Origin of the sequence: Veillonella nakazawae, assembly GCF_013393365.1 — a bacterium.
GTDB classification, from domain to species: Bacteria; Bacillota; Negativicutes; order Veillonellales; family Veillonellaceae; genus Veillonella; species Veillonella nakazawae.
This window is the reverse complement of the sequence record NZ_AP022321.1, coordinates 1,360,001-1,475,343: the sequence shown is the minus strand read 5'-3', so window position 1 is coordinate 1,475,343 and position 115,343 is coordinate 1,360,001. Positions and strand designations below refer to the sequence as shown.

Here is a 115,343-nt window from a genome sequence, read left to right as displayed (position 1 = left end):
GTGGCGTTAATGGTCTAGGTAAAACAACATTGTTGAAAACAATTTTAGGTTTATTAAAGCCTGTAAGTGGTGAGTTGGTAAAAGGTGAATTCCTACAAATAGGCTATTTCGCTCAAGAGGATACACCATCCAATTCTGAAACTGCACTAGACTATATTTGGAATGAATATCCGGCAATGACTAATGCAGAGGTGCGTGCAGCGCTTGCTCGTTGTGGCCTTACTAACGAGCATATTACATCGCAAATGCGCGTGTTATCTGGTGGTGAGAATGCAAAGGTTCGATTATGTAAACTGATGCAAAATAAGTACAATGTACTCGTATTAGACGAACCAACGAATCACTTGGACATTTATGCAAAAGAAGAATTGAGTCGTGCTTTGCGTGAGTTCAAAGGAACTATCGTTTTAGTAAGTCATGAACCTGAATTTTATAAAGATTGGGTTACGGATATTTGGAATATTGAGGATTGGACGACGAAAATCGTTTAGGAGGACCGATGAATCAACGTGCAAAGGACGGGATAAAGCAATTTTTAGCGGCTTTATCTGTTGATACTGAGGCGCCAGAGCTAGAGAAAACACCAAGTCGTGTAACAGAATTATATAGTGAATTATTCAGTGGCGTAGGATTAGATACAAAGTCAGCCTGGGGTGAAACATTTAGTACTGATTATAAGGGTCTTGTAGCGGTTACAGGAATTCCTTTTTATTCTATGTGTGAGCACCACTTGTTGCCATTCTTTGGAACCGTAGATATTGTGTACCAACCTAAGGATGGGTGTGTGGCAGGGCTTAGTAAGTTTCAAGATATTGTTAATATCCTTAGCCGGAGGCCGCAATTACAAGAGCGGTTAGCATCAGAATTAGCAGATGCAATTATGAATGATTTATCTGCTCATGGTGTATTCGTACGCATTACATCAACTCAGTTGTGTATGCTTATCAAAGGGACCATGCAGCAAGATTCAAAGGTTATTACATTAGAAAGCCGTGGTGTGCTAGCAGAGACTGGCACATTACGAGATGAAGCGTTGGCAATGTTAGGTGGAGGACAGGCAAATGTTTAAACGTAGAAATTACACATGGAATGATGGCAAAAGTTTATCTTTGTGCGATCGTACCCTTATTATGGGGATACTAAATGGTACGCCTGACTCTTTCTCTGATGGTGGTAAATTCAATACTCCAGAAGCAGCAGCAGCCCATGTAACGCAAATGATTGAAGATGGTGCTGATATTATTGATTTAGGCGTAGAATCTACGCGTCCAGGCTGTACACCATTGACAGCAGATGAAGAAATTGAACGTTTATCTCTATTGATAGAGCCTGTATTAAATGCATCTACAGTGCCTGTATCTATCGATACCTATCATGCTAAAACTGCTGATTATGCACTTTCAAAGGGCGCTCATATTTTAAATGATATTTGGGGCTTACATTATGATCCTGATATGGCAGCAATAGCCGCAAAATACAAGGTGCCGGTAATCATTATGCACAATAGCAATGATACAAATTATGGTGATATCATTGAAGATATGAAAGCATACTTCTTCTATGCCGTGGATAAAGCCTTGAAGGTGGGGATTACACCTCAACAAATTTGGCTTGATCCAGGCATTGGATTTGGTAAAACAGAAGAGCAAAATATTGAAGTTATGCAACGTTTAGGGGAATTAACGGCTTATGAATACCCTATTTTACTTGCGCCTAGCCGTAAGCGTTTTATCGGTTCTATGTTGGGCGGTTTGCCTCCAGAAGAACGCGATGAAGGCACGGTAGCGGCTTGTATTACGGGTGTATTCCAAGGTGTTGATATGGTGCGTGTTCATAATGTGAAAATGCACAAACGCGCCTTGGCCGTAGCAGATGGCCTATTACGAGGTGAATAATGGATAAAATCGTTTTAAAAAACATGGCATTTTATGGATACCATGGCAATTTGACATCTGAACAAGAGCAAGGACAGCGCTTTTTTGTAGATGTTGAAATTACTACGGATCTTACAAAGGCCGGTCAAAGTGACCAGTTAGAGGATTCTATCAATTATGTAGAAGTATATGAGCTTGTAGAATCTGTTATGACTGGAGAAAAACATAATTTATTAGAGCGTTTAGGTGCACTTATTGCCGACTCTTTATACCAACATTATCAAGGTATTGTTGGCTTATCTGTAACGGTGCGCAAACCATCTGTACCTATTGCTGGTATCCTAGATTATGTTGAGGTTGTCACTACAAGAGGTCAAATTTGATGTATACCTATTACATCAGTGTAGGTTCAAATATAGGTGATAAAAGAGGCTATATTAATTCCGCTTTTCACCTATTACAAGGGCATGAGACCGTTTCAGAGGTTATTAGTTCTTCTTTGATAGAAACGGAACCTTGGGGATATACAGATCAGGCGTCATTTATTAATGGCATGTGGTCTTGTAAAAGTGCTTTGAATCCTCATGAAATGTTAAGTGTACTTCAGTCCTTAGAACAAGAGGCTGGTCGTGAACGACTCATTCACTGGGGACCACGTACATTAGATTTAGATATTATTTTGGCTTTTGATGAGGCCGGTTCTATGATTTCCATTTGTGATGAAACTCTAACTATACCGCATCCTTATTTTTGGGATAGAACCTTTGTCTTAGAACCTTTACATGAGTTGTTACCAACTTTTACCTATAAGGGTATGTCAATTAGCGAGCGATTAGCTACATTAAGTTTGGCATAGAAATCTACAAAGATATTAAAAATAAAATTTACAGTTATACCTAGAATTGGGATTATATTAATAGGGACTTACTGTAATGGCAATATATTATTACGTTTTATGCTTGGGGATTCATAGGGAGTATAAATGAATATAAAACGTATCGGTTTGTGCATACTAGCATTAATTGTAGTGGGGCTGTCCTATTGGCTTGCAGTAGGTGGCAATTACGACAGTAAAACAGTACGCATAGACCCAGAAGAGCATACATTAGTAAATTCTAGTGATGCCATCATTTCAAAACGAATATTAGCGATGAAGTCCATCGACTCACAAGTGTACTTTCTAGGTTATGAAGGGTATGGTATTTATAATTTAGCTGATAATACACTTCGGTTGATGCCTATTACCTTTCGTGGTCAACATATAGAGCCACCGAAGACCGAGAATTACCAACGTGGTTTACGAGAGATTACTATGGTAAAAACTTTCTCTGATTTTAGTGGTCCAGAACAATCCATACTCAAGGATTTACTGGAATCTACAGATAGAGGAGCTCATTATTATGGGGACTTTTACCATTCAGGTTATGAGTCATCCCTCATTGACATGAAGGACCAGTATTTTATAACGAATACGGTACGAGCTTTAAAGCGTATAAATCATACATTGTATGTATATGATGCGTCAGGGTTTATTATCATTGATTTAGATAGTCGCCGTATTCAAGGGTTCTTTAATAATCGTCTAGGTGGAGAAGGACCCAAAGGAGTACCTGATAGCTTGCGTGGCCATTATGGTTCAGATTTCACGATGATATATGCATTGTCCAAGTTAGATCCAAAGGATTTAGAAATTTTATGGTCAATGCGAAAACAATATTTAGAAAAGTCGCCACAAGTGATGGAGAATAAGGATTTATTCCCGCTTAATCTTGATGAGATGACTTTATAGGAGGTATATTATGCTTTGGTCAATTATTGTAGGCGGATTCATTGGTTTTGTAGCTGGTCGTATTACTAAAAAGGCGCAAAGCATGGGGATTATTCTTCGTGTTATTGCTGGTTTAGTAGGGGCTTCTGTAGGTCAAGCTTTGCTTGGTACTTGGGGCCCAAGTCTTGCAGGCATGGCATTAATTCCGTCCATCGTTGGTGCAGTTATAGTGATTGCTGTAGTAAGCTTCTTTACTGGACGAGACTAACTATATAATAGAAGGACTATTATAGGATTTCCTATAATAGTCTTTTTTTATCGCTATAAATCTATTTTCTTATATACCTATGAGAAAATAGGTATATAATAGTTTATGTATTTTACAAGCAATATGTTTTAATATAACTTAACATTGTCGATTCATATAATGGCAATCGCTGGTTTAAGTGGAATTGTATTAGAAGATGTATATCTTTTAGTGCGAATCGTAGGAGGCCCTTATGAAGTTACGTAAAGTAGGTATTATTGGCACTGGACATGTAGGTTCTCATGTAGCATTTTCTCTTGCTCTACAAGGTGAAGTAGATGAACTATATATGATGGATATTGACGAGAAAAAAGCTAAAGCACAAGCAATGGATATAAATGATGCTGTTAGCTATATTCCTCATAAAGTAACAGCTACTGCAGGTCCTATTGAAGATTGTGGGGATTGTGATATTCTCGTATTTAGCGCTGGTCCTTTACCAAATTTATATCAAGATCGCTTAGAAAGTCTTGGTGATACAGTAGAGGTTTTAAAGGATGTTATTCCTCGAATTAAAAAGTCTGGATTTGATGGATTCATTATTTCTATCTCTAATCCAGCTGACGTTGTAGCTACGTATTTATGTAAACATTTAAATTGGAATCCAAAACGTATTATTTCTAGCGGTACGGCCTTAGATTCTGCACGGTTACAAAAGGAATTGGCGCGCATTTTCAATATTAGCAATCGTACAATTACAGCCTATTGTTTAGGTGAACATGGCGGTAGTGCTATGGTGCCATGGTCTCATGTTTATGTACAAGGAAAGCCGTTAGTACAATTACAACAAGAATTGCCTTATAGATTCCCTACACTTGATCATACTCAAGTGCTAGATGATGTAAAAATTGGTGGTTACCACGTATTGGCTGGTAAAGGCTCCACAGAGTTCGGCATTGCTAGTGCAACAACAGAATTAATTCGTGCTGTATTCCATGACGAAAAGAAAGTCTTGCCATGTTCTTGTTATCTAGATGGCCAATATGGTGAAGAAGGAATCTTTGCATCCACTCCAGCAGTTATTGGCAAAGATGGTATCGAAGATGTATTTGAATTGAAGCTTGCTGAAGATGAATTAGCTTTATTTAAAAAGTCTTGTGCAGTAATTCGTGAATATGCTCATAAAGCAGAGATTTTATAAGGCCATATAGCTGTTGCTAATAAGTCTATCTTTGATAAGACCTCTTTAACTATATGATAGATATAAGGTAAACTATAGATAATTTTATTTAGTCCCTAACGAGGTTCTGTGATATAATTAAAAAATGACAGTATACAGATGATGAATATTTTTGGGGGATATTATGACTCAAGACACTATGGAAGTACAACGTCCAAAAAAGCCGCGCAAACGGGTTAGACCTAATCGCAAAGCGCAGGATCAACGTATTATCCTCATGTGGATCAAGCGAATTGGTATAGGGATTATGGTGCTGCTATTATTAGGGCAAGCCTATCGCTTGGTGGCTGTATATCAAGAAAAACAACATATTGAGCAACAATTGCAAGAATTAAAACAGCGAAATGAAGAATTAGAACAGGAAAAGGCTAAGTTGCAAGATCCAAAGACCATTGAGGGGGTGGCTCGTGAGGAGCTCGGCCTTGTAAAACCTGGTGAAGTACCTTATGTAAAATAGGTTTGACTGTAGTAATTTAGATTCGCATTAGTTTGTAGTTTGAGGTTTCCGCATTAATTAGGAGGTTGCATGGCAATCGAAGTTGGTAACATTATTGATGGTACCGTATCTGGTATTACAAAATTTGGTGTATTTGTTGATTTAGGAGAGAAGCAAACCGGTCTAGTTCATATTTCTGAAGTAGCTCATGGGTATGTCGAAGATATTAATACCGTATTAAAGGTTGAAGATCCAGTAAAGGTTAAGGTTTTATCTATTGAAGGCAATAAAATAGGCCTTTCTATTCGTCAAACACAACCTAAAGAGACACCAAGTGAAGAGCGACGTCCTCGTCGTGTTCAATCTAAACAAAGCACAGAGGCTTTTGAAGCAAAGATGAAATCATTCTTGCGCGATAGCAATGAACGCTTACACGATTTAAAACGCAATACAGAAGGTAAACGCGGAGGCCGAGGCGGTCGTCGAGATTAATAGTGAGAGATGGCATTGAGCCATCTCTTTACTTATGTATAGGCCTTAACAGTATAATAGTGTTAGAGGCATACTAATTATGTAAGGAGCAATTATGAAGTTAGCTATTATTGATATTGGATCAAATTCAGTACGCTTATTATTGGCTACTTATGAAAATAATATATGGCACTATGAGCCGAAACAGTTGTGGACTACTCGTTTAGGCCAACGTAATTCAGATGGTACATTGCGTACTGAATCGATGGAAGCGTCCTATCAAGCTTTTACAGAAATAAAAAAACTAGCAGACCAATATGGGGCGGAATACTACTTTGGTTTTGCAACGAGCGCTGTTCGTGAAGCATCTAATGGCCTTGAATTTATGGACCGCATTAGCGAACATTGTCCGATGGAATGGCGTATTCTCACGGGCGATGAAGAGGCTATTTATGGCTTTAATGGTGCCTTAGGAGATCAGTTGAATGATGGTCGTCACTATACAACTATCGATATCGGTGGCGGTAGTACAGAGCTAGCATTAGGCAATAAGGACGGCGTTTACTGGAGTCGATCTTATCCTGTAGGGGCTGTACGCCTTCAATCTATGTCTGATGAAGGTCCTCAACGAGTATGGGAAGAAACTCGATTCCTTTGGGATCCCATGATGATTCAAGGTGAATTTGGTGAATTCATTGGTATCGGTGGTACGCTAACGACGCTAGCGGCCATTGATTTAGGCCTTGAAAACTATGATGGTACGAAGGTACAAGGTCATAAATTAAGTCGTGAAACAGTAGAGGGCATCATTCTAAACTTACGTTACATGAGTCGCGATGAGCGATTACACGTAAAAGGTTTACCTGCAGGACGTGCCGATATCATCGTAGCTGGTGCAGAAATTTTGACGTCCTTTATGGATGCTTATGAGGTTCCTCATGTATTTGTGAGCGACCAAGATGGTATGGAGGCGATGGCTCGTGAATGTGAAAGAACTTATTCGAACCATTAATCACACCTTAAAATCACATAATCTATTTCCTGAAAATAGTCGAATTCTAGTAGCTTGCTCTGGTGGCCCCGATTCAATGGCTCTATTGTATTTGTTACATGATATTGCTACGCATCGTCATACAACGTACAAAATAGGTGTAGCCATTGTGAATCACTGTATTCGCCCTGAAAGTAAAGATGAGGTCTTGTGGCTCCAACATCAGGTAGAAGAGTTAGGTCTGCCATTTTATTCCGCTACCTTTGATGTACCGCGCCTAAGTAAGGAACATAAAAAGTCTGAAGAAACTATAGGCCGCCAAGTACGTTATCAATGGTTAAATGAAATTGCTCAGTCTGAAGGATATGATTATATTTCAGTAGCTCACCATAAGGACGATCAAGCTGAGTCGATTCTAGCGCATCTCATTAGAGGTACTGGATTAAACGGGTTAACAGGTATGGCTGTATTCAGCAATGACTATGATGTTCCTGTAATTAGACCCTTATTAGATGTTACAAAAGAGGAATTATTAGCTTATTTAGCCGATAGGAAGCTCACGTATTGTATTGATTCTACAAATGATGATATTCGATACCAGCGAAATAAAATTCGTCATCGCGTTATACCTGAGTTAGAATCGATTAACCCTAATGTAGTAGATGCTATCGCTAGATTAGGAGGTTCTGTAAGTGAAGATTTAGCTGTGATCTCTGATTTGACAGTGCAAGCTTTTAAGCGATTAGTGACTATTGATAAGGGTGAAATGCGTTTATCTCGTAGGGCTTTACGAAAGGAACCATTAGCCATACAACGTCGTTTGTGGCAGCGTTTGGTAAGCTCTATTGACTCTGATATAACGCTTACTACAGCCCATCAAGAGCAATTACTAGATATTGTTAACACCGGAGAAGCGAAAACTTTCACTATAAAAAGTATAAAAGTAATTGCTCAATGTGATACAATAAAGGTATATTGCAAACATTAATATGAATCGTGGAGGTCATATAGATGCATCAAGACGCAAAAGAGATTTTATATACAGCGGAACAATTACAGGCTCGTGTAGCCGAGTTAGGTAAAGCAATTAGCGAAGACTATAAAAATGAATCTGTAGTGCTTGTAGGGGTGTTAAAGGGAGCCATCGTTTTCTTTACAGACTTAGCTCGCGCTATTGATGATAGTGTAGATGTAAGTTTTGATTTTATTTCTTGCTCTAGCTATGGTAGTGGCACAACTAGTACAGGTGTAGTACGAATTCTAAAAGATTTGGATCGCTCTGTAGAGGGGAAGCATGTGCTTGTTGTAGAGGATATCGTTGATACTGGTACAACATTACATTACTTGCTAGAAAATTTACATGCTCGTGGCGCTAAAAGCGTACGTCTTGCAGCGTTATTAAATAAACCTGAGCGCCGTAAAATGGACGTAGAAGTAGACTATGTAGGCTTTATCATTCCTGACTACTTTGTTATCGGTTATGGTTTAGACTACGCGGAAAAATATCGTCACTTGCCTTATATCGGTATTTTAAAGGAAGAAATGTATCAAAATTAAAAATATGATATAATATATGAGTGCATCTCTCGATGAGATGTACTCAATTCGTTTATACAACTAAATTATTATTGAAAGGGGTAATCTTTTGGGTCGATTTACAAAAAATATCGTCCTTTACTTACTTATCATTGCCGCTTTCGTTATCGCCATTGACGCTTTCTCTGGTCAAAGTGCGAATAAATCTGAACTAAGTTACACAGGATTTATTCAACAAGTACAACAGAAAAAGGTTGAGTCCGTAACGATTACCAATGATCATGGTATTAAAGGTAAACTAAAAAATGGAACAGAGTTCAATTCTTATGCGCCAAGTGATGAAACATTAATTAAAACATTACAAGATAATGGCGTAGAAATTACAGCAGCTCCACCTGAGCAACCAGCTTGGTGGATGAGCCTGTTAGGTTCTGCTATTCCTATTATCATCTTGGTTGTATTGTTCTTCTTTATCATGCAACAAACTCAAGGTGGCGGTGGCCGAGTGATGAACTTTGGTAAAAGCCGTGCTAAATTGATGGGTGAAGGTAACGTAAAGGTTAGCTTTAAAGATGTAGCAGGTGCTGAAGAAGCAAAACAAGAATTAGAAGAAGTAGTAGAATTCTTGAAGGATCCAGGTAAATTTACAACAATCGGTGCTAAAATTCCGAAAGGTGTATTGCTCGCAGGTCCTCCAGGTACAGGTAAAACATTGCTTGCTAAAGCCGTTGCTGGTGAAGCAGGGGTACCATTCTTTACGATTTCTGGTTCTGACTTTGTAGAAATGTTCGTAGGTGTTGGTGCTTCTCGTGTGCGTGATCTTTTCACACAAGCGAAAAAGAATGCTCCATGTATCATCTTTATCGACGAAATTGATGCGGTTGGTCGCCAACGTGGTGCTGGTCTTGGTGGTGGTCACGACGAACGTGAACAAACATTGAACCAATTGCTCGTTGAAATGGATGGTTTCGGTGCCAACGAAGGTATTATTACTATCGCTGCCACAAACCGCCCAGATATTCTTGACCCAGCGCTTTTGCGTCCAGGTCGTTTTGACCGTCAAGTTATCGTAGGTCGTCCAGACTTACGCGGTCGTGAAGCAATCTTAAAAGTACATGCTCGTAACAAGCCATTAGCTGACGATGTAGACTTGAAAACAATTGCTAAGAAAACTCCAGGCTTTACTGGTGCTGACTTGAACAACTTGTTAAATGAAGCGGCTTTATTGGCAGCTCGCCTTAACAAAAAAGTTATCACTATGGCTGAAGTTGAAGAAGCTAGTGAAAAGGTTAGCATGGGTCCTGAACGTCGCAGTCATATTGTGAGCGAGAAAGACCGTAAGTTAACAGCGTACCATGAATCTGGTCATGCCATCGTGGCACATTTGTTGCCTCATGCAGATCCTGTTCATAAGGTAACAATCATTCCTCGTGGCGCAGCAGGTGGTTACACTATGATGCTTCCTACAGAGGAACAAAACTACAAAACAAAATCTCAATTATTGGCAGATATTCGCGTAGCCCTTGGTGGTCGAATTGCAGAGGCTTTGATTTTAGATGAAATCAGTACAGGTGCTTCTGGTGACCTTCAAAGCGTAACGAATACAGCACGCGCTATGGTAACGCGTTGGGGCATGAGCGATGAGCTTGGTCCTATCGTATTTGGTGAACAACAAGAACAAGTATTCTTGGGTAAAAACCTTGGCCATGAACGCAACTACAGTGAAGAAATTGCTGCAAAAATTGATGCTGAAATTCATCGCATTGTTGAAGAAGCGTATAAAGACGTAACAAAACTTCTTAGCGATAACGAGAAATTCTTACATGATATGGCAAATGCTTTATTAGAGGAAGAAACAATCGATGCGAAAGCAGTAGATAATCTTTACAAATATGGTACAACAAAAGCGCCAGAAACTGAGGAGCCTAAAGAAGCTCTAGAAGCGGCAGGTATTGTCGTACCAGAGGTGGTTGAAGCTAAAGAGAACACTGCTACAGTGGATGCTCCTAGTGAAACACCTTCTAATGAAATCAAATAATGAGTTATCTAAATAAAAGAGCTGGCCTCGTTGAGGGCCAGCTCTTTTTATATATGTTCTTTTGATTATAATTACCTATTACTAGCTATAGGTAATTAGTATGCTATCTATATTGCGAAGCTAGTAATGTAGTTGGTGAGGCATATCTATTGGCCATCGTTAATATGACGTGTTGCCAAGTGCTGTTGAATTCTACGCTCTTTTAATACTTTCAAATATTTTTGAGCCAGTACATTTGGAATTGCTACACCAACCGCAATACTTACAATAGTGAGGATGCCTGTTACACCGTTTTGAACCATATGAAGTAAACCAGACTCTGATAGTGCGTTGATATGAAGTATATCAAAGAGGAATCTGTAATATAAAATGCCAGGCATTAAGGCTATAGCAGATGGGACGATGATGATTGTGCTAGATGTTTTAAGCCACGTAGAAACTTTTACATAAATTACGCTCATTACAGCAGCGCCTACAAAGGTAGAACCTGGAATGGAGAAGCCAAATTCAACAGCTAATAAATTGCGGATAAATACGCATAATACACCGCCAATGCCAATGGATACTAGTAATCGGACAGGAGCGTTAAAGAGTACCGCAAAGGAAGCAGCAGCTGTAAAAGACCCTATAATTTGCTCAATCGATAATACATGAGGCTTAATATCTACAAAGCTAAAGGCCGGCATAGGGTTAAAGTATAATGCCATGGCCATGCCTAAGGTCATGCTACCAACGATAAGGATCGTTCTAATAGCTCTTGTAATTCCCGATAAAATATGGTTGTTGATGGTATCGATAACGGAGTTTATAAGCGGTACACCAGGTATCATAAATAAGGTACAACAAACAAGAACGTAAACTAACGAATCTTGTTCAATATGTGAATAGAAACTATAGGCAGAAACCATGGCGGCAAAGCCGCCAATTGCAATGCCTACATATTCATTGCAACCAAAGCGTACCGATAAGGTACGACCAAAATAACCGATTAGAGAACAAATAACAGTTACAATAAAAGCTATCATATCGCTACTATACAAAAAGGCAAGGCCTGCTGATCCGAGGGCACAAGCAATACCCTTTATCCAATCAGGATATACTGGAATAGTGGAATCTAATTTTGAAATTAACTGTTCATAAGTTGTAAGTGAATAATGTCGTTCAAAGGCTCGCCAAGTTAGTTTAGATACTGCATTAATCATAGCCATATTGGGTACATGGACAGGTGTTTTTCTAAATACGGTAATAGATCGTTCTTTATGCAGTAAATTGACCATAATCGTAGTATAGGAAATATGTATATTTAAATAATCATGAGGAATACCCATAAATGTGGCGGCTTTAAGCATTTCTTCAATGATTCGATTTGTATCGGCACCACATTCCATGAGTAGTTTGCCTACGTTTAATAGGACGTCGAGCTTTCTATGAATATGGATAAAGGGATTCTCTAGAACCTCATTTTTTTCTTCTAATGTAAATTGTTTCATATATCTCCCTAGATAATGATAGACCATACTATTGTTATCTTTTGCATACGGTATAACTTAATACTACATATATTATACCATTAATTATTTTAAATAACCCTTGCATTTTATAGGGTACACTTGTACAATCGAATTGTAAACCTAGGTTGACAAAGAAAGGGGCTCTAAACTATGCGTGATGAAGTATTAGAATTCTTGAGACAAAACCAAGGTGGTTTCGTATCGGGACAAGATATGTCGGAAGCGTGTCATGTTTCGCGCACAGCTATTTGGAAACATATCAAAGCATTACGTCAAAAAGGCTACAAAATAGAATCTTATACCAAGAGAGGATATCGACTATTGGAGGAACCTGATTTGTTGAGTCCATTAGCAATGAAGCAAATCTTAAAAACAGATGTATTTGGTAAACGGTATGTCTATATGGACACTACCGAATCTACAAACCTAGAAGCTCGTTATTTAGCACAACAAGGTGCAGAAGAAGGTACTGTTGTTGTAACAGAGGAACAGGCTGCTGGCCGAGGTCGTTTATCGCGAGGATGGTATTCTCCATTTGGGAAAGGTCTATGGTTTAGTCTCATTTTGCGCCCTGACTTTGCACCTGTAGAAGCGCCAAAGTGTACTTTGATGGCAGCCGTAGCCTTAACAAAAGCGTTCCATAAAATGGGACTCACCGATGCAGGCATTAAATGGCCCAATGATATCCTTGTGAATGGTCGTAAATTAGTTGGCATCTTGACTGAAATGTCTGGCTCTATGGAGGAAATTTCCTATATTGTTATGGGCATAGGAGTCAATGTAAAGACTAAACAAGAAGAGCTCCCGGAAGAATTGAAGTTGATCGCTACATCCTTAACTATGGAAGGCATTGATATTGAACGGACAGAGGCATTTAAAATTATATTAGAGTCTTTAGAACATCAATATTATGAAGTTCTCGATAGTGGTTTTGAGGAAACGCTCAATGAATGGCGTCAATTATCAGTAACGCTTGGTGAGGAAATTGAAGTAAGAGCACCAGGAAATACCTATGAAGGAGTAGCTACAGATATTGATGAAGATGGTAACTTATTAGTAAGAATCCCAGATGGGACAGTTAAACGTATTGTGGCAGGGGACGTATCAATTCGTCCGCGCAAATAGGAGGCATTCATGTTATTAGTAATTGATGTGGGGAACACCAATATTGTTCTCGGTGTATACGACAAGACGGAGCTTGTAGGTCACTGGCGTATTTCCACGGATCGCGTGCGGACCACCGATGAATATGGCATGTTGATGATGAACCTATTCTTCCATGACCGTAAGGTTGATGTGAAGGATATTAAAGATATTATCATTTCCTCAGTTGTGCCACCATTGATGCCTACATTAGAGCGCGTTTGTTTACGTTATTTCAATGTAAATCCTCTTATTGTTGGGCCTGGCACTAAGACTGGTATCGCCATTAAGTATGATAATCCTCGTGAAGTAGGTGCTGACCGTATTGTAAATGCTGTGGCGGCGCATGAACAATATGAAGGGGATTTAATCATTATCGACTTTGGTACGGCTACTACCTATTGTGCTGTTAAAGGTAATGGCGATTATATGGGTGGTGTTATCTCACCAGGTGTTACCATTTCTGCAGAGGCTCTATTCCAACGGGCTGCTAAATTACCACGTATTGATGTAAGAGACCCAGGTCAAGTCATTTGCCGGAATACCGTATCCTCTATGCAGGCGGGTATGTTCTATGGTTATGTAGGTCAAGTGGAAGGCCTTGTATCACGTATGAAAGCTGAAATGGGTGATCATGTAACTGTCGTAGCTACAGGCGGTTTAGCACAACTCATTAGCAGTGCTACGGACTGCATTGATCATGTAGAACCTATGCTTACATTAGAAGGTTTACGCCTTATTTACGAAAGAAATAAATAATGCTACTATAATATAGTTACGAATATGTAACAAAGTAGTGTACATTCGGGTACAGCTTATGCTGTACCCTTTTTATTAGGGGATATATATGAATAATAAACAATGGCAAATTGGAGCTGTCAAAATTGACGGACAAGCCATATTAGCGCCAATGGCAGGGGTCAGCGATATTGCTTATCGCTTACTTGCTAAAGAGCATGGGGCCGCTTTGGTTTGCACCGAAATGGTCAGCGCCATGGGCATTAAATATAAAAATGAACGCACCCATGAATTGTTGCGTATTGAAGAGGTAGAACGCCCTGTATCTATGCAAATCTTTGGTTCCAATCCAGAAGCAATTGCATTAGGCGCAAAGGTAGTAGTTGATGCAGGTGCCGATATTGTAGATATTAATATGGGCTGTCCTGTGAAAAAGGTAGTAACCTCTGGTGATGGTTCTGCGCTTATGAAAAATCCAGATTTAGCAGCTCGTGTAGCAGAGGCTGCGGTTAAGGCCGTCGATGTGCCTGTAACCGTAAAAATGCGAATCGGTTGGGATAGTGATTCCATCAATGTTGTGGACTTTGCTAAGCGCATCGAATCTACAGGTGTGGCGGCTATTGCAGTACATGGCCGTACTAAGGAACAAATGTACAGTGGGCATGCTGATTGGTCTTATATTAAGGCTGTAAAAGAGGCTGTGTCTGTACCGGTTATTGGTAATGGCGATATAGTAGAGCCTGAAGATGCAAAGCAAATGCTTGATGAAACGGGTTGTGATGCGGTAATGGTAGGCCGTGGTGCACAGGGAAATCCATGGATCTTTAATCGTATTCATCACTATTTGGCGACTGGTGAAGTATTGGCGGCGCCGAGCGATATTGAACGTCTCGACATGTTGTTAAAGCATTTTGATCTCTTATGTCAATATAAGGGTGAAAGTATGGCCGTTAAGGAAATACGAACTCATGCAGGCTGGTATATGAAGGGCCTCCCTGAATCTGCATATTGGCGCAATCGTGTGAATACAATTCATACTGTAACAAGCTTTCACAATGAGCTAGAATCATACCGTAAAATATTGTCTGAAATGTAGACAGATTGACAAATGAATAGTATTTTTATATAATGGTTGAGATAATTTAGAAATAAAAGATAAGGTGTCATCTTACTATGGCACTTTTTTCTTATTTAATTTATATGTAGAAAGAGTGGGGTACCCATGGCAGACGTAAAAGAAACATTACTTACCGCCGAAGGTTTAAAGAAATTAGAAGAAGAATTAATGTATTATAAATCTGTACGTCGTATTGAAGTGTCTGAACGTATTAAGACAGCTATTGAATATGGCGATATCAGTGAAAACTCTGAATATGATGATGCAAAAAATGAACAAGCTTTCATCGAAGGTCATATTGTAGAGCTTGAAAATAAAATTAACACTGCGAAAATCATCGACGAATCCGTAAAAGGTGATGTTGTATCCGTAGGTAGCAAAGTAACGGTACTAGATACAATGTACAATGACGAATTAGAATATGTTATCGTTGGTTCCTCTGAAGCGGATCCATTCAACAATCGTATCTCTAACGAATCTCCTGTAGGTAAAGCTATTTTGGGCAAACGTAAAGGTGATGAAGTAGAAGTTTCCACACCAGATGGTCCTGTTACATTCAAAGTGTTAGCAATCCAATAATTTACATTTACTGACGAAGAGGCGATAACATGAGTGAAGAAATTAAAAATGTACAAGAAGAGCTGAATGAGCAAATGCAAATTCGCCGCGACAAATTGGCTGAATACGAAGCGGATGGCATCTATCCATTTGGTCAACGTTTTATTGTAAAAGATAATGCAAAAGAAATTAAAGATGACTTCTTCTTGAAATATGATGGTCAACCTGTAGTTATTGCAGGGCGCTTGATGACAATCCGTTCCCATGGTAAAACAGCATTTGCTAATGTTCGTGATAAATCTGGGGATATTCAAGTATATTTCCGTAAAGATGTATTGGGCGAAGAGGCTTATAAATACGTAAAAATGCTTGATATCGGTGATATCATCGGTGTAGAAGGTCATGTATTTAAAACTCATACAGGTGAAGTTACAATTAAAGTTAACAAATTAACTTTGTTATCTAAATCTTTACGTCCATTGCCAGAAAAATGGCATGGTTTAAAGGATACAGAACTTCGTTACCGTCAACGTTATGTTGATTTGATTGTAAATCCTGAAGTGCGTGATACATTTGTAAAACGTTCCCAAATCGTTGCTAAAATTCGCGAATACATGATGCGTGATGGTTTCATGGAAGTAGAAACACCAATGATGCATGCTATCCCTGGTGGTGCTGCAGCTCGTCCATTCATCACTCACCACAATGCGCTTGATATCGATATTTACATGCGTATTGCACCAGAATTGTACCTCAAACGCTTGATTGTTGGTGGTATGGACCGCGTATTCGAAATGAACCGTTGCTTCCGTAACGAAGGTATCGACAACCGTCATAACCCAGAATTCACTACTATCGAATCTTACCAAGCTTATGGCGATGTTGAGGATGCTATTCGCTTAACAGAAAATCTTGTGTCCTACTGTGCACAAGAGGTTCTAGGTACACAAGAAATCACATACCAAGGTACAGAAATCAATTTGACTCCACCTTGGAATCGTATCACAATGGCTGAAGGTGTAAAAAAATACACTGGTGAAGACTTTGATGCAGTTACTACTGTAGAAGAAGCTCGTGCCATTGCAGATCGTTTAAATGTAGAATATACAGAAAATGATGGTATTGGTAAAATCTTAAATCTTTGCTTCGAAGATTATGTAGAAGAAAACTTGATTCAACCAACTATCGTATATGGTCATCCAAAAGAAATTTCTCCACTTGCGAAAGCAAGTCGTGAAAATCCATTGGCTACAGAACGTTTTGAAGCGTTCATTTATGGTCGTGAATTGGCAAATGGCTTCTCCGAGTTAAATGACCCAATCGACCAAAAACAACGTTTCTTGGATCAATTGAAAGAACGCGAAGCTGGCGATGATGAAGCTCACCGTATGGATGAAGACTTCGTTACAGCTCTTGAATACGGTTTACCTCCAACAGCAGGTTTAGGTGTTGGTATTGACCGTCTTGTTATGTTCTTAACAGACTCTGCATCCATCCGCGATGTATTGTTGTTCCCATTGATGAAACCAGAAGCTCCTAAGCATATTGAAGCTGAAGAAGAAGCAGCTGAATAATCTAAAACCAAAAGGCTCTCTATTCTTTGAGTAGAGAGCCTTTTTATTCGTTATATGATACGAATATTATGTTTTATGATTATTGTATTCTATGAATATTCTATTTATTCTATATGTGGTGTTGTAGTATATGTTGACTATGATATTTAGTTACGAAAGGAGAAGACTGTGAAACATTTAAAGGTTGCTTTATCTGATTCCGTGCAATCCAAAATTAAATCCATAGCAGGACGTATATGTGTTGGCGTTTTTGAAACAGATTTTACAGATGTAGGTGCCGTTGTTATCGACGATGGAGAGCTAGATCTTGTGAATAATAATCAAATTAGCTCCTTTGGTATACCTGTTATTGTCTTAAGACTTGATGCATCTAAAGATATATCTCTTTATGGAAATCGTATTACGTCCATTATAGAGCTCTTATCTATGAGTATCGACGACTGTACATCAGAGATAGAGAAAGTTGTAGCAAACTATGAAGCATCTATTTTACCACCATTTTTCAGGGCTTTATCTGATTATGTAGGGGATGAAAATTCACAGTTTGACTGTCCAGGTCATCAAGGGGGCCAATTCTTCTATAAACATCCTACGGGTCGTGCCTTTTACAATTTCTTTGGAGAGAATATATTTAGAGCTGACCTTTGCAATGCAGATGTAAAATTAGGGGATCTCTTAATTCATGAAGGCTATGCGTATGATGCTCAAGCACATGCAGCTAAGGTCTACAATGCGGATAAAACCTATTTTGTATTGAATGGTACATCTTCTGCGAATAAGGTGGTGCTTAATGCTCTTTTAACACCAGGGGATATTATTTTATATGATCGTAATAATCATAAATCTATCTGCCATGGTGGCCTCGTTATGTCTGGTGCTACGCCTATATATCTTGAAACAGCACGCAATCCTTTTGGCTCCATTGGTGGTATTTTGGATCATTGCTTTGATGAAAGTTATATACGTCAATTAGTGGCTGAAAAATCACCTGAAAAAGCAAATGCAAAACGGCCCATTCGATTAGCAGTTATTCAACTAGGAACCTATGATGGTACGATTTATAATGCGCGGCAAGTAGTAGATAAAATAGGCCATCTTTGCGACTATATTTTCTTTGATTCTGCTTGGGTTGGGTATGAACAGTTTATTCCTATGATGAAAGACTGTAGTCCGTTGTTGTTAGAATTGGGTCCAAATGACCCTGGCATTTTAGTTACTCAATCAGTACATAAGCAACAAGCTGGCTTTTCACAAACCTCTCAAATCCATAAGAAAGATAAACATATCAAAGGACAAGACCGTTATGTAGATCATAAGCATTTTAATAACTCCTTTATGATGCATGCTTCCACATCACCTTTTTATCCACTCTTTGCATCTCTCGATGTAAATGCCAAAATACATGAAGGTGAATTGGGGAAACAATTGTGGCGTGAATGTATTGAAGTAGGAATTGATGCCTGTAAGTCGGTATTAAGCCACTGCAAATATCTGAGACCTTTAGTACCACCTATAGTACATGGTAAGAAGTGGGAAGAAGGCAATACACAAGAGATGGCTAATGATGTGAGTTATTTTGCCTTTGAACCAAATGCAAAATGGCACTCCTTTAAAGGCTATGGTGAAGGGCAGTACTTTATCGATCCTTGTAAATTCCAGTTGATTACGCCAGGAATCAATGTGGAAACTGGAGAATATGAAGAGTTTGGCATCCCTGCAAATATTCTTGCTAATTATTTACGAGAAAATCGAATTATTCCTGAAAAATGTGATTTAAATACGATCTTATTCCTCATGACACCAGCAGAATCTAAGTATAAGATGGATGCTCTAGTGGCGGAGCTTGTTCGGTTTGAAGAACTCATAGATCTCGATGTACCGATGGAAGAGGTGTTGCCATCGATTTACTATGGTCATATAGATAAATATAAAGGCTATCACATTCGTCAGTTATGCCAAGAAATGCATGACTTTTATAAGTCTAGAAATGTAAGCCTTCTGCAACAGCGATTATTTTCGCGTGAATACTTCCCTGACTATGTAATGAACCCACAAGAGGCAAATTTTGAGTTCCAACGAAATAAAGGAGAATTAGTACCGCTAAGCGAAGCAGAAGGACGTATTGCCCTTGAAGGGGCTCTTCCGTATCCGCCAGGTGTAATATGTGTGCAGCCAGGGGAGCGTTGGTCCAAGACTGCGTGTGACTATTTCTTAGCCTTAGAAGACGGTATTAATCAACTGCCTGGTTTTACGCCGGAAATACAAGGTGTATACATTACAGAACAATCAAATGGATATAAACAAGCCTATGGCTATGTATTGAAAAAAGAATATTAAAGAAAATCTAGCGTGTTATTCGAGCATAGTGTTTTAGGGCTCTCATCACGCAAGGAGGTTATATGAATTCAACACTTATTTTAAAAGGAAATATATTATATACACCGCGGCCTTCAGAATTTATATCTATTCCACATGGATATATCATTGCCGTTGATGGCGTGGTCGTATATTGTGGGGAAAGTATTCCACCAGCCTATGAAGAGTGCGAGGTTACTGATTATGGTGATAATCTCATCATTCCAGGCTTTGTAGATACGCATGCTCACGCTCCGCAGTATTGTAATCGTGGCCTTGGTATGGACAAAGAATTATTACCATGGTTAGAAACCTATACATTTCCTGAAGAAGCAAAGTTTAGTGATCCAGATTATGCACGGTTAGTATATGGCGCCTTTGTGCAGGATTTATGGCGCAATGGGACTACTAGAAGTATACTGTTTGGTACTATCCATAAAGAAAGTACATTGGTGTTGATGGAACTTTTACAAAAAGCTGGATTATCAGCCTATGTAGGTAAGGTAAATATGGACCGTAATAGTCCTGATTTTTTGATTGAAGAAACGAATCAATCATTAGTGGATACTAAAGAGTGGTTAGAAAAATCTGTTCCATTTGGTCCTTTAGTAAAACCTATAATTACCCCTCGGTTTGTACCATCCTGTACAAGTGAACTAATGAGTGGACTAGGGAAATTAGCAGAAGAATATAATGTACCAATTCAATCTCATTTGTCCGAAAATCACGGTGAAATTGATTGGGTTGCATCATTACATCCAGAGTCACCAAATTATACAGATGTGTACTATGAACATCGCTTAATGGGACAGGTACCTACAGTGATGGCTCATTGCATTCATTTAAGCGATGTAGAAATAGATCGTATGGCAGAAACTCAAACTATGGTATCGCATTGTCCATATTCTAATGTAAACCTATCAAGTGGTATTGCACCGATTCGTAAGCTAATGAAACGGAATATACCGATTGGCTTGGGTTCTGATATCTCAGGCGGTCATATTGTATCAATGGCGAAGGTTCTTACAGAAGCAATTGGATTATCTAAAATGAAATGGGTGGAAGTAGATTTAAATTATGCGCCTCTCACATTAAGTGAAGCTTTCTATATGGCTACAAAGGGAGGCGGTAAGTTCTTTGGTAAGGTTGGTAGCTTTGAAAAAGGTTGTGAACTAGATGCCCTTATCATTGATGATACATTACTATTTGATCCTAATGAACGCACTTTAGAAGAACGATTAGAGCGTTGGTTATATGTTGGTGATGACCGACATATTGTTGAACGCTATGTAGCGGGACAGGTATTACCGAATCCTCAAGGTTAATAGTTAACCTGTATTAAAGCGGGCAATAAAAAAAGAATTTACATAGTATCCATAGCAGGTAGTTTGTATAGCATGCAAGCTACCTGTTTTATTTTGACCTCATATTGCGCATCAATACCCTTGGTGTATAATAAAAAGACATACAAATTAAGAAAGTGGGGGACTTAATGGATATATTAGGGGCAAGACGCTCTATAGAACAGAAGTTACTTATGCAATCCGTAGGGTTAATGGCCCTTGTAGCAGTAAGTGGCACTATAATGGGTATTGTTACAGGATCTAGCGCGGTCTTATTAGATGGTGTATTTTCCTTTGTCGATGTTGTTATTAAAATCATGATGCTCATGACGGCCAAGTTAATAGCCCGTGAAACGAGTAAGCGCTTCCAATTTGGCTATTGGCAGTTTGAACCTTTGGTACTTGCCGTAGAAGGCTTTTTTATATTGCTAATCGTAATTTATGCCTTATCTAGTGGCATTACGGACCTTATATCGGGGGGACGGCATGTAGATTTTGGACCAGCTATTTACTATGCCATCTTCTTTACAGTGGCGGACACTATATATTACTTATATGTGCGTCGTATTAATAAGAGTCTGCAGTCTAACTTAATTAAATTTGATAATGTAAGTTGGTATGTTGATGCTTTGTTAGAAGCAGCTATCTTAATCAGTTTCGTCGTAGCTATCATGTTAGAAGAAACTGAATATGCTGATTGGGCAGCGTATATTGACCCCATTGTTCTCGTTGTATTAGCGGTGCAAATGATACCGTCTGCGTTCCGCATTATCATCCCATCTGTAAAACAAGTGTTGGGGTGGGCACCAACTTCATTGCATAATGAAGTGCAGGAAATTATGGATCGCTTTATGGAAAAGTACAATTTCAAGGATTATGTTTCCAGCGTACAAGTATATGGCAACACTCGAATTATTGAAATTGATATTTTAGTTCCTAAGAACTTCCCATATCAGACAATTGCTGAAATCGATGCAATTCGCAATGAAATTGACCAAGAAATCGGAGGGAACCCAACGGAGAAATGGGTAACCATTTCTTTCACAGGAACCCGAAAATGGATGGCGAAAGATTATTTACTAGAAGACGATGATGATGAATAGTATAAAAATTAATTAGAAATCTAGTAGGTAGCTTATAATTTAATGATAAATACACCAATATATGGTATACTTAAACGTATTGAATATATTGTTCGTAGCATAGTTGGAAGATGAGGTTTATAGTATGTTAGACTTGAAATTTGTCCGTGAAAATATTGATTTAGTGCAACAAAACTTAGATAATCGTCATACGAAAGGCGATTTAGAAACCTTTGTATCCGCTTATGATGAACGTCGTCAGTTGATCGGTAAAGTAGAGGAGTTAAAAGCTCTTCGTAACTCCGTAACTGAAGAAATTAGCCAATTAAAACGCAATAAAGAAAATGCGGATGATAAAATCGCAAAAATGAAAAAAGTAGGCGATGAAATTGCTGAGCTTGATAATCGTATTCGCGATGTAGAAGCAAAATTACGTGATGCGGCATTGATGTTGCCAAACATGTGTGATGCATCTGTTCCTGTTGGTGCTGATGAAGATGAAAATGTAGAGCAACGTAAATGGGGCGAACCACGTCAGTTTGATTTTGATGTACAAGCTCATTGGGATTTAGGTGAAAATCTCGACATTCTTGATTTCAATCGCGCTGGTAAAATGAGCGGTGCTCGTTTCACTGTATATAAAGGTTTGGGTGCTCGTTTAGAACGTGCTCTCATTAACTTCATGGTTGATCTTCATGTAGATAAACAAGGCTACACTGAAATGATGACGCCATATATGGTAACTCGTGAAACCTTGACAGGTACTGGTCAATTACCTAAATTTGCTGAAGATATGTACCATGTAGAGGATACAGAATACTTCTTGATTCCTACAGCTGAAGTTACATTGACTAACTATCACAGTGGTGAAATCTTGAACGAAGAAGATTTGCCAAAATACTATACTGCATTTACTGCATGTTTCCGTGCTGAAGCAGGTTCTGCAGGCCGTGACACACGCGGTCTTATCCGTCAACATCAATTCAACAAAGTTGAAATGGTTAAATTAGCTAAACCTGAAGATTCTTATGCAGAATTAGAAAAGTTAACTGACAATGCAGAAGAAGTATTGCGCTTATTAGAATTACCATTCCGTGTAATTACACTTTGTACAGGTGATATTGGCTTTGGTTCTGCTAAAACATATGATGTAGAAGTATGGATGCCAGCTCAAGGCAAGTACAGAGAAATCTCTTCTTGTTCTAATATGACTGATTTCCAAGCTCGTCGTGCAAATATTAAATTCCGTCGTGGACCTAAAGGTAAACCAGAATTCGTTCATACATTAAATGGCTCTGGTCTTGCTGTAGGACGTACAGTAGCAGCTATCTTGGAAAATTATCAACAAGCTGATGGTTCTGTTGTGATTCCTAAGGTGCTTGTACCTTACATGGGTGGCGTAGAGGTAATCAAGGCAGCGAAATAAGAGGGGGCATTTGATGAAGTTCTTTATTGATACCGCAGAATTTGATGAGATTAAAGAAGCGTATGCTTTTGGGTTTATTGATGGTGTTACTACAAATCCATCCCTTATCGTGAAAGCTAAACGCGACTTAAAACAAGTTATTTCCGAAATTGCAAATCTTGTAGAGGGGCCTGTAAGTGCAGAGGTTATTGCTTCTGATGCAGAAGGTATGATTGCTGAAGCTCATGATCTAGTAAAATTAGGCTCTAATGTAGTTATTAAAGTGCCTATGACTCCAGAAGGGCTTAAAGCTGTTGCGGTTTTGAGCAAAGAAGGTATTAAAACTAATGTAACCTTAATCTTCTCTGCCAATCAAGCCTTGTTAGCAGCTCGTGCAGGTGCTACATATGTGAGCCCATTTGTTGGCCGTATTGATGATATCAGCATGGATGGACTTACATTGATTCAAGATATTGCAGATATATTTGCTATTCATGGCATTGAAACTGAAATTATTGCGGCTAGTGTGAGAACACCATTGCATATCATTCAATGTGCAAAAGCTGGTGCTCATATTGCAACTGTGCCATTTAAAGTGCTTATGCAAGCTATGAAACATCCACTAACAGATGCAGGGCTTGAAAAGTTTATGGCAGATTGGAAACAAGCTAATCAATAAGTTAAGTATTCGACTCGATGTAAGGGTCATATTACAATACACACAGGACTTATAAGGAGGCCTATTATGGATCGTACATTATCTTTGGAATTTGCTCGTGTCGTTGAAGCGGCTGCTTTGCGCAGTGGTCGTTTACTTGGTCGCGGTCAGAAGGATGCAGCGGATGGTCTTGCGGTAGACGCAATGCGTCAAGCATTTGACTCCGTCCGTATTTCTGGTACTGTAGTTATTGGCGAAGGCGAAATTGATGAAGCTCCTATGCTTTACATTGGTGAACATGTAGGTGCAGGTGGCCCAGAAGTAGATATTGCAGTTGACCCTATTGAAGGCACAAACTTAATTGCAAAAGGCCAAAATGGTGCGATTGCAGTTATGGCTATTGCTGAAAAAGGTGGCTTGTTACATGCGCCAGATATGTACATGGAAAAACTTTGTGTTGGTCCTCGTGGTGCAGGTGCTATCGATATTACAAAATCTTTAACAGAAAATATTAAAAATGTAGCTGCAAAAATGAATCGCAATGTTGATGAAATTACACTTGTAATGCTTGATCGTGAGCGTCATCATGGCTTGATGAAAGAAGCTCGTGATCTTGGTGCACGTATTATGTTAATTTCTGATGGTGATGTTAACCCAGCTATGGAATGTTGTATTGAAGGCTCTGGGGTACACATGGTTGTTGGTACTGGTGGTGCACCAGAAGGCGTATTGGCTGCAGCCGCTTTGAAATGCGTAGGTGGCGATATGCAAGCGCGCTTGAAACCAGAAACAGAAGAAGAAATTCGTCGTTGTCATGAAATGGGCATTACCGATGTAAATCAAGTACTTACATTGGATGATCTAGTTCGTACAGATGATGTTATCTTTGCGGCTACTGCTATTACTCGCGGTAACTTATTGAATGCTATTCAATACTTCCCAGGTGGTGCGCGTACACATACTATCGTAATGCGTTCTAAAACAGGTACTGTTCGTTTCTTAGATACAGTGCATATGGATGAAAAGCTAAAATCCTTAAAAGCAAAATAATAATTAAGCCCCTCATTTGATATGTACCCCCTTTACTGGACAACCAGTAAAGGGGGTACATATCAAATGAGGGGCTTTTTTTCTCAGTATTTTCTCACAGTCTCTTGATGAGATATATCGAAAAATAGTATAATAACATTTAGTATATGACGTTATAAATACAACGTCTTGTAGTTCATACAAGATGATCGATATAAAGTGTAGGAGGAATTCTGTTGGAAAAGCTAATCATTCAAGGTGGCAACCGGTTGGAAGGCCGTGTACGTGTTAGTAGTGCTAAAAATGCGGTACTCCCTATTATTGCCGGTACTTTGCTAGCATCAACACCTAGTAAATTACTTGAAATTCCAAATTTGGAAGATGTAGGTACAATTTGCCAAGTTATCGAGTCTTTGGGGGTTAAAATTACTCGTAATAAAGCAGATGATGAAATTATCTTCGATGCGTCTACATTGACTGCTACGGAAGCTCCTTATGAGCTTGTACGCAAAATGCGTGCATCTTTCCTCGTAATGGGGCCACTTTTGGCGCGCAAAGGGGAGGCTAAAATCTCCATGCCAGGTGGTTGTGCAATTGGTGCACGTCCTATCGATCTTCACCTAAAAGCATTCGAAGCACTAGGTGCTAAAATTGAAATTACTGAAGATTATGTATATGCTCATGCTCCAGAAGGTCTTAAAGGCACTCAAATTTACTTGGATTTCCCAAGTGTAGGGGCTACAGAAAACGTAATTATGGCAGCTTCCATGGCGGAAGGTAAAACTGTTATCGAAAATGCTGCGGAAGAACCTGAAATCGTTGATTTAGCAACATTCTTGAATGCAATGGGCGCTAATATTCGCGGTGCTGGTACAAATGTAATTCGCATTGAAGGTGTGCCTCAATTACATGGTGCAATTCATACTGTTATTCCTGACCGTATCGAAGCTGGTACATATTTGATTGCCGCTGCTATGGCTGGTGGCGACGTATTTGTAGAAAATGCATTGCCAGAACATTTGAAACCAGTAGTAGCTAAGTTAAAAGAAGCTGGCGTTACTGTAGAGGAAGAAATTGATGGTATTCGCGTTATCAGTACTGGCAAAGGCATTAAAGCTGTTGATATTAAAACATTACCATACCCAGGTTTCCCAACAGATATGCAAGCTCAATTTATGGCGCTTACTACAATCGCTGAAGGTACAAGTACTGTAACAGAAACTGTATTTGAAAATCGCTTCATGCACGTTGCGGAACTTCGCAAAATGGGTGCCCATATCGATATCGACAATCGTCAAGCGATTGTAGAAGGTATGCCACGCTTACATGGTGCTGTAGTTAATGCTACAGACTTGCGTGCAGGTGCGGCTCTTGTTTGTGCTGCGTTGACTGCAGAAGGTAGAACTGAAGTTGGTCGTCTACATCATATCGATCGTGGTTATGATGATTTCGTAGGTAAATTGCAAAGGTTAGGTGCTGATATTGTTCGGGTTGACGAATAAAAGTACAGAGCCAAAACAGAATAAAAAGAAACGAAGCCGGCGCTCAAAAGGGCCGGCTTTATACAACGAGCAACAAAACTTAGGTGCTGCAAAGGTTGAAAATGCTAAAACTAGTTCTAATCGTAAACCATTACGAAGGACGAAACGCAAGTCTACGAAGCTTTCAGAGGGCGTAGCTAAGCAAGCTAGCCATTTGGCTTCCAATATGCGCGAAGCAATGGTTAAAGTCACCAAAATGCGTCGTGTTGAGCGTCGTAATCGTGAAACTGTTGCCATAGCGAAAACTACACCTGCTATGACATTAAAGCGTTTAGTTCGTCCTGAACAAGTAGGCGATTTAATGGGACGATTGAATCGTTCATTGAATTTTGACTTAGGTATAGATTTGGGAACTGCCAATATTCTTATCTTTGCTAAAGGGAAAGGGCTAGTCTTAGATGAGCCTGCCTATATTGCGCGTGATGATAAAACCGGAGATATTCTCGCGTTAGGTGAAGCTGCACGTTCTATGGTTGGGCGTACACCTAAAGGCATATCTGTTATTCGTCCTGTTCAAGCGGGCGTTATCGCAGATTACGATATGACCGAATTTATGTTAAAATACTTTATTCGTTCCGTTGTGCCTGCTTCTAGATTGATGAAAACGCGTATTATCGTATGTGTGCCATCTGGAATTACGCCTGTTGAAAAACGTGCTATTTTAGAGGCTTTACTTAGAACGGGCGCTAAAAAGACTGTTCTTATAGAGGAACCATTAGCAGCAGCTATGGGTACAGGTCTCAATGATGCTGACCAAGTTGGAGCTATGGTTGTCGATGTAGGTGGCGGTACTACTGATATTGCCGTTCTTTGTGATACTGGCGTTGTTGTGAGTGAATCCCTTCGCATTGGGGGAGATTCCTTCAATGAATCTATTATTCGCTATATACGTCGTAAGAAGCGACTTGTTATTGGACCTTTAACAGCAGAAAAGATAAAGATTTCTGTTGGTACCGTAGATCGACGTGCTAAAGAACGAACTATAGAGGTTAGAGGGCGTGATGCTAGCTCTGGACTACCTAAGATGGTCGCTGTTAATTCCTTAGAAATTCAACGTGCTTTAGAGGCGCAAGTGATGAATATTCTAGAAGGCATTAAATCGATTTTAGAAAAAACACCTCCAGAACTTGTAGCAGCCATTAATGATCATGGTATCATTCTGACAGGTGGCGGTGCTCTCATCGATGGTTTAGATCGTGTTATTACACGTTCTGTTGGTATTGCATCTTATTTAGTTGAGTCTCCACGATATGCTGTTATCAAAGGGGTTGCAAAAGCTCTTGATGAAATGTCACAATTGCGCGATACATTGGATGAATTACAATAAAATATTTCATTGAAATAATGTAAAATTTGAGGAAGTTACTATTTATAGATAGGCCATTGAAAATTGGAATGACGGTAGATAGTAACTTCTTTTTTAGTGCATCCTTTTTGTAATTTTCATCTTTATGATGTATACTATAGTAAAAGTATATTGTATAAAATTGATGTATGAATATAAATCTATTAATATAGGTTGTCGCTATAGAGGAATTGTAAATGAAACGATATTTATATATGACTTTTGCTGTGTTAGGCTTTCTAGGCAGTACAATACCTTATGCTGAAGCTGGAAATTTAACCGGCGTACGTGTATCTAATCACGAAGGTACAAGTCGAATCGTATTAGATGTGTCTGAAATGCCTGTATCTTGGACTAAATCTTATAATGAGTCTACACATGCTCTTACCCTTAACCTAGGTGGTACGATAAATGGATTGACTGGACCTGTAGCTCAAAATAACACGAAAACAGGTGTTTTAAAAGGTATTGGCTTGCAACCTGTTAATGGTGCTTTACAAGTAACATTGACAGCTAATAAGGATGTACAACACCATGAGTTTACATTGGAAAAACCATCGCGTATTGTAGTGGATTTATTTTCTAGCTATGCTCAACAAACAACAAAAGATGTAAATAAATCCGTTACGTATAGCAAGATTAATAACACTGTAGCAGAAGGTAAGATTCAAGCCTTTGCGTTATCCGTTGATAATGATTCACCTATGGTAGTAGCCCATGTTTCAGAAGGAAAAACCTTATCATCTGTGATTCAATCTCATACTGCCATCATTGGAGCAAAGGTAAAGGGTGGAAGTTTTGATCGTCCTTATTCAGTAGCTAGTGATGGAACGATTGATTTAGAGCGTATTTCTAATCGTGGCACCTTGCGATATACACCAAATCGGGGATATTTTATTGAGGAAAAGAGACCCTTATTACAAGCTAAAACACAAAAAGATACCTTCCTAATTACATCTGTTAATACAGGACGTAAAGAAAATGCCTTGACCCTATATACATCAGCTTATGGGCCTTCTACAAAAACTAATGACTTCGGCTATGAAGTGACTGTAGCCAATGGTAAGGTCGTTAGTGGTCAAAAAGGAAATTCTAAAATTGGAGAAAACCAATATGTATTATCTGGGCATGGAGAATCAAGAGATGCACTGCGTAAATTAAAAGTGGGCACACCGATTACGATTCAAAATAGACCGGAGTTAGCACAAGTTAGCACTACTGGTGGTGCAGCGCTACAAGCGGGTACTATGGTGTTGAAGAATGGTAACTATGTAGGTGCTGATGGGACCCATAATAAAGCTCGTAGTTTCATAGGAACCACAAAAGATCATAATTTAGTGGTCCTTACTGTTGATAAAGCAGGCCTTCAATCCGTAGGGGTCACACAACAAGAAGGGGCCAAACTGTTATCTAAGCTAGGCGTCGTAGATGGTGCTGAATTATCAAATCAAGGTAGTGTTGATTTAGTGGTTAATGATACGTATGTACATAAAGCTACTCCAAATCCTACGACCTATGAGGATATTGTAATTATAAAATGAATTCGTTGCATACAATTTTGTTTGAAATATTAGTAATAATTTAGTATACTATAAATACATAACTAATTTTGTAAAAGGAGGGATCGTTATGAAAAGAGTAGTGTTGGCCTTAGCTGCTTTAGGCATTTTAAGTGTTAACTCTGTAATGGCGGCCCCTGTATCATACCAAAGTGTATTAACAGGTAAAGTTGCTTCTACAGTTTCTGTTGGCTCTGCTGTAACAGAAGGTCAAACATTGGTAACTGTAGAGACATTGGCTGGCCCTATGGCTGCTGCTAAATCTACTGTAACTGGTACTGTAACGGCGGTTAATGTTACAGTGGGTTCAGACGTTTCTCGTGATCAAATCGTTGTCACAGTAGAAAGTAAATAAAGGAGAGAAGGAATGAAGTTTTCTCATTCTTGGCGTCGGTATAGAAAAGCGATACTGGCGCTTTTCTTCTGTACTTCACTTACAGCTGCACAGGCTGTTGATTTCATGCCTGTCAATGATGTAAATACAGGTATGGAAGGTATTGCAAAAACTGTAATTGTAGGAGATACCATTTCAACCTTTGATGTAAAGGTACTGGGTGTCATGAAGGATAAGGGGCCATCTGGTCATCTTATTTTGGCAAAGTTCTCTGGTCCTGTTATGGAAAAAACTGGAGGCATTGCTCATGGCATGAGTGGTAGTCCTGTATATATAAATGGCAAGCTCGTTGGTGCTGTTGCCTATGGTTGGGGGTTTGCAGACGGTACGATCGGGATGATTACCCCTATTGAAGATATGGTGAAATTATGGAATATTCCATATGAGAAGAACCTATCTAGACCATGGGATGATAAACAATTGATTCCTCTTGGCACACCACTTATGGCATATGGCTTTGATGCAGCGTCCATGGATTACTTTAAATCCAAGCTGCCACAATATAAATATGAAACATATGATACAGCTAGTGCTAGTGGGGATGAAACTGCAAAGCCTTTGGAGGCTGGTGGCTCTGTAGCCGCATTATTAGTTGATGGTGACTTAAAACTTGGTGCTATTGGTACTGTTACCTATGTAGATGGTGAAAAGATTGTTGCCTTTGGTCATCCATTCTTGAAACATGGCTCTTCAAACTACTTTATGCACAATGCAAGTATCTTTACGGTAGTTAAAAGTTATGATGCTGCTTTCAAATTAGGCTCTATGGGCAAGGAAGTAGGCTCAGTAACTGAAGATAGAGGTGCTGGTATTGCTGGCGTATCTGGAGTGATCTCTCCAGGTATTCCTATGCGCTTCCATTTAAAAGACCTTGATATGGGACGTGATAAAACTAGCTCTGTTAAGGTCATTGAAGATAGTGAAATGACACCGACCTTAGCGGCTACATCTCTATATAATATGTTGAATAAAACATTAGATCGTAGTGGCGCTGGTACAGCTACAATTTCTTATACTATTACTCCAAGAGGTAAAGAACATAAACCGTTGACACGAACTAATATGTTCTATAGTTCTGACTCTATTTCAGAGAAGGCTGTTGATGAGTTCTACAATGTTATCGATGTTCTTATGAATAACCGATTCATTAATTATGAAATCTCTGATATCTCTGTAGAAACTGAAGTAACACAAGATAAGAAAACTGCAAAGCTTATTGATGCGTCTGCATCTTCTACCATTGTTTCTCCTGGGGATACAATCGTTGTAGATGTAACATTGGAGCCATTCCGCGGGGAGAAGGTTGTTAAACAAATCTTCTTTAAAGTTCCTGAAGATCAAGCTGTTGGTCAGTATACCTTAGAGGTACGTGGGGGCGGTGAAATCCCATTGCCTTATGTATTAGAAAAACAAAAATACAATTTAACTGATGAAATCTTACGTCGATTAAAAGTTCATAAAGATTTTGATGAGCTTTATGATGAAATTCAAAAGACTGATACGAATAATCAAATCGTTGTAGAGTTTTTAGAAGATGGCATTAGCCTTGTTGATGAAGATGGTTCCAAATCTGTTAAAAAAGCGAAACTTAAAGATGTGGAATCAAAACCTATGCCAGGGGATGTAAAGAAAAAAATTGGCCAAGAAGATTTGGGTTCCAATAAGGATGATGACAATCAAATCGAAAAGACTGCTATTGATACAGAGTACATCGTTCAAGGTGATGGTCAATTTACAATTCATGTTATGAAGCCAGCTGATCGTGATAAAGCACTAGCTAAACGCGTAAAAGAAGTTAAAAATCAAATCAAGATGGAACATAAATTAGAGTTGGAAGACCAATCAAAAAAGGATAAATCCAGTAAAAAAGATGTGAAAAAGTCTGATAAACAAGACAAAAAAACACCTGATAAAAAGGATGAATCCAAAGTAAATGATACTAATGCAGCTGAATAAGCTGAAAATGTAAGGGGAAAGGGCTAGACTGTTGAATTGGCTTGAATCGATAGGTCGTGTTGTAATACACGGCCTATCACAGATGGGTAGTGCTACATTATTAGTGTGGCAAACAATAAAACAACTGAAAATGATTAATCTGTGGCATGTATTCCAGCAGATGGCTCACCTAGGTGTAGATTCATTGCCGATTATTAGCTTAACGCTACTATTTGCAGGGGCGGTTATGACCTTACAGATTACAGATGTATTGATTACATATGGAGCTCAAAGCACTGTAGGTGGTCTTATGGCTGTTGCTATGGGTCGTGAGTTAGGGCCTATTTTAGTAGGGGTTGTACTGGCCGGCCGTGTTGGCGCCGCTATCACGGCTGAAATTGGTACAATGAAGGTAACTGAACAAATTGATGCGTTACGTGTTATGGCTGTCGATCCTGTTGGTTATCTCGTGGTACCTCGTGTAGTAGCATGTATGATTATGGTGCCTATTTTGGCATTTTATGGTGTAGTCATTGGTATTGCAGGTGGTTACTTTGTAGCTACTGCTATCAAAGGTCTGGCGCCAAGTACTTATTTAGATTCTATTCAAATGTTTTCTACCATTTCAGACTTTACGCTAGGTCTTTTGAAATCTAGCGTATTTGGTGCTGTCATTGCATTGGTAGGTGCTTACAAGGGGATGGAAACTAAAATGGGCGCTGAAGCGGTTGGATTCTCCACAACTAGTTCTGTAGTAACTAGTATCATTTTAGTATTTGTATTAAATTACATTTTATCTACCTTGTTATATTAGTAGATGCATTAGAGGGATTTATGATAGAACTACGCAATGTTGTAGTTGCCTATGAGTCGCGTGTGATTTTAGACTCTATTAATCTCACCATCGATGATGGGGAGACGTTAGTCATATTAGGTGGTAGTGGTAGTGGTAAAAGTACACTACTTCGCTTATTGATTGGCTTGCAGCGTCCTACATCGGGACAGATTATAGTAGATGGCACAGATATTACAACATTATCTGAAGATGAATTTAATACAGTACGAAGAAAAATGGGGATGGTATTCCAATACTCTGCATTATTTGACTCTATGTCGGTAGGTGAAAATGTAGCCTTTGGCTTACGTCAGCATACGGACTTAGGAGATGATGAAATAAAACGCATTGTAGCAGAACGTCTCGATTGGGTCGGTTTAAAAGGGTATGAATCCTATATGCCTAACGAATTATCTGGAGGCATGAAGAAGCGTGTTAGCTTAGCTCGTGCCATAGCGTTAGATCCGAGTTTAATTCTCTATGATGAACCTTCATCCGGGTTAGATCCTATTACATCAGGTACGATTAGTATGTTGATTAAGGGAATGCAGCAACGGCTCGGTTGTACTTCTATCGTTGTAACGCATGATATGCAATCTGCATTTTATGTAGCAGACCGCATAGCTTTACTTGATAAGGGGAAATTTGTGGAAATTTCTGATACAATAGACTTTAAGAATTCTACAAATAAAAAGGTACAACAGTTTATTCATGGTGAAGCAGAACCAATTAACGTATCTGTGATGGGAGAGGTATAATGAAGTGGACGACGGAGGCCAAGGTAGGGGCTTTCACGATAATAGGCATAGCATTATTTATTGCGGGCATACTGTTTGTAGGCCGCATTGATATATGGGCTAAGCCGCAAATGACAATTACTGGTGATTTTGCTCAAGTTAATGGTCTAAAAAATGGCAATCAAGTTAAATACTCTGGTGTAGCTATCGGTAATGTCTCTGATATTGAGATTACACCGCATGGTGTGGTAGTAAAAATGAAGGTTGATGAAAAAACACAAATCCCAAGTGATTCTATATTTACTTTAGGGTCAGATGGTTTCTTAGGCGATAAATTTATCCAAATTTCACCTGGTCATTCTACAGTATATTTACAAGATGGTGATTCCGTTAAGGGCGAAGGTGCAGATGCTATGGAAAAAGCTATGCAAAGCGCTCAGAAATTAATGGATGGCACCGAAAAAATGTTGCAGTCTATCAATAATATTATTGGTGATCCTGCAACGCAAAATGCACTTAAGCATTCCTTGCAATCTACAGCGACAATGGCTGATAATGCAGTAGCGATTACACAAAATATGGCTGATGTAACTGCACAGCTAAATCAAGCGGCACAGCAATTTAATGCAGATGGTAATGCAGGTAATGATATGCGTGCGATTTTGACTAACTTAAAACAAACTACGGATCGTGTAGATAATATGGCTCGTTCCATGGAGTCTACGGTAACAGATCCTAAAGCACAAGAAAATATTAAGGAAACATTACATAATACGGCACAAATTTCTGCTCGTATCAATAAATTGATGGGTGGTAAGGCGTATCAAACTGATACAAATGGAAATATTGTAGAGGTTGGCACAACTGAAAAAAAGTCTTCCCCTAAGGTTGAACCAGCTGTAGATCTGTTGTATAACACAACAGATAATGAATTCCGCATCAATGGTCGACTTCGTGCATTTAACGATAAAGGTATGGCAGAAATTGGCCTATCCAATATTGGGGATGATACAAAATTCGATTTAAATGCAGGAAAATTTGTTAGTCCGAAATGGTTAGTACGTGGTGGTATTTTTGAAAGTGAATTGGGCGTGGGCGTAGATTATAATTTACGTGGTCCTGTATCCTTGTCTGCTGCTATGTATGATCTTAATCATCGTAAATATCGTATTCGTAGTGATATACGTTTACATAAAGATACTTATGGGGTTATTCAAATGACCAGACCGTTCGGTTCCACGAATGGCGGTACCTACTTTGGTATCAAACAAGTATTTTAAAGACTAATACATTCACTTTAGGTGAGTATGGAGGTACATGTTATGAATAAAAAGGTTTTATCCTTGGGTGTAATGCTCTCCTTGGTTACTACAGGTGCAATGGCTGCTGATGTAGTTACAACTTCCGTTAATAATGGAGACCAATTAAGCAAATATCAAAAAGAAGCTATTCAATTAACACAAAAGCAATTAGCTGAAAAATCTGTTCAAGATAGCAAAACATATGAGAACAAATTGGACCTCGATGAGTCTCGTACTATAGATTTGGCATTGGCCAATAACCGTACTGCAAAACAAACTAAATGGGACTATCAAGCTGCAAAAGATACTGTAAGTGCTACCGCAGCTGGTAAAAATCCTAGTATTTCTTATTCGTGGCAAGGGGCCAGAAGTAATGGTGTGAGCGCTATGACTGGACGAAACGTAACAAGCAAGACTGGTAGTCATAGTTTTACGATTAGCGCACCTGTATTTAGTCCTGAATTAGATGCGTCTATTGATGTATCTCGTTATGCACGAGAAGGGGCTGGTGCAAGTTATGAAGAATCATTGCAACAAGCTAAATACGATGCTATCAGTGGCTACTATACGTTAATTATGAACCGTAATCTTGTTGATGTGGCTCAGCAATCTGTGAAAGATTACCAAGGTCATGTAACAAATGTGCAAGCTCAATATAATGTTGGCTTGGTCGCTAGTTCTGATGTATTGGCTGCTAAAACAAATCTCGCAGACTCTGAAACGAATCTTGTAAAAGCACAAAACGCTGCAAATTTAGCAGAAGCAAGTTTAAATCAAGTCATTGCATATCCTGCACAAACAGCTATTAATACGGCAGAACATGACTTACAATATAAACCTTACAATGTTACATTAGAACAAGCTAAAGTATATGCATTGCTTCATCGCTCAGCGCTTGTAAAATCTGCTATGGCCGTAAAAGAGGCTGAAGAGACTTTGAAAAAGGCTAAGTCTGGCTACTTACCTACAGTTGGTGTAGAAGCCGGTCGTGGTTATGCTGATCCAGATGGTTACTTTGGTACAAATAACAAATCTTGGCATATTGGAGCAAAGGCTTCTTGGAGTCTATGGGATGGCGGTACAACACAAAATAAAGTAAAAGTGGCTACTGATACTTTAGAAAAAGCTAAAGAAGCCAACTTAGCCGCTGTAGATAATGTGTTGCTAGCAGTACAAAAAGCATACTTGAACTTGCGTTCTGCAGAGCAAACAATCCAAAGCACTCAAACTGCAGTCGCTCAAGGTCAAGAAAGCTTCCGCATTGCTACACTTCGTTATCGTGCAGGTGTTGGTACAAACCTTGATGTACTGGATGCTGAAACTAAATTAACAGATGCTCGTAATAATTATGTACAAGCACTTTATAATTACAATATTAGTATTGCTGCTCTTGAACAATTGACAGGTGTTCCTTTGAATACTCCAGTTGGACAAGGTGCAGAAATTATTGCAAACAGTGGTGCAGCTGAACAGTTAGCTAAACTTGGTAGCAATCAATAATATAATATGTAACCTAAAAAGACGACTTCGGTCGTCTTTTTTGCTACTTCAGTATTTTCTTTCGTATTTTATATGTATATTTCATATTGGTTTAGATTAAGTGTGTTATCGTAAAAAAGCAATTAATTTCCCATATATGTGTAGTCGTATAACTCAATGTACTTATATTAGAGCAATTGTATTAGCAGTGTACTTATAGCAGAAATTGATTAGTGTGAAATTATATTAGTTTTATAAAATTTACCCCTAAAACACTATAGTTATTACTTTGTCTGTGGTAATATATAGTATATATATTTATATTATTCATAATGTGTATGGGAGATCATTATGACCCGTAAAAAGTGGTGTCTCATAGGGGCTGCAATTTTAGGATTATGTGGTGTTGGTGCTAGCATCAATCCTATAGCTCGGACCTATGTGGCTCCTATGGTTAAAGAACAAGTAAATAATGCCATAAACGGATCTGTGGACTATGATTCTCTTCGTATCAATTGGAATGGCGATGTAGTTCTATCCGATGTGGTGATTAAAGATCGAGATGGACACTTAGTAGGTACTGCACAAGATGTAGCAGTGGGGGTTAAACTATCTGCATTGCCAAGCATAATTGGTGGTAATACATCAGGGGCAACGGCTATATCTAGTGTTACCGTGGAGTCTCCTGATCTCCATATATGGCAATTGGTCGATGGATCTTGGAGTGTAGAAAAGTTGGTAAAACCATCTAATCCAAATAAGTCTGGCAGTTTTGATGGTGATATTACCATAAATAATGGTCATGTAGCGTTACGTACTAAAGATGGAATAAAACGAAATGTTGAAAAGCTTGATGGTACTGTTGCACTTAATATGAGTGGTATGTCTAAAGGGGCTTTTACGGCTGATATAGATGGTTCCTCTGTTCTTGTAAATGGCAATATAGACATGGATGATGTGTCTAATTTTGATGTGTTTGTACAAGCCAATGAAATTGATACGACTGGCATTATGAGCTTTGTTCCGTTACGTAAGGATTTAGTTGTATCGGAGGGGAAGTTACAAGATTTACATCTCAATATTAAAAGTGAAGATGGCCAATATGTTATGAGTGGCAATGTAGGGTTCAAAGGATTAAGCGGTACTTATAAACGCGGAAATACGACCTATACTATTACTGATGGGGAAGGTCGTATTATGTTAAATCACGACCAAATTGTCATTAGCCATAGTTCTTGGCGTATTAATGATCAAGCAGCAAAGCTTAATGGTCTCATTACATTAGGGAAGGATGAAGAATATCTCAATCTTAATGTTGTAGCGGATAAGGTGAATCTTGAAGCCATTACCGATTTGGGGGTTACTGGTATTGTTGGTGGTCGTGCACATATTGGTGGTACTACTGTAGCGCCTCGCGTAGATGCGACAATAGGTAGTAATGGTATTTCTTATAAAGGGTACCATGTGGACCGAGTGCAAGGAAATGTAGTATACGATAATGGATTGGTTCGTATCGATGATGCCCAATTGTCTATTGGTGCTGGTAATGCTAAAGTTAAAGGTCAATACGTCGTAGATACAGGTGATTTTGACGCCGTTGCTAATGTTCATGCCTTATCGTTGGATACTTTCACACAAGATATGACTATGCCTATTACGGGAACCATTGATGGAGAAATCCACGTTTTGGGTAAGAATAATCAAGTTACTGATTTTGTAGGGGCTGTACAAGGTCATCAGATTGGTGTACGCGGTGTAGTTATTGATTCTGTAAAAGCGGATTTGACCCATAGTGATAATCTTACCAACATAACTATGGTTGGTAAGATGGGTACTGGCTCCTTTAGTGGATATGGTTCTATTCAAAATGGTCAAGTGGATGCCACAGTTTCTGGTAATGCCATGCCGTTGACATCACTTAGTCCAATCATAGGTGAAGATGTAGCTGGCACAGTCAGCACGTCTATTAATGTAAAAGGGGCTTTAGATAACCCTAATGTAACTGGTACTGTATGGGGACAAGAGGTTCTTTATAAGGGTGCCCATTTTAATGATATTCATAGCGATATTACTTTAGACAATCATGTTCTAACAATTACCAATGGTCATATTGGTGATGGTAGTGGTGGTTATGATATTACAGGTTGGTATAATATCAATACTGATGCGCTAGATTTAAATGCTAAAGCTCGTGCTGTACGTATTGAAAATTTAATTCGCCCTGTAACAGATATTCCTATTACAGGATGGTTTGAAACTGACAACCATATAACAGGGACTGCGGCTAGTCCAATTGTAGAAGGGCGAGCTCATTTATGGGATGGGTCTGCCTATGGTAAGCTTATTACTAATGCTTTTGCCAAATACAACTATAAAAATGAAACATTAGAATTATATCGCTTTGATATCGAAGGTTATGGTGCAACTATTACTGGTGGCGGCACAGTATCAAAAGATGCTATTAATATTGATTTCGAAGGTAAAAAAATTGATATGGGCAGACTGCTCATCAATACTGACTATAAGGTAGATGGTTTATTAGATGGCCGTGGTATTATAACAGGGTCTATGGATAATCCTCAGTTTAATGGATATGTTTTATCTGATGCTTTATCCATCAATGGCCAATTGTTGACAGATCTACATGGTCATGTCTATGCAGATAAATCCGTTGTAAATGTACAAGACTTTTCTTTTGCTGAATCAAATGGTGGTCGTTATGTTGCTAAAGGCGGCATGAAGCTCGACGATAGTAAACAGCTATTTGGTGTTTTAGATGTTACTAATGGTAGTGTCAAGAATCTATTAGCACTGTTAGATCGTAAAAATGAGCATCTTGATGGTAAATTAAACGGTTCTGTTGAAATTGGTGGCACAAAGGATAATCCAAGTGTTACTGTTGACGGTAAAATTAATGAAGTTAGTATTGATGACAAGGTTGTTGGTGATGCAACGATTGATGCTAGCTTAGCTAATCGAAAGTTTAAAATTACTACCTTAAAACTACCTGTTGATGAAGGGCTTATTGCCATGGGCGGTACATTGGATCTAGATGGCGAAGCTGACTTACAAGTCGCTTTAAAAGATGTTGACATAGTACCATTCTTACCACTTGTGGGTAAGGATATTCAAGCTACAGGTTGGGTAACTGGTGTTGTGAATGTTACGGGAAAAACTAAAAACCCTAAGGTTGAACTCTCTGGTGCGGTAGAATCTGGCTCTTTCAATGGAATTGGCATTGATGAAGGATTTGTGTTGGCTACTATGCAAGATCATGTTATTCAGATTCAGCGTATTCAAGGTGCAAAAGGGGGCTATAAGCTTAGCATTTATGGCAAGATTCCATTGGCTGCACTTTATACCTCTGGTTACATAGAAGCTAGTAATGCTAAATCTATGGACGTAACTATCGATTTTAACGAAGCTGATATGGCTGTTATTCCTCTTGTTACTACTAGTGTTAAGGATGCAACCGGTCCGTTAAAAGGGGTAATCAGACTTACTGGTACTATAGATCAACCAGAAGCATATGGTACGGTTTCTGTACGTAATGGCACTATGAAGCTGGCTAATGTAGATAGTGAAATTACAGGGATTGATGGAGACTTAATCTTCTCAGGACAGCAAGGTGATTTCCAATCCCGTATTAATATGGGGAAAGGTTCAGCCGGTTTAACTGCTAAAGTAAATTGGTCTGGTCATGAGCTTACAAATTATAAGGCTGCTGTTCAACTTGATGGGCTCGATATTCGTAGTGAATATATTAGGGGCCCATTGAATGGGGAACTTTATATTGCTGAACGTGATGGGTTACCTACATTGATAGGTAATTTGGACTTGGAAAATATCCAATTCAAGATTCCGCTTTCCTTACAATCTAGTGAAAGTAGTACCAATATGGGGGTAGACGTTACCGTCCATGCTGGCAAGGGTGTACGCCTATATGATCGTACTTTGTATAATATGTTCATTGGTGGTGATGTTCACTTTGGTGGAACGTTACAAAATCCAACAGCTAGTGGCCAGTTTGATGTTAAATCTGGTACCTTTAAATACTTAAGTCATGTATTTAATATTACGAAGGGGAATGCACACTTCGTGGGTGGCTCCTATTTGCCAAACTTACAATTAGAGGCAGAAACTAATGTAAGTAACTATAATATTATGCTTGGTGTAAAAGGTACTGTAGACCATATGGATTTAACCTTGTCGTCTAATCCTAGTCTATCTAGAAAGCAAATTATTTCTATGTTGACCTTTGGCCGTGGGGCAGATTCAAATAGCAGTACATTGACAAATGATGATGTAAATGCTGTTGCTACAGCAGGGTTACAAATGTTTGCCTTTGGCTATGTTCAAGATGCATTGCAAAATACATTAGGCTTGGATCGTATTAATATTACTACAGGTTCCATTGATCCTGATGAGCCGACGAATAAGGAAACCGCGGGTAACTATAATATTGAAATTGGTAAGTATGTATTACCGAAAGTTATGTTGACCTATTCTCAAGGTATAAATAACAAGCAAAAAAAATATGGTATAGAGTATTCTGTTAAACGAAACCTCAAGTTTACTGCATGGCGCACATCGCAAGGAAACAATTATATCGGTGGTCGTTGGACACGAAGCTTCTAAGTTTATGGCTAGAGTGTGTAAATCCCATGGATATGCACATTCTAGTCATATTAATTTCATAAAATTTATTTAATATAGTACTCATTCCCAGTATTTTATGCTATAATAATAAAGATTTATTAGTCTTTATAAAACAAGATGTAAACTTTTTATGGGGATGAGTTCTAGGAGGAATTTATGTTTAAACCAAAAGCCTATAAAAGTATGCTTGCAGCATCTGTGTTGACTGCTGTCATGGGAACAGGCAGTGTATTTGCTGCAGAGGTACAAGCTGGCTATACTCCAGATTTAAATAACACAACAACAACTAGTGCAGCTACAACTAATGATGCTACTACTACACAAGCAGTTTACAATGCTGATGCAGCTACACCTACAACAACACAAGATGAAACTGATGCAGCTATCTTAGCGGCTCGTGGTGATACAACTGTATCTAGCGATGGTACTGTAGTTAAAGGTTCTGACGGAACTATTACAGTTAATAATGCTGCTTTAAAAACAGATGACAAACAAGTAAAAATGGTATCTAAAACTACTGGTGGTACTGACCTTGACAAGGCTGCTGAAAATGGACAAACTCAAGCTGTTACAACTGTAGAGGCTCAATATGTTACAGCTGCTAATGCTGAGTCTATTAACCCATATGTAGGTAAATTGATTACTGGTTTATCTATTTCGGGTGTAACAGCTGAACAACAAGCACAACTATTGCCTATTTTGTCAGAAAAAATCGGCGATGCTGTATCTGTTGATGGTGTATTCAAAGACGTAACTAACCTTGGTAACACTGGATACTTCTCTGAAGTAAATCCTGTATTCACATCTGTACCTGAAGGTGTTAAATTGGACTTTGCGGTTACAGTAAATCCAATTACTACTGGTGTATCTTTCGAAGGTAATACAGTTTATACTTCTGAAGTATTGACTAAATTTATGGATTTACAACCAGGTCAAGTTCTTAACTCCGTATATGTAGGCCAGAAAGTTCAAGGTATTAATGCAGCATATGCTCGTGATGGATACATGTTGGCCCACGTTGACGGTATTCGCGTAGATGATCAAGGTGTGCTTCATGTACATATCGTAGAAGGCATTGTAGAGGATATCATTCCTGCTGGTAACAAGAAAACACGCAATAAGGTTATTACCCGTGAATTCGTTCAAAAGAAAGGTAAACCTTTCAATAAATTCTTGGTACGTCGTTCTGTGGAACGCGTATACAACTTAGGCTTCTTTGATGATGTAAATGTTCGTATGTTGCCTGGTGACCAAGATCCTAATAATGTAATCATTGAAATCGATGTTTTGGAACATAAAACAGGTACTATTACATTAGGTGCTGGTTACTCCAAATCTGATGGTTTGATGGGTATCATTGAATTTGGTGAAGATAACTTCCGCGGTACTGGTGATAAATTCAAAGTTCACTGGGAAATCGGTGGTAAGAAAAAATACAAAAACTACCAAATTTCTTACTTGAAACCTTGGATCGATAGCAAAGGTACATCCCTTGGATTCTCCTTCTTCAACCGTGAAGATGAATACACAGATTATAACGAAGATGGTAATGAAGTAGCTGAATATAACAAGAAATCCCGTGGTTTCAACATTTCCTTCGGTCGTCAAACTGGGGAATATACTCGTGATTACTTAACATTAGAATCCAGGAAGGATACTTATAAATTCGATCCTGATGAAAACTCTGAAAATGGTTTCCGTTATGATAAGAATGGTGCGGGTACTGGTCCGGATAATCATAATCCAAATGGTAGCCATAACTTTAAGGCTGAGAACTATATTGGTAACAACTTCGGCCGCATTAACTCCATTACATGGCAAAAAGTATATGATTCCCGTGACAATATCTATGATCCAACACGTGGTCGTCGTATTTCCTATACAGCACAATGGGCTGGTCATGGCTTAGGCGGTGACTTTGACTTCTACAAATTCACAGCTGAAGCACGTATGTATAAAAAACTAGGTGCTAAGAATGTATTGGCATTCCGCGCACGTGGTGGTTTTATCCAAGGTGATGCACCTTATAGCCAATTATTTACATTGGGTGGTGCTGATTCCTTACGTGGTTACGAAGATGATCAATTCCGCGGTAAGTATATGTACAATGCTACATTGGAATTCCGTTTCCCAATCGTTAAAAAGGTTAGTGGCGTATTGTTCACTGATATCGGTGATGCATGGGATGCACCAAATGTTACATGGTACAACAGCAAGAAAACATTCAACTATGGCGTTGGTGCTGGTGTTCGTATTACTACACCTATTGGTCCAGTTAAACTTGATTATGGCGTGGGTAAACATAAAAATAAATTCCACTTCAGCTTCGGCACACAATTCTAATATAGTAAATGTATATGGTGGAGGCCTCTTTTTTAAAGAGGCTTTCACCAATATCTCTATATGGCATCCATTGATGTAGTAATTTAAAGAAATGAGGGCACTCTATTATGATGCGAATGATGAACAACAAGGCGAATGTGAAAATTTTCTCCATCGTCATTGCTGCTATTTTTATTATCGGTATTGGTGCATTGGCATATACTCAAATGGCTACGCCAACTGGTAGTAGTGGTAACAGCACAATTGGTGTTATCGATACATCTCGTATGATGTCTCAAGATAATCCAATTTATATCTCTGCAGCTCAAGAATATATGAGCTATCAAAGCCAATTACAACAAGAAACACAAGCAAAAATTGATGCAGCACAAGATGATGCGACTAAACAAAAATTAGCTGAAGAAGCACGTCAAAACTTGGCAAAAAAAGATCAAGAAATTGCTAAATCCGTTCAAGATAAGGCGATGGAAGCAGCAAAAGCTGTGGGTGATGCAAAAGGTCTTAGCGTTGTAATGACTAAAGACACTGTATTATATGGTGGTGTAGATATTACAGATCAAGTATTGAAAAAATTAGCTAATGATGCGAAAAAATAAACTGTAGTTCTATGTAAGGGAGAACGACAATGAACGGGAAAAAACGATATATCGGATTTGCCATATTTCTCGTTGTTGCATTATGTGCTATGGTTTGGGCCTATGGATTTGTGACGAATCGTCAGCAGAGTCCTGATGGGGTATCAATAGGTGTTGTACGTATTGATGATGTATTAGAGTTTAATCCTTCTTATGAGGATTATAAACAAGCTAAAAATGAATTGGACCTTTTACAACGTCAGTATGAACTTGAACAACAAGCTCTAAATGCCAAGTCAGAGACACAAGAGGAACAGTTGAAATCTCTTGCATTAGATTCAACCTTGTCAGATGCTCTTACGGTGGAATTGCAAACTCGTATTGCAACAAAAGAAAATGAATTGAATCAGCAATTAAATGCAAAACGAAACGAACTTACGCAAAAATATTTGGCTGAGTTAAAAGTTAGCTCTAATGAATATGATTTAGAAATCGTTAATCTACAGTTAGATCTTTATGCTTATGATGCTCGTGTATACATTGATGATGCACAAAGAGAAGCAGCTATGGCAGAGAAGGCTAAGAAAGAGGAACGATTGAAGGAGTTATTAGCTAAGAGAAAACCATCTAATCTAGATGTGGACTCTATTAAGGCTAAAGTGCAAGCAGAACTTGCTCCTATGCAACAAAAAGGGCAAGAAGAGCTTAACCAATATGCAGCATCTTTACAAAAGGAGTTGGCTGCAAAACGGGATACTATGGTACAACAACAAGCACAATCTATTATTGCTAATAATAACTTACCTATTGCACAGGACTGGAATGATTCTTGGGCTAAAAAGCTTTCAGATAAAGAAGCTGAAGTAAGTGCACTTCATGAGGCCATTTTAGAAGATGTTCGTATGCGTGTAGCAATTATTGCAGAGGAACAACATTTAGATTTAGTCATCATCGATGATGGTGGTAATATTAAGGGGCTTGATATTACTGATGCTGTAAAAGCGTCCTATCGAGTTCAATAAGGAGTTATATTATGAATAAACGTATTAAATCTTTAGTATTAGGTGCATCCTTAGTGGCTTCTATGGCTGTTTTAGGTGGTTGTGGTTCTAATAATATTGGTTATGTTGATAGCGTGAAAGTAGCAAACAGCACTGAAAAAGGTATTGAAATCACTAAAGAAATCAATGCTAAGAAAGCTGAGTTGGATGCTAAAATTGCAGCCGCTGATGAAGCATCTAAACAAAATGTATTTAATCAAGCTAATCAAGAGTTAAACGCCTTTGCCAATGCAAAAGCACAAGAATATCGTCAATATCAAGAACAAAAAGTTGGTGAACTTGTAAAAGAGAAAAAACTTGATGTTGTTATTGAAAAAGGTGCTGTTGTTGGTGGTGGTTCTGATGTGACTGATGATTTAATTGCGAAGATGGGCAAAGCTTCTGATGACCAAATTAAAGAAGCTGAAAATGCGGCTAAAGCACAAGAACAACAAGATGCACAACAAAATGCTCAACAAGCAGGTCAAACTACAGCAGTTAATACTGAGGAAAGTGCACAATAATTAAGGATTATTACAGGGGGAGGAGTTTACCTTGGAAAAAACTTTACAGGAACTCGCAACATTAGTAGATGGTCGTGTTATAGGCGATGCATCTATTGTTATTACTGAGACACGTAGCTTTGAACAAGCCGTAAAACAATCCATAACTTTTGCAGTAGGTGAATATGTTGAACATATTGCATTATGCCAAGCGGGTGCTGTGATCGTTGAATCTGAAGTAACAGATGCACCGATGGCTCAAATTGTAGTTGATAATGCAAAAGCAGCATTTGCACAAGTGTTAGAACTCTTCCATCCACCTGTTGTTGTTCCTAGAGAAGTGCATAGCACTGCTATTATTGGCGAAAATGTAACAATTGGAAAAAATGTTGCTATTGGTGCTTATTGTGTTATTAATGATAATGCAGTTATTGAAGATAATGTAACAATTCGCCCATATGTTTATATTGGACATAATGTACGTATTGGCGAAGATTCTGATATTTATGCAGGCGCTATTGTTCATGAAAACTGTATTTTAGGTAAACGCGTTGTATTGCGTGCTAAAGCAGTAATTGGTGGCGAAGGCTTCGGTTTTGCTACAGAGAATGGCGTACATACACATATTCCACAAGTTGGAAATGTTATTCTTGAAGATGATGTTGAGGTTGGCTCTTGTACAACAATTGATAATGCTACAATGGGATCTACATTAGTTCGTCGTGGTACAAAAATCGATAACCTTGTACACCTTGGTCACAATGTGGAAATTGGTGAAGATTGCTTCTTGATTGCTCAAGTTGGTATTGCAGGTAGTACTAAATGTGGTAATCATGTAATCTTTGCAGGCCAAACTGGTTGTACTGGACATATCACAATTGGAGATAATGTACAATTTGCTGGAAAGACTGGTATTACAGGTAATGTACCATCTAATTCTATTATGGCGGGCTATCCTATGAGACCACATAAAGAATGGTTAAAATTGGCAGCTTATGAAAACCGTTTGCCGGATATGGTTAAAACAGTAAAACAACTACAAAAAGAAATTGACGCTTTGAAAGCACAGCTGAAGGAGAGCTAATAATCCATGTATAGGTTTATGAAAATCTTTAGTGCCTTTATTTGCTTATTACCTAAAGGTTTGCAATATGCTATTGGTACATTGCTTGGTGAAGTTGCGTGGCTAGCAGTGCCGCCTAAACGCAAGCGCCTAGCGATAGGCCAAATTCTATTCTGTAATATTACCGATGACCCCAAGGAAGCTCGACGTATTGCGAAAGCTAGTACTACACGCTTTGGTCGTATGATTATTGATGTATTACGCTATCCTGAAATTAAGGATGGTGCATACAAAGATATGGTAGAGTTTATTAACAAAGAGTACTTAGATGATGCTTTAGAAAATGGTCGAGGCGCAATCTTGGCGGCTGTTCACAGTGGCAACTGGGAACTCCTTGGGGGGGTTCTTGCTTCGGAAGGGTATCCGTTGATTTCTGTGGCCATGAAACAGAATGGTGATGCTGATAAGTTCATCAATGAATATCGTCGGATTATGCACCAACATGTGACTTATAAAACTGGTGTGCGGGAAATGATCAATGAGCTAAAAAAAGGTGCTTTTTTAGGCCTTATTATGGATCAGGATCCTGGTGATGATGGTGTTCTTGTACCATTCTTTGGTTATGAAACATTGACGGCTGCTGGTCCAGCTGTACTGGCTCGTATGCAAGATGTACCTATCATTTTTGTGACAATACATTATAGTCCATTTTCTGAGAAGCATGAGATTGAAGTGCATCCACCAATTTATGTGGAGCGTACAGATGATAAAAAACGTGATATAGCGGTAACAACAACGCTTTTAAATGAGTTTATTGAAGATTATATTAGAAGATATCCTGAAGATTGGTTCTGGCTTCATAACCGTTGGAAGTGGACACGTCGTTTCTATGGCGAGCAGATTGAAACTCCGCCAGATGTATATCACTAATTATTAAATATAAAGAGATTTTACATGTATATTTGTACAGTGTCGATTTAGATGCCGCATGAATAAAGCATAGTAAAGTCTCTTTTTATTTTGCAGTGTATAAAGTACTAACTATAATTAAATTTATATAAAGTTAATTATGTGAAAAATGCTTTCAAAATCATTGAATATATGGTAAATTTCTTGTATCACCTATGCAAATAGGGTATAATACATATTGGTGTATAGTAAACGTGAATTCAGATTATGAAAGGACTTTCTTATGAGTAAGCCACAACAAACAATTAAACAGGCTATTTCATATCAAGGGATTGGCCTTCATAGCGGTGAACCAGTGAATATGGTTTTTAAACCTGCACCTGAAAATACAGGAATTGTGTTTATCCGCACGGACATTGAAGGTCATCCTTCTGTGCGAGCACACATTGATAATGTGACGAACACTATGCGCGCTACTACATTGGAAAATGGTGAAGCAAAGGTTTTCACTGTAGAACATGTTATGGCTGCGTTCAGTGCTATGAATATTGATAACTGTTATATCGAGATGGATTCTCCTGAACCTGCTGTAGGTGATGGTAGTAGTGCTATTTTTGTAGGCCTTATAGAAGAGGCTGGCATTCAAGAACAAACAGCACCACGTCATGTATATAAAATAACTCGCTCCCATGCTATTTATGATGGTGATCGTTTTGTAGTTATTTTGCCATACGATGGCTATCGCATTACATTTACATCGGTTAACAGTCATCCGTTACTTGGTACGCAAAATTGCGATTTTGAGGTTTCACCAGAATACTTTAAAGAGCATATTAGTGCTGCTAGAACTATCGGATTTATGAAAGAATTAGAACAATTACAGGCTATGGGCCTTGCAAAAGGTGGTACCTTAGATAATGCGTTAGTTTATGATGATGAGAAGTGTTTGTCTATACCTCGCTTTGATGACGAATTAGTTCGTCATAAGGCATTAGACGTAGTAGGCGACTTATTCTTATTAGGACGAATCGAAGGTCATGTAATTGCTATGAAATCGAGTCATGAATTAAACTCAAAATTGGCTCGTAGTATAATGGAAGAAATAAGGGAGACACAGCCATGATTCTTAATCACGAAGACATTTTAGAAATTTTACCTCATCGTTATCCTATGCTTTTGGTAGATCGCATCGTTGAGTTAGAACCTATGAAACGCGCTGTGGGTATTAAAAATGCTACATTCAACGAATTGTTCTTCCAAGGTCACTTCCCAGGTAATCCAGTAATGCCAGGCGTGTTATTGACTGAGGCTATTGCACAAGTTGGTGGTATTGCTTTGTTATATCCTGAAGAAAACCGCGGTCTTACACCTATGTTTACAGGTATTGATAAAGTTCGTTTCCGTCATCCTGTAAAACCTGGTGATCAAGTACGTATGGAAGTTGATATTGTAAAGATCAAAGGTAAAATGGGTAAGGTTGAAGGCCGTGCCTATGTTGGCGACAAATTGTGCGCTAGCGGTGAATACATGTTTGCCCTTGTATAATGATTGAGGAGTGATTGTAGTGATAGTTGTAGGCATGGAAAATGCAGAATCCAACATCCATAGTACAGCCATAGTCCATCCAAATGCTAAATTGGGCAAAGATGTAATCGTAGGTCCTGGCGCTGTAATCGGCGAACATGTCGAAATCGGCGATGGTACACAAATCGGTGCACATGTTGTAATTGGTGGTTGGACAACCATTGGTAAGCGTTGTGAGATTTATCCTAGCGCATCTATTGGGTTGGAACCGCAAGATTTAAAATTCAAAGGCGAAAAAAGCTATTGTAATATTGGCGATGAAACGGTTATCCGTGAATTTGTCACTATTAGCCGCGCTACTGGCGAAGGTGAAGAAACACGTGTAGGCAATAACTGCTTGCTTCAAGCATGTACACATGTGGCTCATAACTGTATTGTTGGCAATAATGTAATTATGAGTAACTGTGCAGGCTTAGCTGGTCACGCTATCGTTGAAGATCGCGTAGTTATTGGTGGCCTTGCAGGTATTCATCAATTTGTTAAGATTGGTCGAAATGCTATGGTTGGTGGCATGGCTAAGGTAGTCCAAGATATTCCACCATACGTTATTGCTGATGGTCAACCAGCGCGTGTTATCGGCCTTAACTCTGTTGGCTTATCTCGTGCAGGTATTTCAGAAGAAGTACGCCGAGATTTGAAACAAGCATTCCGTATTATCTATCGTTCTGGTTTTAGTTTATCTAAGGCTATTGAAGAAATGGAAATGCAGCTTGATTCTTCTGTAGAAATTGAAAATTTATTACGCTTCTTACGCAATGCCGATCGTGGTATTATGCGTACACGTCGCGACTAATTCAAAAGACCTCGTACAATGTACGAGGTCTTTTTGTGTAATCTATAAATATTAATATTTTTATATGATTTATAAAATTTAGGCTTTTAATGGGATAAGAATTTTATAATAGTAGTTCATTAATATTAAATATTTTGATAAAAACATCTGAATATATTTTACGTTCCTAAGTTGTAAAATTGGGATTAAAATAATTCTGTTAAAATGATGAAGAAATAGGCATAAAACATAGTGTTTTAATGGTAAAAAGTATCCATTTATAGTACAATATATTGTATATGATTATGTCTTTTTTGAGGCATTATTTATTGTAAATTTGTAATTACTAATTGATATATAGGCCGTAGGTCATCTAGGAGGTATAGTCTTGGCAAAGGTAGGATTGATTGCAGGCATTGGAGTTTTACCTGTAGAATTCATGCGAGCCGCTCATGTATTAGGTCACGAGGTAGTTGTTATCGGCGTGGTTCCAGATGTAGACCCGGCTTTGAAGGCTGAGGCCGATGCTTTCTATGATATTAGTGTTGCTAAACTAGGTAAAATCTTCAAAACCTTGAAAAATGAAGGTGTTGTGGAGTTAACCATGTTAGGCAAAGTTACTAAAGAAATTCTTTTTAAGGGTCTTGCTTTCCCAGACTTGAAAACATTAGGCGTGCTTAAACGTTTGAAAAATCGCAAGGATGACACGATTATGCTTGCCATCGTTGATGAAATCGAAAGAGAAGGATTTAAAGTTTTAGATCAAACCGTATATCTAAAACCATTTATGCCAAAGGTGGGGGTGCTTTCAAAAGCACAACCAACTGATGAGCAATGGGCGGATATTTGCTTTGGCTTTGAATTAGCAAAACAAATGGGTGGTCTTGATATTGGACAAACTGTTGTTGTTAAGCACAAAGCGGCAATGGCTATCGAGGCTATTGAAGGTACTGATAAGTGCATTTTGCGTGGCGGTGAGTTAGGTCGTGGCGATGCAGTTGTAGTTAAAACAGAAAAGCCAAATCAAGACGTGCGTTTTGATGTACCTGCTGTGGGGATTAAAACATTAATGTCTATGATTGACAGTGGCTGTAAAGTGTTAGCTGTTGAAGCAGAAAAGACTATTTTTGTTCAGCAAGAAGACGTACTTGATATGGCTAATCGCCATGGTATTGTCATCTGTGCTGTAGACCAAGAATTTGTGAATTCCAGAAAGGATGCATAATGAAAGTCATGTTTTCCGCCGGAGAAGCATCCGGTGATACTCATGCGGCCAGCGTTGCAAATGCACTAAAAGAAATAGATCCTTCGGTCGATATGTTTGGTATGGGTGGCACCTTGATGGAACGCGCTGGTGTTCGCATCGTATACGATATTAAAAATTTAGGTGTTATAGGGATTGTAGAGATTGTCAAATCCTTACCAAAATTCTTTAAACTTCGCACCTATTTAAAACGTGTCATGATGAAGGAAAAACCGGATATTCTCGTATGTGTAGACTATCCTGGATTTAATATGAAGCTGGCAGCCGTAGCTCATGAATTAGGGATTCCTGTTCTATATTACATTGCGCCTACAATTTGGGCATGGCATAGTAGCCGTGGCAATACGATTCGCAAGTATGTCACTAAGGTAGCATCTATATTTCCTTTTGAAGCAGAAGCGTATCGCAAATATAAATGCGATGTAGAATTTGTAGGGCATCCTTTATTGGATATCGTACATCCTACAATGACTAAAGATGAGGCTGAGGAATATTTTGGAGCCCGTAAAGAGGCTAAAAAGGTTTTACTCATGCCTGGCAGTCGCAAGCAAGAGGTTTTATCATTGCTTGATACGATGTTAAAAAGTGGTGAGCAATTGATGGCAAACCATGAAGATATTCAATTCTTCTTACCTCGAGCACATACCATCGATCGCAGTGAGCTGGAAACCTTTATCGATGCCCATAAGGTGCCTGTTACGATTACAGAAGACCATACGTATGACTTGATGCAGATTTGTGATGTGTGCCTTGCCGCATCAGGAACTGCTACGTTGGAAACAGCAATGATGGAATTACCGACAGTGTTACTGTACCGTGTCTCCCCAATTACTTATGGTATTGGAAAAATGGTAGTAAATGTATCACATGTAGGATTGCCTAATATTGTGGCTGGTAAAGAGGTAATTCCTGAATTATTACAAGATTCTGTTACACCACAGGCTATTGTATCTTTAGTGGAACCTCTTCTAACTGATGTTGAGAAAAATAAAGCTATGCGCAGTGAATTGCGTGAAGTACATCATAAATTAGGTGAACCAGGCGCCGTAAAGCGTGTAGCGGAATTAGTATATAATCTCGGTAAGGAGAAATGTAATGAATAGTTACTCTAGGCTCTTATATTTTGTAAAGCCTTATTATAAGCGCATGATCTTTGCAGTATTTTGCATGATTGTTGCAGCTGCAGCCTACTTGGTAGTTCCTTGGTTAATTAAAAATGTAGTAGACCAAGTATTAGATGAAAAGAATATGTTTATGTTGAACCTCATTGTAGGGGCTATCATTCTTATATTCTTAATTCGTGGCTTTGCTACCTATGGTCAAACCTATAATATGTCCTACATTGGACAACGTGTCATCATCGATGTCCGTGAGGCTATTTTTAATCACTTGCAAAAATTAAGTTTATCTTATTTTGACCGCCGTAAAACAGGCGTTATCATGAGTAATCTTACAAATGACGTTGCTGCGCTTCAGTCTGCTGTAGTGGATAACTTAATTTCCTTTATTACAGAATCTGTAACACTGATAGGTTCTCTCGTGTCTATGCTTCTCATTGATTGGAAATTGACACTCGTTACCTTTATTACGGTTCCTGTAGTGTTGGTCATTATCAATGTATTTGGTAAAAAGCTTCGCGTCGCAGGTCATGATGTACAAGGTCGTGTGGCTGACATTACAGCCCTTTTACAAGAGGTTATTAGTGCAATTCGTGTTGTGAAATCCTTCGCCCGTGAAGATTTTGAACGCAAGCGTTTTGAAGATGAAAATGATCGCAACTTTAAAGCTGTTATTAAAGCTACTAAGTTGACTAGTTTACTAAGTCCAATGGTTGAGTTTTCTGCGGCTATTGCAGTGGCAGTCATTCTTTGGTATGGTGGCTATTCTGTAGTAACAGGAACTATTACAGCAGGCTCTTTGATTGCTTTCTTGATTTATGCCATTAATTTGTCCAACCCGGTAAAACGCTTGAGCCAAGTGTATGGTAACATTCAAAAAGCCTTAGCAGCAGCTGATCGTGTATTTGAAATCTTAGATACTAAAACTGATGTTGTAGAAAAAGCTGATGCTATTACGTTGCCATCTATTAAAGGCGATGTAGAGTTTAAAGATGTTTCCTTCTCTTATGATGGTGAAAAAACGGCGCTTGAAAACTTCACGTTGTCTGTTAAGGCTGGTGAAAGTGTAGCCCTTGTTGGTCCATCTGGAGCAGGTAAAACGACTCTTGCTAACTTGTTACCTCGCTTCTACGATGTAACGGGTGGCGCTCTTACCATTGATGGTTATAATGTAAAAGATGTTACATTTAAATCATTACGTGAGCAAATCGGACTTGTACCACAAGAAACAGTATTATTTAATGCCACAATTAAAGAGAATATCTTGTATGGTCGATTAGATGCTACTGATGAAGAGGTATATGAAGCTGCTAAGGCTGCTAATGTTCTTGAGTTCGTAGAAAAGATGCCTGATGGTCTCGATACAGTTGTAGGTGAGCGAGGCAGCTCCTTATCTGGCGGTCAACGTCAACGGGTAGCCATTGCACGTGCTATTTTAAAAGATCCTCGTATTCTAATCTTGGATGAAGCCACATCTGCATTAGATACAGAGAGTGAAAAACTTGTACAAGAGGCACTAGATCGCCTCATGAAAGGGCGTACTGCATTTGTTATTGCCCATCGATTGAGCACAGTTCAAAATGCTCATCAAATTGTTGTACTTAATCAAGGCCACTTGGTAGAGCAGGGGACTCACCAAGAGCTATTAGCTGTTAATGGCGGATTGTACAATCATCTCTATTCCGTTCAATTCTCCAACAAAGGATAACCATGTACTGGATATATAATGTATTGCTCATATTTTATTGGATTGGCTTGATTCCGGTTATTTTATACCGTCTCGCCTTTGAAGATGGATTTTATGAGCGTATCAAACAGAGTGCAGGCTATATGCCAGCCTCATTACTAAAGAAAATTGAAGGACGTCGTGCTATTTGGATTCATGCTGCTTCTGTAGGGGAAATTGTAGCTACTAGTCCGTTAGTAAAAGAGGTAAAAAAGGAATTTCCTGAAGCCGTTGTGGTCGTATCTGTCGTAACTGCTACAGGTCATGCAATGGCACATCGCATTATTCCGGAGGCAGAAGGTATTATTTTCTTCCCTCTTGATTTGCCTTATTTGACACGTAAGATTTTGCATATTATTAAACCTATTACTATCTTACTTGTAGAAACAGAAATTTGGCCAAATTTCTTGCGCATTGCGCAATCAGAAGATATTCCTGTTATGATGGTTAATGGGCGGATTTCTGATCGTAGTATGAAACGCTATAAATATATTAGTGCGTTCACAAAAGAAATGTTGCGTTCTATTGAACGTTTTTGTATGCAATCTAAGTTTGATGCAGCACATATTGAAGTGTTAGGAGCTCATACACCAGATATTACTGTAACAGGGAATATGAAGTACGACCAAACGTACGCTACTGTATCAAACGAAGAAAAACAATCTCTTCTTGAAGAGTTTGGCTTTGGTAATAATCATCCTATAATTATTGCTGGTAGTACACATAAGGGTGAGGAAGAAACAATATTTGAGACCTTTAAACAAGTATTACAAGAATACCCTCAAGCTCGTTTACTAATTGCGCCTCGTGAGATATATCGCGGTCATGATGTTCAAAATCTAGCGAAGCGTTATGAATTAAATGCTATTTGTCGTAGTGATATGACAGAGCCAGTTCATGAAGGAATACCTGTAGTTGTTTTGGATACTATTGGCGAACTCGGTCGTTTATATAGCTTAGGGGATATTATTTTTGTTGGTGGTTCTCTTGTGAAAACTGGGGGCCATAATATTCTCGAACCGGCAGCACATGGTAAACCAATTCTTGTAGGACCATATATGTTTAATTTCAAAGAGATTTTCGCTTTATTACATTCTCGTCATGCTTGTGAGCAGGTGAAGAATGGTAAAGAATTAACTGATATGGTATTGCGATTATGTAAGGATAAGGATTTATCAACGGAAATGGGGCAAAACTGTCTTGATATTATTCGTGAAAATCGCGGTGCTACACAACGCAATACACAAGAGTTACGTCAGTTATTTGAAAAACACCATATTATTCCATAAGCTAGATATAATTTATTAGATTCATCTATGATGTTACATAATAGGAGGAGTCACCTATGAGTGGGGAAGCATTATTTAAATCCATCGTTAGTGGTGAGAATCAATCCATATTAGGTGATATAGCTCGTTCCAGCTTGGGCTTTCTAAGTAAAGGTTACGAAAAGGCTGTATCAATACGAAACGCTCGATTTGATGCGGGAAACGGGGTTACTAAAGTTACCGTTCCGGTTATCAGTGTTGGGAATATTACTGCTGGTGGTACAGGTAAAACCCCAATGGTGAGATTTATATGTGATGTACTCACACAAAAAGGACTCCATCCTACTGTGCTAAGTCGTGGCTATCGGGCTGAGGACAATAAGAAAAATATAATTATTTCTAAAGATGGTGCTATGTTGGTAGAGCCATTTATTAGTGGTGATGAAGCTTGGTTGTTAGCCAAAGTATTACAAAAGTCTAATGTGATCATCGGTCGTGAACGGGCTAAATCTGCAGAAATTGCTATAAATGAGCTCGGTGCAGATTGTTTAGTTATGGATGATGGCTTTCAACATCGCGCATTAGCTCGAGATATTGATATCGTTCTTATTGATGCTTCTAACCCATTTGGTTATGACCATGTATTACCCCGTGGTTTATTACGAGAACCGCTTAGTGGGTTACAGAGAGCTAGTATTATTGTTCTTACCAAGGTGGATCAAGTGGCACCAGGTGTTGTTTCAGGTATCCGTAAGCGTTTAGCTCATATGCTTCCCAATACACCTGTATATGAAACAATCCACAAGCCTCAATGTATGTATACATTAGATGAGTGGGCCAACGGAGAAAATGGTTCTCCAGTCGATACATATCAAAAGCATCGAATCATGGCGGTTAGTGGTATTGGGAACCCTCAATCCTTTACACAAACATTGACCGATATCGGATATAATGTGGTCCATACAATGCCATTTGGTGATCATCATAATTTCGAAAATGATGATGTTGTAGATATTTGGAAAGAGGCATTTGCTCATCAAGCAGATGCTATTTGTATCACGGAGAAGGATGCGGTGAAGTTGAGTCAATTGCATGCAATTGAAGACTTGAAAATGCCGATTCTAGTGCTATCTATTGGGATTGAATTCATCTCTGAAAAACAAGAATTCATAGAAAATTTAGAGATTTAGTGTATAATAATTAGATACACGAATAACAGAAATGGGGGATTATTGTGAAGTTTGGATGCGTTATTCCTGCTCGTTATGGTTCTACAAGATTACCAGGAAAACCATTAGCGGATATAGCAGGTAAACCAATGATTGAACGTGTTTATGCAAGAGTGTCACAAGCGACAAAAACTGAGTGTACTATTGTTGCTACAGATGATGAACGTGTATATTCTGCAGTTCAAAACTTTGGAGGTTCTGTTATGATGACAGACCCTAATCACCCTACAGGAACTGATCGATTAGCCGAGGTTGCTAATCATTATACAGACTTAGATGTCATTATTAATGTTCAAGGTGATGAGCCTATGATTGAGCCAAAACTTATTGATGAATTGGCCCAACTTTTTGAAGAAGATCCAAACTTACAAATGGCAACTGTAGCCACTCCTTTATTGGAGGATGAATACGCTGAACCATCAGCTGTAAAGGTTATTTTAAATAATCGCAATGATGCGATGTATTTTTCTAGATCCTTAATTCCGTATCCACGTCGTGATTTTGTACGTGCGCCGTTAAAACATATTGGCATCTATGCATATCGTAGATATTTCTTATTAAACTATGCAAAGATGGAACCAACACCAGCGGAGCAAACCGAATCGTTAGAGCAATTGCGCGCTCTTGAAAATGGCTATACTATTCGTGTTATTCTTACAGATAAACGATTTATCGGTGTTGATACACCGGAAGACTTAGCTCGTGTAAATGCAATTTACGAGCAAGAGGAGAAATAAATGAAAACAGTTCAAATTAAAGATATTACAGTCGGTGGCGGTAAAGGTCTTTTTGTCCTTGCTGGACCTTGTGTTATTGAAGATTATGACCGTACATTGGCTATTGGCAAACGAGCAAAAGAAATTTGTGAACGCTTAGGAGTTCCATATATCTTTAAAGCTTCTTTCGATAAGGCTAACCGTTCTAGCTACGGTTCTTTCCGTGGACCAGGTCTTGAGGAAGGTCTAAAAATCCTTGCTTCTATAAAAAAAGAACTCAATGTACCAGTTGTAAGTGATATTCACTCCATTGAACAAATCGAACCGGCTGCAGAAGTATTGGATGTTTTACAAATTCCAGCTTTCTTATGTCGTCAAACAGACCTTGTATATGGTGCAGCTAAAACTGGCAAATGCGTAAATGTGAAAAAAGGTCAATTTATGGCACCTAAAGATATGGAAAATGTCTTAAATAAAATGAAAGAAACAGGCAATGAAAATCTTATGCTTACAGAGCGTGGATTTAGCTTTGGCTATAATAATCTCGTTGTAGATATGAGATCTTTCCCAATTATGCGTTCTTTCGATTATCCAGTAGTATTCGATGCTACACATAGCGTTCAATTACCTGGTGGCGCAGGTACTAAATCTAGTGGTAATCGCGAATTTGTACCAAATTTGGCTCGTGCCGCTGTTGCAAGTGGTGTAGATGGTCTATTCTTTGAAGTACATGATAATCCAGAGGAAGCCTTATCCGATGGTCCAAACATGTTATACTTAGATAATTTTGAAGCTTTGCTACGAGATTTAGTAGCTATTGATAAAATCGTAAAAGGTTAGGGGCGGTATTTGTGACTATTTTAGAACAAGCAGCACAGGTACTTCATGAGGAAGCACGTGCTATTGAGGAATTAAGTTCTCGTTTGGATCACAATTTTGTAAATGCTGTAAATATGATTTTGGCTTGTAAGGGCCGTGTAGTTTGTACTGGTATGGGAAAATCTGGTCATATTGGTCGCAAAATTGCGGCTACCTTGGCTAGTACTGGTACACCAGCACTTTTCATGCATCCTGGTGAAGGTGTGCATGGCGATCTTGGTATGATTACAGAAGATGATGTAGTATTAGCTTTTTCCAATAGTGGTGAAACAGGCGAAATCATCAGTATCTTACCATCCTTACGTCGCATAGGTGCAAAATTAATTTGTGTTGTAGGTAAACCAGAATCTACATTAGCTAAGAATTCTGATATTGTATTGCTCGCTGAAGTAGAACGTGAAGCTTGTCCATTGGGCTTAGCGCCAACTACAAGTACTACGGTTGCTTTAGCATTAGGTGATGCCTTAGCAGTATGCTTATTAGAACGACATCACTTTACACCTGAAAACTTTGCTGTATTCCATCCAGGTGGTTCTCTTGGTCGCAAATTATTGTTGACCGTAGAAAATATTATGCATGGTGGTGAAGATAATCCTACGGTATTTAAAGGTGCAACAGTGCGAGATGCACTCTTTGTAATGACCGAAAAAGGTTTAGGTGCTACTAATGTTATTGATGAAGAAGGTCACTTATTAGGCCTTGTTACCGATGGTGATGTGCGCCGCGGATTAGATTCTGGCAGTAATTTCCTAGAATGGCCTGTAGAGGATATGATGACCTCTATGCCTCGTACGATTACAAAGGACAAATTAGCGGCTGAAGCTCTTCATTTAATGGAGAAAAATCAACCACGCCCTATTACGGTGTTACCAGTTGTAGATACAGATAATAAATGTCTAGGCATTGTTCATATTACGGATTTATTGCGTAGAGGCATTGTATAATGAATATTCAATGGATTGTTCTTGATGTTGATGGCGTGCTATCTGATGGTACTCTAATCTATACATCAAGTGGGGAAGAGCTTAAGTCTTTCTCTGTAAAAGATGGACTAGGATTAACGGCAGCTCGAAAAGTAGGACTTAAGCTTGCCATCATCACAGCACGGATATCTCCTATGGTTGAGCGACGTGCTAAGGAGCTTCATTTTGATGCATTGCTTATGGGGCATGCCAATAAGACAGAAGCATTAAGAACCCTTTGTAAAGAGTATCAAATCAATTTAGAAGAGATTGCTTACATGGGGGATGACCTAAATGATTTAGGGGCACTCCAAATCGTAGGTTTACCAATGGCACCAAACAATGCGGTACCAGAGGTTAAAGAATTAGCTAAATTTATATCTACTGTTAATGGAGGCCATGGTGCCGTTAGAGAGGCTGTAGAATATATCTTGAAAAATCAAGGTCTATGGGAAACTGTTGTAGCAGACTATGCACGAGAGGCCCATGCTCATGGACAATAAAGGAGGTGGGCAGAATGAATAACGAATGGCAATACCATTTAGTTAAAGGCATTAGCTGGCTCGTTTGCCGACTGCCATATAAGCTCATTTTGCTCATAGGCGCTAGTTTAGGACCAGTATATGGTCTCATAGCGAAGAAGCAAAAACTTAGAGGTATAAAAAACATAAAGATTGGCATGAACATGAATGATCAAGAGGCAGAACAATTAATTGAAAAGTTGTTCAAAAATCTTGGCCGTAGTGTTATGGAAGTCTTGTATATGCCAAACCTGACAAAGTATTTTATCAATAAACATATTGAAATGAGAGGCGTAGAACATTTAGAAAAAGCTATCGCTGAAGATAAAGGTGTAATTGTTCTTACTGGACATGTTGGCAACTGGGAATGGATGGGGGCTGCTATGGCGGCTCATGGTTATCCATCAACTACTATTGTTAAGAAACAACCTAATGCTCAATTTACACGTCTCATGAATGAATATCGTGAGATGGTGGGCCTTGATGTGTTTGCTAGTGGTGGCAATGAAATCGTTTCTGCTGCTAAAGCATTAAAAAAGAAGAAATTACTTGGTTTTTTAGCTGACCAAGATGGCTATATACATGGTTTACCTGTTCCATTTTTAGGCCAAGATTCCTCCGCAGTTATTGGTCCGGCTACGTTTGCAAGAAAATTTGGATCTCCAGTAGTTCCAATTTTTGCATCTCGAAAACCAGAAGGTGGTCATATTGTTCACATTCTACCAGCCTTACATTATATAGATACAGGTGATGAAGATGCAGATATGTATCGTCTAACTGAGGAATGTGTACGTGTTACAGAAGACTTTATTCGTGAGCATCCAGATGAGTGGCTATGGTTCCAACATCGCTGGATGACTAAGATGGATCAAATTATTGATTATGATAAGAAGATAGCTGCACGGGAGAGGGCACATGAAAAACAATAAAAAATTAATTGCCATAGTGGCCGCCATAGTGTTGGCTCTGATTGGTCTTATCGTATATATTATGAAAGACTCTGGTGATGTTGGTACCACTCAAAATCAGAATGGACAACTGGTTAACTTCCAAGGAGCCGATTTACAAGAGGAAAAAGATGGCAAGCTAGTATGGGCATTATCAGCTGAAAAGATTGAATATGATCCACGTACAAAAGCTATTGTGCTGACTAATTTAAAAGGTCTTTTCTATCAAGATGATGTAACTACAACAATCACAGCACCTCATGCTGTATTGACCGGTGATCGCAACTCCCTTGATATTGATCAAGGTGTTACAGCCACAAATACTGATGGAGCTGAGTTTAAAACTGATGCACTTCACTTTGATAATAAGACGAAAACGTTGACATCTAAATCTGCCTTTACCTATAACGGTAAAGATATAACATTAACTGGTGATAAACTTGAAGGCAATATGTCCTTGAAGAAAATCAAAGCTATTGGTAATGCAAAGTTAACGAAGAAGTAATGCGAGGAAATATAATGAATAAGAAAAAACAGATTGGTATGGCTATTTTGGCTATGCTTATGACAGCATCTGTTACAGCTTGGGCTGCAAATGATCCTTTGACTATTAGCGCAGATACATTATCTTATGATGGCAATACGGGAATTGCTAATGCAAACGGTAATGTGGTAATTACTCAAGCTGATAAAACGATGACTGGTGCCAATGGATGGTATAATACAAAAACTCAGGAAGCAAATCTAGATGGCGGCGTATCTATGATTGGTTCTGATATGGCTATGTCTGCAGAATCAGTGCACAGTTACAATAATAATAAATTCACTGCTAATGGCGGAGTTCATTTACAACGTAGCGATCGTCAAATTTTCGGTGATAAAGTTGAATATAATACAGATACAGAGTATGGTCTTGTATCTGGCAATGCTCGTTTGATTGCAGAAGGTACTACTTTGACAGGTAATCAAGTTGAAGGTTGGCTAAAAGAAATTCGTGCAGTAGCACAAGGGGATGTGACATTCTCTAATCCAGAACGAAATGTATCTGGCTCTGCAGAGCGTGCTACCTATACGCAAACACCTAATCAAAATGATGGAGTTGTACTTTTATCTGGATCTGCTCATGCTGTTCAAAATGGTAATGTGCTCAATGCGCCAGAGCTTAAAATTCGTTTAGCTGATGATTCTGCTGAAACATTGGGTGGTCGTAGTACACTCATCATTGTTCCAAATCAATAAGGATTAAATATGTATATAGAAACCAAAAACTTAGTCAAAACCTTTAGCGGTCGCAATGTTGTAGACGGGGTTAGTTTACGCGTTGATAAGGGGCAAGTCGTTGGGCTCCTAGGTCCTAATGGTGCAGGGAAAACTACATCATTCTATATGATTGTTGGCATTGAACGACCTAGTTCTGGTATCATTACCGTTGATGGCAAGGATATTACGAATATTCCAATGTATAAACGAGCTGCTGAAGGTATTGGGTATCTTCCACAAGAAGCATCAATTTTTCGATCCATGACTGTTGAGGATAATATTCGTGCTATGTTACAAACAACATCAAAGAAATCTGATGAAATTGAAGCTATAGTGGAATCTCTCATCGAAGAATTTCATATTGGTCATGTTCGGGATCGTATGGGGATGCAGCTATCTGGTGGTGAACGCCGTCGTGTAGAAATCGCTCGTTGTCTTGCGTTAGAACCGAATTTTATTCTTCTCGATGAACCTTTTGCTGGTGTCGACCCTATAGCGGTTGCTGACATTCAACAAATCATTTTGCATGTAAAAAATCGCGGTATTGGTATCTTGATTACAGATCACAATGTGCGTGAAACATTGGGGATTGTAGATAAGGCGTATATTTTAAGTAGTGGTAAGATCCTCCTAGAAGGCACCCCTGAAGAAATTGCAAACGACCCAATCGCTCGTGAGCATTACTTAGGGGATAACTTTAGATTATAGGAGGGGACTATGAGATTATTAGATAAATATATATTAAAAGCCTTTGTAGGTCCGTTCCTATTTGGGGTATTTGCTTTTACCAGTATTTTTATTGGCACAGGCACATTGTTTAGAATTGCTCAATATATTACTGAATATGGGGCACCGCTAGTTCTCGTTATGAAAGCTTTTGTGTTGGCATTACCAAGCATTGTTATCTTAACATTCCCAATGTCAGTACTATTGGCTTCACTTATGACCTTTAGTCGCTTGAGCAGTACTAGTGAGATTGTTGTTATGCGTGCCGGTGGTCTTAGCTTTTTACGCTTAGCGATGCCTGTATACATTATTGCCCTTATCATCTCAATTGGGGCTGTCGCATTTAATGAATTTGTTGTACCACGTACAAATAATATGTATCAAACAATTGTGCGTGAACAGATTATGAAAAATGCATCACCTCAAACACAAAATCATATCGTTTTAAAAACAATGAATGGTAATGATTTAGGCACATTAATGTATGCTAAAAGCTACAATGCGGAGACTAAAAAATTAAGCATGATTACGGTGCAACAGTTTGGTGAAGGTGGCAAGTTACAACAAGTTGAAAATGCGGATACTGCTGTTTGGAATGGCCAATATTGGGTGATGCAAAACGGCATTATTTATGATATTTCCGCTGGTGATGGTGTAGAACGTACAATGAAGTTCAAGGAGCAATCCTTGCCAATTAAGTCTGCGCCAAAGGATATTCAACAAGATCAACGTAAACCAGAAGAATTAACAATCAAAGAATTACGTCATCAAATTAAAGCGTATAAGGCGGCTTATACGAATGCCAATAAACTAGAAATGGAAATGTACCAACGTTTTACAATTCCATTAGCTAGCTTTGTATTTGCTCTTGTAGGTGCTCCATTAGGTCTTCAAAAGCAACGTTCTAGCTCATCTATTGGTTTTGGTATCAGTATTTTAATCATCTTTATTTATTATGGGGTGATGACATTTGCTGGTGCATTAGGTAAAGGTGGTGCATTGCCAACCGTATTTGCTGCATTAATTCCAGATACATTAGGCATCATTGCTGGCCTATATTTGAATTGGCGTGTATCTAAGTAACCTAGTATATAAAGAAATAAATTTGATTTACGAAATAGCATATTTTCGAATCCAATAATTGTGTAATCTTATGAAAGGAGGGACTCGATGTTAGTAGGTGTTAAAATATTAGTTATTATCGCCCTTATGGGTGGACTTATTGCCTACATGGGGGATAAGTTAGGCACCAAAGTTGGTAAGCGTCGCATGTCCCTCTTTGGATTAAGGCCTAAGCATACATCGATTATTGTTACTATCGTAACGGGATTGTTAGTTGCAGCTGCTACAGTAGGTGTATTAACTATTACATCTCAAAGCGTACGAACAGCGCTCTTTGGGATGGATCAGTTGCGAGCAGATATGAAGCAACTTAATGATGAGGTAGCTGCTAAGACGCAAGAGCTTATTCGAGGACAAGCGTTGCTTGAGCAAAATAAGCAAGAATTAGCAGAACGAATGGCTGAAATAGAGCAAATTCGTAAAGAGGTTGATGCAACTAAGGCTGAGTTGGCTAGTGCACAAGCGGCTAAAGATGCGACTGAAGCTGAGTTAGCTACACTTCAAGCTTCATATGATGAAGTATCTAAAAAATTAGCTGATTTAGAGGCTACAAGAGCCAAGATGGAAGCTCATATTAAGGATTTACAGACAACGCAAGAACAGTTGCAAAATGGCATTATTCATTTGCGTGAAGGTACAATTCTTTTCCAAGTTGATCAATTATTGGCTCAAGCTGTTGTTCGACCTGGTTTAAGTGAAGAAGATAGCCATGCAGCCATCAAAAATATTATTGATGATACAAATAAATTGGTATTACGTCGTCTTGGTATAGAAGATCAAGGTCAGGCTGTTGTGTATGTAGATCGTCAGAATATTGAGGTAGCTACACAAAAGCTTAATAGAGCAAAGACTCCAATGGTGGTTCAAGTGGTTGCTGCTGGAAATATTATTGCTGGTGAACCAGCGGTAGCAGTTATCCAAGTTTACCCACAACAATTTATTTATAAAAATGGAGAAGTAATCCATTCTGCTATAATGGATGGTGGCCCTAACGCTCAATCTGCTATGCTTCAATTCTTAAAGCAAGTAAATGAAAAGGCAAGAGAGAAAGGGATTATTCCGGATTCCTTATCTGGTGATATCGGAACGATACCAGGGGATGATTTGTTTACTGCTATTCGTCGTATTGCTACAATGCATGGCAAGGTTCATGTGGAAGCGTATGTTGATGGTGATACATATTCATCTGGCCCTGTGCATCTTAAGTTACGTATTACTCAAATGCCTGTTTTTAATGATAAGGCTAAAATGCCAGCTTATTAAATTGAATAGTATTTTGGTTTATATACTTTAAACGAAGGTCTTATGTAAATTTTTACATAAGACCTTCGTTTTGTGTTAAAATATAAATGCTGTATTAGAAATGAGGATAGTAATATGACTGATACTACGTACATTTTGGCTGTAGATCCAGGCAATGAAAAAACAGGTGTAGCAATTGTGACACCTTCTGGTACTATGGTATGTCGTAAAATTATTATGACAAAACAGTTCAATGGTGAAATTGAACGTATATTAACTGAATATTATGGTATTGTTCATATGGTATGTGGAAATGGTACAAATCATAAATATTTATATCCATCTCTCCAACAAATTGGACGAAATCACAGAATTACTACTAGTTTAATTGATGAATCGCATAGTACTGAGGAGGCTCGAAAATTATATTGGCAATATAATTCACCTACAGGGTGGCGTAAGATTATCCCTACGTCTATGCAATTTCCACCAGAGCCTGTAGATGATTTAACTGCTTTTATTATTGGTTTACGTTATACAAAACAGTTAAACCAAACTGCTAATGATATACAAAGTAATATGATGGACTCTGGTGAGTTAGAAGAAAAGAGACTACATGCTATGGAGCAGTTGTACGGTAAAGGAGAAGTGCATGAAAAATGAAGCTTCAACGCATAAGTGGTCAAATTTTATTATGCGTTGCTTAATGATGATCTTAGGGGCTCTAATTTATACTATAGGCTTAGATTTATTTTTAGTACCGAATAATATCATCGATGGTGGTGTAGTTGGTATTTCCTTGATGGCTGCAGAGCTTTCCGGAATTTCTTTTAGTATTTTCGTCGTACTCTTTAACTTGCCTTTCTTATATATTGGCTATAGAGCTAATGGCAAAAACTTTACTTTCTCTACACTATTTTCTATCGTATGGATGGCAATTTTCTCTACCTTTGCTCATGATTTTACACCTATCACAACAGATCCATTCTTAGGTTCTATCTTTGGTGGTATCATTTTAGGTATTGGGGTAGGCCTCATAATACGTAATGGTGGTTCTTTAGATGGCTCTGAAATTGTGGCGATCATCTTTGATAGACGTTCCACTTTCTCCGTTGGTGAAATCGTAATGGCCATGAATCTCATTATTCTTGGTGCCGCAGGTTTTGTATATAGTTGGAATAGTGCTATGTATTCCTTAATCGCTTATTTCATTGCTTATAAGATGATCGATATTACAATTACAGGCCTTGATGAATCTAAAGGGGTAATGATTATTACAGATGCAGAGAACTCTAAGAATCTTGCAGATGCATTAAATGCGAACCTTAATCGTGGTGTTACAATTATGTATGGTGAAGGGGGCTATTTAAAGCAACCTAAGCATGTTTTATATTCTGTAGTAACAAGACTTGAAATTATGAGGTTAAAAAATACTGTTTATGAAGTAGATCCATCGGCATTTATTACGATTCAAGATGTACATGATGTATTTGGTGGTAGATTTACAAAGAACGGTCATTAAGGGGTTAATATGAGTAATAAAATAGTAAAAGAAATATTAGATTGGATTTATGCCATTGTATTGGCATTAATTATTGCCATGGTAATTCATATTTTCTTGATTCAACCAACACGTGTATCTGGTGAATCAATGGAGGATACATTACACAATGGACAATATTTAATTGTAACGAAATGGCATCATATTATGAATGAAATGCCAAATTATGGTCAAATTGTAATCATTGATAGTCGTGTTAATCGCGCACGTACTTGGGTAGATGATGTAGAAGAACCATTGATGAACTATGCATCAGTCTTTAATAAAGCGGCTCAAACAAATGATGTATGGGTTAAGCGCGTTATCGGTCGTCCTGGTGATGTATTAGAGTTTAAAGATGGTCATGTATGGCGTAATGGTGAACAATTACAAGAACCATATACCAAAGATACAAAAATGAATTATACACGCTCCACACCTGTTACAATTCCTGAAGGATATGTATTTGTGATGGGGGATAACCGAAATCATTCTAGTGATAGTCGTTTCATTGGTCCTGTTCCAGTTGATCACGTCCTAGGTTTTGTATCCTATGCAATTTAATGCTTCTAAAAGCCTCTCTATAGTAGTAATTACTATAGAGAGGCTTTTTGTATTTAAATAATGGGGTATTTATAGCTTAATATTATTAATGACATATTTTAAGAGAAAATATATGATGAATGGCATTGATAAGGTTATTACTAATAGAAATTAGAAAGACAAAATAAAGATATTAATAATAGAAAAGAGGAATATAATTATATTTTAGGTCTATATATTAGTGTTAAATATTAAATAATATGATATTCATTATTTTTAATAATTAAAAGTTGTAGGTTTATTATCTAAAATACATGAATTTTAGATAAATAAAATGAAATTGCGCAAAATTTAATTTTGAAAAATGCAGTAAAAATCTATGTTTATAGGTTTATTTTTATTCATGAAAGAAATTTCATCAAATTAAGTTGTATAAAATGCTTTACAAAAAATTTGGACGGTGATATATTCTAATCACAGTAAGGCACCACTAATAAAGAGGTGACGCTGTGATAGATAATATAGTCGAGGAAACGTGGACACTCCTAATATATCTTTCATAGTTATACCACTTATACAGTGAATGTCTTCTGATACTATAAATTCTTATTTATAAGAAAGAAGGAATTCATTATGAAAAAACAATTCGCAACAATTTTTGCAGCAACAGCAGTATTAGGTGTAACAACAGCATTCGCTGCAAATCCATTCTCCGATGTAACTCCAGATAGCTGGGCATATCAAGCAGTATCTCAATTAGCACAATCTGGTATCGTTAATGGTTACCCAGATGGTACTTTCAAAGGCCAAAACAATATCACTCGTTATGAAATGGCTCAAATGGTAGCTAAAGCAATGGCTAACCAAGATCGTGCTAATGCAGAACAACAAGCAATGATTAACCGCTTAGCAGATGAATTCTCTAACGAGTTGAACAGCTTGGGCGTACGCGTATCTCGTTTGGAAGATCGCGTAGGTAATGTAAAAGTTACTGGTGATGCTCGTATCCGTTACCAAGGTTCTGAAGATAAAGGCGTTTATAAAGCTAATAGCAAATCCTTAACAGATGGCCGTGCACGTGTTCAATTCAACGGTAAAGTTAATGATAAAACTGAAGCTGTTGTTCGTGTAAAAGGTAATTACGAATTCGGTGACTCCACAAAAGGTGCTGATGCGACAATCGATCGTGCTTATGTAGATCACAAATTTGGTAATAGCGTATCTGCTAAAGGTGGTCGTTTCCAACAAACAATTGGTGGCGGTTTAATGTACGATGATACATTTGATGGTGCTCAATTGAACGTAGGTAATGATAAAGTTCAAGTACAAGGTGCTTATGGTTACATGATGGCAGGCGCTGCTGACGGTAATTCCAAATCCGATAACCCTTCCGTAGCTTATGTAGGTGTTAAAGGTAAAGTTGGTCAAGAATCCACAGTTGGTGGTTTCTACTCTAAATTGTCTAGCGGCAACTTGAACCATAATGGTTCCACAGTAAACTCTGATAGCCAAGACGTATACGGCTTCAATGCAGATTTACGTAAAGATAAAGTTTGGGTTGGTGGTGAATGGTTAAAAGCTTCCAACGTAAATGACTCCCAAGCTTGGACAGCAGGTGTTGGTTATGGTAATTACGACATCGCTAAAAAAGGTACATGGGATGTGAAAGGTCAATACTTCAACCAAAAAGCTAATGCTCCTATCGTAAGTTCCACTTGGGATCAAGCATATGACTTAACAAATACATCTAATGGTTACAAAGGTTATATGGCTAGCGTAAACTATGCAGTACAAGATAACGTAGGCTTATCTGCTGGTTATGGTTTCAACTCTAAAGACCAAAAAGGTAATGATCTTTCCGATTTCTACCGTGCAGAATTAAACTACAAATTCTAATTCCCTCACAAACAAAAAAGACTTCTTCGGAAGTCTTTTTTGTTGTATATAAAGAGATAATATTTTCTTTTGTATATAATAGTATATATATAGTAAAATAAATCTATATATAGTAAAAGGTAAAAATTTATTTACTTAGTATGTATATTGATCTATTCCACAATATATTGTATGAGGTATTTATGAACCAATTATGCATAAAATAGCTATTGGCTAATTAATATACGTATTATTAATTAGCATAACTTAATAATATATATAATAATAAATCTCATTTAGTGTAAAAAAAGATAAATTTGATATTTTTAATAAAAAAATATATATCGCATAAAAGTAGATAATAAGTGTATTTTAGGGCATTTTAAATTATAAAATTTTTATAATGAGAATGAAATTGAGAAAAAAGGGTTTACACGAAAATTTGGTTATGCTAATATCACCCTACAAGAAGTAACAAACACATGAAACGAAGAACTTCGATGTAGAATGTGGCGAGGAAACGTGGACACTCCCAGAAATTCTTATTCTGAAGAACAGAGTAGAATGTGAATGTTATGACTTGTAACATTTTATATTTCTATTTTTCAGAAAGAAGGAATTCAACTATGAAAAAACAATTCGCAGCAATCTTTGCAGCAACAGCAGTTTTGGGTGTAACTACTGCATTCGCAGCTAACCCATTCTCCGATGTAACTCCAGATTCTTGGGCATACCAAGCAGTTTCCCAATTGGCAAACGCTGGTATCGTTAATGGTTACCCAGATGGCACTTTCAAAGGCCAAAACAACATCACTCGTTACGAAATGGCTCAAATGGTAGCTAAAGCTATGGCTAACCAAGACCGTGCTAACGCTGAACAACAAGCTATGATCAACCGTTTGGCTGATGAATTCTCCAACGAATTGAACAACTTGGGCGTTCGTGTAGCTCGCTTGGAAGACCGCGTAGGTAACGTAAAAGTTACTGGTGATGCTCGTCTTCGTTACCAAGATGCTGAACATGCTAAATCCAAATTCGACGCTCGTGCACGTGTACAATTCAATGCAAAAGTAAACGATCGTACTGACGCAGTTGTTCGTTTGTCTTCTGGTAGCTTCGAATTGGGTAATTCCCAAAACGGTGGTAATGCAAACGCTACAATCGACCGCGCTTATGTAAACCATAAATTCGGTGAACGTGTATCCTTGAAAGCTGGTCGTTTCGGCCAAACTATCGGTGGCGGCTTAGCATTTGATGGTACTTTCGACGGTGCTCAATTGAACGCTGGCAACGACAAAATCCAAGCTCAAGCAGCTTACGGTTACATGGTATCCGGTGAAGCAGCTGGCTTAACTAAAGACCAAAACGTAACTAATACTTACCTTGGCTTGAGCGGTAAATTAGGTAAACACACTATGGTTGGTGGTTTCTACGATCGTGTAAACCAAGATAGCACTAATGGTTACAAAAACATCTACGGCTTCAATGCTGATGCTAACTTCGACAAAGTTTGGGTTGGTGGCGAATGGTTGAAAGACTCCCACGTTGATAAATCTCAAGCTTGGACTGCAGGTCTTGGCTATGGCGACTACAACATCGCTAAAAAAGGTTCTTGGGATGTTAAAGGCCAATACTTCAACGCTAAAGCTAACGCTCCTATCGTTGATACTACTTACAACCACATCTACACTACAGATGCTAAAGGTTGGATGGCTTCCGTTAACTATGCATTGCAAAACAACGTTGGCTTGTCCGCTTACTACGGTTTCGACTGGAAAGACCAAGCTGGTAACGATCTTAACGACTTCTACCGTGCAGACCTTAACTACAAATTCTAATTTGATAGTTAACCATATAAAAGAGACTCCTTCGGGAGTCTCTTTTTTTATGAATAATATATAGATTCCTATAATAAATTGATATAGAATACCTTTTATTATGCAATTTTGATAATTACAGATCGATTTATATACAAATTATACTTATCTTTAATTTAATCATTTATTAGCTTTATTACTGGGAGGTGTAAAATATTTTTGATAGAGGATTACTGTATATTTCTATTTATATAAGTATTATAAATGGTATAATAAAGAGTATTAGATTTTATTGTGAAGGAGGTAAGAATGAATCCTTCTTTTTCTCATATAAAAATGGTAGCTATCGATTGTGATGAGACGTTACTTCGAAGTGATAATACAGTTTCTGTATATACAGTTGATGTATTGCATCGCTTGCAGCAGAAGGGAATTGGTATAACAATTGCTACTGGACGCATGTATCAAACGGCAAAACCAATTGGAGTAGCATTACAACTTGGCAATGTTCCTATGATATTGTTCTCTGGTGGTTTAATCCAGGAGTTAGAAACGGGATATAAGCTATTTGAACAAACTGTTCCTATAGATGTAGTACATCGTGTTTTTCAACTCGGCCAACAATATAGTTGGCATATACAATCGTATGTAGATGATCATTTACTGTGTCATCATAAAAATTGGCAATCCGATCATTATGAACAGCAAACAGGGGCTGTAGCTGAGTTTTTAGGTGATACAATTTATACACTTTCTTCAGAACCTAATAAGCTCATTGCTATCGATACAGAGGAAGGAATCGATAGAATTATTGATATCTTGACCCCATTAGTTGGTAATCAAGTTACATTGGTGCGTAGTCAACGAGATTTCCTCGAAATCACTGCACCGAATGTATCAAAAGGGCGTGCATTAGCTCAATTAGCTTTAGATAATAATCTTAGTCTTGAAAATATAGTTTCCTTTGGAAATGCAGAGAACGATATTTCTATGCTTAGTGAAACAGGGTATTCAGTAGCTGTTTCAAATGCAACAGAACATGTAAAATCTGTGGCTAATGAAGTATGTGGACATCATAATGAAGATGGTGTAGCTCATTGGATAGAAAAGAATCTTTTATAATGGAGTAAAACTATGGAAGCATTTCGTTTATTAATTGTTACAGGCATGTCTGGTGCCGGCAAAACTCAGGTTCTACAAGCATTAGAGGATATGGGCTATCTATGTATTGATAATATTCCTCCTATACTGATTCCTAAGCTAAGTGAAATTTGTCGACAAGGTGGGGAACGTACAAACCGTGTAGCTTTAGTTGTAGATATTCGCGGTGGTGAATTCTTTGAAGCCCTTTCATCATCTCTTGAAACATTAAGAGAAATGAAGGTAGATTATGAAATTGTCTTTATGGATGCCACAGATGAGACGTTAATTAGACGATATAAAGAAACTCGTCGCAGCCATCCACTGGCTCCAGATGGGATGATCACTACAGGTTTGAAAGAGGAACGTCAGATATTAAATTCTGTACGACATAAAGCAGACTTCATTATTGATACAACGAATATGAAAACTGCGAGCCTCAAAGAGTATTTAAAAACTCGATTTACTCAAGTTGATGAAGGCCATGGCATGTCTATTACAGTTGTAAGCTTTGGCTTTAAATATGGATTACCATTGGATGCGGATATGGTTTGGGATGTTCGATTCTTACCAAACCCATTCTACATTCCAGAATTCCGTCATAAAACAGGTCGTGTGAAAGCTGTAAATGAATATATTCATTCCTTTGAAGTTACAGAGGAATTTAAAAACCGTTATTTTGATACTATTGATTTTCTTGTGCCTAATTATGAACAAGAAGGGAAGTCTCAATTTATCGTTGCTGTAGGCTGTACAGGTGGTATGCATAGATCTGTGGCTATGGCAGAAGCATTATATTCTCACCTATTAGAAAACGGCTATCGCGTTTCTGTAGAACATCGAGATATGATGAAAAATAATGTAGAAGAAGATTATAATCCTCATGAAATTAAAACATTTGGTAACTAGATAGGGGTTCATATGTTGCGAAAAAGATGGTTTCGGTGGCTTATTCCGGGCCTAAATATAAAACGTTGGCTTGCCCTTTTTAGTTGTGGTGTAGGTCTTTTAATCATTGGTATTTCGTTGATGTTTAACTATCAATGGCTTGCCGTTCTTGAAGATATTGTATTAGCTTTTTCTTATAATATGACGGGCTTTTACAATTATAATGTGCTCATTGCTGTAGGCGTTGTTGTACTATCGATTGGCGCTGTTTTAATGTTAATCGGTACGAGTAAGGTTATTAAAACGATTATTCGTGCTGTATTACCTAATCCTGATAGTAAGGTGTCGGATATTATTTTCCAAAATATACGCCTCGATAAAGGTCCTAAGATTGTTGTTATCGGAGGTGGTACAGGGCTATCAAATTTATTACGTGGATTAAAAATACACACCTCTAATTTGTCTGCTATTGTAACCGTAGCTGACGATGGTGGTTCCTCGGGACGCTTGCGTAAAGATTTTAAAATGATTGCTCCTGGCGATTTGAGAAACTGCTTGATTGCATTAGCTGAACAAGAAGGGGTTATGGAAAATCTTTTCCGTTATCGCTTTGAAGGGGAAAATGAGCTATCTGGGCATAGTTTTGGTAACCTCTTTATCACAGCACTTGCTCAAGTATATGATGGCGATGTGGAGGAAGCGCTTGAAGCGGCTAGTAAATTGTTGCGTGTACGAGGTCGTGTAATTCCGTCGTCTACTGAGTTCATTAAATTAGTAGCGGAGATGACCGATGGTACTATCGTAGAAGGTGAAAGTAATATTCCTAATTCTGGTAAACGCATTCGCCATATGTATAGTGAGCCAGCACAGCCAAAACCAGAAGGTGCTGCGTTACGTGCTATCGATGAAGCAGATGTTATCATCTTTGGACCGGGTAGCTTATATACAAGTATTATTCCGAATTTGTTAACTGATAAAATTGCATCTCATGTACGCGCTAGTAAGGCAAATAAAATTTACATTGCTAATGTTATGACTCAACCTGGTGAAACTACAGGTTATACCTTAAGTGATCATGTGGAGGCTCTCATTGCACATGGTGGTGAAGGCATTGTAGATACTGTACTTGCTAACGATGGGCCTTTACCAATTCAAATGGTAGAACAATATAGTGCTGTAGGTTCAGAGCCTGTAGTATTAGATACTAAGAAGCTACAAGCTAAAGGAATACGTACGATTCGGGCTACATTGATAAGTCCTAAAAAGCCGGCTGTTCATGATCCTGAACGGTTAGGTAAAGTAATTATGGATATTGTGCATGCTATGCAATCAGATACTGAACCACATATCCTAGAGTACTATCTCCAACGAGATGATCATTAATGAGAAGGGATACCTATGTCATTTGCTGAAGATGTAAAAAATGAATTATGCCAATATGAATCCTCTAGTGATGCAGATTTGGCCATGAAAATTGAAGCGTCTTGCTTATTGCGCATGGGTGGATCTATCATTCTGGGGATGAAGGGTGCTGTTGGTATTAGATTGGCTACTGCAAATAATGCAGTAGCTCGTCGCTTGTTAGGCATATTAAAAAAACAATATGAATTACCTACCAATGTATTAGTACGACAAGGGCTAAACTTACGCAAGAAAAATATGTATACTTTATCTGTAGAGCCATCTATAGAAGGGCGACAGGCGTTAGAAGATCTTGCTTTATGGCCTGTAACTGAACAAATTCCTCGTAGTTGGCTTAAATCTATGGAGGCACGACGTGCTTTTTTACGGGGTGCCTTTTTAGGCGGTGGCTCTGTTAATAAGCCACAAAGTGATTATCATCTCGAGTTTATGACGGGGAATGAGAATTTTGCAAAGGAAATTATACATGTATTGCGGTTATTTCATATTCATGCAGGTTTGACTGAGCGTAAGGAAGAGTATGTAGTATATCTTAAAGAAGGGGACGCTGTAACGAGTTGTTTGCAAATTATGGGTGCTCAATCAGCACTGATGGAATTTGAAAACGTGCGCATAATGAAAACTGTGCGAAATCAAATTAATCGACAAGTAAACTGTGAGACTGCAAATTTGCAAAAGGTTGTAGATGCTGCAGTACGCCAGGTAAAGGCTATTCGAATTATCGATAGAGAAATTGGTATTGATGAATTGCCTGAAAAGTTGCGGATTGTAGCAAGATTGAGATGGGACAATCCAGAAGCGAGTCTGAAAGAACTTGAAGAATTGATGGATGGCGAATTATCTAAGTCGGGTATTGGACATCGTTTAAAGAAAATCGAAGCATTAGCACTTACGTATGACCCTATGGGGCTTGAAGAAATATAGAGGTATTAATATATGTTTTCTTATAAATCAAAATATTGTGTAGCCGCAGCGATGGCCGCCATGGCTGCTCTTACAGGCCATGTAGAGGCTCGTGATATAGATTTACAATCAATTGGATATTTTCAGTTTTCTCCGTTGCCACCAAGTTTGGTGTCTCAAACGGATACATTGCTACTATCAGATAGCCCTGAATATGTAGGACCAGTAGGTGGTACACTTAGTGCAGGTACAATTAATGGAAATGGTCGTATCTATTTTTACCATGTAAATGAAATGGATCAGCCCCATAAGATTGCTATCGTATTGGAGAATCAATCGGCGTATCCCAATACTGTTCATGTGATGAGACAGTTGAAATCTGTGGCCACACCAGATTATTTCGCTGCTGGTCGTGATTTATCCCGGAAGGACTTAGAGCATCCTTTAGATGAAAGTCCCAATGCGAGACCTTTATATTCGCTAAGTATTCCGCCACAAGGGCGCCAATTAATCTTTAGTGATTTGGAAAATACACCAGTATATCGAGATGCATTATTTACCGGTATCGTAGATATTAAAACAGAGGCACCAATCTTTGCTCGTGTTATGATGTTGCCTATGGGGATGGATGCTGTAGATGCATCTCATTGGGCGAAAAATTTGCCTATTGATGAGATTCAGTTGCGTGGTACCTATACTGGGTCTAAGCGTAATATGGAGGTTACTACACCATTTGATACGACATTAGGTGGTGCTTTTGTAGAAATCGGTAATGACCGTGAAGATATGTTTATCAACGGTGTAGACGAAATGCAAAATAAAGCATTTGTTCGTGACCGTGGTAACTATGGTGTTTCATATACTTTAAAAATTCCTACAAAAGGTAATGAACCATTTAGATTGTATTTTAACCCTCTTGGTGGTCCCTATTCTGGTTCCTTTACGGTGAAAGCATTACACCAACAAGGTGCTCGTCGCGGTCAAACAGATACACGAACCTATCATATTGGCGGTGCTGATGGTATCTCTGCACTTGGGGATGGAACTATTTTAGATAGTCGCATCATGGGTAACTATAACGCAGGTGATTTATTAACATTAAACTTTATGCCTGCAGGGGCATCTAACTTGCCGATACGGTTCTTGTTAATTCCTGAATCTCTTGCGAATCCACAAAAACATCAAACTATTGCTGTTAATGTTCCTAAGGATGTAAAAGATAGTTTAGGTCATCCAACTCAAGGGACTACGCAAATTCCGGTAGGCCCTATAGGTAGTAAAGATAGCAATAAAGGTACTGTAGATACTACAAAAACCACATTGACACCTAGTAAGCAGGCAGAGAATATCGCTCATGAAGAAACTAAAAAGTTAAGTGATAAAGCAGCTGCTGAAGCTAAAAAAGAAGCTCAACTTAAAAAATCAAAAGAAGCGGAGGAAACATTAGCTCGTAAAAAAGCAGAAGAAGCTAAATTAGCTGCTGAAAAAGCAGAAATGGCACGCAAGGCTGCAGAAGCTAAACATGCTGAAATTGAGCGTAAAATGGCAGAAAAAGCTGAAGCTGATCGCAAAGCTGCTGAATTGAAGGCGGCTCAAGAAGTACAAGCTGCAAAAGAAAAAGCTGCATTAGAAGCTAAAAAAGCTGAAGAAATGCGCCAAGCAGAAGAAGCTAAACGACTAGAAGCTGAAAGAAAAGCTGAGCTTGATCGAAAAGTAGCTGAAGCACGTAAGGCCGAAGAAGAACGTAAAGCAGAAATGGCGCGTATTGAAGCTGCAAGAAAGGCTGAGGCGGATCGTTTAGAAGCGGCCCGTAAAGCGGAGGAAGCTCGTGTAGCGGCAGAATCGAAACGTCTTGAAGAAGAGCGTAGAATAGAAGCAGCTCGTATTGAAGCCGCTCGTAAAGCTGAAGAAGCTAGACAAGCCGCAGAAGCCAAGGCTCGATTTGAAGCACAACGGGCAGCAGAAAAGGCAGCGTTAGGGGCAAAAAAAGCTGAAGAAGAACGCTTAGCAGCTGAAGCGAAAGTGCGTTTAGAAGCACAGCGAAAAGCAGAACAAGAAGCATTAGAGGCACGCCGCGCAGAAGAAGCACGTAAAGCTGCAGAGGCGAAAGCGGCATTAGAAGCACAACGTGCAGCTGAACAGGCTGCGTTAGAAGCGAAACGTCAAGAAGATGCTCGTAAAGCGGCAGAAGCAAAAGCAGCATTAGAAGCACAACGTATTGAAGCTGCAAGAAAAGCTGAAGAAGCACGTCGTGCAGAAGAAGCAAGAAAGGCTGAGGAGGCAAGAATCGAAGCGGCCCGTAAAGCAGAGGAAGCTCGTGTTGCAGCAGAGGCTAAACGTGCAGAAGAAGCGCGTAAGGCTGAAGAGGCAAGAATTGAAGCTGCCCGTAAAGCTGAAGAAGCTCGTATGGCAGAAGAAGCACGCCGCGCAGAAGAAGCACGTCGTTTAGAAGCAGCTAGACTTGAGGCACAACGCAAGGCCGAGCAAGAACGACTTGAAGCGGCTCGTAAAGCTGAAGAAGCTCGCGTTGCTGCTGAAGCAAAACGTCAGGAAGAATTGCGTAAAGCAGAGGAAGCTCGAATTGCAGCAGAAGCAAAACGAGCAGAAGAACTTCGTAAGGCAGAGGAAGCCCGAATTGCAGCGGAAGCAAAACGTGCAGAAGAGGTTCGTAGAGCAGAGGAAGCACGCCGTATAGAAGAGGCTAGACGAGCAGAAGAAGCGCGAAAAGCCGAAGAAGTACGTATAGCTGCTGAGGCACGTAAAGCAGAGCAAGTTAGATTGGCTGCAGAACGTGCAGAGGCTGAACGCCAAGCGGCAGAGGCAAAACGCATTGCTGAAGAACGTTACCAAGCTCACTTAGAAGCGGAACGTAAGGCGGAAGAAGCACGTCAGCAAGCTCTTGCGCAAGCCGAAGTTGAACGTAAAGCAAAAGAGCGAGCTGAAGCGATTCAACGTGTCAAAGAACAGCAAGAAAATGCTCGTCGTCGCGCAGAACTTGCACGTCAACAAATTGAGGCAGAACGTAAGGCAGCACAAGCTGCTAAAACAGGACCTTCCTTCGGCGAACTTGATGATGTACATGAGGATACACCAAGTGTAACTATTCCAAATGCTGTATCTATTGATGAGTTGACTAAACCTAGACCGACTGCATCTCAAAATACACGTCGTCGTGACCAACGGCAACCACAACAAAATCAACAATATGCACAGCAAAATCCAATGACTGATGGTCAACAAAGTCAAGCTCCTTATAGTTCACAGCAAGGTCAACAAAATGATGATCAAAATCCACCAAAATTATATCCTATGGGTCAGTAATATTAGCTTATAATAATGAAAATTATTTGTCTCTAATTATAGATTGATTATAAGGAAACAATTGGTGAAGTATAGAGAGGACAAGCCACTTTTGAGGTTTTGTCCTCTTTTTAAAATACTTATGAACTTTTGCTTTCACATTGACTTTCAAGGGCAGATTCAGTACAATAAATAAAGAAAATGCATCCATGGTACGAGAGACCATTGCATATTACAAAACCTTTTAATTTAGTCCAGAGAGGCTGAGAAAGGAATATAGTTGAAGCGCCCCATAAGGGCTTCTTTGTGCAAACTATTTGACCTTTTGCCCTGGGCAAAAGGTCTTTTTTGTTACGTGAGTTAGGAGGAAATCATGGGACAAGTTAGCCTAAAAGGCAAACATTTATTAGGTTTGCAAAATGTGTCACCTGAAGAAATCAAATTGATTTTAAATGTGGCAAAAAAAATGAAAAAAATCGTTCTTTCTGATGACAAGAAGGTTCCACTTTTAAAGGGGAAATCTATTGTTAACCTCTTTATGGAGCCAAGTACTCGTACCCGTAGTTCCTTTGAATTGGCCGGCAAATATTTAGGGGCTGACGTTATTAATCTTTCTCCTAGTGGTTCTTCCATGGGTAAAGGTGAAAGCTTCCGTGATACTTTGCTAACATTATCCTATATGGGCACAGATGCTATCGTAATGCGTCATAGTGCAGAAGGGGCTCCTCTATATGCCACAAAAGCAGTAGATCCTATCATCATCAATGCTGGTGACGGCGCTCATGAACATCCAACACAAGCATTATTAGATATGTACTCCATTTTAGAGAAAAAAGAATCCATTGAAGGTCTAAAAGTTGTTATTCTAGGCGATATTATGCATAGCCGTGTAGCAAGATCTAATATTTATGGCCTTACAAAAATGGGTGCTAAAGTACATTTGGCTGGTCCTCGTACTATGGTATATCCAGAGCTCGAAAAATTAGGTGTTACCGTACACCACGATATTCGTGAAGCAGTGGCTGATGCAGATGTGATTAACGTACTTCGCATTCAATTAGAACGTATTCATTCTGCGTTGTATCCTACAAATAGAGAATATGCACGTATCTTTGGTATTAACAATGATGTATTGAAATTGGCTAAAGATGATGTGATGGTAATGCATCCAGGTCCTATGAACCGTGGCCTAGAAATTGCACCAGATGTAGCATATTCTGATCAATCCGTAATTCAAGAACAGGTACGTAATGGCGTAGCTGTACGTATGGCTGTATTGTACTTAACTATTATCGGAGGTGACGGTAGTGAGCTTGCTTATTAAAAATGGTACGGTAGTTAATCCGGCAAAAAAACAAAACGAAGTAGCAGACGTTCTCGTAAAAGATGGTAAAATTGCAGCCATCGGTCAAAACTTAAGTGCTGAAGGCGCTGAAGTATATGATGCAACAGGTCTTATCGTAGCACCTGGTCTTATCGATATTCACACACATTTGCGTGAACCAGGCCAAGAAGCTAAAGAAGATTTCCACTCTGGTACACAAGCGGCTGCCGCTGGTGGTTTTACACGTGTAGTCACTATGGCTAATACAAACCCAGTTGTAGATAATGCTGCACTCGTAAGAGGTTTACAAAAACAGGCTGAACTCACTGGCGTTGTGAAAGTAGAATTTATTGGTGCTGTATCCAAAGGCCTTGAAGGTAAAGAACTTGCTGAAATGGGAGATATGGCAGAAGCCGGTGTAGTAGCCTTCTCTGATGATGGTCACTATGTAGAAAATGCCGCGTTTATGCGTCGTGCCTTAGAATACTCCTCCATGTTCAATAAAATGGTTATCGACCATGCAGAAGACATTACATTGACTAAAAATGGTCATATGCATGAAGGTATCGTTTCCTATGAATTAGGTGTTATTGGTCGTCCTGCAGTAGCTGAAGATTTGGCTGTTGCTCGTGACATCTTGTTGTCTGAAATGACAGGTGGTCACATTCATATTGCTCACGTAAGTAGTAAAAATACTGTGGATATGGTTCGTCGTGCAAAAGCAAAAGGTCTTAATGTAACATGTGAAGTTACAAGCCAACATTTATCTTTCACAGATGAATATTTACGCGAATATAACCCAGCGTTCAAAATGGCTCCTCCAATTCGATCCGAAGATCATCGCCAAGCATTATTAGAAGGCTTGAAAGATGGCACAATTGATGCAATTATTACAGACCATGCACCACATGCGTATGAAGAAAAAGACCATGAGTTCTGCTGTGCACCAAATGGTTTCAGTGGTCTCGAAACATCTTTGGCAGCGGTTATTACTAATGCATATGGTCCAGATAAACTTAGCATCGACCAAGTTGTATACTATATGAGTACACGTCCAGCTGAATTAATGCGCCTTGATGCAGGTGTTCTTGAAGTTGGTAAATCAGCAGACATTACTGTATTCTCAACAACTGAAGAGTGGACAGTAGATCGCAATAAATTCTATACAAAAGGCAAAGTCAGCCCATTTGATGGTATGACTGTTACCGGTAAGGCCAAACTCACAGTAGTTGATGGCAAAGTAGTTATGAAGGAGGGCGTAGTCTTATAATGAAAGGCAAGTTAGTTCTTGAAGATGGTTCCGTGTTTGAAGGTTCCTTATTAGGTGGCGCTCCTACATTAGGGGAAGTTGTATTTAACACAGGTATGACAGGGTATCAAGAAATCTTGACTGACCCGTCCTATGCAGATCAAATTATTACATTAACATATCCTTTGATTGGTAATTATGGTACATTGAATGCTATTACTCAAGGTCCTAAACCATATTGTAAAGGCTTTATCGTAGGCGAACTGTGTGATTTCCCATCTAACTGGCAAAATGAAGGCCTATTTAGTGAGTATCTTCGTTTACACGGAATCCCTTGCCTTTATGATGTAGATACACGTGCTATTACACGTGTTCTTCGTAATCATGGTGTAATGAAAGGCGTACTTGTACGTTCTGATTACCCTATGGAAGATATCCAAAAATTATTTAAACAAGACTTGCCAACAGATCAAGTTATGCGTGTAACTACAAAATGGCAAGGTATGCGTGGCGATAAAAATGCAGAGTTCCATGTAGCTGTAATGGACTATGGTGTAAAGGAAAATATCCTTCGTTCTTTAGAAGCAGCTGGTTGCCGATTAACAGTGTTCCCTGCAGATGCTAAGGCTGAAGATGTGTTAGCAGCAAATCCAGATGGTGTATTCTTATCCAACGGCCCTGGAGACCCTCAAGATCTTGGCTATGCTGTAGAAGAGGTAAAGAAATTGTTCGGTAAAAAACCTATCTTCGGCATTTGCATGGGCCATCAAGTATTGGCACAAGCCTATGGTGGTACAACATTTAAATTGAAGTTTGGTCACCGTGGCTCTAACCATCCAGTACAAGATTTACGTACAGGCCGTGTATATATTACATCTCAAAACCATGGCTATGCAGTAGATGATACTTCCTTGCCAGATTTTGTAGAAATTACACATCGCAGTGTAAATGATGGCACTGTAGAAGGTATGCGCCATAAAGAATTGCCTATTTTCTCTGTACAATATCACCCAGAAGCGTCCCCAGGACCTACTGATAATCTATATTTATTTGACGAATTTGAAGACTTAATGAGAAAGGGAAAATAATATGACCACAGAAGCAAAAAAAGTGCTTGTAATTGGTTCTGGTCCAATTATTATCGGCCAAGCTGCAGAGTTTGACTATGCTGGTACACAAGCATGCCGTTCCCTTCGTGAAGAAGGTTATAAAGTAGTATTGGTTAACTCCAATCCTGCTACAATTATGACTGATACAGATATTGCAGACCGCGTATATGTAGAACCAATTAGTCTTGAATTCGTAACAGAAGTAATCAAAAAAGAACGCCCTTGGGGCTTATTGGCTACATTAGGTGGCCAAGTAGGTCTTAATATGGCCGTACAATTGTCTGAAGCTGGCGTATTAGAAGAATACGGTGTAAAACTTCTTGGTACAACTCTTGAAGCAATCAAACAAGCCGAAGACCGTGAGCTCTTCAAAGAAGCGATGAAGGAAATCAATCAACCAGTACCTGAATCCGATATCTTTAACGATCTTGAAGAAGCTGTAGCCTTTGCTAATCGCATTGGTTATCCTATTATCATCCGTCCTGCATATACATTGGGCGGTACTGGTGGCGGTATTGCACATAACGAAGATGAAATGTATGAAATCACACGCCGTGGTTTGAAACTTTCACCAATTCACCAAATCCTAGCAGAACGTTCTGTAGCAGGTTGGAAAGAAATCGAATACGAAGTAATGCGCGATAGTGCAGATAACTGTATCATCGTATGTAACATGGAAAATATCGATCCTGTAGGCGTACATACTGGTGACTCCATCGTTGTGGCACCAAGCCAAACATTGAACGATATTCAATACCAAATGCTCCGTACTGCATCTGTAGAAATCATTCGTTATTTGAAAATCGAAGGTGGTTGTAATGTACAATACGCCTTGAATCCTAATAGCAATGAATATATCGTTATCGAAGTAAACCCTCGTGTATCTCGTTCCTCTGCATTAGCATCTAAAGCAACTGGTTATCCAATTGCGAAGGTAGCTGCAAAAATTGCAGTAGGCATGACATTGGATCAAATTACAAATGCTGTAACTGGCGAAACAAAAGCATGCTTCGAACCTACACTGGACTATGTAGTAACTAAGTTTCCACGTTGGCCATTTGAAAAATTCAATTTGGCAGACCGTACATTGGGCACTCAAATGAAGGCTACTGGCGAAGTTATGGCTATCGACCGCTCCTTGGAAGGATCCTTACTTAAAGCAATTCGTTCCTTGGAAATTGGTTTAGACCATATTGAGCTTAAGAAAATCTCTCATGAGTCCATGGAACAATTGATTGAACGTTTACATTTAGTAGATGATGAACGTATCTATGTTGTAGCAGAAGCACTTCGCAAGGGCATTAGTGTAGAGAAAATTCATTATATTACAAAAATTGATACATTCTTTATTGAGAAAATCAAAAACATTGTTAATGTAGAAAAAGCTTTAGTTGAACATGGTTTAACAGAAGAAGTATTGCGCAAAGCAAAACGTTATTCCTTCACTGATTCTGTTATCGCTCGTTATGCTAATACAACTGTAGAAGATGTTCGTGCAAAACGTAAAGAATGGAATATTCTTCCAACCTATAAATATGTAGATACATGTGCTGCCGAATTCGAATCTAAAACACCGTACTACTACAGTGCTTATGCACAAGAAGACGAAGTTAAACCACTAGGTGAAAAATCCGTTGTAGTACTTGGTTCCGGTCCAATTCGTATCGGTCAAGGCGTAGAATTTGACTACTGCTCCGTACATTCCTCTTGGGCACTTCGTAAAGCGGGTTACCAATCTATTATGATCAATAATAACCCAGAAACAGTATCTACTGACTTTGATATTTCTGATTCCTTGTACTTCGAACCATTAACAGTGGACGATGTAATGGAAATCATTGATAAAGAAAAACCAGCTGGCGTTATCGCTCAATTTGGTGGTCAAACAGCTATCAACTTGGCGGGCCCATTGGCTAAGCGCGGTGTCAAAATTCTCGGTACATCCGTAGATAGCATCGATATGGCGGAAGACCGTGAACGTTTTGATGAATTGTTGGCAAAACTTGGTATTCCTCGTCCAGTAGGTGCTCTTGTAACTTCTGATGAAGAAGCACAAGCAGCAGCTAAAAACCTGAAATATCCATTGATTGTTCGTCCTTCCTATGTATTGGGCGGTCGTGCCATGGAAATCGTATACAACGATAAAGAGCTTGATGTATACATGAAGGAAGCTGTAGTTGCATCCAAGGAACATCCTGTTCTTATCGACCGTTACATGGTTGGTATGGAAGTAGAGGTTGACGCTATTTCCGATGGTACTGACGTATGTATTCCTGGTATTATGGAACAAATCGAACGCGCTGGTGTTCACTCTGGTGACTCCATGGCCGTTTATCCTGCTCAACATTTGAGCCAAGAATTGATTAATCAAATTGTAGACTATACACGTCGTATTGCAGTAGGGCTTAATGTTAAAGGTGTACTTAACATTCAATATATCGTGGCTGATGGTGAACTTAACGTAATTGAAGTTAACCCTCGTTCTAGTCGTACTGTACCATTCATTTCTAAGGTTACAGGCATTAATATGGTAGAATATGCAACACGCATTGCTCTTGGTGAAAGCTTAAAAGATTTGGGCTTGCCACTCGGTCTTGTACCTAATAAACCATATGTAGCTGTAAAAGCACCTGTATTCTCCTTCTCCAAAATGGGCCTTGTAGAAATTGCTCTCGGACCTGAAATGAAATCTACTGGTGAAGTTATGGGTATTGGTCGCACATATTCTGAAGCTTTGTTTAAAGCAATCAATGGCGCTAACATGCGTATCCCAGAAGATGGTACAATCCTTATGACTGTTGCAGATCGCGATAAAGAGGAAGCGAGTCAATTAGCAAAAGGCTTTATTGAATTGGGCTATCACATTGAAGCAACGGGTGGTACTGGTAAATACTTCAAAGAACATGGCATTGACTGCAAGGTAGTTAACAAAATCTCTGAAGGTGATGACAACTGTGCTGACCACATTCGTCAAGATAAAGTCGATCTTGTACTTAATACATTGACGGCAGGTAAACGTCCTGAACGTGAAGGCTTCCAATTGCGTCGTCTTGCTGTAGAAATGGGTACACCATGCTTAACAAGTCTTGATACAGCTCGTGAAGTATTGCGCGTTGTAGCAAACCGTAAAGATGATGCTAACTACAATGTAGAAGCATTACAAGATTTTGAATTGGAGTAAAACCATGAGTGGTTATGTAGAACAGGGCGAAGTCGTTCGCAATGAGCAAATAGGCTCTGATGTGTGGATTATGGATATTCACGCACCAAAACAGGCAGCAGAAGCAAAGGTAGGACAGTTTTGTAATGTTCGCGTAGCGAACTCTACGGCGCCATTATTGCGTCGCCCTATTAGCTATGCTGGATTCGATGTACAAAAGGGGACTATTACCCTTTTGTATCGCGTCGTAGGCAAGGGGACTGAAATTATGACACGTCTCGTGCCTGGTGATACATTAGATTGTTTAGGACCTTTGGGTGAACCATTTGTAACATCTAATAATATGCTACTTGTTGGTGGTGGTGTTGGTATTGCACCGATGCTATGCATCGCGTCTCACTTGCAAAACGGTGAAGAAGCACAAGTTATTTTGGGCTTTAGAAATGAAAGTGAAACCTTCTGGGCAGACTTATTCAAAGATACGCCTGTAGAGGTACATATCACTACTGATGATGGTAGCGTAGGTACAAAAGGTTTCCCTACAGCGATCATGCCAGAACTTATTAACGCTAATACGTTCACATCTGTTATGACTTGTGGTCCTACACCGATGATGAAGGGTGTGGCAAAAGTTGCTAAAGAGCTCAATGTACCATGCCAAGTATCTCTTGAAGAACGCATGGGATGTGGTACAGGCGGTTGCTTAGGTTGCGCTTGTGATGGTGCCGGTGGCAAACGTTATAAAGTTTGTAAAGATGGTCCTGTATTCCCAGCTGAGGAGGTGTTCTTTTAATGAGTGAACGCGATTTAAATAACACCGTTACACCTAATCCAAAGCTTGCTGTAGATTATTGTGGGATTAAGATGAAAAATCCTATTATCGCTGCATCTGGTACCTTTGGTAATGGCCCTGAGTATGCTGGTTATTTAGACCTTAGTAATGAAGTAGGTGCTATTTCTATAAAAGGATTAACGCCTAAAGGTCGTCATGGTAATCCAGGAACTCGTATTGCAGAAACACCATCTGGTGTATTAAACTGTATTGGACTTGAAAATCCAGGGGCAGAACATTTTGTTACAGATATTTTGCCAGACCTCAAGAAATATGATGTACCATTGCTAGCAAATATGTCTGCTGGTACGGTAGAGGAATTTGCGTGGATGGCAGAAACACTATCTGTAGATGGTATTGCAGGCCTTGAAGTTAATGTATCTTGCCCAAATGTTGCCTGTGAAGGCATGGCTTTTGGTATAGATCCAAAGGTAGTAGAACAGGTAACAAAAGCGGTTCGTAAAGTAACAGATAAGCCTGTTATTGTAAAACTTTCACCAAATGTTACGGATATTGTGGAAATCGCAAAGGCTGTAGAAGCTGGTGGCGGCGATGGTGTCAGTCTCATTAATACCATTCTTGGTATGGCTATCGATATCCATCGTCGTAAACCTGTATTGGGTAATATTTATGGTGGTTTATCTGGGCCAGCTGTTAAACCGGTTGCACTTCGCATGGTGCACCAAGTATATAAAGGGGTTAATATTCCTATTATGGGCCTTGGTGGGATTATGACAGGCACTGATGCTGTTGAATTTATGATGGCTGGTGCACAAGCAGTCCAAGTTGGGGTTGCTACAATGGTAGATCCCACGGCGATTTCTCGTATTGCTCGTGAAATGGGCGATTATGTGGAACAATATAATCTAAACAGTATTACTGATATAGTAGGTGCTGTGCATCAAGGGTAGTAATAGTTTGTATCTAGTAAATGTAACGACTAAAAGTTTACTTGTGCAGCTTAAGATGGCTTACCATACATATTAAGATGACAAAGAAAAGACCTAGTACATAGTGTACTAGGTCTTTTCTTATGTATTGTATTGGTATCTAACATAGGGTAGGTACCAATCGTGGAAACTGTTGATATCATAATAGTAATCATATGTAGAACTTTAATTATACATAAGCTTTATAGAAATCAATAAATTGCTGTGCTACCGGAGATAAAGCATGTCCTTTGAGGGTAATAAATGCTTTTTTGAAATCTCCAGAGAATTCTGGTAATTTAATGCGGGCCATTTTACGATGGTTAACAAGCTCTTTACCATCCATAGGAACTAAAGAGACAGTTCTACCAGAAGATGCCCATTCGATGGCAGAACTCTTAGTTGTAGTGATAGCAACGGCATTGAGTTGGTCCATATCTGTCAAGCTAGATTGCATAATCATTCGCACAGAGCCGCCGGAGAGGGATAATGGGCATTTTTTGATATCATCCCAAGTGATTGTATCATGTTCGCGGTCTATCCAGAATACATCACGACGGAAGATAGCATATAGGTGTTCTTCTTGTGTGAGAAGAATATCAAATTTGTCAGTGTCTACCATTTGGATATTAGCAATTCCTAACTCAGCATTACCATTAATCAGTTGATTAACTACATTCGTCATCAGTCCTTCATAGATTTCAAAGTGAACTGATGGATATTTCATGGAAAAGGCTGGTAAATATTGTTGTACAATTGGTGTGGAACGAGATGCAGAGGTTGCGATTCTCAACGTACCTTCAATGCGTGAATTTAACTGCTGTACCGCATTATACGTAGATTCTTCAATAGAACATAGTTGTTGGGCTTTTTCGTAGAAGATTTTACCTGCATCAGTAAGTTGTAAGTTCGATCCTCGTTGACCGCGCTTGATATTGATGAGTTGAGCCCCAAATTCAGCTTCTAAATATTTTAATTGTTTACTTAAAGCTGGTTGTGTAATATGAAGAATCTCTGCGGCCTGTGTCATATTGCCCGTTTGAACGAGGGTAATAAAATTGTGGTAGTAAGATGTATCCATAGAATCTCCCTATTATACACAAAATAAGATAAATAAAATTTATAACGAACTGAGTAATAGTAATTTCACATTTAATAAAATGGTATATATACTATAGTTATCAAGGAAAGAGAAAGAATAATGTGTTTGAAATAAACTTTCTATCCTTATCACAAATTTTTATATAATATAGTGATTAAGAAAGTAGGTACTATCATGGGCGTAGTAAAAAGAACATTAGGTAAAGCAATTCGTAATTGGGAAGCACGTAGATTAATGACTGCACATAATACAGGTCTTAGTCGTAAAAAACAACTAGAACGCGTATGGCCTCATCCATTGACTAATGAAAAACGTCACGAACTAAGTCAAGGCATAAGTGGATTAGTCCATAGTGATAACTAATTAATGTGCTCATCAGTAAGATTATTGTTCTAGCGGTAGCACCACTTCAATAGAATCTAATATAGTACAAGTAGCAGCTCCATGACTCATGTCTTGGAGCTCTTTTTGTATGCGCTCTACATCAGTAGGAGGTACTAAGATAGTAATATCTACATGTTCGCCAAAACTTGCTTCATAATGTAGTTTTTGATCTTGCACATATCTTTCTATAGCCCCATACAAGGAATAGTCGATGGTAGCCTGCAACTGAGTTCGTGTTGTGTGTAGTTCTTTAGGGGCAAGACGTAAAGTTTCTGCAACGGAGTGTGAATATGCACGAATCAAACCACCTGCGCCTAGCTTAATACCTCCAAAATAGCGCGTTACTACGACGGCTACATTGGTAATACCTGTTTTTTTGAGTACTTCTAACATAGGTTTACCAGCGGTACCAGAAGGCTCACCATTGTCAGAAGAGCGTTGTTGCTCTTGCTTTGGTCCTAATGCAAAGGCCGTACAGTTGTGGCGGGCATCCCAAAATTCTTTGTTGATGCGGTTAATAAAAGCCTGCGCCTCCTCTTCTGTAGAACAAGGATATATTGTTGTGATAAAACGCGATTTCTCCACAACATATTCGTGGCGAAACTCCTTCGCTACCGAAGTGAATTCTACTATAGGGCTTATTGATTCACACATAGTTTCACCTCCTTTGGAATCAAAGTTTATGTTTATTCATCATCACTTTATTATAATCTATTTATGAATGTTGTGTATAGGTGGGGAGATGTTAAATCCCCTATAAAAAAGGAATAGTCCTCTAGATTTGGTAGGATATTGACGTAATGATAATTTATGTTATTATTGATTATAGACCTATGAATGAATACTCATGTAAAAGTGTTCATATATTAAATGATACGTGTTTATAAAGTATTCTGTTAGCGATGTATGATATATCTACTATAAGTTTCTGACTTATATAGATATATAGGAACATATATCTTTGAAGATTATGTTAGAAAGAAGTGATACTATGAGCAAGAAGAAACAAGAGTTTGATATTACAGGTATGCACTGTGCTGCTTGTGTAAAGCGCGTTGAAAACGTCGTTTCTAAGATCGATGGCGTAGAATCTGTAAAGGTTAATCTACTCACTCGAAAGGGGAGTGTAGAATACAAAGATAGCTCTACTGTAGAGCCACAACAAATTATCGATGCCATTACGAATATTGGTTTCGGTGCTACGGAAGCAGATGAAACGAAGCAAGAAATAGAAAAGGTTAATTTAAAACCTCATATTACGCGTCTTATCATTGCTGCTTGTATGGCCGTACCGATGATGATTAACATGACATTACATCGTTTTGGCATTCAAGCCTTGCCAGTATGGGTAGAGTTCATTCTTGCTACCATTGCTCAGTTCGGCCCTGGCCTTATGTTCTATAAGAGTGCGTGGAGTGCGGTAAAGAATGGCGCCCTTACCATGGATGTTCTCGTTGTAATGGGTACGACTGTTGCCTATCTATTCAGTATTTATAATTGGCAGTTCCATCCAGAACTTGGGCCTCATGGCATTTACTTTGAAACCTCAGCTTGGCTCATTACATTCATTCTTCTTGGCAAACTTTTAGAAGAAATTGCTAAGGGGCGTACCTCTGAAGCACTTCAAAAATTGATTGCCTTGCAACCAGCAACAGCTCATGTATTGCGTGATGGTGAGTTCGTAGATATTCCTACATCTAAGGTTGTAGCAGGTGATATCTTACAAGTTCGTGCAGGTGAAAAAATTCCAGTCGATGGTACTATTACTGAAGGCTATTCTACTGTAGATGAAGCTATGCTTACCGGTGAAAGCTTGCCTGTAGAAAAACAAGTAGGCTCCGAGGTAATTGGGGCGACTATTAACTTGAGCGGTGCTTTCACAATGGAAGCAAAACGTATCGGCTCCGATACAATGCTCTCTCAAATCATTAAAGTCGTAGAGGAAGCTCAAACCTCTAAAGCAAGTATTCAACGTATTGCAGATATCGTAGCTCAATACTTCGTGCCTATCGTTATTGGCCTCGCTGTATTGACTGGCCTTGTATGGTATTTTATTGTAGGCGATTCTGTTAATGTAGCTCTCATTAATGCTACAGCAGTGCTTGTTATCGCTTGTCCTTGTGCGCTTGGTCTCGCTACACCAACATCTATTATGGTAGGCTCTGGCTTAGGTGCGGAGCATGGTGTTCTCATCAAGAGTGCGGAATATCTTGAAAAAGCTGGTAAACTTGATGCCATCGTTATGGATAAAACTGGCACTCTTACGCAAGGTGTTCTCGATGTAACGGCTTTCAAAAATTATAATGGTGATGAAAGTATAAATATGTCCCTTATGATGGCCCTTGAAAGTGGTACATCGCATCCAATTGCAAAGGCCATGGTTTATTATGGCGAAGATCATGGTTATAAAGGTAAAGCTGTAGAACTAGAAAGCTTCGGTGATGTGCCTGGTAAAGGTTTGCAAGGCGCTTATCAAGGCGTGTCTGTACAACTTGGTCATAGCCGTTGGATGTCTGAATTAGGTTATGATCTAAGTGCCGTCCAAGATGATATTCTACACTATGAAGAACAAGGTGCTTCCGTGTCTGTTCTCGCTGTAGATGGTGTCATCAGTGCATTATGGGCTGTAGAGGATGAATTGCGTCCAGAAACTATTGAGGTGGTAAAAGAATTACAGTCTCAAGGTATCGATGTGTGGATGCTTACCGGTGATAATCGCCGTACAGCTCAATATATTGCTAAACAAGCAGGTATTACTCACGTTATTGCAGAAGTGTTGCCTCAAGATAAAGCTAGCAAAGTAAAAGAGTTACAAGATAAAGGTCTCGTAGTGGGCATGGTTGGTGATGGTATCAATGATGCACCAGCTCTTGTAACTGCAGATATTGGTTTTGCTATCGGTAGTGGTACAGATATTGCTGTAGAAGCAGCAGATATCGTTCTTGTAAGAAATGATTTACACACACTAGTACAAGCAGTACGCCTCAGCCGTAAGACTATGACTAATATTAAACAAAATCTATTCTGGGCATTGATCTTTAACTGCATTGGTATTCCATTGGCTGCTGTCGGCGCATTAAATCCTATGATTGCAGGTACAGCAATGGCATTTAGCTCTGTAACCGTTGTAAGTAACTCTTTACGTTTAAAACGAGCTAAGATTTAATTTTTAGATTATATCTTATAACATATAATATGTGATAGCGTTGATTTAAGTTTATAAAGCACCTATACCATGGTATAGGTGCTTTATTTTAAATCTGGCTATATATTTAATTCCTATGAAATTAGTGTTTTTAGACTGGTTGAGATTTGTTATACTAAATATAGTTATTCAGCTAAAAGAGAGGAGCTAGATTATGAAATTAAAGACGCGTGATATTGTATATATCGGATTTATTGCTGCCTTATGTGCAGTAGCAACAACGATTCGCATCGAAATACCGGGTGGGGCCATGGTTCACTTAGGATCTGCTGCATTATTTACATCATCCATTCTTTTTGGCGGTTTATATGGTGGTTTAGGTGCGGCTATTGGTTCCGCATTATTTGATCTTTTTGGTGGACATACGCAATACATTGTATTCTCTTTCTTTATTAAAGGTATTGCAGGTCTTATTGTAGGTGGTATGACAGCAGGTTACTTGCCACCATCCATTACAAAACCGACAGCAACCTTTACACGTATTTTGATTGCTCTTATTATTGGTACAATTTGGACTGCATTTGGCTATTTCTTAGCATGGTGGTTTGTTCTTGAAAGTGCAGCCGTAGCAGCTAGCAAAATTCAATACTCCTTGATTACAAGTGCTGCAGGTATTGTGGTGGCTATCGTATTGACACCTAAATTGCAATCAGTAGTTCGTAGATTATTTACAAAGAACTAAATATATTAACTAATAATCCAAAATTGATCATTAGGCATAAATAAAAGAGTCTCCCGTAACTTATCTATTCCAGTTATGGGAGACTCTTTTGTTTATTATATTAGATTATGTAGTTACTATTCTTACCTAGAAATTACAGAGATCATTTAAATTTTCTGCCATTGTAGGATGTGTGAAGATTTGGTTTTTGAAATATGTATATGGAATGTTGTTGTCCATAGCCATTTTAATGAGGTTAATCAACTCTTCAGCACCTTGAGAATAAAGTGTAGCACCAAGGATTAAATTGTTTTCTGCATTTACTACAATTTTAAAAGCACCTTTTAAATAGTCGTTTACATGAGCTCTTGGCATGGTAGCTACGAGCATTTCTTTAGTTTTAACTGTATATCCTTTGTTGATAGCATCTTCTTCTGTGAGACCTACACGAGCCAGTGGAGGTGTTAAGAATGTTGTATAAGGAATATTTTTGCGATCTTTTAATGTGTATTGGCCATTACCTGTAAGAGCACCAAATACAATGCGGAAGTCATCGAGAGAAATATACGTAAATTGAGGACCACCGTTTACATCTCCTACTGCATATACGCCAGGAACGGAGCTTTCACATGTATCATTCACTATGATAGCGCCGCGTTCGTTAGTAGTAATATCCGTATTTTCTAAACCGATGTTAGCTGTATTTGGTTTGCGACCTGTAGCATATAAAACGGCATCAAATGTATAGTTTTGACCATTTGCAGTAATAACAGGTTTGTTGCCATCATTAGATACAGAGTTTAATGTTACATCGTTAAGAATAGTAATACCTTGCTCAGTCAAGTACTCATTAGCTAATTCTTGTACGATAGGTTCCTCGCGTTTTAAGATACCAGATTCAATATTAAATACTGTTACCTTTGCACCTAGTTTAGCATATAGGCTGGCAAATTCAAGGCCGATAGGGCCCGCGCCGATGACACCTAGAGTACTGGGTTGAGGGGATAATTGTTGGATTTCTGTGCTATTATAGAAGCCTGTTGCTGTGTCGATGCCATCAATGTTAGGCTTAATCGCTACAGCACCAGTGTTAATAATAATTGTTTCACCAGATAAGATGATTTTATCTTCCCCAGCTGTAATGGCGATTTCTTTATTACTAATGAATTCACCATGTCCAGTATATACATCGACATGTTCATTAGTGTCTAACATAGCGAAGTTTTTATTGCGTAAACGAGATGTAACTACCTCGCGTTGGTTTAATACTTGATCGTAAGATAAGCCTTTTGATGCGGCTATAATCATCGTTTTAGTTGGGATACATGCAATATTAATACATGTGCCACCATACATTAGTGGGTTTTCTTCAATCATAGCTACAGATTTGCCCATAGAGCCAAATTTAGCGGCTAATGTTTTACCGGCTTTGCCGAAACCTAGAACGATAAGGTCATATTGTTTGGTATTCATAAAATACCTCCTGTCTTTATATTGAAAATATTAGATATCTATATTATAGCACTTTATTATAGATATAAAAGTAAAAAATAAAATTTATTATCATTAAAGTAATTATCTTAGAACATAAAAGTAGTTGAGTACAAGACTATAATTGTGTGTTAAGTATTTCTACTTGACACATCTTTTTTTATACTGTACCATATGTAAAGTAATATGACTTGACAGTGATGGAGGTGGCGAAATGGAAGAACGAGTGCTTATAAGTTTGCTCTTGGATTTCTATGGGCCATTATTGACGGACAAGCAACGCATGTCCTTACAACTTCACCACGAAGACGACATGTCCCTTGGAGAAATCGCTGAGGAACTAGGCGTATCACGGCAGGCTGTACACGATAACTTGCAGCGTGCTCGACACATTTTAAATGATTACGAATCAAAGTTGCACTTGGTAGAACAATATGAACAGCGTGAAGGTTTGCTTTCACAGTTGAAAGAAACCTTGCCTGAAGAGGTGTTAGCTGAAACCAAGGTACAAAAAGTATTGGCGCAAATGGAGGGATATTATGGCATTTGATAGCTTGTCAGAAAAACTGCAAGAAGCCTTTCAATCCTTGAAAGGGAAGGGCAAAATTACTGAAGATGATGTCAATCTTGCGTTGCGTCAAGTACGTACAGCACTATTAGAAGCGGACGTTAACTTTATGGTTGCGAAGGACTTTGTGAAGTCCATTAAGGAAAAGGCCCTCGGTGAAGAGGTATTCGGTTCTTTGAATCCAGCACAAACGGTTATTAAGATCGTAAATGACGAATTAACAGCTCTCTTAGGCGGTACACAAAGCCGTATCATGATTTCTAGCAAGCCTCCAACGATTATCATGCTTGTTGGTTTGCAAGGTGCTGGTAAGACTACAACAGCTGGTAAATTGGCAGTATACCTTCGCAAACAAGGTAAGCATCCAATGCTCGTAGCTGCCGACGTATATCGTCCCGCTGCGATTACTCAATTGCAAGTTGTAGGTAAGCAAATCGATATTCCCGTATTTGCTGATGAAACACCTGGTGCTAATCCAGTAGACATTGCGCGTCGTGCCGTAGAGCAAAGCACGCATATGTTGAAAGATGTTGTTATCATCGATACAGCTGGTCGCTTGGCGATAGACGAAGTTCTCATGGACGAGTTGTCCAACATCAAAGCAGCTGTTCGACCTCATGAAATTCTACTCGTTGTAGACTCCATGATCGGTCAAGATGCAGTAACAACAGCACAAACATTTAATGAAAAATTAGGCGTTGATGGTGTTATCCTTACTAAACTCGATGGTGATGCGCGCGGTGGTGCTGCGTTATCCATCAAAGCTGTAACAGGTTTGCCAATCAAGTTCACTGGTGTGAGCGAGAAAATGGATGGTTTTGATGTATTCTATCCAGATCGTATGGCTTCTCGTATTCTCGACTTGGGCGATTTCAAAACATTGATTGAAAATGTTCAAGGCGCTATCGACGAAGAAGAAGCTCGTGAAATGGCTAAGAAAATGGCGAAAAACAATTTCACCTTGGATGACTTCTTGAAACAGATGAATCAGGTGAGAAAGTTAGGGCCATTACAAAATATTATTGGTATGTTGCCAGGTATGGGTCAAATTAAGGATCAATTAAAAGACCTTGATTTGAATAGTAAAGAGGTGCGCCGTATTGAGGCCATCATTACATCCATGACGGCAGCAGAGCGAGAAAACCCAAGTATTCTTAATGGTTCTCGCCGCAAGCGTATTGCAATGGGGTCTGGTACGCAAGTACAAGACGTTAATCGCTTGTTGAAACAATTTGAAGAAGCGCGGAAGATGATGAAGCGCATGCAAGGTTTACGTGGCGGTAAGGGTGGCTTCCCAGGAATGCCTAAATTACCGTTTATGTAATACATGGGCAGGGGCGCTGAACCTGTCCACCCACATCAGTATAAGGAGGTGAATTTCACATGTTAAAAATTCGTTTGACTCGTTTAGGTGCTAAAAAAGCTCCTTTCTACCGTATCGTTGTTGCTGACGCACGTGCTCCACGTGAAGGGCGTCCTGTTGACACTATTGGTCAATATGATGCTACTAAACAACCAGCTATCGTTAATGTAGACGAAGAAAAAGCTTTGGCTTGGTTAGCTAAAGGTGCTCAGCCTACTGACACTGTTCGCTCCTTGTTCAAAAAACAAGGCGTTATGCAAAAATTTGCTGACGCTAAAAAGTAATTAATAGAGAGGCATACTGTGATGATAGAATTAATTTCATTAATTGCGAAATCATTAGTGAAGCAGCCTGATGCCGTATCTGTTACCATGGTCCAAAAGGGGAATATGGAGGTTTACGAACTTCACGTAGCCCCAGAGGATATGGGCAAAGTCATCGGAAAGCAAGGACGAATTGCGAAAGCGATTCGCGCTGTGGTGAAAGCGGCGGCTATTAAAGAGAACAAAAAGATATCTGTTGATATTGTCTAAAAGGGAGTATTCCAATGGAAGAAATGACATTACGTGTCCCTGTAGCAGTAAAAGCAAAAGTAACAGAAGACTTGAAAGCGAAGATTGTATCCGATCTTGAAACTCGCCTTGATATGGTGAATAAAGATTTGGAAGCAATTGAGTTCCAAGCTCAACGTATTTTGGCTGATGCGGCTAAAGTTGATGCAACAAGTCTTACTGCGATTCGTCAACAAATCGACGAAGAGAAAAATAAACGCTTGGCTTTCAAAGAAGAAGTAACAGCTAAATTGAAAGATGCTCAAGAATTGTCTTTGGGAACTGAAATTCCTCAAGGCACATTAGAGCAAACAGTTACCGTTAAAATCGGGGATGATTTGGATGCCATGATGGGCGCTGAAATCCTATTAGAAGACGGTAAAATCGTTGCGTTTCGTCAATAATGAAGCATAACGATTTCATCACAATAGGTGTTATCATCGCCCCGCACGGCGTGCGGGGTGATCTTCGTATTATGCCTAGAACCGATTTTCCAGAACGGTTCATGCATATGGATGCCTGTTACATCGATGGTAAAGAATACCACGTTGCATCCGCACGATTTCATAAACAATTCGTATTAGCATCCTTTAAGGAAATCCCTGATCGCAACGCGGCTGAATTATTCGCTAAGAAAGAGATTCAAGTACGTCGTGAAGATTTGGTAGAATTACCAGAAGGTCGCTACTACATCTTTGATATCATTGGTCTCGAAGTACAAGATACAAAGGGGAATGTGCTTGGCACAGTGACTGATGTATTGCAACCTGGTGCTAATGATGTTTATGTGGTTTCCAAAGATGGGGAACCAGATCAATTATTTGCAGCCATTGAAGAGGTCGTTAAAGACATCGATGTGGAAAATAAATTAATGATCGTAGATCCGCCTGAATGGATATAATCCTTTAGGCGGTTTTATTTTATCTACATATAGGTATATTATGGTAAAAGTTATATAATATAGCTATATATAGATAATGCTAATGAGTTTATGTGAGTTAATAAGTACAGAGGACGGTCTATGCGTATCGATATCGTATCTTTATTTCCTGAGTTTTTTGATGCTTTTTTTAGTCATTCCATCATAAAACGGGCTATCGAAGCAGAACGATTGTCTGTGGGTGTAACTAACCCTCGCGACTTTAGTCATAATAAACATGGTCAAGTAGATGATACGCCCTATGGTGGCGGTGCGGGTATGCTTATGATGGCACCTCCCATCTTTGAAGCGGTAGAATCTGTTATTGCTCAATATGATAGCGAAACTAATAGCGCCTATTCTACAGATGAGATGTGTGATGAAATGAGCCTTATTGGTAATCCTAGTGAAAGTATACGACGTCGTGTTATTTTTATGGGACCTACAGGTCAACCTTTTACACAAGAAAAGGCTCGTGAATTAGCTACGTACGATCAAATAGTCCTTATTTGTGGTCATTATGAAGGTGTAGACTATCGTGTAGAGGAACATTTAGTAGATGAAACGATTTCAATTGGCGACTATGTGTTAACTGGTGGTGAGTTGCCAGCTATGGTTGTAGCAGATGCAGTAGCTCGTATGATTCCTGGCGTACTGGGGGCTGCTAGTGGTGCACAGGAGGATTCTTTTTATGAACCTTTGTTAGAATGCCCTCAATATACAAAGCCACCAGAATTCAGAGGATGGGTTGTTCCTGATGTATTGCGTAGCGGTCATCATAAAAATATTGCTACGTGGCGACAAAAGGAAGCTTTAAAACGGACACGATTATTGCGGCCCGATTTATTGGAACGACCATTAACAAAAGAGGAAATTAAACTGTTAAAAGAAATTATTGCTAAAGAGTCTGAAAGAGATATAGGTGAAGTATGAAAGCTTTAGTATTAGGTGCTACTGGTGCAGTTGGTCGCCATATTGTAGATTCATTGATTGACAATCATGAAATTCAAGAAATTCATGTATTTGTACGTCGTCAAGTTACGTATACATCTCCAAAGGTAATCGTTCATATCGTCAATTTTTATGAACCTCGTGAATGGGCACACTTAGTAACAGGGGATATTTTATTCTCTGCTATGGGCACAAACCGCAAACAAGCAGGCTCTAAAGAAGCACAATGGACAGTCGATTATACTTACCAATACGAAATGGCTCGCATTGCAGCTCAAAATGGTGTGAAAAAATATGGTTTAGTATCCTCTTTGGGGGCAAATCCAAAATCTCCATTCTTCTATATGTCCATGAAAGGACAATTAGAAGAGGTTATTTTAGAGTTGCCTTTTGAAGCGATTGTTATTGCTCGTCCAGCTACATTGATTCGAGAAGAACCTAAGTTGGTGGAACGCATTAGCTGTGCTATATTTGGTGTTATCAACAAAGCTCATATATTAATGAGCCAAGAACCCGTAAAGACGGTTGACCTAGCAAATGTCCTTGTAAAAGCTACAATAGGGCAGCAGTATGGCATTTCCATTATTGAAAATGAAACGATTCATGAGCGGATAGGCTATTTTAAAGCTTAATTTCATTAAATCCCGTTTTGGAGAGGGAATAGGCCGAGATCCATATGATTTTACCTATTCGAGCGAGGTTATGTATGGAGTTTAATTGTTGTGATGTCCTTGAGGTACAGGGCAGTCGTTATGTAATAACTGAAAAAATTAAATATAATGAGATTATTCCAAAAGCAGATCAGGAACAGGCCTATAAAGCTAAGCCGTCAATGCAAAAATCACCTGGAGATTATTGGCACGAATATGGTCTCGAGGATGTTGAGGGGTCCGATAAAATATGGGTTACCATTGAATACAATGATAATGAATGGTGCACTGTATCTAGAACATCTTATCGCAAACGAGCGCCGAAGGGTTTTACGTTACATCAAATCGGTTTAGAGAAGGTTGTAGCTGTAGATGGTGATAGTGGTGCGTCCGTAGGTGACCGGGCTGGCTACAAGGAATACCAATTGCCTTGTGAAGGCGGTGCTAGTGTATTCTTTGAAGAAAACTGGTTTAAAGGGGAGAAGATGTTCGCCGAAGGGGCACGTGTTCCTTTGAGGAATATTCGTCTCTGTAATGATGCAGAAGCTAATGCTATTAGTAAAAAGAAACGGAATCAACGGCTGAAAAAACGCTTTGAAGGAGTTGCTACTTCTATAGGGATCGGTGTATTATTTTTACTATTTCTGTTTTGGTCGGACAATGATTTGTCTTGGCATAGTATACGCGCTATGTTTGGAGTGCCTTATACGGCAAAAGAACATATGCATGACACATCTGCATATTATACAAAAACAGATTCGGATGGCGATTATGTATACACGTCTTCGTTGGACCCTGTTAGCACCGCATTAGATTTGATTGATTCTGTGAATGGTGATATTAAAAATGAGCGGGACAACTTAGAAGAGGGACATGAAGTTATTGTATTTTATTCTGGGGACTTGGTGTATATCATTACCAATACGGATGGACAAACTAAGGTTAAGGTATGTGAACAATCAAAATTGACACAAGAGGATTGGAAAATTATTGATCGTACATTAATCAGCTCTCATATACTCGATAACTATGCGACTATGGTTCGACTAGGGGATAATACGGGACGCGAACGGTTGTATCCTACCAGCAACTCTAATAACACATCCAATACAAAATTATATTATTAGGAGGCTTATTATGATTTATATACCAGATATATTATTGACGATTTTTTATGCTTGTTTTGGAATTTTTCTAATGTTAACAGCTAATACTGTTATTGATTTCTTCGTGCCTGGAAAATTTAGTGAAGAAATTAAGCGTGGTAACTGTGCTGTCGCATGGCTCTCAGCAGGTTCATTTATCGGCATTGGTGAAATCTTGCGCGCTGTCATCATGTCTCCTGTAGTGGCTACAGCTGATACATCTTTATTGCACGGTGTTGTGGCCAGTATCGTATATGCTATTTTAGGAATTGTATTATTTGTAACAGGCTATATGTTTATTAATTTATGGCATCGAAAATATAATTTATCTGAAGAGATTATGCGTGGTAATACGGCAGCGGGTATCCTCGTCTTTGGCATCTTTGTAGGTCTTGCTCTCGTTGTTAGTGGTGCTGTGCACTAAGGGAGTGTCCTATGTATAAGCCAAGTAAGAAAACTATATACATAACGGGTGCCTTTGCCGCTGTGGCGGGTATCGTTGGTGTGTCTTCATACTGGAATGACATCGCTTATGCTGTATGTGATAAAATCTATCCCGAAGCAAATGAAGGGGAAGTACGATTGAAGGATAATCAAGGTAATCGCTATTCTTTATTAAATCATGGAGATGGTAAGGAAACGGCTTTATATGATGACAATCGGTCTGTTACATTTCACCGTGATAATACTGGAAATTTAGTATGGGATGCCGGTTTAGCTGGACTTTTACCTAGTATTGCGGCTGGCTACTATATTTTCCATGGATTTAATCCACCTACAGCCCGTATGGATGGACGGACCATGACCTATCGTGTGGCAGCTCCATTAAAACCCTATGAGGAGCCTAATGTATATACAGCATCAGGTTCAAATGTGCGTACTTCTTTGGGGCGACGTACTTATCTAGACTATGAGAAGCGTAGAAGTCAAAAAGCATCTTCTATAGGTCAAAAATCTGGCTTTGGTAGTGCAGGTGTACGTTCTAGCAGTTCATAATGGAGGGCGATACTATGGAATCGTATATAGATGAACTTGATACAAATATTTTGCCCTTTGTAGATTATGAGGGCTATGATGATCGGTATCCTGCTCTTACTGCACAATCCTTTCCAGCCGAATTTTATGATGAAATTCGACATGCGTCACGCATGTTATTTCAAATATTTTGTAAAGCAGCTAAGGTATTTCAACAGGCACCTGATGAGTTTGCACTCAATATGGATATGCCAGAAAATTTGATTCCCTATTTACATCGTGGGAATCCATTGGGCTTACCTACATGGTTATCTCGATTTGACTTTGTCCTTGATGATAGAGGGCAATTGCGCATGGTAGAGATTAATGCGGATACACCGTGCTTTTTAATTGAAAGCTATTATGCTAATGGTGTAGCTGCACGATATTTCGATAAAATAGATCCTAATGCAGACGCTAATAATGAACTTAAACGTTTTTTGAAACGCGTATATGAAGGAACGTCTCGTAAAAAATATAGTGTGACTAATAAACATCAGAATGTGATGATTGATAATGAAACGGAGCCTTTTGTTTTTGGGTGCTTTCATGATTATTTAGAGGACTATGGTACTACACAGTTTCTCTTACGTGCCATGAAATCAGCATGTCCAGATGCAGATGTACGATTTTTATCCTTTTACGATATGGTCATTGATGATGATGGTATTCTGTTATCTGATGGTAGTCATGCAGCCAATCTGTATCGTTTACATCCTATGGAACTATTGATTGATGAAACTACAGCAGATGGTGAACCACTAGGTGAAATGTTTTTAGATTTGTATAATGAATACCGCTTTAATCTATTTAATCCACCAGAGGCGATTATTTTACAGAATAAATCGTTTATGTCCTTAGTGTATGCTCTATACTTAACAAACCAATTTTTTACGGCCCCTGAGCGAGATATTATCGAGCGCTATTTGACGCCGTCCTATTTTGAAAGTGATTTCCTGAACCTTGATGATGGACTTTATATTCAAAAGGAAATTTGGGGACGTGAAGGGCGAAATATTCAGGTTGTTCAAAAACGTGGAAATCAAGCTGAATTATACATGGAGAAATTTGTAGATAACTATGATGATATAGTTTGTCGGGACAGCAAAAAGGTTATGTATCAGGAATTCATTAAGCAGAAACACTTTATTCATACCGTAGATAGTGGTATGAAAGAAGGCTGTTTGACATTATCTTGTTTTATGCTTGGCGATCAAGCCTCTGCAGTCGGTTGTCGTTTTTCTCCTGAAGAAATTGCCGGCACTGAAGCATATTTTGTACCGCTTTTAGTAGATTAATTAGTATTTTAATTTTATGTTTTGTTTTAGTATCTCAATTTGGATAGTTTTATTTAACATTTACTGGATCAGATTGATATCGTTATTATTGTTGGAGATTTAAGGCGTTGGCTAATTTATATATTGGGCTTGTTCATTATCCAATTATGAACAAGCATAAAGAGGTCATTACGACGGCCATTACAAATTATGATATTCACGATATTGCACGAGCATCTATTACCTATGATGTATCTAAATATTTTGTGATTCACAATATACCTGCTCAGCGTGAGTTGGTGCGCACCATCATGGAACATTGGAAATCTGGATTTGGTTCTACTTACAATCCAGATCGCAAGGATGCTTTCACCGGCGTGGAGTTGGTTAACTCTATTGCAGTAGCAGTGCGAATGATTGAAGACCTAGAAGGTATGAAACCTATTGTGGCGACAACAGATGCGCGTACCTATGATAATACAATTTCCTATGCACGGATGCGTGAACATCTTGAAAATGAGGGGCGCCCTGTGTTAGTATTATTTGGTACCGGTTATGGTATGACAAAAGAAACGATGGAAAGCTTTGACTATATTTTAGAACCTATATATGGCCATGGTGAATACAATCATTTATCTGTGCGTAGTGCCGTTTCAATCATCTTGGATCGATTACGGGGCGAAGCATGGTGGAATAAATAGGAGGCGTCTATGTCAGGACATTCAAAATGGGCAAATATTAAACATAAAAAAGGTAAAACCGATGCATTGAAGGCTAAATTGGCTACGAAAATCGGTCGTGAAATTACTGTAGCAGCACGTATGGGTGGTGCCGATCCAACAGGTAATATGCGTTTGAAATTGGCTTTACAAAAAGCTCGTGAAAATAATATTCCTAAGGATAATATTCAACGTGCCATCGATAAAGGCGTTGGTGCTACGGATATGAACGCATACGAAGAAATCGTATATGAAGGTTATGGTCCAGCTGGTGTGGCTGTTACTGTAGAGGTTATGACGGATAATCGTAACCGTGCGGCTGCCGATGTACGCCATGCATTCTCTAAACAAGGTGGTAACCTTGGTGAAAGCGGTTGTGTAGGTTGGATGTTTAAATCTAAAGGCGTATTCGTTATCGATAAAGAAGGTCATGACGAAGATGAATTGACTATGTTAGCTCTTGAAGCGGGCGCAGAAGATCTTAAGTCCGAAGATGATGTATTTGAAATTTATACTACTCCTGAAGATTATGATGCGGTAGAATCAGCTCTTGCTGATGCGGGCATTGAAACAGAAGTAGCGAAAATCACAATGATTCCAGATACTACAATTGAATTGACTGGTGATGATGCTGTAAAAATGCAAAAAATGTTAGACGTATTGGATGATCTTGATGATGTACAAAATGTATATCATAACGGTATTTTGCCAGACGACGAAGAAGAATAATATTAAGGAGTACTCTGAGGGGTGCTCCTTTTTTATTGATTCATGAAATTTAGAGTTTTTGTAAATGTTAAGAATACTAATAGATTTCTTATAAATTTTATATTGAAATTCATGAACTTCGATGTGGTATTGTGCTATAATAAAATAGATTATGTAATGGAGGTAGGCGACAGCTTATCTCATTTTTAAACTAGGGGGTTGAGATGCGAATAATAGGTATTGACCCAGGCACGGCTATATGTGGATATGGCATTATTGACGTGAAGGGCAGCAAATTAACGCCAGTAGCCTATGGGGCTATTACAACTCCTAAGGAATTAACTGATTCACAACGGTTAGAAATTTTATTTAATGATCTAAGTGATATTCTAGAGGAATTTAAACCGGATAAGTTCGGCGTAGAGGAATTGTTCTTCAATCGCAATGTAACGACGGCGATTAAGGTTGGGCAAGCACGTGGAGTTATCTTGTTAGCAGCTGAACAACAGCGTATTCCTATTTATGAATATACACCGCTACAAATCAAGCAAGCTGTTACAGGATACGGTAAGGCTGATAAGAATCAGGTTATTTATATGACCATGAATATTTTGGGGATTCGTGAGAAAATTAAGCCCGATGATACGGCAGATGCATTAGCTGTTGCCATCTGTACGGCCCATAGTTCTCACAATGATAGATTGAAGAGGTTGGTATAATGATAGGGTATGTACGGGGCATCGTAACACATCTCTTTAAAGAGTCTTGTTACGTAGATGTACATGGTGTAGGGTATCGCGTTTATGTGCCGACCACTACGCGTCAACAATTGATCGAAGGTCATGAGGCAACGCTATTTACGTATTTGAATGTGCGGGAAGATGCAATGCAACTCTATGGCTTTTGGACGGAAGAGGAATATGAGCTATTTATTCTACTCATTTCTGTTTCCGGTATAGGGCCTAAGGTGGGGTTAGGTATTTTGTCTGGCATGACACCGGAGGCTTTCAAATTAGCTGTTATTAATGGCCAAGTACAGCAATTAACCAAATTGCCTGGCATTGGCAAGAAGTCTGCAGAGCGACTTGTTCTTGAATTAAAGGATAAGTTAGCTAAAATGACACATATCTCTACGGAGTCACCGGCGGTGATTCAGCCAATTGGCGTTACTGCAAGTGGAGCTGCGGGAGAGGCTATTGAAGCTCTTGTATCATTAGGATATTCCGAGCGAGATGTGGCCGATATTGTGGAGTCTTTAGATGATGGTAAACGCGATGTATCTGAGTTGATTAAAGTCAGCTTGATTGAGCTTGGGAAAGGACGATAAGGATGAACGAAGAAGTACGCCTTGTCGGAAATGGCGAGCACGAAGAAGATATGTGGCAATATAGCCTACGACCAAAGTTCTTTAATGAGTATGTAGGTCAAGAAGAGGCTAAAGGTAATCTAAATGTGTATATTCAGGCGGCTAAGCAACGTGGTGAAGCCTTAGATCACGTATTGCTCTATGGTCCACCAGGTCTTGGGAAGACTACTTTGGCAGGGATTATTGCGAATGAATTGGGTGTTAATTTTCGCATAACCTCTGGGCCTGCCATTGAAAAGTCTGGTGACTTGGCTGCCATCTTAACAAATTTAGATGACCACGATGTACTATTTATCGATGAAATTCATCGCTTGTCTCGCAGTGTAGAGGAAGTATTGTACTCTGCTATGGAGGACTATGCTATCGATATTATCATCGGTAAGGGCCCAAGTGCTCGAACGGTGCGCATTGATTTGCCAAAGTTTACTTTGGTAGGTGCCACTACACGGGCCGGGGCTTTGGCGGCGCCTTTGCGGGACCGCTTTGGTATTATTAACCGGTTGGAATATTATAAACAACCGGAATTAGAGTTTATTGTGACGCGGGCCGCAGAAATACTCAATATTGGTATTGAGCCGACTGGGGCTAGCGAAATTGCGCGTCGTTCAAGGGGAACGCCGCGTATCGCAAATCGTCTACTTAAACGGGTACGTGATTTTGCACAAGTTATTGGTGATGGGGTTATCACTCAAGACATTGCAGATGATGCGTTACAACGTTTATATATAGATAAAGAAGGACTCGATCGAATCGATCGACGTGTGTTGGAGTGTATTATTGAAAAGTATGATGGTGGTCCAGTAGGTATTGATACTATTGCGGCAGCTATCAGCGAAGAGAGAGATACCATCGAAGATGTGTATGAACCATATTTGATGCAACTAGGTTTTTTAGGACGTACACCGCGTGGGAGGGTGGCTACTAAACTTGCCTATGAGCATTTAGGTATTTCACAGACAGGGAAATAACAATGAAAACGAAACGATTACAATTGATGATAATGGCAACTTTGTTTTTAGGTGTAAATATTGGCGGTGCTTCTGTTGCTCAAGGGGCAACATTGCAACATAAAAGTACAGTAGTAACTAAAAAGCCAATGCCGAAATCAACAGTATCTACAATAAATGTATCGAAAGTAAATTCGACTAAGAAGTCAACTTTTCGACCACTTGTAACTAAACCGGCCCCAAAGCCTGTGTCAAAAGTGTCGTCGAAGCCAGCTGCTAAACCTGCAGCATCTAGTGCTACAACGAAAGTTCAAAAAACAGTAGCTCCAAAACCTGTAGCAAAAACTACATCTACTGGTGTTAAGTCTACTGCATCTAAGGTTGTAAAAACATCTAATGCAAATAGCATTCAAGCTAATACAGCTGCTATTACGCGCAATAAAGTAGGTTCTGTAGTAACGCCTGCTACGGAGCGTATTGAGCATGTACCAAATGTACGTGTTCTATTAGGAAGCCGTAGCACCGATGCTAAGGTGACATCTACTGCCAATATGGTTGTGTTAAATAGTAATAATGGTCAAGTTAGTACAATTAGTGCGAATCGTGGTACATCTGTTGGTGTTCAAGGTGGTAAAATTGTTGTTAATGGCAAGGCCATTGATAGTGTAGTTACCTTAAAACCAGCTAATAGTGATGCGCCATTCTTGTTTGAAGGTAAAGGTTATCGCGGTGGACTTACATTACGTGCTAATAATGGTAAAATGATGGTCATTAACTCTGTACCTCTTGAAGATTATCTTTATGGCGTAGTTCCACAGGAAGTCGTTCCGTCTTGGCCTGCAGCAGCATTAGAAGCACAAGCTGTAGCAGCTCGCACTTATGCGCTTCATACAATGGAAGAAAATAAAGGAAAATTGTATGATGTGAGTACGTCCACAGATCATCAAGTCTATAATGGGGTTAGTGGTGAAACTCAGGCTACTACTAATGCAGTAAATAAGACAAAGGGTATGGTTATGCTATATAATCAACGCCCTATTAATGCCTTATTCCATTCTGATGGCGGTGGCTATACTGAGGATAGTGTTAATGTGTGGGGCAGTGATGTACCATATTTGAAAGGTGTAAAGGATTTTAGTACTGGCACATCTACATCGAATTGGACGGTTACTACCTCTCGTCAGGCCCTTGAAAGTAAGCTCAATGCAGCAAGTAAAGGGGTGGGGAAATTGAAGAGTATTCAATTGACACCACTTGGCAAGCCAGGTCAACAAACATCTGACAGAGGCGTGTCTGGACGTATTAAGAGTGCTACTTTCATAGGCACCTCTGGAAAGACGACAGTAGATGGCGATTCCTTGCGTAGTATTTTAGGTTTAAAATCTACACTATTTGATTTCTATGTAAATCACAACCCTGCTAAAGGCACGGGTAAGGCATATCATAACTTTACTGGTAGTAATGATACTGTCTATATTAAAGGCCACGGTTGGGGACATGGTCTTGGTATGTCTCAATGGGGCGCTGCGGAAATGGCTAAGCGTGCTACTCCAGGGGATGCTAATTATTACCAAACTATTTTGCGTCACTACTATAGTGGCATTACATTAAAGAAAATGTACTAATAAGGATTACGATGAAAGTTACAGATTTTGATTATGAATTGCCAGAGGAACTAATTGCTCAACATCCTGTAGAACCTCGCGATACAGCAAGACTTTTAACCTTGGATAAGGTTACCGGTGAGGTTGCGCATAAAGAGCATTTTTACGATTTGCTTGATGAACTTCATGAAGGGGATGTACTTGTATTTAATAATACAAAGGTTATTCCTGCAAGATTATATGGTCAACGGCAAGGTTCTGGTGGCAAGGTAGAGGTATTGCTCCTCACTCCATGCGGTGAAAACCGGTGGGAATGCCTTGTTAAACCTGGCAAAAAATGTCCTATTGGTCAAGTCATAGAGTTTGACGACCGCTTAAGTGGGACTGTACTAGATAAGACTGAATTTGGAGGCCGTATCATTGAGTTCACTTGCAATGGTGTATTTGACGATGTGATACAAGAAATTGGTGAAATGCCATTACCTCCATATATTCATGAAAAGTTAGAAGATAAAGATCGTTATCAAACGGTATATGCTAAGGAGAAAGGTTCTGCTGCGGCTCCAACGGCAGGGCTTCACTTTACACCAGAGCTTTTAGAAAAAATAAAAGCTAAAGGCGTAGAGCTTGAGTTTGTAACCTTGCATGTTGGTCTTGGTACTTTTAGACCTGTATCGGCAGAGACGATTGAAGATCATGAGATGCATAGTGAGTTCTTCGTTGTATCTCAAGAAACCGCTGACCGTATTAATGCAGCTAAGAGAAACGGACGCCGTATTATTGCGGTAGGTACTACATCTGTACGTACACTCGAGTCTGCTACGAATGATGAGGGTATACTACAAGGTATTAGTGGATGGACTCAAATATTTATCTATCCTGGTTATAAATTTAAGATGATTGATGCATTGGTAACGAATTTCCATTTACCTCAATCTACATTGTTAATGTTAATTAGTGCATTAGCCGGTCGTGAACATTGTTTAGCGGCCTACGAAGAAGCTGTTCGAGAACGTTATCGCTTCTTTAGCTTTGGCGACGCTATGTTTATTCGTTAGGAGGGACTATGCCAAGTATTACCTATGAATTACAAAAGACATGTCCTCATACAGGGGCACGTGCAGGTTTATTGCATACACCACATGGTACCTTCCAAACACCTATGTTTATGCCTGTAGGTACACAGGCAACTGTTAAAACAATGACACCTGAAGAATTAAAGGCTATGGGTTCTCAAGTTATCTTGAGTAATACGTACCATTTATTCCTTCGTCCTGGGCCTGAACTTGTGGAAGAAGCAGGTGGGTTGCATAAGTTTATGAATTGGGATCAAGCTATTTTAACAGATAGCGGTGGATTCCAAGTATTTAGCTTAGGCGACATGCGTAAGATTACTGAAGAAGGTGTAACTTTTAGATCACATATTGATGGTTCTAAACAGTTTTTATCTCCAGAGGTGGCCACAAAGGTACAAGAGCAATTAGGTTCTGATATTGCGATGGCCTTTGATGAATGCATTCCATATCCAGCAGATCATGATTATGCGAAGCGTTCTACAGCGCGTACCACACGTTGGGCTCATCGCTGCCAAGAGGCTCGTAAGGCTCATGACCGTCAAGGTATGTTTGGTATTGTTCAAGGCGGCATGTATAAAGACTTGCGTAAACAAAGTGCGGAAGAGCTAGTAGCCATGGACTTTGAAGGCTATAGTATTGGCGGCTTATCCGTTGGGGAACCTCATGATTTAATGAACGAGATTTTGGAATATACCACACCATTGTTGCCAACTAACAAGGCTCGTTACTTGATGGGCGTTGGTACAGCGGATTGTCTTGTTGAAGGCGTGGCACGTGGTATTGATATGTTTGACTGCGTATATCCAACACGTGTTGCTCGAAATGGGATGGCTATGACTTGGAAGGGGCGCCTTAACATTCGAAATGCGCAGTTTGCTCATGATTGGGGCCCTTTAGAAGAAGGTTGTCAGTGCTATACATGTAAAAATTATTCCCGCGCTTATATTCGTCACTTGTATAAGGCGGAAGAAATTTTGGCATTGCGTCTCGTAACATACCATAATCTCTACTTCTTGCTTGAGTTTATGCGTCAAATGCGACAAGCTATTTTGGAAGATCGATTCCCCCGATTTAGAATGCAGTTTTGGGATAGCTTTAAAAAATAGTAATTAAGTCTAGTCAAATCTATATTAGGTGGCTATACTAGAAAAGAAAAATATATTTATTATACTAGGAGGATAAAATGGAAGATATTTTACAAGTGTTGCAAACTAGCTGGCCTATTTTGTTGATGGTCGTAATCTTTTATTTTTTATTATGGCGTCCACAAAAGAAACAACAAAAAGAGCGCGCTAATTTGTTAGGTAGTTTGAAAAAAGGCCAAAAAATCGTTACAATTGGCGGTATTTATGGTGAAATCGTTGAACTTGATGATGAAAAAGTAAAGGTTCAAGTATCTGAAAAAGTGGAGTTAACATTTGCGCGTTCTGCAATTGCTAACGTACTTTCCAAGAAAAACAAGGAAGAAAAATAATGAATACAAAGGAAGCAGTGCGCCGGGCGTGCAAGTCCCAGCGCGCTGCTTTATCCGTTGCTGATTGTAATACATGGACATCAATGTTGACGGAGCAAATCGTCAATACTCCTGAATATAAATCAGCCAATAGCATTATGGCCTATTTGGCGATGCCCAAGGAGGCCAATTTAGACGATGTGATTCGTCATGCTTTAGAACATGGTAAATCCGTATATGTTCCAGTTTGTACAGATAAGACGACAATGATTGCAGTTCGTCTCAAGTCTCTAGAATCTATCACTCGGGGTGTGTTAAATATTCGCATTCCCTCTGAGCCATACGAGGTTATTAATCCACATGACTTGGATTTGATTTTAGTGCCTGGTGCTGGCTTTGACCGTCAAGGTGGTCGCATGGGGATGGGGAATGGGTATTATGATCGATTTCTCAAGGAACTTTCATCAAGTACATATATGGGCGTATGTTGGGCTATCCAAATTTGGGATGAACCAATCCCTATGGATGAATTGGACCAACGGATGAACAAGATTGTAACGGAGCAAGGCGTTATACATTGCGTATAGTAGTAGAAGGGAGCAACTATTTTGAACGGTAAAGCTATTATCAAGTTTTTAGTAGTCATTGCTGCCATCATTGGATTATTTGCGTATTTCATTCAACCTTTAGCAGGTTCTTTGAAACAAGGCCTAGACTTACAAGGTGGTACGCATATCGTATTGGAAGCAGAGGATTCTGCAACTGGTCAAGCTGACAATGATGCAGTGGAACGGGCGAAGCAAATCTTAGAGCGTCGTATTAATGAAATGGGTTTGTCTGAACCATTGGTACAACGTGAAGGCGCTCGCCGTATTATCATCGAATTGCCAGGCGTAAAAGATCCTGACGAAGCGATAAAACGTATCGGTAAAACTGCGGTCTTAGAATTTAAGAATGACCAAGGTCAAACTGTTATGACTGGTGATGATTTAAAAGATGCGAAAGAAGAGTTAGGTCAAAATAAACAACCACTCGTTGCTATTGAATTAAGCGATGAAGGGGCTAAGAAATTTGCGGACTTAACATCTAAAAATATTGGCCGTCGCATTGCCATTACTTTGGATGGTAAAGAATTGACTAATCCTGTAGTGCAACAAGCAATTACAGGTGGTAAAGCAACAATTTCTGGTAGTCAAAGCTTAGAAGAAGCTAAAGACTTAGCTATTTTATTACGTTCCGGTGCATTACCTGTTAAAATTAATGTATTGGAAGTTCGTACAGTAGGTCCTTCTTTAGGTCAAGATTCCAAGGATAAATCTGTTGTAGCCTTCAGTGCTGGTATTGCAATGATCATGATTTTCTTGGTTATTTTATATCGCTTTTCCGGTATCGTAGCTAATATCGCATTACTTGTATATGTAATGCTCTTATTACTTGTATTAGGTAAAGGCTTTAATGCGACTATGACATTGCCAGGTATTGCTGGTATTATCTTATCCATGGGTGTTGCTGTAGATGCTAATATCCTTATCTTTGAACGATTTAAGGAAGAGGTATTTTCTGGTAAATCCATGCGTGTAGCAATGGAAGCTGGTTTTAGTCGTGCTTTAGCAACAATTACAGATGCGAACGTATCCGTTATTATTACGGCTGGTATCTTGACAATCTTAGGTTCTGGTCCGGTAAAAGGCTTTGCTATCAGCTTAGGCGTAGGTGTTGTTGTAAGTATGTTTACAGCGATTACGGTGAGTCATTTCTTGTTGCGCTTACTTATAGACTGTAACTTTACGAACCATCCATTCTGGTTTGGTGCGAATATCTCTCCAAGCAAAAGTGCTGACGCATTTGCACCAAAATCTTTGAAAGGAGGTAAACGCAAATGACATTAGACGTAATTAAACATCATCGTTGGTGGTTTGCTATTTCCTCCACACTTGTTATTATCAGTTTGATTTCTATCTTTACTAAAGGCTTTAACTTTGGTATTGATTATACTGGTGGTACAATTGTTGAAGTTGTATTTGATCAACCTGTAGAGGTTAGTCAAGTTCGTGACGTTTTGAAAGAATATAATCTTGAAAATGCACAAATTCAGCTTTCTGGTGATACTACTGGTGAAACAGCGGGCGAAGACGTAATGATTCGTACACGTAATCTCGAGGCTAGTGAAAGTGCCGCTGTTGTAGAGTCTTTGACTAAATCTATTGGAAACAATACAGTTAAACGTATTGAAACTGTAGGTGCTGTAATTGGTTCTGAGGTTACAGAACATGCGTTGTTAAATCTTGTTATAGCATTCGCAGCATTAGCATTGTATATTTCTTATCGTTTTGAATATAAAGTTGCTATTTCTGCTCTTGTTGCTATTTTCCACGATTTAATCATGGTGCTTGGCGTATTCTCTTATTTCCAATTGGAAATTGATGCGTCTTTCCTTGCTGCTATTCTTACGGTTGTAGGTTACTCCATGAATGAATCTGTAGTTATCTTTGACCGTGTTCGTGAAAATACACATACACATAAACGTTCTGATACATTTGCAGATCTTGCGAATGCATCTATTACACAAAGTATTCACCGTAGTTTCTATACATTGGCTACAGTTATGTTCGCCTGTGTATCTCTTTATCTGTTCGGTGGGGACACTACAAAAAACTTTGCTCTTTGTATGATTATCGGTTTTGCTAGTGGTGCGTACTCCTCTATCTGTGTAGCTACATCCTTATGGGTTATGTGGAAAAGTCGCAACAAAAACGATATCCGCAATCAACAATAATATATAACTGCTTTTACTATAATAATGGTAAAAGTACTGAACCTCTCTAGCATACAGTCTAGAGAGGTTCTTTTTAGTCTGTGGCATATTATATATGACTCATTATGTATTGGTAGCTGCATTACCTATAGTGATTACTTCCGAACTAAGTGGTAGTGATTTAGATGTAGGTCTGGCGATGACGTATTGCTGTTAAGTAATGTTATTCCTCTTTCAAAAGAGTTAGCCTTACCAAAAACGTCTAAGCACAAAGGCTGGCATATTTCTCAGTTTATAGAAAGCAAAAGTTTGCCTTGGGCATTAATGGGTTTATTCATAGGTTTTACTTATTCAGGCGTTTTAGTATTTATTCCTATCGAGCTGAATAGTATGGGCGCAGGTATTAGGGGTAGTGCTTTTTTTGCTATCTTTGCTTTGATGATTATAATCAGTCGACCTTTGGTGGGGAAAGTGTATGCTCGTTATGGATCTAAGTTCATTATTTATCCTGGGTTAGGCTTATTTATATTAGGCCTATTTGGCTTAGGCCTTGCCACAACACCAATGGCTATTATTCTTACAGCTCCATTATTGGGGTTAGGCTATGGGGCGGCCCAGCCGGCATTTCAAGCGTTAGCCATACAATCAGCACCTATTGAACGAGCAGGTGTATCAACGGCGACATATTTCTTAGCTCTTGATATAAGTGTAGGCGCTGGTTCAATTATACTTGCATTACTTGCAAATGCATTAGGATATCAATACCTATATATTATTGCTGCTTTAGTTATGGTCATAGCGCTCAGTCTATATCATGTATGGATTAAAAAATATACTCCATTAGAAATATAGTTATATAGAGATTTTATTTGTGAGAGTTTCCCATCGTAGATTTAGATAAAACCATAAATCCTTATAGGATACTTTTGAAAGTATTCTATAAGGATTTTTTAGCTTTAGTAGTAATTAGTGAAAGTTAGTTAAAAATAAAATGAACTAAAGTGATTGAAAAAAAGGTGTTATACAATTTAAAACCTGAATTAATAAGGAATTAAGGCGGGCTTATGATGAGGCGTGGTGAATTTAAAATGAAGTTGTAAAAACAAGGTTTTTATATGTTGACGATTATTTTATTTGTGCTATACTTATACAAGTCGTTAGGACACAGCACAAACGATGAGCACAAAAAAACTTCTGAAAAAAGTTTTAAAAAGTGCTTGACGTAATGAGCTGAACTTGATAGAATAATCAAGTCGCCAGTTGATGAAACACTTCGAAAGAAGGTAGTGGAAACTGGTACAGATCTTTGAAAACTGAACAATGATAGGTAATCAATCAATATGATTGAACATATGCCAGAGTGCGGGTTTTGACAAAGTCAAAACCAACCATAATTCAAAGTTACTTACATGTAACGACAACAAATAATGAGCTATTCAAATAGCTTCAAGATATCTTGGAGAGTTTGATCCTGGCTCAGGACGAACGCTGGCGGCGTGCTTAACACATGCAAGTCGAACGAAGAGCGATGGAAGCTTGCTTCTATCAATCTTAGTGGCGAACGGGTGAGTAACGCGTAATCAACCTGCCCTTCAGAGGGGGACAACAGTTGGAAACGACTGCTAATACCGCATACGATCTGACCTCGACATCGAGGATGGATGAAAGGTGGCCTCTATTTATAAGCTATCACTGAAGGAGGGGATTGCGTCTGATTAGCTAGTTGGAGGGGTAACGGCCCACCAAGGCGATGATCAGTAGCCGGTCTGAGAGGATGAACGGCCACATTGGGACTGAGACACGGCCCAGACTCCTACGGGAGGCAGCAGTGGGGAATCTTCCGCAATGGACGAAAGTCTGACGGAGCAACGCCGCGTGAGTGATGACGGCCTTCGGGTTGTAAAGCTCTGTTAATCGGGACGAAAGGCCTTCTTGCGAATAGTTAGAAGGATTGACGGTACCGGAATAGAAAGCCACGGCTAACTACGTGCCAGCAGCCGCGGTAATACGTAGGTGGCAAGCGTTGTCCGGAATTATTGGGCGTAAAGCGCGCGCAGGCGGATTGGTCAGTCTGTCTTAAAAGTTCGGGGCTTAACCCCGTGATGGGATGGAAACTGCCAATCTAGAGTATCGGAGAGGAAAGTGGAATTCCTAGTGTAGCGGTGAAATGCGTAGATATTAGGAAGAACACCAGTGGCGAAGGCGACTTTCTGGACGAAAACTGACGCTGAGGCGCGAAAGCCAGGGGAGCGAACGGGATTAGATACCCCGGTAGTCCTGGCCGTAAACGATGGGTACTAGGTGTAGGAGGTATCGACCCCTTCTGTGCCGGAGTTAACGCAATAAGTACCCCGCCTGGGGAGTACGACCGCAAGGTTGAAACTCAAAGGAATTGACGGGGGCCCGCACAAGCGGTGGAGTATGTGGTTTAATTCGACGCAACGCGAAGAACCTTACCAGGTCTTGACATTGATGGACAGAACTAGAGATAGTTCCTCTTCTTCGGAAGCCAGAAAACAGGTGGTGCACGGTTGTCGTCAGCTCGTGTCGTGAGATGTTGGGTTAAGTCCCGCAACGAGCGCAACCCCTATCTTATGTTGCCAGCACTTCGGGTGGGAACTCATGAGAGACTGCCGCAGACAATGCGGAGGAAGGCGGGGATGACGTCAAATCATCATGCCCCTTATGACCTGGGCTACACACGTACTACAATGGGAGTTAATAGACGGAAGCAA

Annotated in this window: 106 protein-coding genes, 1 rRNA gene and 1 pseudogene (2 of these 108 running past the window's edge); 104 read left to right on the top strand and 4 right to left on the bottom strand. The window is 39.1% G+C overall.

Features of this window, described 5'->3' with window-relative positions; genetic code table 11:
• The 14 genes from VEIT17_RS06695 to ftsH form a co-directional block, all read left to right on the top strand.
• Window positions 1-491, top strand: the end of a protein-coding gene (locus VEIT17_RS06695) for an ABC-F family ATP-binding cassette domain-containing protein (RefSeq protein ID WP_178885368.1). 1,066 nt of this gene lie to the left of the window's left edge; the window shows 491 of its 1,557 coding nt (coding positions 1,067-1,557); the start codon falls outside the window, past its left edge; it ends in the stop codon at window positions 489-491.
• Window positions 492-499: 8 nt separating this feature from the next.
• Window positions 500-1,069: a GTP cyclohydrolase I gene (gene folE / locus VEIT17_RS06690; protein WP_005387220.1), complete on the top strand. Its 570-nt coding sequence runs from the start codon at window positions 500-502 to the stop codon at window positions 1,067-1,069.
• A complete protein-coding gene (gene folP / locus VEIT17_RS06685; RefSeq protein WP_178885367.1) occupies window positions 1,062-1,895 on the top strand; it encodes a dihydropteroate synthase in 834 nt (277 codons plus the stop codon). The genes folE and folP overlap by 8 nt, the downstream gene beginning before the upstream one ends.
• Window positions 1,895-2,257 (top strand): dihydroneopterin aldolase, encoded by a 363-nt coding sequence (gene folB / locus VEIT17_RS06680; RefSeq protein WP_005387223.1) that lies wholly within the window; start codon window positions 1,895-1,897, stop codon window positions 2,255-2,257. The genes folP and folB overlap by 1 nt, the downstream gene beginning before the upstream one ends.
• On the top strand, window positions 2,257-2,730 hold the full coding sequence (gene folK / locus VEIT17_RS06675; protein ID WP_178885365.1) for a 2-amino-4-hydroxy-6-hydroxymethyldihydropteridine diphosphokinase: 474 nt from the start codon (window positions 2,257-2,259) through the stop codon (window positions 2,728-2,730). The genes folB and folK overlap by 1 nt, the downstream gene beginning before the upstream one ends.
• Window positions 2,731-2,856: 126 nt before the next feature.
• Entirely contained in the window at window positions 2,857-3,663 is an 807-nt protein-coding gene (locus tag VEIT17_RS06670) for a hypothetical protein (RefSeq protein WP_024066856.1), read from the top strand.
• A 10-nt stretch (window positions 3,664-3,673) separates the two neighbouring features.
• A complete protein-coding gene (locus tag VEIT17_RS06665) occupies window positions 3,674-3,910 on the top strand; it encodes a GlsB/YeaQ/YmgE family stress response membrane protein (RefSeq protein WP_005387228.1) in 237 nt (78 codons plus the stop codon).
• A 232-nt stretch (window positions 3,911-4,142) separates the two neighbouring features.
• A complete protein-coding gene (locus VEIT17_RS06660) occupies window positions 4,143-5,090 on the top strand; it encodes an L-lactate dehydrogenase (RefSeq protein WP_178885362.1) in 948 nt (315 codons plus the stop codon).
• Window positions 5,091-5,253: 163 nt separating this feature from the next.
• A complete protein-coding gene (locus tag VEIT17_RS06655) occupies window positions 5,254-5,586 on the top strand; it encodes an FtsB family cell division protein (protein ID WP_005387230.1) in 333 nt (110 codons plus the stop codon).
• A 69-nt stretch (window positions 5,587-5,655) separates the two neighbouring features.
• The gene (locus tag VEIT17_RS06650; protein WP_105090280.1) at window positions 5,656-6,057 is read left to right on the top strand and encodes a S1 RNA-binding domain-containing protein; all 402 of its coding nucleotides are present in this window, start codon (window positions 5,656-5,658) and stop codon (window positions 6,055-6,057) included.
• Window positions 6,058-6,151: 94 nt separating this feature from the next.
• Window positions 6,152-7,048 carry a Ppx/GppA phosphatase family protein gene (locus VEIT17_RS06645; RefSeq protein WP_178885360.1) on the top strand — a complete coding sequence of 299 codons (897 nt, stop codon included), beginning with the start codon at window positions 6,152-6,154 and terminating at the stop codon, window positions 7,046-7,048.
• The gene (gene tilS / locus VEIT17_RS06640; protein WP_178885358.1) at window positions 7,017-8,015 is read left to right on the top strand and encodes a tRNA lysidine(34) synthetase TilS; all 999 of its coding nucleotides are present in this window, start codon (window positions 7,017-7,019) and stop codon (window positions 8,013-8,015) included. The genes VEIT17_RS06645 and tilS overlap by 32 nt, the downstream gene beginning before the upstream one ends.
• Before the next feature lie 23 nt (window positions 8,016-8,038).
• On the top strand, window positions 8,039-8,584 hold the full coding sequence (gene hpt, locus VEIT17_RS06635) for a hypoxanthine phosphoribosyltransferase (RefSeq protein WP_005387234.1): 546 nt from the start codon (window positions 8,039-8,041) through the stop codon (window positions 8,582-8,584).
• A gap of 88 nt (window positions 8,585-8,672) precedes the next feature.
• The gene (ftsH, locus tag VEIT17_RS06630) at window positions 8,673-10,601 is read left to right on the top strand and encodes an ATP-dependent zinc metalloprotease FtsH (RefSeq protein ID WP_119208255.1); all 1,929 of its coding nucleotides are present in this window, start codon (window positions 8,673-8,675) and stop codon (window positions 10,599-10,601) included.
• A gap of 146 nt (window positions 10,602-10,747) precedes the next feature.
• Here ftsH and VEIT17_RS06625 read toward each other — a convergent pair whose 3' ends face one another.
• Entirely contained in the window at window positions 10,748-12,091 is a 1,344-nt protein-coding gene (locus VEIT17_RS06625) for a threonine/serine exporter family protein (RefSeq protein WP_155087097.1), read from the bottom strand.
• A gap of 171 nt (window positions 12,092-12,262) precedes the next feature.
• Here VEIT17_RS06625 and VEIT17_RS06620 point away from each other — a divergent pair, with 171 nt between their 5' ends.
• From VEIT17_RS06620 to VEIT17_RS06320, 61 genes are all read left to right on the top strand, one after another.
• Window positions 12,263-13,237, top strand: coding sequence for a biotin--[acetyl-CoA-carboxylase] ligase (locus VEIT17_RS06620; RefSeq protein ID WP_155087098.1), 975 nt, complete (start codon window positions 12,263-12,265; stop codon window positions 13,235-13,237).
• Between the two features lie 9 nt (window positions 13,238-13,246).
• Window positions 13,247-14,014 carry a type III pantothenate kinase gene (locus tag VEIT17_RS06615; RefSeq protein ID WP_155087099.1) on the top strand — a complete coding sequence of 256 codons (768 nt, stop codon included), beginning with the start codon at window positions 13,247-13,249 and terminating at the stop codon, window positions 14,012-14,014.
• Window positions 14,015-14,102: 88 nt separating this feature from the next.
• Window positions 14,103-15,089, top strand: coding sequence for a tRNA dihydrouridine synthase DusB (gene dusB, locus VEIT17_RS06610; RefSeq protein WP_155087100.1), 987 nt, complete (start codon window positions 14,103-14,105; stop codon window positions 15,087-15,089).
• A gap of 126 nt (window positions 15,090-15,215) precedes the next feature.
• Window positions 15,216-15,689 (top strand): transcription elongation factor GreA, encoded by a 474-nt coding sequence (gene greA, locus VEIT17_RS06605; protein WP_005387241.1) that lies wholly within the window; start codon window positions 15,216-15,218, stop codon window positions 15,687-15,689.
• 29 nt (window positions 15,690-15,718) lie between these two features.
• The gene (gene lysS, locus VEIT17_RS06600) at window positions 15,719-17,242 is read left to right on the top strand and encodes a lysine--tRNA ligase (RefSeq protein ID WP_178885356.1); all 1,524 of its coding nucleotides are present in this window, start codon (window positions 15,719-15,721) and stop codon (window positions 17,240-17,242) included.
• 168 nt (window positions 17,243-17,410) lie between these two features.
• On the top strand, window positions 17,411-19,579 hold the full coding sequence (speC, locus tag VEIT17_RS06595) for an ornithine decarboxylase (RefSeq protein WP_178885354.1): 2,169 nt from the start codon (window positions 17,411-17,413) through the stop codon (window positions 19,577-19,579).
• 62 nt (window positions 19,580-19,641) lie between these two features.
• Window positions 19,642-20,922: a guanine deaminase gene (guaD, locus tag VEIT17_RS06590; protein ID WP_060924962.1), complete on the top strand. Its 1,281-nt coding sequence runs from the start codon at window positions 19,642-19,644 to the stop codon at window positions 20,920-20,922.
• A 167-nt stretch (window positions 20,923-21,089) separates the two neighbouring features.
• A complete protein-coding gene (locus tag VEIT17_RS06585) occupies window positions 21,090-22,043 on the top strand; it encodes a cation diffusion facilitator family transporter (RefSeq protein ID WP_060924961.1) in 954 nt (317 codons plus the stop codon).
• Between the two features lie 124 nt (window positions 22,044-22,167).
• Window positions 22,168-23,448, top strand: coding sequence for a serine--tRNA ligase (serS, locus tag VEIT17_RS06580; RefSeq protein ID WP_178885352.1), 1,281 nt, complete (start codon window positions 22,168-22,170; stop codon window positions 23,446-23,448).
• A 13-nt stretch (window positions 23,449-23,461) separates the two neighbouring features.
• Window positions 23,462-24,106, top strand: coding sequence for a fructose-6-phosphate aldolase (gene fsa, locus VEIT17_RS06575; RefSeq protein WP_060924959.1), 645 nt, complete (start codon window positions 23,462-23,464; stop codon window positions 24,104-24,106).
• A gap of 66 nt (window positions 24,107-24,172) precedes the next feature.
• Window positions 24,173-25,135: a class II fructose-bisphosphatase gene (glpX, locus tag VEIT17_RS06570; RefSeq protein WP_005387249.1), complete on the top strand. Its 963-nt coding sequence runs from the start codon at window positions 24,173-24,175 to the stop codon at window positions 25,133-25,135.
• A 215-nt stretch (window positions 25,136-25,350) separates the two neighbouring features.
• Window positions 25,351-26,616: a UDP-N-acetylglucosamine 1-carboxyvinyltransferase gene (gene murA / locus VEIT17_RS06565; protein ID WP_105086170.1), complete on the top strand. Its 1,266-nt coding sequence runs from the start codon at window positions 25,351-25,353 to the stop codon at window positions 26,614-26,616.
• A complete protein-coding gene (gene mreB, locus VEIT17_RS06560) occupies window positions 26,597-27,982 on the top strand; it encodes a rod shape-determining protein (protein ID WP_060924957.1) in 1,386 nt (461 codons plus the stop codon). Before murA ends, mreB begins: the two co-directional genes overlap by 20 nt.
• 215 nt (window positions 27,983-28,197) lie before the next feature.
• Window positions 28,198-29,541: a phosphodiester glycosidase family protein gene (locus VEIT17_RS06555; RefSeq protein WP_178885349.1), complete on the top strand. Its 1,344-nt coding sequence runs from the start codon at window positions 28,198-28,200 to the stop codon at window positions 29,539-29,541.
• Between the two features lie 88 nt (window positions 29,542-29,629).
• Window positions 29,630-29,914 (top strand): biotin/lipoyl-containing protein, encoded by a 285-nt coding sequence (locus tag VEIT17_RS06550; protein ID WP_060924955.1) that lies wholly within the window; start codon window positions 29,630-29,632, stop codon window positions 29,912-29,914.
• 12 nt (window positions 29,915-29,926) lie between these two features.
• Window positions 29,927-31,909 carry a SpoIVB peptidase S55 domain-containing protein gene (locus VEIT17_RS06545; protein ID WP_178885347.1) on the top strand — a complete coding sequence of 661 codons (1,983 nt, stop codon included), beginning with the start codon at window positions 29,927-29,929 and terminating at the stop codon, window positions 31,907-31,909.
• A 31-nt stretch (window positions 31,910-31,940) separates the two neighbouring features.
• The gene (locus VEIT17_RS06540; protein ID WP_129823838.1) at window positions 31,941-32,702 is read left to right on the top strand and encodes an MlaE family ABC transporter permease; all 762 of its coding nucleotides are present in this window, start codon (window positions 31,941-31,943) and stop codon (window positions 32,700-32,702) included.
• A gap of 20 nt (window positions 32,703-32,722) precedes the next feature.
• The gene (locus VEIT17_RS06535) at window positions 32,723-33,481 is read left to right on the top strand and encodes an ABC transporter ATP-binding protein (protein ID WP_024066737.1); all 759 of its coding nucleotides are present in this window, start codon (window positions 32,723-32,725) and stop codon (window positions 33,479-33,481) included.
• On the top strand, window positions 33,481-34,740 hold the full coding sequence (locus tag VEIT17_RS06530) for an MlaD family protein (RefSeq protein ID WP_178885345.1): 1,260 nt from the start codon (window positions 33,481-33,483) through the stop codon (window positions 34,738-34,740). Before VEIT17_RS06535 ends, VEIT17_RS06530 begins: the two co-directional genes overlap by 1 nt.
• A gap of 42 nt (window positions 34,741-34,782) precedes the next feature.
• On the top strand, window positions 34,783-36,261 hold the full coding sequence (locus VEIT17_RS06525) for a TolC family protein (protein WP_178885343.1): 1,479 nt from the start codon (window positions 34,783-34,785) through the stop codon (window positions 36,259-36,261).
• 330 nt (window positions 36,262-36,591) lie between these two features.
• The gene (locus VEIT17_RS06520; protein WP_178885341.1) at window positions 36,592-40,878 is read left to right on the top strand and encodes a translocation/assembly module TamB domain-containing protein; all 4,287 of its coding nucleotides are present in this window, start codon (window positions 36,592-36,594) and stop codon (window positions 40,876-40,878) included.
• Between the two features lie 177 nt (window positions 40,879-41,055).
• Window positions 41,056-43,242, top strand: a complete 2,187-nt coding sequence (locus VEIT17_RS06515; RefSeq protein ID WP_178885338.1) for a BamA/OMP85 family outer membrane protein — start codon at window positions 41,056-41,058, stop codon at window positions 43,240-43,242.
• 107 nt (window positions 43,243-43,349) lie between these two features.
• Window positions 43,350-43,838, top strand: a complete 489-nt coding sequence (locus tag VEIT17_RS06510) for an OmpH/Skp family outer membrane protein (protein ID WP_060924949.1) — start codon at window positions 43,350-43,352, stop codon at window positions 43,836-43,838.
• A gap of 29 nt (window positions 43,839-43,867) precedes the next feature.
• The gene (locus VEIT17_RS06505) at window positions 43,868-44,839 is read left to right on the top strand and encodes a coiled-coil domain-containing protein (protein WP_129823844.1); all 972 of its coding nucleotides are present in this window, start codon (window positions 43,868-43,870) and stop codon (window positions 44,837-44,839) included.
• Window positions 44,840-44,850: 11 nt separating this feature from the next.
• The gene (locus VEIT17_RS06500; protein ID WP_060924947.1) at window positions 44,851-45,381 is read left to right on the top strand and encodes an OmpH/Skp family outer membrane protein; all 531 of its coding nucleotides are present in this window, start codon (window positions 44,851-44,853) and stop codon (window positions 45,379-45,381) included.
• A gap of 31 nt (window positions 45,382-45,412) precedes the next feature.
• A complete protein-coding gene (lpxD, locus tag VEIT17_RS06495; RefSeq protein ID WP_178885336.1) occupies window positions 45,413-46,444 on the top strand; it encodes a UDP-3-O-(3-hydroxymyristoyl)glucosamine N-acyltransferase in 1,032 nt (343 codons plus the stop codon).
• A gap of 6 nt (window positions 46,445-46,450) precedes the next feature.
• Window positions 46,451-47,353 carry a lysophospholipid acyltransferase family protein gene (locus tag VEIT17_RS06490; protein ID WP_178885334.1) on the top strand — a complete coding sequence of 301 codons (903 nt, stop codon included), beginning with the start codon at window positions 46,451-46,453 and terminating at the stop codon, window positions 47,351-47,353.
• Between the two features lie 262 nt (window positions 47,354-47,615).
• Entirely contained in the window at window positions 47,616-48,455 is an 840-nt protein-coding gene (lpxC, locus tag VEIT17_RS06485; protein WP_172703440.1) for a UDP-3-O-acyl-N-acetylglucosamine deacetylase, read from the top strand.
• On the top strand, window positions 48,452-48,877 hold the full coding sequence (gene fabZ / locus VEIT17_RS06480; RefSeq protein ID WP_004695477.1) for a 3-hydroxyacyl-ACP dehydratase FabZ: 426 nt from the start codon (window positions 48,452-48,454) through the stop codon (window positions 48,875-48,877). Before lpxC ends, fabZ begins: the two co-directional genes overlap by 4 nt.
• 19 nt (window positions 48,878-48,896) lie before the next feature.
• A complete protein-coding gene (gene lpxA, locus VEIT17_RS06475; RefSeq protein ID WP_178885332.1) occupies window positions 48,897-49,709 on the top strand; it encodes an acyl-ACP--UDP-N-acetylglucosamine O-acyltransferase in 813 nt (270 codons plus the stop codon).
• Window positions 49,710-50,076: 367 nt separating this feature from the next.
• A complete protein-coding gene (locus VEIT17_RS06470) occupies window positions 50,077-50,913 on the top strand; it encodes an LpxI family protein (protein WP_172703441.1) in 837 nt (278 codons plus the stop codon).
• On the top strand, window positions 50,913-52,055 hold the full coding sequence (lpxB, locus tag VEIT17_RS06465) for a lipid-A-disaccharide synthase (RefSeq protein WP_060924943.1): 1,143 nt from the start codon (window positions 50,913-50,915) through the stop codon (window positions 52,053-52,055). The genes VEIT17_RS06470 and lpxB overlap by 1 nt, the downstream gene beginning before the upstream one ends.
• Window positions 52,048-53,778, top strand: coding sequence for an ABC transporter ATP-binding protein (locus tag VEIT17_RS06460; RefSeq protein ID WP_060924942.1), 1,731 nt, complete (start codon window positions 52,048-52,050; stop codon window positions 53,776-53,778). Before lpxB ends, VEIT17_RS06460 begins: the two co-directional genes overlap by 8 nt.
• A 2-nt stretch (window positions 53,779-53,780) precedes the next feature.
• Window positions 53,781-55,085, top strand: a complete 1,305-nt coding sequence (locus VEIT17_RS06455; RefSeq protein WP_172703443.1) for a 3-deoxy-D-manno-octulosonic acid transferase — start codon at window positions 53,781-53,783, stop codon at window positions 55,083-55,085.
• Window positions 55,086-55,141: 56 nt separating this feature from the next.
• Window positions 55,142-56,254: a tetraacyldisaccharide 4'-kinase gene (gene lpxK, locus VEIT17_RS06450; protein WP_060924940.1), complete on the top strand. Its 1,113-nt coding sequence runs from the start codon at window positions 55,142-55,144 to the stop codon at window positions 56,252-56,254.
• A 44-nt stretch (window positions 56,255-56,298) separates the two neighbouring features.
• On the top strand, window positions 56,299-57,030 hold the full coding sequence (kdsB, locus tag VEIT17_RS06445) for a 3-deoxy-manno-octulosonate cytidylyltransferase (protein WP_178885330.1): 732 nt from the start codon (window positions 56,299-56,301) through the stop codon (window positions 57,028-57,030).
• Window positions 57,031-57,849, top strand: coding sequence for a 3-deoxy-8-phosphooctulonate synthase (gene kdsA, locus VEIT17_RS06440; RefSeq protein ID WP_024065882.1), 819 nt, complete (start codon window positions 57,031-57,033; stop codon window positions 57,847-57,849).
• A gap of 11 nt (window positions 57,850-57,860) precedes the next feature.
• On the top strand, window positions 57,861-58,832 hold the full coding sequence (locus tag VEIT17_RS06435) for a KpsF/GutQ family sugar-phosphate isomerase (protein WP_060924938.1): 972 nt from the start codon (window positions 57,861-57,863) through the stop codon (window positions 58,830-58,832).
• Window positions 58,832-59,353: a KdsC family phosphatase gene (locus VEIT17_RS06430; protein ID WP_178885329.1), complete on the top strand. Its 522-nt coding sequence runs from the start codon at window positions 58,832-58,834 to the stop codon at window positions 59,351-59,353. Before VEIT17_RS06435 ends, VEIT17_RS06430 begins: the two co-directional genes overlap by 1 nt.
• Before the next feature lie 14 nt (window positions 59,354-59,367).
• A complete protein-coding gene (locus tag VEIT17_RS06425) occupies window positions 59,368-60,300 on the top strand; it encodes a lysophospholipid acyltransferase family protein (protein ID WP_178885326.1) in 933 nt (310 codons plus the stop codon).
• Window positions 60,287-60,823 carry an LPS export ABC transporter periplasmic protein LptC gene (lptC, locus tag VEIT17_RS06420; protein ID WP_024065922.1) on the top strand — a complete coding sequence of 179 codons (537 nt, stop codon included), beginning with the start codon at window positions 60,287-60,289 and terminating at the stop codon, window positions 60,821-60,823. The genes VEIT17_RS06425 and lptC overlap by 14 nt, the downstream gene beginning before the upstream one ends.
• Before the next feature lie 14 nt (window positions 60,824-60,837).
• The gene (locus tag VEIT17_RS06415) at window positions 60,838-61,557 is read left to right on the top strand and encodes an LptA/OstA family protein (RefSeq protein ID WP_178885324.1); all 720 of its coding nucleotides are present in this window, start codon (window positions 60,838-60,840) and stop codon (window positions 61,555-61,557) included.
• A 9-nt stretch (window positions 61,558-61,566) separates the two neighbouring features.
• Window positions 61,567-62,286, top strand: a complete 720-nt coding sequence (lptB, locus tag VEIT17_RS06410; RefSeq protein ID WP_008715778.1) for an LPS export ABC transporter ATP-binding protein — start codon at window positions 61,567-61,569, stop codon at window positions 62,284-62,286.
• 9 nt (window positions 62,287-62,295) lie between these two features.
• A complete protein-coding gene (locus tag VEIT17_RS06405) occupies window positions 62,296-63,387 on the top strand; it encodes an LptF/LptG family permease (protein ID WP_119209191.1) in 1,092 nt (363 codons plus the stop codon).
• 87 nt (window positions 63,388-63,474) lie between these two features.
• The gene (locus VEIT17_RS06400; protein ID WP_119209192.1) at window positions 63,475-64,689 is read left to right on the top strand and encodes a DUF3084 domain-containing protein; all 1,215 of its coding nucleotides are present in this window, start codon (window positions 63,475-63,477) and stop codon (window positions 64,687-64,689) included.
• 114 nt (window positions 64,690-64,803) lie between these two features.
• Entirely contained in the window at window positions 64,804-65,331 is a 528-nt protein-coding gene (locus VEIT17_RS06395; RefSeq protein WP_024066127.1) for a RuvC family protein, read from the top strand.
• Complete coding sequence (locus VEIT17_RS06390; RefSeq protein ID WP_060924931.1) at window positions 65,321-66,190, top strand: YitT family protein; 870 nt, start codon at window positions 65,321-65,323, stop codon at window positions 66,188-66,190. The genes VEIT17_RS06395 and VEIT17_RS06390 overlap by 11 nt, the downstream gene beginning before the upstream one ends.
• Window positions 66,191-66,199: 9 nt before the next feature.
• Window positions 66,200-66,772 (top strand): signal peptidase I, encoded by a 573-nt coding sequence (lepB, locus tag VEIT17_RS06385; RefSeq protein ID WP_178885322.1) that lies wholly within the window; start codon window positions 66,200-66,202, stop codon window positions 66,770-66,772.
• A 612-nt stretch (window positions 66,773-67,384) separates the two neighbouring features.
• Window positions 67,385-68,647, top strand: coding sequence for an S-layer homology domain-containing protein (locus tag VEIT17_RS06380; protein WP_178885320.1), 1,263 nt, complete (start codon window positions 67,385-67,387; stop codon window positions 68,645-68,647).
• Window positions 68,648-69,252: 605 nt separating this feature from the next.
• Window positions 69,253-70,464 carry a putative porin gene (locus tag VEIT17_RS06375; protein ID WP_178885318.1) on the top strand — a complete coding sequence of 404 codons (1,212 nt, stop codon included), beginning with the start codon at window positions 69,253-69,255 and terminating at the stop codon, window positions 70,462-70,464.
• 288 nt (window positions 70,465-70,752) lie between these two features.
• Window positions 70,753-71,565 carry a Cof-type HAD-IIB family hydrolase gene (locus VEIT17_RS06370; protein ID WP_178885316.1) on the top strand — a complete coding sequence of 271 codons (813 nt, stop codon included), beginning with the start codon at window positions 70,753-70,755 and terminating at the stop codon, window positions 71,563-71,565.
• Between the two features lie 12 nt (window positions 71,566-71,577).
• Window positions 71,578-72,492 (top strand): RNase adapter RapZ, encoded by a 915-nt coding sequence (rapZ, locus tag VEIT17_RS06365; RefSeq protein WP_178885314.1) that lies wholly within the window; start codon window positions 71,578-71,580, stop codon window positions 72,490-72,492.
• Window positions 72,493-72,504: 12 nt separating this feature from the next.
• Window positions 72,505-73,854, top strand: a complete 1,350-nt coding sequence (locus tag VEIT17_RS06360; RefSeq protein WP_178885312.1) for a gluconeogenesis factor YvcK family protein — start codon at window positions 72,505-72,507, stop codon at window positions 73,852-73,854.
• Between the two features lie 15 nt (window positions 73,855-73,869).
• Window positions 73,870-74,817, top strand: a complete 948-nt coding sequence (whiA, locus tag VEIT17_RS06355) for a DNA-binding protein WhiA (protein WP_060924926.1) — start codon at window positions 73,870-73,872, stop codon at window positions 74,815-74,817.
• A 12-nt stretch (window positions 74,818-74,829) separates the two neighbouring features.
• Window positions 74,830-78,117, top strand: coding sequence for an ATPase (locus tag VEIT17_RS06350; protein WP_178885310.1), 3,288 nt, complete (start codon window positions 74,830-74,832; stop codon window positions 78,115-78,117).
• A 352-nt stretch (window positions 78,118-78,469) separates the two neighbouring features.
• A complete protein-coding gene (locus tag VEIT17_RS06345) occupies window positions 78,470-79,420 on the top strand; it encodes an aspartate carbamoyltransferase catalytic subunit (RefSeq protein WP_178885308.1) in 951 nt (316 codons plus the stop codon).
• Entirely contained in the window at window positions 79,404-80,690 is a 1,287-nt protein-coding gene (locus VEIT17_RS06340) for a dihydroorotase (RefSeq protein ID WP_178885306.1), read from the top strand. Before VEIT17_RS06345 ends, VEIT17_RS06340 begins: the two co-directional genes overlap by 17 nt.
• Window positions 80,690-81,757, top strand: a complete 1,068-nt coding sequence (gene carA, locus VEIT17_RS06335) for a glutamine-hydrolyzing carbamoyl-phosphate synthase small subunit (protein WP_060924922.1) — start codon at window positions 80,690-80,692, stop codon at window positions 81,755-81,757. The genes VEIT17_RS06340 and carA overlap by 1 nt, the downstream gene beginning before the upstream one ends.
• A 1-nt stretch (window position 81,758) precedes the next feature.
• Window positions 81,759-84,959 carry a carbamoyl-phosphate synthase large subunit gene (gene carB / locus VEIT17_RS06330; RefSeq protein ID WP_060924921.1) on the top strand — a complete coding sequence of 1,067 codons (3,201 nt, stop codon included), beginning with the start codon at window positions 81,759-81,761 and terminating at the stop codon, window positions 84,957-84,959.
• Window positions 84,960-84,963: 4 nt separating this feature from the next.
• Window positions 84,964-85,731, top strand: a complete 768-nt coding sequence (locus VEIT17_RS06325) for a dihydroorotate dehydrogenase electron transfer subunit (RefSeq protein WP_060924920.1) — start codon at window positions 84,964-84,966, stop codon at window positions 85,729-85,731.
• The gene (locus VEIT17_RS06320) at window positions 85,731-86,681 is read left to right on the top strand and encodes a dihydroorotate dehydrogenase (RefSeq protein ID WP_178885304.1); all 951 of its coding nucleotides are present in this window, start codon (window positions 85,731-85,733) and stop codon (window positions 86,679-86,681) included. Before VEIT17_RS06325 ends, VEIT17_RS06320 begins: the two co-directional genes overlap by 1 nt.
• A 208-nt stretch (window positions 86,682-86,889) precedes the next feature.
• Here the strand turns inward: VEIT17_RS06320 and VEIT17_RS06315 are convergent, their stop codons facing one another.
• Entirely contained in the window at window positions 86,890-87,780 is an 891-nt protein-coding gene (locus VEIT17_RS06315) for a LysR family transcriptional regulator (protein ID WP_060924918.1), read from the bottom strand.
• A gap of 195 nt (window positions 87,781-87,975) precedes the next feature.
• On the opposite strand from VEIT17_RS06315, the gene VEIT17_RS06310 reads away from it, so the two are divergent.
• Window positions 87,976-88,164: a hypothetical protein gene (locus VEIT17_RS06310; protein WP_024065726.1), complete on the top strand. Its 189-nt coding sequence runs from the start codon at window positions 87,976-87,978 to the stop codon at window positions 88,162-88,164.
• 21 nt (window positions 88,165-88,185) lie between these two features.
• Here the strand turns inward: VEIT17_RS06310 and VEIT17_RS06305 are convergent, their stop codons facing one another.
• Complete coding sequence (locus tag VEIT17_RS06305; RefSeq protein WP_024065725.1) at window positions 88,186-88,839, bottom strand: YigZ family protein; 654 nt, start codon at window positions 88,837-88,839, stop codon at window positions 88,186-88,188.
• A 337-nt stretch (window positions 88,840-89,176) separates the two neighbouring features.
• On the opposite strand from VEIT17_RS06305, the gene VEIT17_RS06300 reads away from it, so the two are divergent.
• Window positions 89,177-91,351, top strand: coding sequence for a heavy metal translocating P-type ATPase (locus VEIT17_RS06300; RefSeq protein WP_060924917.1), 2,175 nt, complete (start codon window positions 89,177-89,179; stop codon window positions 91,349-91,351).
• A gap of 193 nt (window positions 91,352-91,544) precedes the next feature.
• Complete coding sequence (locus VEIT17_RS06295) at window positions 91,545-92,072, top strand: ECF transporter S component (protein WP_129823858.1); 528 nt, start codon at window positions 91,545-91,547, stop codon at window positions 92,070-92,072.
• Between the two features lie 126 nt (window positions 92,073-92,198).
• Here the strand turns inward: VEIT17_RS06295 and VEIT17_RS06290 are convergent, their stop codons facing one another.
• Window positions 92,199-93,524 (bottom strand): FAD-containing oxidoreductase, encoded by a 1,326-nt coding sequence (locus VEIT17_RS06290; protein ID WP_178885302.1) that lies wholly within the window; start codon window positions 93,522-93,524, stop codon window positions 92,199-92,201.
• Between the two features lie 232 nt (window positions 93,525-93,756).
• Here VEIT17_RS06290 and ylxM point away from each other — a divergent pair, with 232 nt between their 5' ends.
• The 26 genes and pseudogenes from ylxM to VEIT17_RS06160 form a co-directional block, all read left to right on the top strand.
• The gene (ylxM, locus tag VEIT17_RS06285; protein ID WP_105090321.1) at window positions 93,757-94,092 is read left to right on the top strand and encodes a YlxM family DNA-binding protein; all 336 of its coding nucleotides are present in this window, start codon (window positions 93,757-93,759) and stop codon (window positions 94,090-94,092) included.
• Window positions 94,082-95,434 carry a signal recognition particle protein gene (gene ffh, locus VEIT17_RS06280; RefSeq protein ID WP_105094782.1) on the top strand — a complete coding sequence of 451 codons (1,353 nt, stop codon included), beginning with the start codon at window positions 94,082-94,084 and terminating at the stop codon, window positions 95,432-95,434. Before ylxM ends, ffh begins: the two co-directional genes overlap by 11 nt.
• Window positions 95,435-95,493: 59 nt before the next feature.
• On the top strand, window positions 95,494-95,757 hold the full coding sequence (gene rpsP, locus VEIT17_RS06275) for a 30S ribosomal protein S16 (protein WP_004695565.1): 264 nt from the start codon (window positions 95,494-95,496) through the stop codon (window positions 95,755-95,757).
• Window positions 95,758-95,778: 21 nt separating this feature from the next.
• Window positions 95,779-96,006: a KH domain-containing protein gene (locus VEIT17_RS06270; protein WP_009352618.1), complete on the top strand. Its 228-nt coding sequence runs from the start codon at window positions 95,779-95,781 to the stop codon at window positions 96,004-96,006.
• Between the two features lie 14 nt (window positions 96,007-96,020).
• Window positions 96,021-96,428 carry a YlqD family protein gene (locus tag VEIT17_RS06265; protein WP_060924913.1) on the top strand — a complete coding sequence of 136 codons (408 nt, stop codon included), beginning with the start codon at window positions 96,021-96,023 and terminating at the stop codon, window positions 96,426-96,428.
• A complete protein-coding gene (rimM, locus tag VEIT17_RS06260) occupies window positions 96,428-96,925 on the top strand; it encodes a ribosome maturation factor RimM (protein ID WP_060924912.1) in 498 nt (165 codons plus the stop codon). The genes VEIT17_RS06265 and rimM overlap by 1 nt, the downstream gene beginning before the upstream one ends.
• 120 nt (window positions 96,926-97,045) lie before the next feature.
• Window positions 97,046-97,876 carry a tRNA (guanosine(37)-N1)-methyltransferase TrmD gene (gene trmD / locus VEIT17_RS06255; protein ID WP_178885300.1) on the top strand — a complete coding sequence of 277 codons (831 nt, stop codon included), beginning with the start codon at window positions 97,046-97,048 and terminating at the stop codon, window positions 97,874-97,876.
• Entirely contained in the window at window positions 97,873-98,526 is a 654-nt protein-coding gene (locus VEIT17_RS06250; protein WP_178885298.1) for an NAD(P)H-binding protein, read from the top strand. The genes trmD and VEIT17_RS06250 overlap by 4 nt, the downstream gene beginning before the upstream one ends.
• A 74-nt stretch (window positions 98,527-98,600) precedes the next feature.
• Complete coding sequence (locus VEIT17_RS06245) at window positions 98,601-99,671, top strand: hypothetical protein (RefSeq protein ID WP_178885296.1); 1,071 nt, start codon at window positions 98,601-98,603, stop codon at window positions 99,669-99,671.
• A gap of 10 nt (window positions 99,672-99,681) precedes the next feature.
• On the top strand, window positions 99,682-100,113 hold the full coding sequence (locus VEIT17_RS06240) for a DUF350 domain-containing protein (protein WP_178885294.1): 432 nt from the start codon (window positions 99,682-99,684) through the stop codon (window positions 100,111-100,113).
• Between the two features lie 11 nt (window positions 100,114-100,124).
• Complete coding sequence (locus VEIT17_RS06235) at window positions 100,125-100,685, top strand: hypothetical protein (RefSeq protein WP_178885292.1); 561 nt, start codon at window positions 100,125-100,127, stop codon at window positions 100,683-100,685.
• Between the two features lie 14 nt (window positions 100,686-100,699).
• A complete protein-coding gene (locus VEIT17_RS06230) occupies window positions 100,700-102,001 on the top strand; it encodes a glutathionylspermidine synthase family protein (protein WP_178885289.1) in 1,302 nt (433 codons plus the stop codon).
• A 107-nt stretch (window positions 102,002-102,108) separates the two neighbouring features.
• Window positions 102,109-102,681 carry an RNA methyltransferase gene (locus tag VEIT17_RS06225; protein ID WP_105086229.1) on the top strand — a complete coding sequence of 191 codons (573 nt, stop codon included), beginning with the start codon at window positions 102,109-102,111 and terminating at the stop codon, window positions 102,679-102,681.
• A 9-nt stretch (window positions 102,682-102,690) separates the two neighbouring features.
• Window positions 102,691-103,428, top strand: a complete 738-nt coding sequence (locus VEIT17_RS06220; RefSeq protein ID WP_105086230.1) for a YebC/PmpR family DNA-binding transcriptional regulator — start codon at window positions 102,691-102,693, stop codon at window positions 103,426-103,428.
• 203 nt (window positions 103,429-103,631) lie between these two features.
• Window positions 103,632-104,126, top strand: coding sequence for a crossover junction endodeoxyribonuclease RuvC (ruvC, locus tag VEIT17_RS06215; RefSeq protein ID WP_005387349.1), 495 nt, complete (start codon window positions 103,632-103,634; stop codon window positions 104,124-104,126).
• Window positions 104,126-104,734, top strand: a complete 609-nt coding sequence (gene ruvA, locus VEIT17_RS06210; RefSeq protein ID WP_178885287.1) for a Holliday junction branch migration protein RuvA — start codon at window positions 104,126-104,128, stop codon at window positions 104,732-104,734. Before ruvC ends, ruvA begins: the two co-directional genes overlap by 1 nt.
• Before the next feature lie 2 nt (window positions 104,735-104,736).
• A complete protein-coding gene (ruvB, locus tag VEIT17_RS06205) occupies window positions 104,737-105,741 on the top strand; it encodes a Holliday junction branch migration DNA helicase RuvB (protein WP_178885285.1) in 1,005 nt (334 codons plus the stop codon).
• A gap of 2 nt (window positions 105,742-105,743) precedes the next feature.
• Window positions 105,744-107,345 carry a SpoIID/LytB domain-containing protein gene (locus VEIT17_RS06200; protein ID WP_178885284.1) on the top strand — a complete coding sequence of 534 codons (1,602 nt, stop codon included), beginning with the start codon at window positions 105,744-105,746 and terminating at the stop codon, window positions 107,343-107,345.
• 11 nt (window positions 107,346-107,356) lie between these two features.
• On the top strand, window positions 107,357-108,382 hold the full coding sequence (gene queA, locus VEIT17_RS06195) for a tRNA preQ1(34) S-adenosylmethionine ribosyltransferase-isomerase QueA (protein WP_178885281.1): 1,026 nt from the start codon (window positions 107,357-107,359) through the stop codon (window positions 108,380-108,382).
• A gap of 8 nt (window positions 108,383-108,390) precedes the next feature.
• Window positions 108,391-109,506, top strand: coding sequence for a tRNA guanosine(34) transglycosylase Tgt (tgt, locus tag VEIT17_RS06190; protein ID WP_178885279.1), 1,116 nt, complete (start codon window positions 108,391-108,393; stop codon window positions 109,504-109,506).
• 77 nt (window positions 109,507-109,583) lie between these two features.
• Window positions 109,584-109,874: a preprotein translocase subunit YajC gene (gene yajC / locus VEIT17_RS06185; RefSeq protein ID WP_005387358.1), complete on the top strand. Its 291-nt coding sequence runs from the start codon at window positions 109,584-109,586 to the stop codon at window positions 109,872-109,874.
• Window positions 109,874-110,440 carry a 5-formyltetrahydrofolate cyclo-ligase gene (locus VEIT17_RS06180; protein WP_119208495.1) on the top strand — a complete coding sequence of 189 codons (567 nt, stop codon included), beginning with the start codon at window positions 109,874-109,876 and terminating at the stop codon, window positions 110,438-110,440. The genes yajC and VEIT17_RS06180 overlap by 1 nt, the downstream gene beginning before the upstream one ends.
• A gap of 21 nt (window positions 110,441-110,461) precedes the next feature.
• Entirely contained in the window at window positions 110,462-111,736 is a 1,275-nt protein-coding gene (secD, locus tag VEIT17_RS06175) for a protein translocase subunit SecD (protein WP_060924903.1), read from the top strand.
• On the top strand, window positions 111,733-112,629 hold the full coding sequence (gene secF, locus VEIT17_RS06170; protein WP_024065567.1) for a protein translocase subunit SecF: 897 nt from the start codon (window positions 111,733-111,735) through the stop codon (window positions 112,627-112,629). The genes secD and secF overlap by 4 nt, the downstream gene beginning before the upstream one ends.
• Before the next feature lie 186 nt (window positions 112,630-112,815).
• A pseudogene (locus tag VEIT17_RS06165) lies at window positions 112,816-113,460 on the top strand (MFS transporter); the annotation flags it as partial.
• A 601-nt stretch (window positions 113,461-114,061) separates the two neighbouring features.
• A 16S ribosomal RNA gene (locus VEIT17_RS06160) occupies window positions 114,062-115,343 on the top strand (it continues 281 nt past the right edge of the window).

What these genes read in the sequence shown, in the direction of transcription:
- secF (WP_024065567.1), top strand. Translation starts at nt 111,733, where the DNA reads ATGACATTAGACGTAATTAAACATCATCGTTGGTGGTTTGCTATTTCC.
- VEIT17_RS06615 (WP_155087099.1), top strand. Translation starts at nt 13,247, where the DNA reads ATGTTATTAGTAATTGATGTGGGGAACACCAATATTGTTCTCGGTGTA.
- VEIT17_RS06380 (WP_178885320.1), top strand. Translation starts at nt 67,385, where the DNA reads ATGAAAAAACAATTCGCAACAATTTTTGCAGCAACAGCAGTATTAGGT.
- lpxK (WP_060924940.1), top strand. Translation starts at nt 55,142, where the DNA reads ATGAGTGGGGAAGCATTATTTAAATCCATCGTTAGTGGTGAGAATCAA.
- ffh (WP_105094782.1), top strand. Translation starts at nt 94,082, where the DNA reads ATGGCATTTGATAGCTTGTCAGAAAAACTGCAAGAAGCCTTTCAATCC.
- folK (WP_178885365.1), top strand. Translation starts at nt 2,257, where the DNA reads ATGTATACCTATTACATCAGTGTAGGTTCAAATATAGGTGATAAAAGA.
- VEIT17_RS06350 (WP_178885310.1), top strand. Translation starts at nt 74,830, where the DNA reads ATGTTTTCTTATAAATCAAAATATTGTGTAGCCGCAGCGATGGCCGCC.
- VEIT17_RS06325 (WP_060924920.1), top strand. Translation starts at nt 84,964, where the DNA reads ATGAGTGGTTATGTAGAACAGGGCGAAGTCGTTCGCAATGAGCAAATA.
- guaD (WP_060924962.1), top strand. Translation starts at nt 19,642, where the DNA reads ATGAATTCAACACTTATTTTAAAAGGAAATATATTATATACACCGCGG.
- lysS (WP_178885356.1), top strand. Translation starts at nt 15,719, where the DNA reads ATGAGTGAAGAAATTAAAAATGTACAAGAAGAGCTGAATGAGCAAATG.
- VEIT17_RS06530 (WP_178885345.1), top strand. Translation starts at nt 33,481, where the DNA reads ATGAAGTGGACGACGGAGGCCAAGGTAGGGGCTTTCACGATAATAGGC.
- VEIT17_RS06305 (WP_024065725.1), bottom strand. Translation starts at nt 88,839, where the DNA reads ATGTGTGAATCAATAAGCCCTATAGTAGAATTCACTTCGGTAGCGAAG.
- VEIT17_RS06505 (WP_129823844.1), top strand. Translation starts at nt 43,868, where the DNA reads ATGAACGGGAAAAAACGATATATCGGATTTGCCATATTTCTCGTTGTT.
- ruvC (WP_005387349.1), top strand. Translation starts at nt 103,632, where the DNA reads ATGCGAATAATAGGTATTGACCCAGGCACGGCTATATGTGGATATGGC.
- ruvA (WP_178885287.1), top strand. Translation starts at nt 104,126, where the DNA reads ATGATAGGGTATGTACGGGGCATCGTAACACATCTCTTTAAAGAGTCT.
- VEIT17_RS06620 (WP_155087098.1), top strand. Translation starts at nt 12,263, where the DNA reads ATGCGTGATGAAGTATTAGAATTCTTGAGACAAAACCAAGGTGGTTTC.
- VEIT17_RS06315 (WP_060924918.1), bottom strand. Translation starts at nt 87,780, where the DNA reads ATGGATACATCTTACTACCACAATTTTATTACCCTCGTTCAAACGGGC.
- trmD (WP_178885300.1), top strand. Translation starts at nt 97,046, where the DNA reads ATGCGTATCGATATCGTATCTTTATTTCCTGAGTTTTTTGATGCTTTT.
- folE (WP_005387220.1), top strand. Translation starts at nt 500, where the DNA reads ATGAATCAACGTGCAAAGGACGGGATAAAGCAATTTTTAGCGGCTTTA.
- fabZ (WP_004695477.1), top strand. Translation starts at nt 48,452, where the DNA reads ATGATTCTTAATCACGAAGACATTTTAGAAATTTTACCTCATCGTTAT.
- VEIT17_RS06425 (WP_178885326.1), top strand. Translation starts at nt 59,368, where the DNA reads ATGAATAACGAATGGCAATACCATTTAGTTAAAGGCATTAGCTGGCTC.
- VEIT17_RS06555 (WP_178885349.1), top strand. Translation starts at nt 28,198, where the DNA reads ATGAAACGATATTTATATATGACTTTTGCTGTGTTAGGCTTTCTAGGC.
- rapZ (WP_178885314.1), top strand. Translation starts at nt 71,578, where the DNA reads ATGGAAGCATTTCGTTTATTAATTGTTACAGGCATGTCTGGTGCCGGC.
- kdsA (WP_024065882.1), top strand. Translation starts at nt 57,031, where the DNA reads ATGAAAACAGTTCAAATTAAAGATATTACAGTCGGTGGCGGTAAAGGT.
- yajC (WP_005387358.1), top strand. Translation starts at nt 109,584, where the DNA reads ATGGAAGATATTTTACAAGTGTTGCAAACTAGCTGGCCTATTTTGTTG.
- glpX (WP_005387249.1), top strand. Translation starts at nt 24,173, where the DNA reads ATGGATCGTACATTATCTTTGGAATTTGCTCGTGTCGTTGAAGCGGCT.
- rimM (WP_060924912.1), top strand. Translation starts at nt 96,428, where the DNA reads ATGAAGCATAACGATTTCATCACAATAGGTGTTATCATCGCCCCGCAC.
- VEIT17_RS06535 (WP_024066737.1), top strand. Translation starts at nt 32,723, where the DNA reads ATGATAGAACTACGCAATGTTGTAGTTGCCTATGAGTCGCGTGTGATT.
- lptC (WP_024065922.1), top strand. Translation starts at nt 60,287, where the DNA reads ATGAAAAACAATAAAAAATTAATTGCCATAGTGGCCGCCATAGTGTTG.
- lpxB (WP_060924943.1), top strand. Translation starts at nt 50,913, where the DNA reads ATGAAAGTCATGTTTTCCGCCGGAGAAGCATCCGGTGATACTCATGCG.
- lepB (WP_178885322.1), top strand. Translation starts at nt 66,200, where the DNA reads ATGAGTAATAAAATAGTAAAAGAAATATTAGATTGGATTTATGCCATT.
- VEIT17_RS06220 (WP_105086230.1), top strand. Translation starts at nt 102,691, where the DNA reads ATGTCAGGACATTCAAAATGGGCAAATATTAAACATAAAAAAGGTAAA.
- whiA (WP_060924926.1), top strand. Translation starts at nt 73,870, where the DNA reads ATGTCATTTGCTGAAGATGTAAAAAATGAATTATGCCAATATGAATCC.
- VEIT17_RS06290 (WP_178885302.1), bottom strand. Translation starts at nt 93,524, where the DNA reads ATGAATACCAAACAATATGACCTTATCGTTCTAGGTTTCGGCAAAGCC.
- greA (WP_005387241.1), top strand. Translation starts at nt 15,216, where the DNA reads ATGGCAGACGTAAAAGAAACATTACTTACCGCCGAAGGTTTAAAGAAA.
- VEIT17_RS06455 (WP_172703443.1), top strand. Translation starts at nt 53,781, where the DNA reads ATGTACTGGATATATAATGTATTGCTCATATTTTATTGGATTGGCTTG.
- VEIT17_RS06235 (WP_178885292.1), top strand. Translation starts at nt 100,125, where the DNA reads ATGTATAAGCCAAGTAAGAAAACTATATACATAACGGGTGCCTTTGCC.
- hpt (WP_005387234.1), top strand. Translation starts at nt 8,039, where the DNA reads ATGCATCAAGACGCAAAAGAGATTTTATATACAGCGGAACAATTACAG.
- VEIT17_RS06390 (WP_060924931.1), top strand. Translation starts at nt 65,321, where the DNA reads ATGAAAAATGAAGCTTCAACGCATAAGTGGTCAAATTTTATTATGCGT.
- carA (WP_060924922.1), top strand. Translation starts at nt 80,690, where the DNA reads ATGAAAGGCAAGTTAGTTCTTGAAGATGGTTCCGTGTTTGAAGGTTCC.
- VEIT17_RS06520 (WP_178885341.1), top strand. Translation starts at nt 36,592, where the DNA reads ATGACCCGTAAAAAGTGGTGTCTCATAGGGGCTGCAATTTTAGGATTA.
- VEIT17_RS06370 (WP_178885316.1), top strand. Translation starts at nt 70,753, where the DNA reads ATGAATCCTTCTTTTTCTCATATAAAAATGGTAGCTATCGATTGTGAT.
- VEIT17_RS06670 (WP_024066856.1), top strand. Translation starts at nt 2,857, where the DNA reads ATGAATATAAAACGTATCGGTTTGTGCATACTAGCATTAATTGTAGTG.
- serS (WP_178885352.1), top strand. Translation starts at nt 22,168, where the DNA reads ATGTTAGACTTGAAATTTGTCCGTGAAAATATTGATTTAGTGCAACAA.
- VEIT17_RS06270 (WP_009352618.1), top strand. Translation starts at nt 95,779, where the DNA reads ATGATAGAATTAATTTCATTAATTGCGAAATCATTAGTGAAGCAGCCT.
- VEIT17_RS06405 (WP_119209191.1), top strand. Translation starts at nt 62,296, where the DNA reads ATGAGATTATTAGATAAATATATATTAAAAGCCTTTGTAGGTCCGTTC.
- VEIT17_RS06395 (WP_024066127.1), top strand. Translation starts at nt 64,804, where the DNA reads ATGACTGATACTACGTACATTTTGGCTGTAGATCCAGGCAATGAAAAA.
- VEIT17_RS06645 (WP_178885360.1), top strand. Translation starts at nt 6,152, where the DNA reads ATGAAGTTAGCTATTATTGATATTGGATCAAATTCAGTACGCTTATTA.
- VEIT17_RS06265 (WP_060924913.1), top strand. Translation starts at nt 96,021, where the DNA reads ATGGAAGAAATGACATTACGTGTCCCTGTAGCAGTAAAAGCAAAAGTA.
- queA (WP_178885281.1), top strand. Translation starts at nt 107,357, where the DNA reads ATGAAAGTTACAGATTTTGATTATGAATTGCCAGAGGAACTAATTGCT.
- VEIT17_RS06525 (WP_178885343.1), top strand. Translation starts at nt 34,783, where the DNA reads ATGAATAAAAAGGTTTTATCCTTGGGTGTAATGCTCTCCTTGGTTACT.
- ruvB (WP_178885285.1), top strand. Translation starts at nt 104,737, where the DNA reads ATGAACGAAGAAGTACGCCTTGTCGGAAATGGCGAGCACGAAGAAGAT.
- VEIT17_RS06250 (WP_178885298.1), top strand. Translation starts at nt 97,873, where the DNA reads ATGAAAGCTTTAGTATTAGGTGCTACTGGTGCAGTTGGTCGCCATATT.
- VEIT17_RS06230 (WP_178885289.1), top strand. Translation starts at nt 100,700, where the DNA reads ATGGAATCGTATATAGATGAACTTGATACAAATATTTTGCCCTTTGTA.
- VEIT17_RS06665 (WP_005387228.1), top strand. Translation starts at nt 3,674, where the DNA reads ATGCTTTGGTCAATTATTGTAGGCGGATTCATTGGTTTTGTAGCTGGT.
- VEIT17_RS06660 (WP_178885362.1), top strand. Translation starts at nt 4,143, where the DNA reads ATGAAGTTACGTAAAGTAGGTATTATTGGCACTGGACATGTAGGTTCT.
- rpsP (WP_004695565.1), top strand. Translation starts at nt 95,494, where the DNA reads ATGTTAAAAATTCGTTTGACTCGTTTAGGTGCTAAAAAAGCTCCTTTC.
- VEIT17_RS06490 (WP_178885334.1), top strand. Translation starts at nt 46,451, where the DNA reads ATGTATAGGTTTATGAAAATCTTTAGTGCCTTTATTTGCTTATTACCT.
- VEIT17_RS06545 (WP_178885347.1), top strand. Translation starts at nt 29,927, where the DNA reads ATGAAGTTTTCTCATTCTTGGCGTCGGTATAGAAAAGCGATACTGGCG.
- VEIT17_RS06300 (WP_060924917.1), top strand. Translation starts at nt 89,177, where the DNA reads ATGAGCAAGAAGAAACAAGAGTTTGATATTACAGGTATGCACTGTGCT.
- VEIT17_RS06200 (WP_178885284.1), top strand. Translation starts at nt 105,744, where the DNA reads ATGAAAACGAAACGATTACAATTGATGATAATGGCAACTTTGTTTTTA.
- VEIT17_RS06550 (WP_060924955.1), top strand. Translation starts at nt 29,630, where the DNA reads ATGAAAAGAGTAGTGTTGGCCTTAGCTGCTTTAGGCATTTTAAGTGTT.
- VEIT17_RS06625 (WP_155087097.1), bottom strand. Translation starts at nt 12,091, where the DNA reads ATGAAACAATTTACATTAGAAGAAAAAAATGAGGTTCTAGAGAATCCC.
- VEIT17_RS06320 (WP_178885304.1), top strand. Translation starts at nt 85,731, where the DNA reads ATGAGTGAACGCGATTTAAATAACACCGTTACACCTAATCCAAAGCTT.
- VEIT17_RS06585 (WP_060924961.1), top strand. Translation starts at nt 21,090, where the DNA reads ATGGATATATTAGGGGCAAGACGCTCTATAGAACAGAAGTTACTTATG.
- VEIT17_RS06650 (WP_105090280.1), top strand. Translation starts at nt 5,656, where the DNA reads ATGGCAATCGAAGTTGGTAACATTATTGATGGTACCGTATCTGGTATT.
- carB (WP_060924921.1), top strand. Translation starts at nt 81,759, where the DNA reads ATGACCACAGAAGCAAAAAAAGTGCTTGTAATTGGTTCTGGTCCAATT.
- VEIT17_RS06180 (WP_119208495.1), top strand. Translation starts at nt 109,874, where the DNA reads ATGAATACAAAGGAAGCAGTGCGCCGGGCGTGCAAGTCCCAGCGCGCT.
- VEIT17_RS06655 (WP_005387230.1), top strand. Translation starts at nt 5,254, where the DNA reads ATGACTCAAGACACTATGGAAGTACAACGTCCAAAAAAGCCGCGCAAA.
- VEIT17_RS06295 (WP_129823858.1), top strand. Translation starts at nt 91,545, where the DNA reads ATGAAATTAAAGACGCGTGATATTGTATATATCGGATTTATTGCTGCC.
- VEIT17_RS06460 (WP_060924942.1), top strand. Translation starts at nt 52,048, where the DNA reads ATGAATAGTTACTCTAGGCTCTTATATTTTGTAAAGCCTTATTATAAG.
- lpxC (WP_172703440.1), top strand. Translation starts at nt 47,616, where the DNA reads ATGAGTAAGCCACAACAAACAATTAAACAGGCTATTTCATATCAAGGG.
- VEIT17_RS06245 (WP_178885296.1), top strand. Translation starts at nt 98,601, where the DNA reads ATGGAGTTTAATTGTTGTGATGTCCTTGAGGTACAGGGCAGTCGTTAT.
- VEIT17_RS06515 (WP_178885338.1), top strand. Translation starts at nt 41,056, where the DNA reads ATGTTTAAACCAAAAGCCTATAAAAGTATGCTTGCAGCATCTGTGTTG.
- dusB (WP_155087100.1), top strand. Translation starts at nt 14,103, where the DNA reads ATGAATAATAAACAATGGCAAATTGGAGCTGTCAAAATTGACGGACAA.
- VEIT17_RS06500 (WP_060924947.1), top strand. Translation starts at nt 44,851, where the DNA reads ATGAATAAACGTATTAAATCTTTAGTATTAGGTGCATCCTTAGTGGCT.
- VEIT17_RS06430 (WP_178885329.1), top strand. Translation starts at nt 58,832, where the DNA reads ATGAATATTCAATGGATTGTTCTTGATGTTGATGGCGTGCTATCTGAT.
- ylxM (WP_105090321.1), top strand. Translation starts at nt 93,757, where the DNA reads ATGGAAGAACGAGTGCTTATAAGTTTGCTCTTGGATTTCTATGGGCCA.
- VEIT17_RS06375 (WP_178885318.1), top strand. Translation starts at nt 69,253, where the DNA reads ATGAAAAAACAATTCGCAGCAATCTTTGCAGCAACAGCAGTTTTGGGT.
- lptB (WP_008715778.1), top strand. Translation starts at nt 61,567, where the DNA reads ATGTATATAGAAACCAAAAACTTAGTCAAAACCTTTAGCGGTCGCAAT.
- VEIT17_RS06345 (WP_178885308.1), top strand. Translation starts at nt 78,470, where the DNA reads ATGGGACAAGTTAGCCTAAAAGGCAAACATTTATTAGGTTTGCAAAAT.
- VEIT17_RS06360 (WP_178885312.1), top strand. Translation starts at nt 72,505, where the DNA reads ATGTTGCGAAAAAGATGGTTTCGGTGGCTTATTCCGGGCCTAAATATA.
- folP (WP_178885367.1), top strand. Translation starts at nt 1,062, where the DNA reads ATGTTTAAACGTAGAAATTACACATGGAATGATGGCAAAAGTTTATCT.
- VEIT17_RS06310 (WP_024065726.1), top strand. Translation starts at nt 87,976, where the DNA reads ATGGGCGTAGTAAAAAGAACATTAGGTAAAGCAATTCGTAATTGGGAA.
- fsa (WP_060924959.1), top strand. Translation starts at nt 23,462, where the DNA reads ATGAAGTTCTTTATTGATACCGCAGAATTTGATGAGATTAAAGAAGCG.
- tgt (WP_178885279.1), top strand. Translation starts at nt 108,391, where the DNA reads ATGCCAAGTATTACCTATGAATTACAAAAGACATGTCCTCATACAGGG.
- VEIT17_RS06415 (WP_178885324.1), top strand. Translation starts at nt 60,838, where the DNA reads ATGAATAAGAAAAAACAGATTGGTATGGCTATTTTGGCTATGCTTATG.
- folB (WP_005387223.1), top strand. Translation starts at nt 1,895, where the DNA reads ATGGATAAAATCGTTTTAAAAAACATGGCATTTTATGGATACCATGGC.
- VEIT17_RS06510 (WP_060924949.1), top strand. Translation starts at nt 43,350, where the DNA reads ATGATGCGAATGATGAACAACAAGGCGAATGTGAAAATTTTCTCCATC.
- VEIT17_RS06240 (WP_178885294.1), top strand. Translation starts at nt 99,682, where the DNA reads ATGATTTATATACCAGATATATTATTGACGATTTTTTATGCTTGTTTT.
- VEIT17_RS06400 (WP_119209192.1), top strand. Translation starts at nt 63,475, where the DNA reads ATGTTAGTAGGTGTTAAAATATTAGTTATTATCGCCCTTATGGGTGGA.